The following is a 115,343-nucleotide window of genomic DNA, read 5'->3' as shown; positions in this document are numbered from 1 at the left end:
CCGACCTTGAGCAAGATCGTCGAGCCGTCCCGGGCCTCCTTGACGATCGCGATCTTGGTGTTGGTGTCAGTGACCTGTACGCCCGCGGTGGGGTTCGACGGGTCGTAGTAGGTGCTGGTGTGGTCGTTGAAGACCGGAACGCCCTTCGACGCCTTGATCACCGTCGGGACGTCCGCCTTGTGCAGCGTGATGCCGTCGGTGCCGTACAGGCTGAACGGAGAGTCGTAGGCCTGGATGCGGCCCCGCATCAGCGTGCCGTCGGACCACTTCAGCGCCTTGGGGTGCGAGTCGACCGGCAGGATCAGACCCGAACCGGGGTGCCCGTTCGCGCCGTTGGTGTTGTTGTCCGCCTGGGAGGTGTCCCACTTCCAGATCAACAGGCCGTTCTGGTACGGGTAGTGCTCCACCCAGTCGGGGCGCGAGGCGAAGCCGAAGTTGTACGGGCCGGACTTGAGGGTCTTGTCGTACGACACGTACTGCCGGTTCTCGGCGATGTAGTACTGCTGGTAGTCCTTGGTGAAGGACGCGCCGATGCGGGAGAAGCCGTCCGCGGTCCAACCGGCGTCCTGCGTCTCGGCGTTGTCCGAGAAGACCGGCGTGCCTCCCCCAGAGGGGGTACCCCCAGCGGTCACGGTGATCTCGTCGGCGGTGAAGCCGTTCTCCGCGACACCGCCGTCGGTGGCGTAGCGGAAGCGCAGGTCGACCTTCTTGCCCGCGTAGGCGTCGAGAGAGTACGACAGCTTCTTGTGCGTCTGCGAGACGCCGGTCAGCCCCGGCTTGCCGCTGCCGTCACGCGGGATGGCCTGGCCGTCCGCCGTGCCGTCCAGCGCGGTCCAGTTGGCGCCGCCGTCCGTCGACACCTCGGCGTACAGGTAGTCGTAGCCGTCCTCGATGGCCCACCAGCCGTCCAGGTCCAGCTTCGCCGAGGACTTTCCGGTCAGGTCCACCGACCGGGTCAGCGTGTTCTTCAGGTTGTCGCCGCTGCCGCTCCACCACTGGGTCGAGCCCTGGGCCGGCTCGGTGATCGTGGTGGTGACCGCCTTGTCCGGCAGGGTGACCACGAGGGCCTGCTTGTCCCAGGTGTTGTACTCGGCGAGGCCCAGCTTGTGCGTGGACTGGGTGCCGGCCTTGGCGGTGTCGTAGTTCAGCCAGCCCAGCTGCAGCTTGTCCCAGGCGTTGAGGTCGCCCGGCAGGTCGCCGATGGACTGCTTGCCGGTGCCGAGCCAGGAGCCGGAGGACATCAGGGTCCAGAAACCGGTGGAGTTGTCGCCGCCCGCGGTGTCGTACTCGTCCGGCAGGCCGAGGTCGTGGCCGTACTCGTGGGCGAAGACGCCGAGGCCGCCGTTCTCCGGCTGGATGGTGTAGTCGCCGACCCAGACGCCGGTGTCGCCGACCTGGGCGCCGCCGAGCCTGTTGTTCGCCGGGCCGGTCGCGCCCGCGTCGGTGCCGAAGGCGTACCAGCGGTGGGCCCAGATCGCGTCGGTGCCCTGCGCGCCGCCGCCCGCGGACTCGTCCTCACCGGCGTGCACGATCTGGAAGTGGTCGACATAGCCGTCGGGCTCGTTGAAGTCGCCGTCGCCGTCGTAGTCGTAGCGGTCCCACTGGTCGTACTGGGCGAGGTCCTTCTTGATGTCGGCGTCCGTCTTGCCGGCCGCCTTCGCTTGCGCCACCCAGGCGTTCAGACCGTCGCTGACTATGTTCCAGACGCTGGAGCAGTTGGTCTGGCCGCAGGCGTTGTTGCCGTAACGGGCCTCGTTGTAGGGGACCTTGACCCAGTCCGTGACCTCGCCGTCCACCGAGTAGCGGCCCGAGGACTGCTTCTCGTAGTACTTCTTCAGCGACTCGGTCTTCTTGCCGGTGCCGAAGTAGAGGTCCTGGTAGTGCTGCTGGTCGTAGTCCTTCTGCCAGGCCGTGGAGTTGTCCTTCGTGCGGTCCGGCGCGGCGATCTGGTTGTGCAGCGGGCCGGGCGTGCCACCGTACTTGGGGTCGGTCTTGTCGCCGAACTCCACCAGGATCGTGAAGATCTTGTCGGTCTTCTCGCGGCTCAGCTCGACGTACTTGCTTTTGCCCTTGCGGCTCTTGAGCGCCACGACCTTGGAGCCGTCGCGCTCCTGCGCCTTGGCCTTGCCGGAGATCAGCCGGCTGAGCGCCTCGCGGCGCTGGGCTTCCTGGGTCTTGCTGAGCGGGCCGTCGAGGTCGTGCGCCCGCTGCTTCACCGGGGCCGGGTCGTGCCGGTTGACGGCAGCGGGCCGGGCCTGGGTGCTCGCCTCCGCGACGGCGAACGTGGCGAACGTGGCGGAGGCCGCCGCGAGCGTCACGCCGATCGCGGCCGCTCTGAACGTCCAGGATCTGCTGGTCACTTGAGTTCCTCCCCTTGCGCCTGTTCGGCGCATGCCAAGTGACGTCATTTGACTAGACGTTGGGAGGAAAAAACAGATCTTGACTTGCTCAGGCCCAATGCACTACGCCCAGCCGACGATTCCTTTACGAATCTGCTCGCGGACTATGCCTCCACCCCATGACTCCGTGCGCCCCCTGTGCACCGGTACCGTGGGTTAGGTCACGCTTACCAGGCGTCCGGCTCGGGCATGCACGCGAAGAGAGACCAATGGCGCCCCATCCGAAGAATCCCCCGAAGCCTTCCGAGGACACGATTGCCATGCCTCGTCCGACTGCCGCACAGCTCGTTTACGGTTCGTGCACCGTGATCTTCTCGACGCTCGCCATGCTGCTGCTGTCGCAGACGAGTTCGGGCGTCGGGGTCGCCGTCATCGCCCTCGTGGCGCTGGCCCTCGGGCTGCTCGTGGCGATGACGGTGCCGCTGCCGAAGGCACGTACGACCGAGGCGCCGGCCGGGGCCGCCGAGCAGGCGCACCAGGAGCAGCGGGTGTCCACGGCCCTGTGAACGGCACGCGGGCACAGGAAAGCGGCGGCTTTGTGACGTTCACGCAGCCGCCGCTTTCCTGTGCGCCGCCGGTGCTCAACCCGTGCTGACCACCACCGTCTTGGCCGCCTTGTCGTGCAGCCCCTGCTTGTAGGGCTTGTCGAAGTAGCTCCAGCCGCCGCAGATCGCCGTCCAGATGCAGGCGCAGCAGAAGGCGAACGGCAGCCACAGGACCAGGGAGCGGACCAGGTTGGTCTGCACCGAGGGGGTGGCGCCGTTGTCCAGGTTCGCCACCCGCATGCGGAACCACTTCTTGCCCAGGGTCTGGCCGTACCGGCTCATCATGTACGTGTCGTAGGCGATGTACAGCAGGGCCGCGACGACGGACTGCGCGACGGACCGGCCGACCTCCACGTGGTTGTCGTCGACGGTGTACTCGCGCACCCCGAAGGCCCACGTCAGCAGCCAGACGACGATCCCGACGAGCACCATGTCGACGATCCGCGCGAGCGTCCGCTTGCCGCTGTCCGCGAGCGGGGGCATACCGGCGAGCGGATCACTGGGGTAACCACCGGGGCCGGCGCCGTACGGCCCGCTGCCGTACGGGCCGCCGCCGTAGGGGCCGGTGCCGTGCGGACTGCCGCCGTAGGGGCCGGTGCCGTAGGGGGGAGGCTGGCCGCCGCCGGGCGGAGGGGGCTCGCCGCCGGGAGGCGGTTGCTGCCCACCGCTGGCCGGGGGTGGCCAGCCGCCGGGGGGCGGTTGCTGGCCGCCGCCGGGGGGTGAGGGCTCGCCGCCGCCGGGCGGAGGGGGCTGCTGGGCGCCGCCGTACGGGGTGTCGTACGGCGAGCCCGACCCCTGGTCCGACGGGGGCCGCTTCCTGAACGGGTCGTCCTCGGGGGGCTGCTCTCCGGAGCCGTGGGGCGGTTCGCTGCTCATGGCCCGAGTGGACCGCGAACACCCCGGCTCCGCATCCGGCGGACGGCCGGACGGGGTAACGGCGGGGCGGGCGTGCGCCCGGTGCAGTCGGTGTCCCCGGCACGCCCAGTCCCCGGCGCTCCGGTGGGTCCGGCTCAGCCCGCGACGAAGGTGTGGGCCGCCTTGTCGTGCCAGCACTGGCGCCAGGGCCGGTCGAACAGGCACCACAGCACGCCCACGATTCCGATGCCGAGCAGCCCGGGCACGCTGTAGACCAGCCAGCGGCGCAGCGCTGCGCCGAAGGTCGGGGGCTCGTGCGCCTCGATGTCCCGGACCTCGAGACCGAGCAGCCTCTTGCCCAGGGTGTTGCCCCACTTGGCGGTCGGCAGCACCTCGTAGCCGACCCCGACGAGCAGCAGGACGGCGAGCACGATGCCGAGGCTGGTGCCGGTCGTGCCGTCGAGCAGCCAGACGGTGACCTCGCGGCCGGACAGCTTGGCCGCGTCGATCTTCTGCTGAATGTGGTCGGCCGCCCTCAGGCCGAGCGGCACCGCGGCGGCGGCCGTCACGGCGCCCACGATCAGGGTGTCGATCAGCCGGGCGACGAGCCGCTTGCCGAGTCCTGCGGGACGGGCGGCGGCCTGCCGGCGGGCGGCCGCCTGGAACGGGTCCTCCACCGGCGGCTTCCACGGCGCCACCGGCTGCTCGTCCCCACCGGCCAGCTGGTGCACCTGCTGCGCCCAGGACGCCTGCCCACCACCGGGCCCGCTGGTCACCGGGGTGACCGGGGCGCCGCCCTGCGCGGGCACCGACGGAGCCACGGCCGCCTGGGCGGGCTGGGCCTGCGGGGGTGTCTGCGCGGCACCGGCGCGGGCGGCGGCGGCCTTGCCGGCCCCGAAGCCGGGGCCTGCGGCCGGCGAGGCCGGGGCGGGGTCGGCGGCGGAGGACGCCGGTGAGGCCGGGGAGCCGACGGGACCCTGCGGCCCGAAGCCGCCCGGCGCGGCACCGTTCCCGGAGCCGGGTGCGGCGAAGCCGGGACCGGCGCCCTGTCGGCCTACGCCACCGGGCGCCGCGGACGAACCGGAGGCTGGGGACGAACCGGCCGCGCCCGCGTCGGGGCCGGAGGCGGGTGCGGCGAAGCCGGGACCCTGGGGCGCCCCGTGCGCACCGAAGCCTGAGCCCGCTGCGGGATCCGCGCCGGAGGCCGGAGAGCCGGAAGTCTGTGGGCCGGAGGTCTGCGGACCGGACGCGGGCTGCGCGCCCCGCCGGGCCTGGCCCGGCACCGGGCGGAACGTCATCGTGCCGTCGTCCTTGACCGCCGCTGGTCCCGGGACCGGGCGGCGGAAGATGAAGGTGCCGCCGGGATCCTGGTCGTCGCCCTCCCCCGGCGCGGCCGAGGCCGCACCGTCGGGACGGCCGCCCTGGCCACCCGGCCGGGACGAGCCCACCGCGGGCACCCGCGGATCGGCGCCCCAGGCCGGCCGACCGTCACCGCCGCCATGACCACCGGCACCGGGCTGCCCGCCACCGTGACCACCGGCACCGGCACCCTGACCACCGTGCCCGGCGCCCGGCTGCCCGGCACCGTGACCACCGGTCCCGGCTCCGGACGCACCGGCACCCTGACCACCGGTCCCCGCATGGCCGCCAGCACCCTGACCGCCACGCCCCGCCTGGCCACCGGCACCCTGACCGCCGGCCCCCGCCTGCGCCGCCGTGCCCTGCTCGCCGTACCCGGTCTGCGCCGCCGCGCCCTGGTCGCCGTACCCGGCATGACCCGCCGTGCCCTGCTCGCCGTACCCAACGTGCCCCGGGCCGCTGTGCGCGTCGGTGTTCCAGGCACCCCGACCGCCTTGGCCGTCACCCGGACCGCCCTGACGCTCCGATGGCCAGGCGCCCGCGCCGCCCTGACCCTCCGATGGCCAGGCGCCCGGTCCTGCCTGGGCGGAAGGGGTCGGCTGTGGGTCCTCGTCGAAGAAGTGGGGGCCCGTTTCCTCGACGGCCGGGACCGCGGGGCGGATGCCGGGCGGCGGGGTGAGCCGTTCGCCGTCCTTCGGCGCCGGGCGGCTGGTGCCGGGCACCCAGGAGGCGCCGTTCCAGTACCGGACGTATCCGGGGATGGACGGGTCCGGGTAGTAGCCCTCGCGGGGCCTGTCGTCACCTGGGGCCGGGGTTGGGGCGCTCATGTCCGTCGTCCCGTATCTGCTCGGGGGTGGGATGGGGGCCTCCACATCTATCAGACCGCGGGCACCGACAGCGCCAGTCCCGCAGGACCCACCCCTTTCCGGGCAATGCCGTACCGGTGTCTCACACGTCCGCGAAAAAAATTTCCCCGAACCCGCGTAATGGCGCAGCCCCCGCTCGCTCTCCCTCTGCGCGGGCCCGGTCCGAGCGGCCCCCGGAAGAGAGGAAACGCAGGTCATGCATCACACCGTGGTGGAGCGGGAGCTGGAGATGAGGCTCGTCCTGTCGCCGGAGCGGAGCGTCCCGGTGCCGGCCCGGCTGAGCTACCGGTCCGACGATCCGTACGCCGTCCACATCTCCTTCCACATCAACTCGGACTGCCCCGTCAACTGGACGTTCGCCAGGGACCTCCTGGTGGAGGGGGTGTTCCGGCCGTGCGGGCAGGGGGACGTGCGGGTGTGGCCGACGAAGGTGGAGGGGCGCAGCGTCGTGCTGATGGCGCTGAGTTCCCCGGACGGGGACGCGTTGCTGGAGGCGCCGGTCCCGCAGGTGTCGGCCTGGCTGGAGCGCACGCTGCGGGCCGTGCCGCCGGGGACCGAGGGCGGGCAGCTGGGCATCGACGACGCGCTCGACCAGCTGCTCGCGCAGTGAGCCCCGGTCCCGGTTCAGAAGAGCTTGCCCGGGTTGAGGATGCCGAGCGGGTCGAAGGCCTGTTTCACGGACCGCTGCATCTCGAGCCCGACGGGGCCGATCTCCCGGGCGAGCCACTCCTTCTTCAGCACGCCGACGCCGTGCTCGCCGGTGATGGTGCCGCCGAGTTCCAGGCCGAGGGCCATGATCTCGTCGAAGGACTCGCGGGCCCGCCGGGACTCGTCGTCGTCCTGGGCGTCGAAGCAGACGGTGGGGTGGGTGTTGCCGTCGCCCGCGTGGGCGCAGACGCCGATGGTCAGGCCGTACTTGGCGGCGATCCGCTCGACGCCCTCCAGCATCGCGGCGAGCTGCGAGCGGGGCACGCACACGTCGTCGATCATCGTCGTGCCCTTGACCGCCTCCAGCGCGGTCAGCGAGAGCCGCCGGGCCTTGAGCAGCATCTCGGACTCGGCCGCGTCCTCGGCCGGGACGACCTCGGTGGCGCCGGCGGCCTCGCACAGGGCGCCGACGGCAGCGAGGTCGGCCGCCGGGTCCGGGGTGTCGAAGGCGGCCAGCAGCAGCGCCTCGGTGGTCTCCGGCAGGCCCATGCGGGCGAGGTCGTTGACCGCCTTGACGGTCGTACGGTCCATCAGTTCGAGGAGGGACGGGACGTGACCGCCCTCCATGATCCGGCACACGGCGTCGCAGGCGGTGGCCGCGGAGGGGAACTCGGCGGCCAGCACGAGCTGCCCCGGCGGCTTGGGCTTCAGCGCGAGCACGGCCCGTACGACGATGCCGAGCGAGCCCTCCGAGCCGACGAACAGGCGGGTGAGGTCGTAGCCGGCGACGCCCTTGGCCGTACGGCGGCCGGTGGACATCAGCCGGCCGTCGGCGAGCACCACGTCCAGGCCGAGGACGTACTCGGCGGTGACGCCGTACTTGACGCAGCACAGGCCGCCGGAGCCGGTGCCGATGTTGCCGCCGATGGTGCACATCTCCCAGCTGGAGGGGTCCGGCGGGTAGTACAGGCTGTGCTCCTCGACCGCGCGGGACAGCGTCGCGTTGATCACGCCGGGTTCGACCACGGCGATGCGGTCGACGGGGCTGATCTCCAGGATGCGGTCCATCTTGGTCAGGGACAGCACGATGCAGCCGTCGCTGGCGTTCGCGGCGCCGGACAGGCCGCTGCGGGCGCCCTGCGGGACCACCGGCACGCGCAGCTCGCTCGCGACGCGCATGACGTGCTGGACCTGCTCGACGGTGCGCGGCAGGACGACGACGGCCGGGGCGCCGGCCGGGCAGAAGCTCGCCATGTCGTGGGCGTAGGCGCCGGTGACGTCCGGGTCGGTGAGGACGGCCTCGGCGGGCAGGCCGGCCAGGAGCCGGTCGGTGAGAGTGCCGGTCGCCTCGTCGCGTGGGGCTTCGATACGGCTCATGATCACAAGGTTCGCACTCCCGGCCACCGGTGTGAACCCCGCCGGGCCCGGCGTCCGGGGCGCCGGTGTCGCGACGGGCGGGGCGCTCCGGCTCCGGCAGCGCGGGACGGCCACGGCGCTCGCGCACGCCGTGGCCGTCTTCTCCGCCTGCCTCAGAGGTTGCCGCGCTTGGCCTGCTCGCGTTCGATCGCCTCGAACAGGGCCTTGAAGTTGCCCTTGCCGAAGCCCATGGAGCCGTGGCGTTCGATGATCTCGAAGAAGACCGTCGGCCGGTCCTGGACCGGCTTGGTGAAGATCTGCAGCAGATAGCCGTCCTCGTCGCGGTCGGCGAGGATCTTCAGCTCGCGCAGGGTCTCCACCGGCACCCGGGTGTCGCCGACCCACTCGCCGAGGGTGTCGTAGTAGGAGTCCGGGGTGTCGAGGAACTCGACGCCGGCCGCGCGCATGGTGCGCACCGTCTGGACGATGTCGCTGGTGTTCAGCGCGATGTGCTGGCAGCCGGGGCCGCCGTAGAACTCCAGGTACTCGTCGATCTGGGACTTCTTCTTGGCGATGGCGGGCTCGTTGAGCGGGAACTTCACCTTCAGCGTGCCGTCGGCCACGACCTTGGACATCAGCGCCGAGTACTCGGTGGCGATGTCGTCGCCCACGAACTCCTTCATGTTCGTGAAGCCCATGACGTTGTTGTAGAAGCCGACCCACTCGTCCATCCTGCCGAGCTCGACGTTGCCGACGCAGTGGTCGATCGCCTGGAAGGTGCGCTGGGCGGGCGGTGCGACGATCGGCTTGGCGGCGGCGTAACCGGGCAGGTAGGGGCCGTCGTAGCCGGAGCGCTCGACCAGGGTGTGGCGGGTCTCGCCGTAGGTGGCGATCGCGGCGAGGACGACGGTGCCGTGCTCGTCCTTCAGCTCGTACGGCTCGGCGACGGACTGCGCGCCGTGCTCGACGGCGTAGGCGTGTGCGGCGCGGGCGTCGGGGACCTCGATGGCCAGGTCGACGACGCCGTCGCCGTGCTCGGCCACGTGCCGGGCGACGAAGTGGCCCCAGTCGCTGCTCGGCTTGATCACCGAGGTGAACACGAAACGGGCGGAGCCGTTCTCGAGCACGTAACTGGCGGTCTCGCGGCTGCCGTTCTCCGGTCCGCAGTAGGCGACGAGCTGCATGCCGAAGGCGGTGGAGTAGTAGTGCGCCGCCTGCTTGGCGTTGCCCACGGCGAAGACGACCGCGTCCATTCCCTTGACCGGGAAGGGGTCGGCCTGCCGTGCGGTGTCGGGAGTGTGGTGTGTGGTCTGCGTCATACCGGAAGGGTGGACCGGCCCTGCAAGGTGCGCAATAGTTCGCGTATTCACTGGGCAATATGTTCAGCGGTACGGCCGTTTCGGCGGTGTTTCTGTACAGGATGCCCACCCCTGGAGGTTGCCGTGGCGATCGATCGTCTGGACGGGCGGATCATCGTGCTCCTCGCCCGGGAGCCGCGCATCGGCGTGCTGGAGATGTCCCGGCGGCTGGGCGTCGCGCGGGGCACGGTGCAGGCGCGGCTGGACCGGCTCCAGTCGAACGGCGTCATCCGCGGATTCGGCCCGCAGGTGGATCCGGCGGCCCTCGGCTATCCGGTGACGGCCTTCGCGACACTCCAGATCCGCCAGGGCCAGGGCCCCGACGTCCGGGCCCACTTGGCGACCGTCCCTGAGGTCCTGGAACTGCTGACCACCACCGGCACCGGCGACATGCTGTGCCGCCTGGTGGCCCGCTCGAACGCCGACCTCCAGCGCGTCATCGACCGGGTCGTGGGCTTCGACGGCATCGTCCGCGCCTCCACGGCCATCGTCATGGAGAACCCCGTACCGCTCCGGATCATCCCCCTGGTGGAACAGGCGTCGGCGGACAGCACGGAGGGGGCGTAGGCCGATCGGTTGCGGCTCAGCAGCTCGGTACGGTCTCCTTGCCCGTGTTCAGGGCGTCCAGGGCGTTCACCGCGGTCTTGAGGGTGGTGACCGGGACCAGGCGGAGGCCCTTGGGGAGTTCGGCCTCGGCGTCGGCGCACTCGGCCTTCGGGACCAGGAAGACGGTGGCGCCGTCCCGGCGGGCGGCCTGGGTCTTCAGAGCCACCCCGCCGACCGCGCCGACCTTCCCGGAGGCGTCGATCGTGCCGGTGCCGGCGATGGTGCGGCCGCCGGTGAGGTCGCCGCCGCTGCCGTTGCCGTGCAGCTTGTCGATGATGCCCAGGGTGAACAGCAGGCCCGCGCTCGGCCCGCCCACGTCGGCGAGCCTCAGCGTGACCCGCACCTTGTCGGCGCTCAGCCCGAGGTACTTCAGCGCCGCCTGGGTCGCCGCGTCCTGGGACTGCTTCATCTGGGCCTCGTTGTGCTTCTCGATCTCCTTCACGGTGTCGCCGCTCGGGTAGACCGCGTCGCGCGGCATCACCGCCCGGTCGGTGCGGAACCAGCTGCCGAACACGTCGCCGAGACTGACCCGGGAGTCCGGCCCGGTCGCCACGATCGTGACCATCCGCAGCTGCCCGCTGGTCCGCCGTACCGGCGCACCGGAGACGGTGATCACCTTGGTGCCCTTGTTCTCGCCGAGCACGTTCGCCGTCATGCCGGGCTGCGCCACGGAGAACGGCAGCGGCGCGAACACCGCCGTGGCCAGCAGGGCCACGACGGGCACGGCGCAGACGGCTACGGCCTGGAGGCGTGTGAGACGTGAGAGCACGAGCTCAATCTAACGTGACCACGGGGTGTGCCTTGTGCCGCGGGCCGGTCGCGCGGTTCCCCGCGACCGGCTTCGGCTCAGCGCGGCTGACGTCAGCGCAGCGCCTCCGCGACCTCTCGGGCCGCCTCCACCACCCTCGGGCCCACCCGTTCCGGCACGGAGTCCGCCAGCATGACGACGCCCACGCTGCCCTCGACGCCGGTGACCCCGATCAGCGGCGCGGCCGCCCCGCTCGCGCCTGCCTCGAGTTCGCCGTGCGTCAGGGTGTACCCGGGGTCCGCGGCCGGAGACTGCCGCGCGGCCAGGATCGCCTTGCCCGCCGCCCCCCGGTCCAGCGGATGCCGGAACCCGGCCCGGTACGCCACGTGATAGTCGGTCCACGTCGGTTCGACCACGGCGACGGCCAGCGCCTCCGTCCCGTCCACCAGCGTCAGATGCGCCGTCGCCCCGATGTCCTCGGCGAGCGAGCGCAGCGCGGGCAACGCGGCCTCCCGTACCAGCGGATGCACCTGCCTGCCGAGCCGCAGCACCCCCAGCCCGACCCGTGCACGCCCGCCCAAGTCGCGCCGTACGAGGGCGTGTTGCTCCAGGGTGGCGAGCAACCGGTACACCACGGTACGGTTCACGCCCAGTTTGCTGGACAACTCGGTGACGGTCAGCCCGTGGTCGGTGTCGGCCAGCAGCTTGAGGACGCGCAGTCCCCGATCGAGCGTCTGAGAGGTCTCCGCGGTCACGACGCCCACTCCTTTGGTGGTGAGGTCGGCGGCCCCCTGAGCGACGGATGCGTCACCGAGTCCCGTCGGCGACGCGCTTCAAGAGGCCGCCGATCGACAGAAAGGCCCAGCGGCTCCGGGCCATGTCGCTTCACGGCTGCGCTCCGCGGCGGCGCTGCCACGGGGCGTGTGCGTAGCGGGACAGTAGCGAAGCAGGTTCGCTGAGCGGAAGTCTCCGTCCAGAATCCGGTCAAGCCGAGATCCGGCCTGCTGTCATTCGTCCGGAAAAGCACAGGCCCCAGGAACTGACACGCGCCAGTCCCTGGGGGGTCCGGGAACAGCCCCGCCACCTGGTGGCCAGGTCACCTCATCCGGGTCGCCCACTCCTGCACCTTGGCGATCCGCTGCCGCAGCTGCCCCGCCGTCGCCTCCGCGCTGGGCGGTCCCCCGCACACCCGCCGCAGCTCGGTGTGGATCACCCCGTGCGGCTTGCCGCTCTGGTGGACGTACGCACTGACCAGGGTGTTCAGCCGCTTGCGCAGCTCCATCATCTCCTTGTGCGTGACCACCGGCCGCCGCTCGGCCGGCAGCTCCAGCAGGTCGGCCTCGCTGTCCGGTTTCTTACGGCTGTGCGCGATCTGCCGGGCCTGCCGCTTCTGCAGCAGCAACTGCACCTGCTCCGGCTCCAGCAGGCCGGGAATGCCGAGGTAGTCCTGCTCCTCCTCGCTGCCCGGGTGGGCCTGCATGCCGAACTCGGCGCCGTCGTAGAGGACCCGGTCGAAGACGGCGTCGGACTCCAGCGCCTCGAAGGGCAGCATGTCCTGCTCGCCGGTGTCCTCGTCCTGCTGCTTGTTCGCCTCCTCCATCTCCTTCTCGGATTCGGCGTACGGGTCCTCCTCGCCCTCCTTCTTCGGCTTGTCGAGGGCGTGGTCCCGCTCCTTCTCCATCTCGTTGGCGAAGGTCAGCAGGTCGGGCACGGTCGGCAGGAACACGGACGCGGTCTCGCCGCGCCGCCGGGACCGTACGAAGCGCCCGACGGCCTGCGCGAAGAAGAGAGGGGTGGAGATGGTGGTGGCGTAGACCCCCACCGCGAGGCGGGGCACGTCGACGCCCTCGGACACCATGCGCACGGCGACCATCCACCGCTCGTCGCTCGCGCTGAACTCGTCGATCCGCTTCGAGGCGCCGGCGTCGTCGGACAGGACGAGCGTCGCCTTCGTGCCCGTGATCTCCCGGATCAGCTTGGCGTACGCACGCGCCGAGTCCTGGTCGGAGGCGATGACCAGCGCCCCGGCGTCCGGGATGGCCTTCCTGACCTCGGTCAGCCGCTGGTCGGCGGCGCGCAGCACGCTGGGCATCCAGTCGCCGCGCGGATCGAGGGCCGTACGCCACGCCTGGCTGATCGCGTCCTTGGTCATCGGCTCGCCGAGCCGCGCGGCGACCTCGTCGCCGGCCTTCGTGCGCCAGCGCATGTTGCCGCTGTAGGAGAGGAAGATGACCGGCCGCACGACGCCGTCCGCCAGGGCTGAGCCGTAGCCGTAGGTGTAGTCGGCGGCGGACCGCCGGATGCCGTCCGGTCCCTCCTCGTACGTCACGAAGGGGATGGGGTTGGTGTCGGAGCGGAACGGCGTACCGGTCAGCGCGAGCCGGCGCGTGGCGGGCTCGAAGGCCTCCAGGCAGGCCTCGCCCCAGGACTTGGAGTCACCGGCGTGGTGGATCTCGTCGAGGATGACGAGCGTCTTGCGCTGCTCGACGCGGTTGCGGTGCAGCATGGGCCGTACGCCGACGCCGGCGTAGGTGACGGCGACGCCGTCGTACTCCCGGCCGAGCGGGCCCGCGCTGTACTCGGGATCGAGCTTGATCCCTATCCTTCCGGCCGCCTCGGCCCACTGCTTCTTCAGGTGCTCGGTCGGCGCGACCACGGTCACCTGCTGCACCACGTGGTGGTGCAGCAGCCAGGAGGCGAGCGTCAGCGCGAAGGTCGTCTTGCCGGCGCCGGGCGTGGCCACGGCGAGGAAGTCGCGCGGCTGCTCCTGGATGTACTTCTCCATCGCCCCCTGCTGCCAGGCACGCAGCTTGCTGGCGGTACCCCAGGGCGCGCGGCCGGGGAAGGCGGGCGACAGGTGGTGGGAGGAAGCGGTGGTGGTAGTCACGGTCTCCGTTTGTGGGGCTCGGCGGCTCGGCTACGTACGACAACCGGGCCACCCTACCGGCGGCCCGGCGGTGTCAACGCGCGAACCAAGCCGGGTCCCTCGCGGGTGGGACCGAGGTCACACCGCCTCGTACGGCGCCCTGGAACCCCGCGCGGTGCGGCTGCCGGCGGTGGCGGCCCACCCGGCGCGGTGCGGCTGCCGGGCGGTGGCGGCAGGCAGGACGGCGGCCGGTGACGACAGGCACGATGACGGCCGGTGACGGCAGGCACGGTGGCGGCCGGTGACGGCAGGCACGATGACGGCCGGTGACGGCAGGCACGATGACGGCCGGTGGCGCCGGGCACGATGACGGCCGGTGACGGCAAGCACGATGACGGCCGGTGGCGCCGGGCACGATGACGGCCGGTGACGGCAAGCACGATGGCACGGTGCCCGACTCGTACCGGCCGTCAGTGAGCCCGCAGCCGCCGCGTCACCCACGCCCCCGCCAGCGCGACCACCGCCATCGGCAGGAACACGGCGGCGAAGGCGGCGGGACGGGAACTCCCGGCCGCCGTGGCCGTGGCGGCCGTGCTGCCGCCGCCCAGCGCGGCGAACGCGGCGCCGGTCGCGGCGAGCAGCAGCGCGTTGGAGAGGGCGTCGGAGATCTGCAGCGCGGCGGAGTTGGCGCCGGCCTCCTCCGGGGCGGACAGCTGGAACAGCAGCACGCCGGTGGAGGAGATCACCAGGCCCATGCCGAAGCAGCCGAAGCCCCAGGCGACGGCGACGGTCCACACGGGCACGGCGTGCACGAGCACGCTCGGCGCGGCGGCGATCGCGGCGGCGACCAGCAGCATGCCGAAGGTCATCAGCCGTTCCCGGTACGGCTGCAGGCGCGGCCGGGACTGCACCCACGAGCCCAGCGCCCAGGAGCCGCCGCCCGCGGCCAGCGAGAACCCGGCGAGCGTCGGGGAGAGCCCGCGCTGGGTGACCAGCATCAGCGGCACGAAGGACTCGGCGGCGATGAAGGAACCGGCGGACAGCCCGCGCAGCAGCACCACGGAGGGCATGCCGCGGGCGGCCCGGCAGGTGCCGGGCGGCAGGAGACCGCGGACCGCGGGCACCAGCAGGGCGGCGCCGGCCAGCCCCGGCAGGAGGGAGAGGGGGCGCAGGTCCTGGGCGGCGTACTGCAGAAGGCCCGCGCCGGCGGAGATGCCGAGGGCGAGCCGGATCCGCCGCCGGTCGAAGGAGGCGGCACCGGTCTCCGCGTCCACCGGGCCGGAGGCCCTGCGCCGTATCTGCGGCAGGGCGAGGGCGAGCGGGAGGACGACGAGGACCGGGATGCCGAGGAAGACCCAGCGCCAGCCGAGGTGCTCCGTGACGGCGCCGGAGGCGAGCGGGCCGACGACGGAGGGGACGACCCAGGAGGCCGCGAACGCCGCCATGATCGCGGGCCGCAGCCGCTGCGGGTAGGCGCGGCCGACGACGACGTACAGCGCGACGATGACCAGCCCGCCGCCGAGGCCCTGCACGGCCCGCCCGAGGATGAACACCCACATGGCCCGCGCGGTCCCGGCGACGACCAGGCCCGCCGCGAAGGCCCCGATCCCCGTGGTCAGCGCCCCGAGCGGGCCGCGCCGGTCGGACCACTGGCCCGCCAGCACCATGCCGAACAGGCTGGTGGTGAAGTACCCGGAGAAGGCGAACGCGTACAGGCCCACGCCGTCCAGGTCCCGGGCCGCGACCGGCATCGCGGTGCCGACGGCGGTCGCCTCGAAGGCGATCAGCAGCACGACGGACACGATCCCGACACTGAGCGCCCGATACCCCCGCCCCAGCACCCCGTCGCCCTGCCCGACGGGCTTCACGGCATCGGCATCACGGGACTCAAGGGCACTCATGACCACCAGAGTAAGGTCCGCAACGGGATTTCACCCCTGTCGCGGGTCCCAGTCCCCCCGAGCCCTTGGCCCTACGCCCCCCTTTCATGAACGCCGTATGGCAGTCCCATTGCACCCCGCCCGTTTCCCTTGAGCCCGCCCAGCACGTCCCCATAACGTCATTCCCACGAACACGGCCGTGTGCCCGAGTGGTTTAGGGGCTCGCCTGCAAAGCGAGTTACGTGGGTTCGAATCCCGCCACGGCCTCCAGGAGTCCGGGTGGGGCAGGTCAGAGGACTCCGCCCCGCTCGTTCTGGAACAGGTTTGTCCAGTAGTGCCAGTCGGGGCCGGGGGGTGCGGCCGTGGGGTCGACTGCGGACAGGGTGTGGAGCATGGCCGCGGCCAGGTGGTCGTAGGCGCGGGTGGTCAGTTCGTGGGCGAGGTGTTCGTCGATGGTGCGCTCGTGGTGGAGGAGCCAGAGCGTGAAGGCGAGGGTGGAGACGTCGGTGTTGAGCGGGTGGAGCGTGGCCTCCGGCTCGCTGAAGGTCAGGACCGCGCCCGTTCTGCCGTCGAGGACCACGCTGTTGTCCTCGACGAGGCGGCCGAGGCGGATCAAGTGGTCCGCGTGGGCCGGGAGTTCGTCGAGGGAGTAGTCCCCGGGGTACTCGTCGGTGGCGTACTCCCGGAGCGTCGGCAGTGGGACGTCCGTGTCGGCGTGGAAGAGGACCGCCTCCTCCGGCAGGCCGGTCTCGCGCAGGAAGCGGCGGGTCGGCTCGTGCGTCAGCGTCGCCGGGAAGTCGACCTCCTCGAAGCGGGACACGCGGCCGTGACCGAACTGCTGGTCCAGCAGCCGGGCGGGGACGTCCAGGGTGAGGCCGGAGGCGGTGCCGGGGCCGACGGCCAGCGCGAGCGGGCGGATCAGGGCCGCCGCCTTCCAGTACGGCGGGACCTCGCCTTCCGCGCCCTCCTCGAACAGCGAGAGGAGGGCGCGGGTGGCCTCGGCCGCCGTCTCGGGGCCGTACCGGCCGGCGAGGGAGGCGAAGCGGCCGCGCAGGCCCGCCAGTTCCTCGGTGACCGCGGCGAAACGCAGCAGCGTGTCCAGGGAGGGCGCGAAGGGGCGGGGGCGGGGCGAGGCGAAGAGGTAGGCCGTCGTCAGCTCGCCGGTGCCGCCGTCGAGCAGGATCGACTCGCGCCGCATGCCCGCCGGGTTGAGCAACTCGCCTATCACCAGCCGGTCCCGCAGCTCGTCCGCCACCCGGAACGGGCCGTCGGCGGCGTCGGCGAGCGTGCGCAGTCCGTGCGTGCGCAGCGGGGAGAAGGTCAGCAGGTCGGTGCCCGCGGGCAGTCCGGCGCCGCCCAGCAGGCCGCGTGTCGGCCCGTGCGTGACATAGCGGTCCAGCTCCGCTTCCGTCAGCGTGATCGCCGGAACCCCGGCGTCGGTCGTGCTCATCGCTCCCCCGCGATCTTCCCCGTCGGTGCACCCGTGCGTGAGTGCGCACGTGAGTCCGTGAGTGCGAGTGCCCCCACCGCTCAGCACACTACGCCGCACCACTGACAACGGCCCTCAGCGGGAAAGCCGCCGGGCGGGCGGTGCACGTTGCCCGGCGGCGAACTCCGGTACGGCGGGCACGGGACCACCGGATGTGCCCAGTCGGGTCACCGGGTGCGCCCCGCCGTCTCACTGCGGTGTGACCACCGCCGCCTGGGGGCGGATCGGGAGGCGGTTGACCGGGCGGCCGGTGGCCGCGCGGACCGCGGAGGCGATCGCGGCCGGGGCCGTCACGACCGGGACCGCGCTGACGGACTTGGCGCCGAAGGGGGCGACCACGTCCCGCTCCTCGACCAGTTTGACGATCCGGATGTCCGGGGCGTCCAGGGCCGTCGGCAGGGCGTAGCCGGTCAGGTCGGGGTGGCGGATCAGGCCGCGGGGCGTACGGAGGTTCTCCGTCAGGGCGACGCCGACGCCCTGGGTCACGCCCGCCTCGATCCGGGCGGTCAGCTGGGTGGGGTTGAGGACCCGGCCCACGTCCTGGGCGACCGCCAGCTCCACCACCCGTACCGAGCCCAGCTCGATGTCGACGTCGACGACCGCGCGGATCGCGCAGAAGGCGAGGCCCACGAAGGCGTCGCCCTGGCCGGAGTCGTTCAGCGGCTCGGTGGGGTGCGGGCGGCACTGGGCCGTCGCCCACAGTTCCTTGCCGTCCATCGCCTCCGTGACCGTCGTCGAGAGCACGCCGTCGTACGAGGTGATCTTGCCGTCGGTGATCTGGAGAAGTTCGGTGGACATGCCGAACTTGTGGGCGAGGGGCTGCAGGAGCTGGGTGCGGACCATCTTGGCCGCGCGCTCCACCGCGCCGCCCGAGACCCAGGTGTGCCGGCCCCGGCAGCCCGCGCCGGCCGGCGGCTGGTCGGTGTCGACCGGGGCGACGTGGACTTCCTCGATGCCGAGGGTCTCCTGGACGATCTGGCGGGCGAGGGTGGTGAAGCCCTGCCCGGTCTCCACGGCCGCGCACAGCACGGTCGCGACGCCGTCGTGGACCTTGACCGTGGCGGTGGACACCTCGTCGGCGCCCTCCGCGCCGAGCATGTGCACCATGCCCAGGCCGTAGCCGACGCCCCGGCGCACCGCGCCCGGTTCGCCCGCGCCCTCGGGGCCGCCGGGCAGCAGCCACTCCTCCTCGGGCGCGTCCTTGGGCAGCGCCGGGAGCGGGAAGTCCCGTACGGCCTGGAGGAGTTCGGCGACCGGCGCCGGGCACGTCACCGTCTGGCCGATCGGGAGGACGTCACCGGTCGCGAGGACGTTGCGCAGGCGCAGCTCGGCCGGGTCCAGGCCGAGTTTCTTGGCCAGCTTGTCCATCTGGGCCTCGTAGGCGGCGCACACCTGCATCGCACCCTCGCCGCGCACGTGGCCGGAGGGCGGGTTGTTGGTGCGGACGGCCCAGCCCTCGATGAAGGCGTTCGGGACGACGTACGGGCCGCACGCGAAGGAGACGGCGGCGGCCAGGGCGTCGGAGGAGGTGTCGGCGTACGCGCCGGCGTCCAGCAGGATCTGCGCCTCCACCTTCACCAGCTTGCCCTCGGCGTCCGCGTGGTGGCGGTACCGGAGCAGCGTGGGATGGCGGTGGGCGTGGCCCAGGAAGGACTCCTCGCGGGTCGCGGTGAGCTTCACCGGGCAGCCGGTCTTCAGCGCGAGCAGGCCGAGCGGGAGCTGGAAGCCCTGGTCCTCGCGGTCGGCGGTGGCGCCCGGCACCCCGGTGACGACGATCTTCACCCGATCCGGGGACAGGCCGTAGCAGGCCGCGGCGGTGTTGCGGTCGGTGTGCGGGTCGGTGGAGGCCAGGTACAGCTCGACGCCGCCGTCCGGGCGCGGCACGGCGAGGCCGGCCTCGGCGCCGATCGGGGCGGGGTCCTGGCGCCCTATGCGGTACAGGCCCTCGACGACGACCTCGCCGACGGCCTCCGGGTCGCCGTGCCGGAGCGGGATGTGCCGGATCAGGTTGCCGTCGGGGTGCAGCGGCTCGGCCTCGAAGGCCTGCTCGGGGTCGGTGACCGGGTCGAGTACTTCGTACTCGACGATGATCGCCGCCGCGGCCATCCGCGCGGTGTCCGGATGGTCGGCGGCCACGGCCGCGATGGGCTCGCCGTGGTGCCGTACGACCTCGGAGGCGAACACCGGCCGGTCGGGCGTGCCCCGGCCGTGGCGCGGGGTGCCGGGCACGTCCTCGTGGGTGACGACGGCCCGTACGCCGGGCATCTCGCGCGCGTGGCTGGTGTCGATCGACACGATGCGCGCGTGCGCGTGCGGGGAGCGCAGGACGGCCGCCCACAGCAGGCCCTCGGCCCACAGGTCGGCCGCGTACGGGAAGGTGCCCTCGGTCTTGGCGCGGGCGTCGGCGTGCGGCAGGGAGGCGCCGAGGCCGTGCGGCAGCGGCTCGGCCTCGGGGGCTGCTTCCGCGGCGGTGGTCGCCGTGGCGGCTTCGTTGCTCACGCCTGTCCTCCGTCCTGGCCGTAGTGCGGGTCGTGCTCGCCGTGCGGTCCCGGTGTGCCGTGCGGCGGTGTGCCGTACGGGTCGGGTGTGCCGTACGGCGGCGTGTCGGCGTAGCCGCCGGGAGCGGTGTGCGGCGTGTCGAACGCGCCCGGCGCCTCGAACGCCGACGGGTGGACCCCGCCGGCGCCGGGGCCCGCCTGGTGGGGAATACGGGCCTCGTCCGCGTCCGTCTCGGCGTCGGCGGCGTGCGAGGCCTCGCGTTCGGCGACGACCTCCTTGACGGCGTCCAGCACGCCCCGGTAGCCGGAGCAGCGGCACAGGTTGCCGCACAGCGCCTGCCGGGTCTCCAGCTCGCTCGGGGCGGGGTTGCCCTCCAGCAGGTCGTGCACGGTCATCGCCATGCCGGGCACGCAGAAACCGCACTGGACGGCTCCGCAGCGGGCGAGCGCGCGCTGCACGTCGGAGGGCTGCCCGTCGGCGGCGAGGCCCTCGACGGTGCGCACCTCGCTGCCGGCCGCGGTGGCCGCGGGAACCAGGCAGGAGGCCACCAGACGGCCGTCGACCTGGACGTTGCAGGCGCCGCACTCGCCCTGCGAGCAGCCGTCCTTGGCGCCCGCGAGCCCGAGTCGCTCGCGCAGGACGTACAGCAGCGACTCGCCGATCCAGGCGTCGCTGACGGGCCGGTCGACACCGTTGACGCGCAGGACGTACGAGGCGAGCGGGTGGTCGTCGTGCCGCGGCAGCGGTACGGCGGCTTCCTCACCGGTCTCGTCGCCGTCGGCCTGCGCGGATGCGGGGGCCTCGGCGCTGTCCGGCGCCGGGTCCGCCGCGGGGGCCTCGGCGGACTCACCGGTGGGGCCCTCGCCGGGTTCCCCTGCGGGTTCCTCGCGCGTGCCGTGCGGTGCGGCGGCGTCGGCCGCGTGCTCGGGTGCGCCGGCCTCGACGCGGTGGGCGGCGGCCGGGTCCGGGTGTGCGGCCGGGGTCCCGTGGGCGGCAGGGGGCTGTGCGCCGGCCGTGTCCGCCGTTGTGGCGGCCTGCGGAGCGGCGCCGTGGTCTGCGGGGCCCTCGTGGTCGGCACGGGCCTCAGCGGCGCCGTCAGGGGCCTGCGCGGGGGCGTGGGCGTCTACGGGGGCGTGGGCGTCGGAGGGTTCGGCCCTGCCATTGGCCGCTGCGGGACCGGACTCGGCGTGGCCTGCCGGGTCCTGACCGAACTCCGGCCGACCGGACTCGGCGCGCCCGGCCCCGTCGTGCCCGAACTCCGCGCCGTCGGCCCCGTCGTGGCCGTACTCCGCGCCGTACTCCCCCTGACCCGGCTCCCCGTGACCGGTCTCGGCCCGGCCCCCCGCGTCGTCGAGGCTCTCCGTGTGCGGCGTGGCCGGGCGGCCGGTCTCGGCGTACGCCGCCGGAGCGTGCCCGTACCGCTCCTCACGCGCGTACACCTCCGGCCGGTCGTCACGCGCGTACGCGTCCCGCGCCGGTGCGTCGCCCGACGGATGCGCGTCGGTGTGGTCCGGCAGGCCGGGGTGGCCCGGCTCGGCGGGGCTGTTCCAGGGGCCGGGGGCGTCCGTCGCCCAGGGGGCGGGCGCGCCGCCGGGCAGGGTGGCCGGCGGTGTTCCGCCCCACTGCTCGACCAGCGAGGAGGTGGTGAACTCGCCCGATTCGTCCGGTAGATCGCCACCGGCAACCGGGATCGACCACTGCCCGGTGACGTCGTGTCCGGGCGCGGGCGGAGCCGCGGGCTCCTCGAAGGTCCAGTGCTGGGTCGCGCCCGGGCTGTACGTGAACCGGTCGTCCGCCTGCGGTGACTGCCGCCCGGCGTTCGGGTCGGGCCACTCGGCGCCGCCCGCCGGCGCGGACCAGTTGCCCGTCGCCGCGGGGTCGTCGGTGCCGGGGGCGACCGCTATCTGCGGCGGCACATAGCCGTGACCCGGTGCGGCCAGCGGGCTCTCGCCGTTCAGCAGGGCGTCGATGCCGCCCTCGGGGAGCTTGACGAAGGCGGTGGCGCCGTCGTCGTAGTCACCCTGGGGCAGCGGGTCCCAGCGTCCGCCGCCCTGGGGCGTGCCCTCTCCGTGCTGGTCGTCGGTCACGACAGCGCCCTCCCCAGTGCTCGTCGGGCCAGCGCGGCGACGGTGCGCCGCAGGTGCAGTACGGCGGGCGGAAGCGGGGTCACCGAGCCGTCGGGCTCCGGCGCCGGGTCCGGGATGCAGGCCGCGGCGACGTACTCGCCGAAGGCGTTCAGGGCCTCGGGGACGAGCGCGCGGTCGTTGTCCCAGTCGATGAGCTGGGCGACCCACTGCTCGGCCTCCAGCGGCCTGAGCGGCATCGGCGCTATGGCGCCGACGGCGCACCGCACACCGCGCCGGGCGGGGTCGAGGACCACGGCCACGGAGGCCAGCGCGCGCCCCGGGCCGGTGCGTCCGGTGGCCTTCAGGAAGACCTGCGGGGCGTGCAGCAGCGGCACGCGCACGTACCCGATGAGTTCGCCGCCGCGCAGCATCTCCATGCCGGCCAGCAGGTGCGACACCGGGATCTCCCGGTGGGCTCCGCCCGGGCCCGCGATGATCAGTGTCGCCTCCAGGGCGGCCAGCACCGGCAGGGCGTCGCCGGTGGGCGCGGCGGAGGCGATGTTGCCGCCCAGGGTGCCGGCGTTGCGGATGTGCGGCGGGCCCGCGGCGCGCGCGGCGGCGGCGAGCGCCGGGATCAGGGCCGCGAAGTCGGGGCGGCCCATGCGCGCGTGGGTGAGGCCCGCGCCGAGCAGCGCGTGGCCGTCCTGGTACTGCCAGCCGCGGATCTCGCTGATCCGCCCGAGTCCCACCAGGGCGGCGGGCCTGAGCTGGCCGGAGTTGACGGCGGCCATCAGGTCGGTGCCGCCCGCCACGGGCACGGCGGCGGGCATGGCGGTGAGGGCCGCCACGGCCTCGTCCAGCGTCGTGGGCAGCGTGACAGCCTGCTCCGCCTGCGGTGCGTGCGTGGTCAAACCGGCTGCCCCTTCCCGCTGCCCCACCTGGTCCCACCTGTGTGGCCGTACGGTACGTGCTCACAGGGCGGACGTGGCAACTCTGGCACATCTTCGCAAGACCCGAGGACGGGGGTCCGCCGCCCGGCATCACGAGGTGTTCGCCCACCTCACCGCAGAGATGTTCCGTTTTCGTACGGCATCGCCGGTGCGCGGCGATTGACACTCTTCGGTGATACTTGGCGCGGTTTTCCGGCACTTGTTCGAAAGGACCGTCTGGAGAGGGGGGTCACCTGGCGGGCGGCGGTCCCTCGATCGGGCGGCCGAGGACGCCGGGGCGCTTCTGCCACGGCCGGGGGCCGGCGGGCGGCCGGTAGGCGACGCCGAGGGCGTCGAGCCGCGCGTAATGGGCCGTCATACGGCGCTCGAAGCCGGCGAAGTCCCGCTGCGCGGGGGCGGGCAGGCGGCTCCAGGCCACCTCGGCGAAGGCGGCGAGCCGGGGGAAGGTCTGGTAGTCCACGCGCGCGGCGTCCTCCAGCACCTCGGTCCAGACGTTGGCCTGGGTGCCCAGCACATGCCGGGCCTCGGCCTCGGTGAGCCCGTCCGGCACCGGCTCGAACCGGTAGACGTCCTCCAGGGTGCGCACGTACCCGATCGGCACCGGCTCGTCCTCGCCCGGGGCCTGACGGTGGTCCAGATACACGTACTGCTCGGGGCACATGACGACGTCGTGCCCGGCCCGCGCGGCCGCGATCCCGCCGCCGTAACCGCGCCAGGAGGACACCGCGGCCCCCTTCGCGAGCCCGCCCTGCAGGATCTCGTCCCAGCCGATGAGCCGGCGCCCGCGCGCGGCGAGCCAGGCGTCGAAGTGGCCGATGAACCACGCCTGCAGCTCGTCCTCGTCGGCCAGGCCGAGGCCGGCGATCCGGTTCCTCGCGGTCGCCGACTCGGCCCACTGGTCCTTGCGGCACTCGTCGCCGCCGACATGGACGAACTGTGACGGGAACAGCTCCAGAACCTCCTCGAACACCCCCTCGTAGAAGCGCAGGACGGTGTCGGTGGGGGCGAGTACGTTGGACGAGATCCCCCAGTTGTCCCAGACGGTGAGGGCGGTGGTGTCGATGACGTCGGTGTTGCCGAGTTCCGGGTACGCGGCGATGGCGGCCTGCGAATGGCCGGGTACGTCGATCTCGGGGACGACGGTGATATGCCGCTCGGCGGCGTAGGCGACGATCTCGCGGATGTCGTCCTGGGTGTAGTAACCCCCGTGCGGTTTCTCCTCCCACAGCGGGGAGGCCCGGTGACCGAATTTCGACCGCGGCCGCCAGGAGGCGGTTTCGGTCAGTTTCGGATACCGCTTGATCTCGATCCGCCAGCCCTGGTCGTCGGTCAGATGGAAGTGGAAGACGTTGAGTTTGTGCGCGGCCATCAGGTCGAGGTAGCGCAGCACGCCGTCCTTGGGCATGAAGTGCCGGGCGACGTCCAGGAGCAGACCGCGCCAGCGGAACCGGGGCGCGTCGCGGACGGTGACGGCCGGGACCTCCCACGCGGTGCGGCCGGTGACCGGGGCGCGCCGGAACGCCTCGGAACCGAGCAGCTGGCGGAAGGTCTGGGCGCCCCAGAACAGGCCCGCCTCGCTCGCGCCGTCGATGCAGACCAGATAGCCGTCGGCGCACAGCTGATAGGCCTCGGGGCTGCCGAGCTCGTCCTCGAGCGAGGGGGTGATCCGCAGCAGGATGCGGGAGCCGCTGTCGCGGTGCGGGGCCAGCGGCAGCCCGGTCGCGGCCCCGACGGTCGTCCGCAGCCAGCGCGCGACCCGCTCGGTGCCCTCGGTGGCCTCGATCTCGGTGTCCGCGTCGACGACGAACCCGGTGCCGCCGCCGGGCAGCGAGGCCGCGAGACTGCTCGGCGCCGGGATCAGCGCCACCTCGGGCTCCGGAAAGAGGGACCGGCCAGGCGCCTCACGGGACCGGTCGCCCGCCTCGCTGGGTGTGCCGCTCATGCCGCCGTCGTACCTCCGCCCCAACCGTTGCACCACGTGCAACGACCGTTCCGCTGCGTACAACGCGACGGAGGCTACCGGTCTGGACCACTGCATGACCAGAGGACGGCAAAACCCCCGGCACGCGCACGCCGCGCGCACACCGGGGGCCTCACGGACTCGGACGGGCCCCTACTTGTTGTCGCCGCCCTTGTCGTCGCCGCCGCTGCCCATGGACTCGTAGATCTCCTTGCACATGGGGCACACGGGGTACTTCTTCGGGTCGCGGCCCGGCACCCAGACCTTGCCGCACAGCGCCACGACGGGGGTGCCGTCGAGGGCGCTCGCCATGATCTTGTCCTTCTGGACGTAGTGGGCGAAGCGCTCGTGGTCGCCGTCGCCGTGGGACACCTGTGGCGTCGGCTCTACGAGGGTCCCCGTACCAGTCCCGCGCTCGGGCTCGAGAGTGCTCATAAGCCCCAGGGTACTGAAGCTCACAGCCTTCAGTTGAGCGACGGGTCGTCCGGATACGTGGCCACCATCGCCAGCTCGTTGCGCTGGCGGCGCAGCACTTCGCGCCAGAGTCTCTCCGGGGCCGGCGAGGAGACGTCCCCCGGCTCCGACTCGACCACGTACCAGGCGCCCTCGACCAGCTCGTCCTCCAGCTGGCCGGGGCCCCAGCCGGCGTATCCGGCGAAGATGCGCAGGGAGCCCAGGGCGGAGGCGAGCAGTTCCGGCGGCGCCTCCAGGTCGACCAGGCCGATCGCGCCGTGCACCCGGCGCCAGCCCAGCGGTGCGAGGTCGCCGTTCGCCCCGCCGGGGATCACCGCGACGCCTAGCGCCGAGTCCAGCGAGACGGGGCCGCCCTGGAAGACCACACCGGGCTCGCCGGCGAGGTCGGCCCAGCCCTCCAGGATGTCGCCGACGTCCACCGGGGTGGGGCGGTTGAGGACGACACCGAGGGAGCCCTCCTCGTCGTGGTCGAGAAGGAGCACCACCGCGCGGTCGAAGTTCGGGTCCGCCAGGGCGGGAGTGGCCACGAGCAGCCGCCCTGTGAGCGAGGACACCTCGGTCATGCCAGACATGATCCCGCATCTTCCCCTCCGGTGGGGAGCCAATCGGGGCCGGGGAGTGAACGCAGCTCAGAGAGCGCGGAAGCACTGACGGCGCACGCCGCGAGCGGTGACCCCATGTGCCCGAAAGCGCACGGTTCGTGTTGTGACACAGCTATGACGTGCCTGGGCGGTACTTGGACTTACGGACGGGGGGTAATCGGCGATTACGCTGTCTCCCCGGCCCCTGCGCGAGTGATCGGCCGCAGCCACCCCCTGCCCAACTCATCGGAACGCGAGATACATGACCGTCAACGACGATGTCCTGCTTGTCCACGGCGGAACCCCGCTGGAGGGCGAGATCCGTGTCCGAGGTGCGAAGAACCTCGTACCGAAGGCCATGGTCGCCGCCCTGCTGGGCAGCGCGCCGAGCCGACTGCGCAACGTTCCCGACATCCGTGACGTGCGGGTCGTGCGCGGCCTGCTCCAGCTGCACGGGGTGACGGTCCGTCCCGGCGAGGAGCCCGGCGAGCTGGTGCTCGACCCGACGCACGTCGAGAGCGCCAACGTGGCCGACATCGACGCCCACGCCGGTTCCAGCCGTATCCCGATCCTGTTCTGCGGCCCGCTGCTGCACCGTCTCGGCCACGCGTTCATCCCGGGCCTCGGCGGCTGCGACATCGGCGGCCGGCCCATCGACTTCCACTTCGACGTGCTGCGGCAGTTCGGCGCGGTCATCGAGAAGCGCGCGGACGGGCAGTATCTTGAGGCGCCGCAGCGGCTGCGCGGCACGAAGATCCGGCTGCCGTACCCGTCCGTCGGCGCGACCGAGCAGGTGCTGCTGACGGCCGTACTCGCCGAGGGCGTCACGGAGTTGTCCAACGCGGCCGTCGAGCCGGAGATCGAGGACCTCATCTGCGTGCTGCAGAAGATGGGCGCGATCATCGCGATGGACACCGACCGCACGATCCGCATCACCGGTGTGGACAAGCTCGGCGGCTACACCCACCGCGCCCTGCCGGACCGCCTGGAGGCCGCGTCCTGGGCTTCCGCCGCGCTCGCGACCAACGGCAACATCTACGTCCGCGGCGCCCAGCAGCGGTCGATGATGACGTTCCTGAACACCTACCGGAAGGTGGGCGGCGCCTTCGAGATCGACGACGAGGGCATCCGCTTCTGGCACCCCGGCGGACAGTTGAAGTCCATCGCGCTGGAGACGGACGTGCACCCCGGTTTCCAGACCGACTGGCAGCAGCCGCTGGTGGTGGCCCTGACCCAGGCCACGGGCCTGTCCATCATCCACGAGACGGTGTACGAGTCCCGGCTCGGCTTCACCTCCGCGCTGAACCAGATGGGCGCGCACATCCAGCTCTACCGCGAGTGCCTGGGCGGCTCCGACTGCCGCTTCGGGCAGCGCAACTTCCTGCACTCCGCGGTCGTCTCCGGCCCCACCAAGCTCCAGGGCGCCGACCTGGTCATCCCCGACCTGCGCGGCGGCTTCTCGTACCTCATCGCGGCCCTGGCGGCCGAGGGCACGTCCCGGGTCCACGGCATCGAGCTGATCAACCGCGGCTACGAGAACTTCATGGAGAAGCTCGTGGAACTGGGCGCGAAGGTCGAGCTTCCGGGCAAGGCGCTCGGCTAGGCGTCACGCACGGCAAAGGGCGGCCCCCCTGCGAGAGGGGGGCCGCCCTTTCGGCGTCTCCGGCTGGGCCGAGCCCCGCAGTGACCCACGGCGCTCCGGTGGACCGGCGCTCGAGGCGGAGCGCTTGCGCTTACTTGCCCTTGGCGGCTTCCTTGAGCTTGCTGCCCGCGGTGACCTTCACGCTGTACCCGGCGGGGATGTTGATCGGCTCGCCGGTCTGCGGGTTGCGGGCGGTGCGAGCGGCACGGTGGGTGCGCTCGAAGGTCAGGAAGCCGGGGATGGTGACCTTCTCGTCGCCCTTGGCGACGATCTCGCCGACGGTCTCGGCGAACGCGGCCAGCACGGCGTCGGCGTCCTTGCGGGTCACCTCGGCGCGGTCGGCCAGCGCGGCCACCAGCTCACTGCGGTTCATGTTGTTACTCCCGTGTATTTCTTGCCGTTGGGGTGTGCCACGCGGCGGATCCGCCCGAGGCACTGCGATGCCGATGCGCTCGCGCCCAGGTGGGGGTACCCCCGGGGACGGAGTCCCTGGGGGAGCATCCTGCCCCTACCTGCGGCGGTAAAGCCAATCCGGCACCCGTAGGAGTCGTGAGAACACCCTGGGGAGTCACACGAAAAGCGCCCGCTCGGCGTCACCCTAGAGGGCGCACGGCATCGGCTGGTTCCACGACGCGCCGGTGCGGGGGCCGCCGTGGTGATCCTCACAGCCCCAGCACAGTACGGCACGCGGTCACCGGGACGTCGCCCGGCCGCCGCTCCGCCGTCACCCGGCGAGGCGGCGCGGAGGGCGGCTAGGCGGTCGCGCCCGCCGCCTTCGCGGCCTCGCGGACCGCGCCGGCGACCGCGCCCGCGACCTTGTCGTTGAAGACGCTGGGGATGATGTAGTTCGGGTTCAGCTCGTCCTCGCTGACCACGTCGGCGAGGGCCTGCGCGGCGGCGAGCATCATCTCGGTGTTGACGGTGCGGGACTGGGCGTCCAGCAGGCCGCGGAAGACGCCCGGGAAGACCAGCACGTTGTTGATCTGGTTCGGGAAGTCGGAGCGGCCGGTGGCCACAACGGCCGCCGTCTGGCGGGCGATTGCCGGGTCGACCTCGGGGTCGGGGTTCGCGAGCGCGAACACGATGGCGCCGTCGGCCATGGCGGCCACGTCGTCGCCGTCGAGCACGTTCGGGGCGGAGACGCCGATGAAGACGTCCGCGCCGCGCACGGCCTCCTTGAGCGTGCCGGTGAGGCCCTCGGGGTTGGTGTTGTCCGCGATCCAGCGCAGCGGGGAGTCCGCGGGCGCGGCCACCAGGTCCTCGCGGCCGGAGTGGACGACCCCGTGGATGTCGGCGACGACGGCGTTCTTCACGCCCGCGGCGAGCAGCAGCTTGAGGATGGCCGTGCCGGCCGCGCCGGCGCCGGACATGACGACCCGGATGTTCTCGATGGCCTTGCCGGTGACGCGGAGTGCGTTGGTCAGGGCGGCGAGGACGACGATCGCGGTGCCGTGCTGGTCGTCGTGGAAGACGGGGATGTCGAGGGCCTCGCGCAGCCGGGCCTCGATCTCGAAGCAGCGGGGGGCGGAGATGTCCTCGAGGTTGATGCCGGCGAAGCCGGGGGCGATGGCCTTGACGATCTCGACGATGGCGTCGGTGTCCTGGGTGTCCAGGCAGATCGGCCAGGCGTCGATGCCGGCGAAGCGCTTGAAGAGGGCCGCCTTGCCCTCCATGACCGGCAGCGCGGCCTTGGGGCCGATGTTGCCGAGGCCGAGCACGGCGGAGCCGTCCGTCACGACCGCAACGGAGTTGCGCTTGATGGTGAGGCGGCGGGCGTCCTCGGGGTTCTCGGCGATGGCCATGCAGACGCGGGCCACGCCGGGCGTGTAGACCATGGACAGGTCGTCACGGTTGCGGATGGGGTGTTTCGACGCCATCTCGATCTTGCCGCCGAGGTGCATCAGGAACGTACGGTCGGAGACCTTGCCGAGGGTGACGCCCTCGATCCCGCGCAGCTTCTCGACGATCTCCTCGGCGTGGGCCGTGGAGGTGGCCGCGATGGTGACGTCGATACGGAGCTTCTCGTGGCCGGACGCGGTGACGTCGAGGCCGGTCACCGAGCCTCCGGAGGACTCCACCGCGGTGGTGAGCTGCGAGACGGCGGTTCCGCTCGCGGGCACCTCCAGCCGGATGGTCATCGAGTAGGAGACGCTGGGCGCCGTTGCCATGGCCGACTTCCTCTGCTTTCACCGTGTCGCGAGTTGTAGCCGTCCGATCGTCGCACCTACCGCGGAGTACGTGGTAGTCGCCCTGGATTGCGGACGTTTTGTTCATGAGCGGTGCACTGGTTTCGGAAAACCACTTCCACCATACGAGAAACGATCGGTCAAAAGAAAGAGACCCACGTCACACGGACGTGGGTCTCTCTCACGCTGACGACACCGACCCGCCATGCTCGCCTCGCGGCAAGTGGTCCCTCTAAGGGACGAAGGTTGGGCCCGGGGGCTTGGATCGAGCCGGTGCCGTACTCAGGCTAACAAACGGATGCCGGTGACCATTCCTGTCCCGGAGATTCACCGGAAACTTCAGTCGCGCAGCAGATCCGGCACCCCCGCCGCGTCCGGTTCGTCGCGGTCGCCCGAGACCACCGTGAGCTGCTGGGTCGCCCGGGTCAGCGCCACGTACAGCACGCGCAGGCCGGCCGGGGACTCGTCGGCGATCTCCGCGGGCGAGACGACCACCGTCGCGTCGTACTCCAGGCCCTTGGCCTCCAGGCTGCCGAGCGCCACCACCCGGTCGCCGAGACCGGCCAGCCAGCGCCGGGCCTCCCCGCGCCGGTTCATCGCGACGACCACGCCGACCGTGCCGTCCACCAGGTCCAGCAGCCGCTCGGCCTCCGCCCGCACCGTGGCCCCCAGGGACTCCCGCACCACCGTGAAGCGCGGCTCCACGCCCGTGGAGCGGACCGCGCTCGGCGCCTCGGAGCCCGGCATGGCGAGCGCGAGCACCTTGGCGGCCAGCTCGGCGATCTCCGCCGGGTTGCGGTAGTTCACGGTGAGCTGGAAGCGGCGCCGGGGCCGGGTGCCCAGGGCCTCGTCGCGGGCCTCGGCCGCCTCGTCCGGGTCGGACCAGGAGGACTGGGCGGGGTCGCCGACGACCGTCCAGGTGGCGTGCCGGCCGCGGCGGCCGACCATGCGCCACTGCATCGGCGTGAGGTCCTGCGCCTCGTCCACGATGACGTGGGCGTACTCGGTGCGCTCCTGCGCGAGCCGCTCGGCCCGCTCCCGCTGGGACTCCTCGCGCACCGGCATCAGCTCCTCCAGGCCGGTGAGCTGGTCGAGCGGGTCGATCTCGCGCTTCTTGCGCGGCCGGGCCGGGGCGCCGAGGATCGCCTGCAGTTCGTCGAGCAGGGCGATGTCGTGGACCGAGTAGCCGTCCCGGGCCAGGGAGCGGGCGACCCTGCGGACCTCGCCGGGGTTGAGGATCCGGCGGGCCCAGCGGCCGAGCCGCTTCTCGTCGGCCATGGCGGCCAGCACGGCCTTCGGGGTCAGCTCGGGCCACCAGGCGTCGAGGAAGGCGACGAAGGAGTCCTCGGAGCTGACGTCCTCGTCGAAGGAGGAGCGCAGTTCGGCGGCCAGCTCCGGGTCGGTGTGCCGGTCGGCCGCCCCGGACCTGGCCCACAGGGCGTCCAGCAGCAGCCTGCGGGCGCGCGGGCGGAGCAGGTTGACGGGCGCGGTGCCGCCGAGGGCGGTACGGCGGATACGTTCCAGCTCCTCGCTCTCCAGCTCCAGACGGCGCCCGAAGGCGACGACCCGCAGGCGCGAGGGCGGCCCGGCGGGGGCCTGCGGCCCGGTGCCGGAGTGGTCGTCCAAGCCGTCCAGGGCGAGCTGCCCGGCCGCCCGGGCGGCGCCGCCCGGCCCCAGCTCCAGGGCGCCCCGGGCCGCCTTCCGCAGCACCTTCAGCATCCGGTACGAACCCTTGGCGCGGGCAACGGCCGGGGAGTCGTACAGGGTCGCCTCCGCGCCGTCGACGAGCGAGCCCATGGCGCGGATCGCGACCTGGCCCTCCTCGCCGAGCGAGGGCAGCACGCCCTCGGTGTAGGCGACGAGCAACGGGGTCGGGGAGACGATGAGGATGCCGCCAGCGTAGCGGCGTCTGTCCTGGTAGAGCAGGTAGGCGGCGCGGTGCAGGGCGACGGCGGTCTTGCCGGTGCCGGGGCCGCCCTCGACGTAGGTGATGGAGGCGGCGGGGGCGCGGATGACCAGGTCCTGCTCGGCCTGGATGGAGGAGACGATGTCCCGCATGGTGTGGGTGCGGGCCTGGCCGAGGGCGGCCATCAGGGCGCCGTCGCCGATGACGGGCAGCTCGCGGCCGTCGAGGCGGGCGGTCAGCTCGGGCCGCATCAGGTCGTCCTCGACGCCGAGCACGCGGCGCCCCTTGGAGCGGATGACCCGGCGCCGTACGACCCGCCCCGGATCCACCGGGGTGGCCCGGTAGAAGGGGGCGGCGGCGGGCGCGCGCCAGTCGATGACGAGCGGCGCGTAGTCCTGGTCGAGGACGCCGATCCGCCCGATGTGCAGGGTCTCGGCGATGTCGGCGGTGTTGTCGTCGCGTACGGCGCCCTCGGCGGGCTCGACCGCGGTGTAGGCCCCGTCGGGCCCCTTCTTGCCGTCCTTGCCCGGGAGCAGGTCGATCCGGCCGAAGAGGAAGTCCTCGAACTCGTTGTTGAGCCGGTTCAGGTGGATGCCGGCGCGGAAGACCTGCGCGTCCCGTTCGGCCAGCGCGCCCGGGGTGCCCACCTGGCCGCGCTTGGCCGCGTCGTGCATCAGGAACTCGGCCTCGTGGATCTTCTCCTCCAGCCGCCGGTACACCCGGTCCAGGTGTTCCTGTTCGACGCCGATCTCCCGGTCACGGACGGAATCGTGTGCGCCGTGTACCGAGCCGACCGCGGACTGCTGAACCTGAGCGGCCACCTGGCCCCCTTCTGACGTGCTGGGCAGCCGTCAACCGTACGCGAAGGGGGCCGGTGGAAGCTACGCGTCGACTTGTACCAGCTTCTTCCCCTGGAAGGTCACGACCTCGAAATGGTCGATCTCGTTCGGCTTGAAGGCCGCCGCGCCGCCGATGTAGAGCGGTTTCCTGGACTCGGGCGTCTTGCCGTTCGGGATGCCGTAGCCCCAGTTCGGCACGGACCAGGAGGACATCGTCACGCGCTGTCCGTTCTTCGCGACGAGCACCAGGGAGCACTTGATCGGCCCCTTGGCGTTCTTCAGCTCCAGGACCGCCTGGGTGCCCCAGTCCTTCTGCGCCATGGCGACCGTCGCGCTGATCTGCGACGACGGGTCCGTGGCCGACTTCTTGTCGGGCATGGCGGCGAACGCCGTCTGCGCCGAGGACGCGGTGACCTGGCCGCCGCCCCCGTCGGAGCCGCCGTTCACCGCCACCGCGGCCAGCGGGCCGGCGATGATCAGCGCGGCCGCGGCCGCGATCATGTAGAAGCTGCGCCGGCGCTTCTGGGCGCGCTTGTCCGCGACCTCGTCGACCAGTTTCTCCACCAGCCGGGGCGTGGGCTTGGCGGACAGCGACTCGCCGATCGCGGGGGTGCTGCCGGAACCGGGCAGGTCCGCGAGGGCGGCCAGCATCGGCTCCATCCCGGCCAGCTCGTCCAGCTGCTGGGCGCACCACTCGCAGCCGGCGAGGTGGGCCTCGAAAGCGGTTGCCTCGGCGTCGTCGAGGATCCCGAGGGCGTAGGCGCCCACGGTCTCGTGCTCGCTCGGCACCGGAGATCCCGGACTGGGGTTCATGGGCCCAGGCATACCCGGACCTCCCGCCCCGAATCCCTGCATTCCCCCGTAACCACTGCTCATCACGCCGTCACCCCCCGCTCCTCCAGTGCCAGCTTCATCGAACGCAGGGCGTAGAACACCCGAGACCGCACCGTGCCACTGGGTATGCCCAGCGTCTCGGCCGCCTCATTGACCGTACGCCCCTTGAAGTACGTCTCGACGAGCACCTCCCGGTGGGCCGGGGTCAGGTCGTCGAGCGCGTCCGACAGCGTCATCAGCCACAGCGCCTTGTCGATCTCGTCCTCCGCGGGGATGACCTCCAGCGGCGACGGATCGACCTCCTGCGGCCGGGCCTGCCGGCTGCGGTGGCCGTCGATGACGATGCGGCGTGCGACCGTCACCAGCCAGGGGCGTACCGAACCGGTCGCCCGATTGAGCTGACCGGCGTTCTTCCAGGCACGGATGAGCGTTTCCTGTACGACGTCCTCGGCGCGCTGCCGATCACCGGCGACCAGGCGCAGGACATACGCGAGCAGGGGTCCGGCGTGCTCTCGGTACAGCGCACGCATCAACTCCTCGTCAGGTTCCGAGGGCTGTGAGGACATGCGATGTCGGGCCCTCGATCCACGTTCATTGGCCACGGCCGCATCCTTGCGCACGCCCACCTCCGGTGTCCGGGGGTTCCCCCAGTCGGTCGCTCGCCCACCGGTACGGAAGGAAGCGGCGCGGTGTTCAAACGGAGGTGACAGTTTTCTCTCGGCTGACGTGACGACAGGGACATGGGCGCACATTCCCACCCCTCGATCTTTACAATTCAGGCACAGGGCCGGAGGTGACCGCCGACTCCCGTGTACGGGCCACTCAAACCCGGTGTTACGGAAATCACGCCCGCGCGAGCGCGGCCCGCCGCCGGTGCCGGGCCACCCGCTCCCGGTTGCCGCACACCTCGCTGGAGCACCACCGCCGGCGCCGCCCCCGTGACGTGTCGAGGTACACGAGCGGGCAGTTGTCCCCTTCACACTCCCGTACGGCGGCCCGCGCGACGGGGTCGGTGAGCAGGTCCACGGCGTCCCGCGCGACGAGCGCGAGCAGCCCGGCGCAGGTCGGCGGGCCGGCCAGCTCCCGGGTGAGACCGCCGTCCGGATCGCGTACGGCACGCGGGGCGGGGGTCTCGTCCCGCGCGACCTCGTTGACCCGCCGCAGCGCGCGCTCGTACGACGGCGTGTCCGGCGCCTGCGGGTTGCGCACCAACTGCCCGATGTGGGCGCGCAGTTCCCGGAACCCGACCAGCCAGGAGGCGTCGGCCTGCCCGAGCGCCGTACCCGCCGGGACGAGTCCCGCCCCGGTGATCCACGCGCGCAACGCCTCGACGCCGTCCAGCCGTTCGGCCGGGTGCGCGGTCGCGAGGAGGTCGAGGCAGATCCGTCCGGCATCGAACCGCGGCTCGTAGGGGGGCGTGGCCGTACCCAGTGCCATGTGCCTGTCACCGCCTAGGCAGGAAGCGTGGGGCTGTTCGCTGAGGGGCTGTCCTCTTCACAGTGCCCGTCCGGACGCCCGGCCGGAACCCCTGGGGGCGCGCCCATGCGGCAGTGCGGGAATCCCGCCCGGCCGAGTGGACTCGCGACGGTGGCCGAGTCGCTATAGACCTGAAGAGCAGGGCCCTTGGCGGCCCCGGCGGCGGGGCGCCTTCTGCGAGCACTCCTAGGGGGTTGATCCCTGTGACAGACAGCGACGACGCGATGAGAAGGAGTGATGAGGACAGGGCGCTGCTGGACGCTCTCTTCACTCAGTCGCCGGTGGGACTGCACCTGGTGGACCCCGAGCTGCGGGTCCTGCGGTTCAACACCGCGGGACTGGGCGCGCGGAGCTGGCGTGCACAGGACATCGTCGGGCGGCGGTTCACGGAGACGTACGGACTGGTCGAACCGCGCGAAACCGAGAAGCTCGTGCGCGAGGTGCTGGAGAGCGGTGTTCCCTTGATCGACCGTGTGGTGCGGGCCCGGCCGGAGGCCGACGCTGCGCACGATCGCCTGTACTCGGTCTCGGTCTTCCGCCTTCAGGCCGAGGACGGGACGGTGCTGGGCCTTGCGGCGGCGGTGGTGGACGTCACGGAGCGGGAAAGGGCGCGGGCCCGCATGCGCGTCCTCGACGCCGCACGCGAAAGTGTGGGCAGCACGCTCGACGTGGCGGTGATCTGCCGAGAACTGGCGGACATCGTCGTGCCGGCCTTCGCCGACACCGTCGTCGTGGAAGTGGTGGACAGCGTGATGCGGGGCGACGACCCGCCTCCCCCTCCGCTTCCCCCTGGCGTCCCGCTGCGCCGTGCCGCGTTCCGCAGCCGGGCGGAGGGCGCCCCGCAGGCGCATCCGGTGGGCGACGTACGCGACATCCCCGCCCCCACCCCGTACACACAGACCCTGACCGACCTGCGTCCCCGTGTGCTCAGCCTGAACGACGACCCGCCGTGGCTGGCCGCCGACCCCGCTCGCGCCGAAGCGATCCTGGGATCCGGGGCCCATACGCTGCTGCTGGCCCCGATGACCCTGCACGGCACGGTTCTGGGGCTGATCAGCCTCTACCGGACCGGGCAGAGCGATCCGTACGACGAGGAGGACGTCACCCTCGCGCTCGGCCTGGCCAACCACACTGCCCTGTGCATCGACAACGCCCGCCGTTACACGAGAGAGCACACCATCGCCGCGGCGCTGGGACGCCCCCACCTGCCCTGCCGGCCCGTCCCCCACACCGCTCTGGAAACGGTGGGCATGCCGTGCTCCCCCGAGGACGGAGTGGGCTGGTGCGACACCATTGCGCTGTCCAGCGCCCGCAGCGCACTGGTCGTCGGAGAGGTCGCGGGACGGGGCATCCACGCCGTGGCGACCATGGGGCAGCTGCGCACCCTCGTCCGCTCGCTGGCCGCGTTCGACCTGGGGCCCGACGAACTCCTCGCCCGCCTGGACGACACGGTGAAGCTGCTGGACGCGGAACGCGCAGCCCTGCCGCCGACCGACGCGCTGCACCACGAGCCGCTCGCCGCCACCTGCACCTACGCCGTCTACGATCCCCTGTCCCACAGCTGCACCACGGCGAGCGCAGGCCGCCCGTCCTGCGTCATCGCCCATCCCGGGGGAACCCTCGAGATCCCCGACACGGCCACCGGTCCCACGCTGGGCGAAGCCGACAGCACGCCGTTCGCCGCCACCACCTTCGGGATGCCGGAAGGCGACACGCTCGCCCTCGCAAGTCCCTCGATGACCTCGGACCCGGCCGGCGAACCCGGGATCCTCCGGCAAGCACTGTCCCGCGCCGACCGCCCCCTGCCGGATCTCCGGGACGAGATCCTCTTCTCCTTCGCCGCCCACGCCGCTGCGACGCCCGCCGCGGTCCTCCTCGCGCGCGTGCGCCGCTTCCCGAGCGACCGCGTCGCCACCTGGCAGATCGACCCCGACCCGACTGCCGTCGCCGCCGCCCGGCGCCACGTCCGCGCCCAACTCGCCACCTGGGACGTGGAGGAGGAGACAGCCGACAACACCGGACTCATCGTCAGCGAACTCGTCACGAACGCCGTCCGCCACGGCAGGCCTCCCATAGAACTGCGGCTGATCAACGACCGCGCGCTCACCTGCGAGGTGCGTGACACCAGTCCCGCCGCTCCGCACCTGCGCCACGCGCGCACGGTCGACGAGGGCGGGCGCGGGCTGTTCATAGTCGGCCGGCTGGCCCAGGTCTGGGGCACCCGCTACACCGCCGAGGGCAAGACCATCTGGGCCGAGCAGTCCCTCCCGTCACCGTCCGGCTGACCCAGTGATCGGGAGCGGGCTGATCATGACACCGGCCGCGTATCCCAGGACGTCGCCGAGGACCTTCCCCATGTACCGGCCTCCAGAGACGACGCTCAGCCACAGCAGCGGACCAGGAACCTCATCGATCCCCTCGGAGGCTTGAACGGCCTGGCCGCCTCGCCGGCGAATCGCACAGAGCCTGCTTCGAGCATCATCGGCGGCCGAGCGCCCCGGCGGCGCGCTCTCCGCGACGAAGGGGTGAGGAGGCCGTCCGCCGGCCGCCTGATCTGCCGTGTCGGTGCCATGTCGGTGCCGTGTCGGAGCGCTGTCGGGGCCTGGTCGGGCCGATGTCGGCGGCTCGTCGGCGGGGCCTGGAACCTTCGGGAGAAGACGGCCGCCGCAGCTCACCGGGCGGCCCCGATCCCGAGGAGCCACCATGCACACGCCCGTCACGATCATCGGCGCCGGACTCGGCGGACTCACGCTGGCCCGCGTCCTGCACGTCCACGGCATCCCCGCCACGGTCTACGAGGCCGAGACCTCCCCCTCGGCGCGCGCGCAGGGCGGACTGCTCGACATCCACGACTACAACGGGCAGCTCGCCCTCAAGGCGGCCGGCCTGATGGACGAGTTCCACGCCATCGTCCTGGAGGGCCGCCAGGCGCTGCGAGTCCTCGACCGGGACGGGACGGTCCTGCTCGACCAGGCCGACGACGGCACCGGCGGACGCCCCGAGGTGCAGCGCGGCGACCTGCGACGGGTCCTGCTCGACTCACTCCCGGCCGGCACCGTCCGGTGGGGGCACAAGGTCAGCGGCACCCGTGCCCTCGGCGACGGTCGCCACGAGGTGACGTTCGCCGACGGCACCTGCGTCGTCACCGGCCTGCTGGTCGGCGCGGACGGCGCGTGGTCACGGGTCCGGCCGCTGCTGTCCACCGCCACGCCCGAGTACACCGGCACGTCGTTCGTCGAGACCTACCTGTTCGAAGCCGACACCCGGCACCCCGCCACCGCGAAGGCGGTCGGCGGCGGGATGCTGATCGTTCCTTCGCCGGGCAGGGAGATCTTCGCTCACCGGGAGAAGGACGACACGCTGCACGCCTACGTGGGACTGTTCGAGCCGCAGGAATGGTTCGCCGCCATAGATTTCACCGATGCCGCCGCGGCCACCGCGCGGATCGCCCAGGAATTCGACGGCTGGGCCCCTGAGCTCACCGCGCTGATCACCGACAGCGACACCACGCCGGTCCCGCGCTCCCAGCACACTCTGCCGACCGGGCACCGGTGGGACCGGGTGCCGGGGGTCACCCTGCTCGGCGACGCCGCCCACCTCGCGCCGCCCAACGGCGAGGGCGCCAACCTGGCCATGCTCGACGGCGCCGAACTCGGCGAGGCCCTCGCCGCGCACCCCGAGGACATCGAAACGGCACTCACCGAGTACGAGCAGTCCATGTTCCGCCGCAACGCCGAGACCATCACCGACGACATGCCCGGCATCGACTCCGCCCACAACACGGCCCAGGACCTGATCGACTGGTTCACGAAGAAGGACCAGTGAGACCGTCCCGGCCCCGTTGCTAACGCCGGTTCCCCCTGCCTCCAGCGCATGAGACGAAGTTCGCCCAGGCGGAAGGGGTGACGGTGAGGTGGGGGGCCGTGGGAGTCTTGGAGTCGCGGATGTGGATGGTGGTGGGGGTGGTGGCTATTTCCACGCAGTTCGTGCTGTCGCCGCTGTAGGTGGACTTCTGCCAGTGGAGTGTCTGCACGGTCGCTCTCTTAGAGGTCCTGGACAAGGTTTCGGATGAAGTCGCGCGACTCGTCGGGCCCGAGCGCGCAGGACTCCATGTGTTCCAGCACGGCACGGTACTTGCTCAACTGTGCCTCTGCGTCGAGGAATTCGCAGCCGCCGTGGTGGGTGTCCAACTGCACGGTGTCGAGCTGCGGAACCGGACCCTCGACGTAGTCGAAGGACTGCCCCGTACTCGGGTAGTACTCCGTGTCAAAAGGGATCACCCGGACGGTGACCCGCGGGAGCTCGCTCATGTCGAGCAGATGCTTGAGCTGACCGCGCCTGACGTCCGCGCCGCCGAATCTCATCCGAAGAGCCGACTCGTGGATGATCGCCGCGTAGGGGGGCGGCTCCTCCCGGTACAGGATGCCCTGGCGTTTCATGCGGTACGTAAGGCGGTGTTCGATCTCGTACTGGTGCATCGCGGGCACCACCGCCCGGAACAGGGCACGGGCGTGGTCCGTTGTCTGCAGAAGCGCCGGGATGTGCATGGCAAGGGCAACCCGCAGGCCGGCCGCGTGCTCCTCCACTTCCGCCACGTCGACCAGTGCGGCCGGGAGGTGTTCCCGATACTCCTCCCACCAGCCGCGCTTCCGGCGGCCGGTCATCGCCGCCAAGGCGTCCACCAGGGCTCCGTCCGAGCAGTCGTAGGCGGTTGCCAGCGCTCGGACCCGGTCGGCGCTGAGAGCGCTGCGACCGGTCTCGATCATGCTGACACGTCCCTGGTTGACGCCCAGGTGCACTGCGGCCTGGGTGACGGTGAGCCCCGCGCGCTCGCGAAGTTTGCGCAGCTCGGCGCCCAGACGCCGCTGGCGCAGGGTGGGGTTGTTGATGGGCGGCAAGGCTTGTCCATCAAGAACACCCTGCAGTCGCTTGTCGGTGACGAGATCGGGCTCCATTCCCCAGAGCTGACACGCCGAGCCCGGCCAAGCACCCGGGTTTGCGGGAGCCGCCAGCCGCCGGGCCACGCCCCCTACGCGTCCGCGTACTTCGCGTCCGTAGCCGGGTCCAGGGCCAGGCGGTAGCCGCGTTTGACCACCGTCTGGATCAGCTTCGGGGCGCCGAGGGCCGTGCGGAGGCGGGCCATCGCCGTTTCCACGGCGTGTTCGTCGCGGCCGGCGCCGGGGAGGGCGCGCAGGAGGTCCGCGCGGGGGACCACCCAGCCGGGGCGGCGGGAGAGGGCGCGGAGCAAGGACATCCCCGCCGGGGGGACCGGTTTCAGGTCGCCGTCGATCAGGACCGCGTGGCCCCGGATCTCCACCCGGTGGCCGGCGATGGGCAACGGGCGGGCGCGGGACGGGAGTTCCTGGCAGAGGAGCTGGACCAGGGGGCCCAGGCGGAAGCGTTCCGGCTGGACCGTGTCCACGCCGTGCGCCTGCAGCGGGACCGCCGTGACCGGGCCCACGCAGGCCGGGAGGACGTCGTGGGCCAGGGCGGACAGCAGTTCCTCCCGCAGGCCCCGGGTCTCCGCGCGGGAGATGAGGGAGGCTGCGGCCGGGGCGCTGGTGAAGGTGAGGGCGTCCAGGGAGCGGGAGACCGTCGCGTCCAGCAGGCGGTCCAGGGGGGTGATGTCCTCGGGGGGCATCCAGCGGTACACCGGGACCGGGACCACCTCCGCTCCCCCGGCCCGGAGGGATTCGACGAAGCCGGGCAGGGGTTCGCCGTGCAGTTGTACGGCGATACGGCGGCCGTCCACGCCCTCCGCCAGCAGGTGGTCCAGCACCTCCGCCATGGACTCCGACGACGGCGACCACTCCTCCGTCAGACCGGCCGCGCGGATCGCGCCCTTGACCTTCGGGCCCCGGGCCAGCAGTTCGACCCCGCGCAGCCGGCCGAGCAGCGGTTCGCCCAGGCCCCAGCCGTCGGCGGCCTCGACCCAGCCCCGGAAGCCGATCGCCGTGGTGGCCACCACCACGTCCGGCGCCTGGTCGATGATCTCCTTGGTGGCGGCGAGGAGTTCGCCGTCGTCGGCGAGCGGCACGATGCGCAGGGCGGGTGCGTGCAGGACGGCGGCACCGCGCCGCTGGAGGAGGGCGCCCAGCTCGTCGGCACGGCGGGCGGCGGTGACGCCCACCGTGAATCCCGCGAGCGGGCCGTGCTCGGCTCCGGATTGCTGCTCTTCGTCGTACATGGGATCTCCTAGCTGACCGGCACGCGAATCGAGCCTGTCAACGGCGCGTGACAGGCTCGGTTCGACTTCATTGCGCCGGTGTTACGTCACACTTCGGCGTAGCTGAGCTGCGACTTCGTCTCCGAAGCCGCCACGGGCTCCGCCTGCCGCGCGGGCCGGCGAAGGTATACGGACCACGTCACCGCGAAGCAGACGGCGTAGTAGGCGAGGAAGGCGACGAACGCGCCGGTGCCGGTGCCGTAGGACAGGAAGGACTGGCGGAAGGCGAGGTTGATGGCGACGCCGCCGAGCGCGCCGACCGCGCCGATCAGGCCCATGGAGGCGCCGGACAGCCGGCGGCCCCAGAGCACCGCTGCCTCTCCCTCCAGGCCCTTGGCCAGGGCCTTCGTGTGGAAGATGCCCGGGATCATCTTGAACGTCGAGCCGTTGCCGATACCGGTGAGCGCGAACAGCACGACGAAGGCGACGACGAACAGCGGCAGCGACTTCTGCAGGCTCGCCGCGACCAGGACGGCGGTGGCGGCGCCCATGGCGACGTAGTTCCACAGGGTGATGCGGGCGCCGCCGAAGCGGTCCGCGAGCCGGCCGCCGATGGGCCGGACCAGCGAGCCGAGCAGCGGTCCCATGAAGGTGAGGTACGTCGCCTGCAGCGGGGTCCGGCCGAACTGGTTCGTCAGCACCTGGCCGAAGGCGAAGCTGTAGCCGATGAAGGAGCCGAAGGTGCCGATGTACAGGAGCGACATGATCCAGGTGTGGGCGTCCTTCGCGGCGTCCTTGGCCGCGCCGGTGTCGTTCTTCACCGTCGCCAGGTTGTCCATGAAGACGGCGGCGAGCAGGGCGGCCACGACGATCAGCGGGATGTAGATGCCCAGCAGGACGCGCGGTCCGCCGTTCGCGCCGATCACCGCGAGGGCCACCAGTTGGATGGCGGCCACGCCGATGTTGCCGCCGCCCGCGTTCAGGCCGAGCGCCCAGCCCTTCTTCTTCAGCGGGAAGAAGGCGTTGATGTTGGTCATGGAGGAGGCGAAGTTGCCGCCGCCGATGCCCGCCAGCAGGCCGACGAGGAGGAAGGTGGTGAAGGACGTGCCCGGCTCCATGACCGTGAAGGCCGCGATCGTCGGGATGAGCAGCAGGCTCGCCGAGATGATCGTCCAGTTGCGGCCGCCGAAGACGGCCACGGCGAAGGTGTACGGGACCCGTACGACCGCGCCGACGAGGGTGACCATCGAGGTCAGCAGGAACTTGTCGGCGGGGGTGAGGCCGTACTCCGGGCCCATGAACAGCACGAGGACGGACCACAGGGTCCAGACGGAGAAGCCGATGTGCTCGGAGAGGACGGAGAACCACAGGTTCCGGTTGGCGATCCGCTCCCCGGTCGCCTTCCAGAATCCCTCGTCCTCCGGGTCCCAGCGCTCGATCCAGCGGCCACTGCGACGGGTTGGGGCTGGGGCTGTCATCACGCCTCCACGGGGCTACGGCTGCTCGGTCTGCCACACCAGTGACTGAGCCCGAAGGTAGGGAGGGCGCGTTTCCGGCCTGTGGCTGTGAGTGACCGGAAGGGAACGTTGCTCTCACCCTGTCCGGAGGGGGGATGAGAGGTCCCGCTCCGCCGGGGGCGCGGCCACGCCGCCCATGCGGCGCAGCTTCTGCCAGCGCGGCCGGCCGCCGGTGAGCGCGGTGATCCAGGACTGCAGCAGCACGACGTACATCAGCTGCCGGTACAGGATCTGCTGCAGGGGCAGCGAGAGCAGCGGGGTCAGGCGCTCGCGGTCCAGGGCGAAGGCGTACGCCGCGCAGACCGCCTGCACCGCGAGGACGCCGCACCAGGCCCCGATCGTCTTCGCGGTCGGCCCGAAGACCAGGCCGTAGACGAGGAAGAGGTCGATCAGCGGGGCCACCACCATGAACAGCGACACCAGCGGCAGGCCCACCCGGCCGAAGCGGCCGGAGGGCCCCCGCTCGAACAGGGCCCGGCGGTGCTTCCAGATCGCCTGCATGCGGTAGCGCTGGGACCACAGTTGCTGGACGGACTCGGGCGCCTCGGTCCAGGCGCGGGCGCGCTCGGCGTAGACGACCCGCCGGCCGTCGCGGTGCAGCGCCATCGTGATGTCGGTGTCCTCGGCGAGCGTGTCGTCGCTCATCCCGCCGACCCGGTGCAGGGCCGCGCGGCGGAACGCGCCGACCGCGCCCGGGACCGTCGGCATGCAGCGCAGGACGTCGTACATCCGGCGGTCGAGGTCGAAGCCCATCACGTACTCGATGTGCTGCCAGGCGCCGATCAGCCGGTTCTTGTTGCCGACCTTGGCGTTGCCGGCGACGGCGCCGACGCGCGGGTCGGCGAAGGACTGCACGAGTTCGCGGACGGTGGACGGCTCGAAGACCGTGTCGCCGTCCATCATCACGATCAGGTCGTACCGGGCGTGCGCGATGCCGCATGACGGCCCGAACACCGTCGACCGGAACACGCCCCCACCTGGTTCGAGCGCCCCCACCCACCAACTCTGCGCTCGCGGCATGAATGCAGCGCACGCCGTGCGCCCGTGATGTCCGGGCATCTCTTCCGGCCGCAGGTCACCGTCCCATCACGGTCTCGTCCATGGCCGGAATCCATCCCCCGGCGGGCCGCCGCAGCCACCCCTCCTCCGCGGCGAGCCCGCTCGCCGCCCGGCGCAGCGCGTCCAGTGCGGGGTGGACCAGCCCCTTCCGCCACACCAGGGAGACCGGAGACAGCGGCACGGGATCGACGAGCGGGCGGCGGACCGTGCGGGGCAGGGCCGGGAAGTCGACCACGGCCAGCACCGGGTGCCGGGTCTTGGCCATGATCCGCTCGAACTCCTCGTCCCCGACGGCCAGCGGCAGCGGCGGGGCGAGCCGGACGCCGTACTCCTCGAAGAGCCGGCGCGCCAGGTCGGTCCACTCCAGCGTGCGCGGGTTCCCGGCGCCGGCGTACACCGTCTCCCCGGCCAGCGCGGCCAGCGGCACCTCGGCGCGGGCGGCCAGGGGGTGGTCCTCCGGGAGTACGACGGCCATCGGCTCGTAGCGCACCGGCTGCTGCGCGAGGCCGGACCGCAGCGCCGGGTCCAGGCCGGCGAAACGGCCGAAGGAGGCGTCCAGCCGACCGGCCAGCAGCTCGGCGGCGGCTCCGGTCAGGCCGCTCTCGTAGCGGGCCATCAGCTCGCAGTCGGGGGCGAGTTCACGGGCCCGGTGCAGCACGCGGCGGCCGGTGGCCAGGCCCGGCGAGTTGACGTCCACCAGCAGCGGGCGGGACCGGCCGGGGGCGAAGGCGGCGAGCAGGTCGTCCTGGGCGGCCAAGACCCGGCGCGCGTGCGGGAGCAGCCGTACGCCGTCGGGGGTCAGCGTCACCTGCCGGGTCGTCCGCACGAACAGCTCCGCCCCCAACTCCCGCTCCAGCCGCCGAACATCGCGGCTGAGCGCCTGCTGGGCGACGTACAGGCGGGCCGCGGCGCGGGTGAAGTGCAGTTCCTCGGCGACGGCCACGAAGGCGCGGAGCAGGCGGGGATCCATGTCGGTGGGCGCGGGCATGCTCGTGAACTTACAACGGGAGTGTGTGAATCGGCGCCGGGAAGGTGTTGGACCGGGTGATCCACCGCGGGCGAGGGTGAGCCCATGCCCTCGGTCATATCCACCACCAGCGGCTATCGCCGCCTCTTCGCTCTCCCCGGCGCCCGTGCCTTCACCGCCGGCAACCTCCTCGCCCGGCTGCCCATGGGCATGTTCAGCGTGAGCGCGGTCGTGATGATCGCCGGTTCACGGGGCTCGTACGCCCTGGCCGGCGCCGTGACCGCGACCGGGCTCACGGCGACCGCGCTGGCCGGGCCGTGGGTCGCGCGGCTCGTCGACCGGCACGGACAGGCCCGCGTCGCCGTCCCGGCCACCCTCGCTTCCGTGCTCGGCAGCCTCGCGCTGCTGCTGTGCGTCCGCTACGGCGCCCCCGACTGGACCCTGTTCGCCGCCTACGCCGGCACCGCGGCCACCCCGAACATCGGCGGCCTGTCCCGGGCGCGCTGGGCCCATCTGCTGTGTGACGACCCCGGCGCGCTGCACACCGCGAACTCATTCGAGCAGGCCGCCGACGAGCTGTGCTTCATGCTCGGGCCGGTGCTGGCCTCCTTCCTCACCGGCACGTTCTTCCCGGAGGCGGGCACCCTCACCGGGGCGGTCCTGCTGCTGACCGGCATGCTGCTGTTCACCGCGCAGCGGGCCACCGAGCCGCCGCCACGCGGGCGTTCACAGGCGCGGTCGCCGCTGCGCACGCCGGGGATCCCGCCGCTGCTGGCGTGCTTCACCGCGACCGGGGCGGTGTTCGGCTCGATGGAGGTCGTCACGATCGCCTACGCCGACGCGCAGGGTCACCGCACGGCGGCCGGCGCGGTCCTCGCGTTGCAGGCGGCGGGGTCGTGCGCGGCGGGGCTGGTGTACGGCGCGCTGAAGCCGGCGGGGGTGCGGTTGGTGCACTGTCTGGCGGGGATGGCGGCGCTGATGACCCTGCCGTGGGCCGCCGCCGGCCTCGCCGGTTCGCTCTGGGCGCTGGCGGGAGCGCTGCTGGTGGCGGGAATGGCCACGGCGCCGACGATGGTGACCGCCATGACCCTGGTCCAGCGGCGCACCCCGGCCGACCGTCTGAACGAGGGCATGAGCCTGATGGTGACGGGCCTGCTCACGGGGGTGGCATGCGGCTCGGCGACGGGGGGCTGGGCGGCGGAACGCCTCTCGCCGGTCACCGCGTTCATGGTCCCGGCCGGCGCCGCCACGCTGGCGCTGGGGGTGGCGTCGCTTACCGGCGCTGCCCCCATGACAAACGCCCCGCCGCTCGAAAGCGACAGGGCGTTGTGAACATGGGGCGAACCCCCGGAGGGGCTTGGTGGAGATGGCGGGAATCGAACCCGCGTCCAACGGTGCAGAATCAGGGCTTCTCCGTGTGCAGTCCGCTGCGCTTTTCTCGGCCCCGGAGATCACGCGGACAAGTCTCCGACGGGCTCAGTCACTGTGTGATTTCCCTTTTCACCCCGTGACCGGGATCAAGGTTTAGTTCCCTAGCTGATGCCAGGATCCGGGTCGGGAACAGCCCCGGGCTGACACTTCGCGAGTCGCTACTTAGGCAGCGAGGGCGAAGGAATCGCGCTTGGTGTTGGCGATTATTTTTTTCGGCCTGTGGTTTACGAGATCATGGCCGCTTCCTCGACACGCTTCCCCTGCTTCGACAGCCGCTGTCGAAACCGATCATCCCCATGTTGATTTTTCAAACCCTCCGAGGAGGGTCGCACGCACCCGCTGTGGAGTGCGGCTGCCATCGTAGAGCAACAACGCCCGCCGATGCCACCGTATTCCCGCCGGTCACCCGGCCGTCGTACGGCTTTCCACGCCTCCAACGCGGCCCGGCTCCGGAACATTCCCGGGACCGGCGCCAATCCTCGCCGGCTCAGCCGCGCTGCTTGCGCCGGACCGCCGCCATCGCCCGGTCAGCCTCGCGCCGGTCCTGCTTCTCCCGCAGGGTCTGCCGCTTGTCGTACTCCTTCTTGCCCCGCGCCAGCGCGATCTCGATCTTGGCCCGGCCGTCCTTGAAGTACAGGGCGAGGGGCACAATGGTGTGACCCGTCTCCTGGGACTTGGCCTCCAGCTTGTCGATCTCCGCGCGGTGCAGCAGCAGCTTGCGCTTGCGGCGGGCGCTGTGGTTGGTCCAGGTGCCCTGGCTGTACTCGGGGACGTGCACGTTGTGCAGCCACGCTTCGTGGTCGGTCAGCTGCACGAAGCCGTCGACCAGCGAGGCCCGCCCCTGGCGCAGCGACTTCACCTCGGTGCCCATGAGGACCAGTCCGGCCTCGTAGGTGTCGAGGATGTGGTAGTCGTGCCGCGCCTTCTTGTTCTGCGCGATCAGCTTGCGCCCTTTTTCCTTAGCCATAGTGCCGCCCATTTTCGCACCACACAGGGGGTGTGCGTACAGCCGATTACGCGTGGCTAGGAAGGGTCGCCCAGGCCGGCGAGGACCGTCTCGGCCCGCCGCTCGGCCTCGTCCGGCGCCACCTCGAGGTCGGGGGTGATGCCGCGGCCGTCGACCGCGTGCCCCAGCGGGGTGCGGTAGTGGCCCACGGTCAGCTCGGCCACCGAGCCGTCGGGCAGCCCCGTCGGCATCTGGATGGAGCCCTTGCCGAAGGTCCGGGAGCCGACGACCACCGCGCGGCCCCGGTCCTGCAGCGCCCCGGTGAGCATCTCGGCCGCGCTCATCGTGCCGCCGTCGACCAGGGTGACCAGGGGCCGGGCGGTGTCGCCGCCGGTGTCGGCGTGCAGGGAGCGCTGGGCGCCGTCGGCGTCGTAGGTGGCGACCAGACCGCCGTCGAGGAAGGCGGAGGCGGTCTTGACGGCCTCGGTGACCAGCCCGCCGGAGTTGCCGCGCAGGTCGAGCACGATCCCGCCGTCGGCCGGCGCCTGCCGTACCGCGGCACGGACGGCGTCCCCGGAGCCCTTGGTGAACGCGGCGATCCTGATGATGGTGACCCCGCCCGGCAGCCGGCGCACGGTCACCGAGTCGGTGGACAGCCGCGCCCGGCGCAGGGTCTCGGTCCACGCGCGCGTGCCGCGCTCGAGGCCCAGGGTGACCGTCGTGCCGGCGGCCGCGTCGTCGGCGTCGCCGCGCAGCAGCGAGACGACCTCGGTGACCGGCCGGCCGTCGACCTTGCGGCCGTCGACGCTGCGCAGCCGGTCGCCGGCCCGGATCCCCGCCTCGGCGGCCGGCGAGCCGGGCTGCACCCGGGTCACCTCGATCCGGCCGTCCCGCTCGCGCCGCGCCCACAGGCCGACGCCGGTGTAGCGGCCGTCGAGAGCCTCCTGGAACTCCTGGTACTCGCCCTCCGAATAGACGGCGCCCCAGCGGTCCCCGCTGCGGCTGACGGCCCGCTCGGCCGCCTCCATCGGGGACGTGCCGTCGGCCATCGCCTCGGCGGCGGCCCGCTGCACGTCCTCGTGCCCGCCGGCCGCGCCCTTCGGGGAGGGGGCGGCCCTGCGCGCGGAGGCCACCGGTGCGGCGGCGTCGGGTTCCGGGAAGGAGCCGGTGGCGGCGCCGGTGACCAGGACGCCGGCGAAGACCAATGTCAGGGCGGCCCCGCGGCGGAAGCGGCGGGGCGGGCAGAACAGGTCACGACCTGACATGGCGGTGAGTCTAGGACAACGCGAAGGGCCGTACGGCCGGTTGACCGTACGGCCCGTCTTGGCATGCGTCACACCTTCAGGTACTTGCGCAGAGCGAAGAACGCCGCCAAGGACGGCATCACCACGCTCGTCGCGAGGATCAGCGGCAGCTTGGTCAACACCGCGTCCCAGCCGACGAAGTTGATGAGCGTGAGCTTGTGGGACAGGTCCATGCCGTGGTCGATGGTGAAGTACCGGCCGACCACCAGCGCCACACAGGCGAGTCCGCCGCCGATGAGCCCGGCGACCGCGGCCTCGGCGATGAACGGCGCCTGGATGTAGAAGCCCGAGGCGCCGACCAGGCGCATGATCCCGGTCTCGCGCCGGCGGCTGAACGCCGAGACGCGCACGGTGTTGACGATCAGCAGCAGCGCGACGACCAGCATCATCGCCATCACGCCGAGCGCGCCCCGGTTCATCAGGTTCAGCAGCTGGAAGAGGTTGTCCAGGATGCCCTTCTGGTCCTGCACGGACTGCACTCCGGGCCGTCCGTTGAACGCGGACGCGATCACCTGGTACTTCTGCGGGTCCTTGAGCTTGATCCGGTACGACTCCTGCATCTGGTCCGGCGTGAGCGAGCTGGCCAGGGGGGAGTTGCCGAACTGCTCCTTGTAGTGCTTGTACGCCTGGTCCTGCGACTCGTAGGTGACCTTCTCGACGACCGTCATCTTGTGCAGGTCCGAGAGGATCTGGTTCTTCTGGTCCTCGGTGACCGCGCCCTTGGCGCAGTTGACGTCCGAGTCGGCGTCGTGCTTGTTGCACAGGAAGATCGAGACGTTGACCTTGTCGTACCAGTAGCCCTTCATGGTGCTCACCTGGTCGCTCATCAGCAGCGAACCGCCGAAGAGGGCCAGGGACAGGGCGACGGAGACGATGACGGCGAAGGTCATCGTCAGATTGCGGCGGAGACCGACACCGATCTCCGACAGGACGAACTGGGCGCGCATGGCGTCTGGTCGAGCCTTTCCGTCGTGAACTTGCTTAGTGCTGGTAGCCGTAGACGCCGCGGGCCTGGTCGCGGACGAGGCGGCCCTTCTCCAGCTCGATGACGCGCTTGCGCATCTGGTCCACGATGTTCTGATCGTGCGTCGCCATGATGACGGTGGTGCCCGTCCGGTTGATGCGGTCGAGCAGCTTCATGATGCCGACGGAGGTCTGCGGGTCGAGGTTGCCGGTGGGCTCGTCGGCGATCAGCAGCTTCGGGCGGTTGACGAACGCCCGCGCGATGGCGACGCGCTGCTGCTCACCACCGGACAGCTCGCCGGGCATGCGGTCCTCCTTGCCGCCGAGGCCGACGAGATCGAGCACCTGCGGCACGGACTTGCGGATCTCGCCCTTGGACTTGCCGATCACCTCCTGCGCGAAGGCCACGTTCTCCGCGACCGTCTTGTTCGGCAGCAGGCGGAAGTCCTGGAAGACGGTTCCCAGCTGGCGGCGCATCTGGGGCACCTTCCAGTTGGAGAGGCGTGCGAGGTCCTTGCCCAGCACGTGCACCTGGCCGTGGCTGCAGCGCTCCTCGCGGAGGACGAGCCGCAGGAAGGTGGACTTTCCGGAGCCGGAGGACCCCACGAGGAACACGAACTCGCCCTTCTCCACCTCCAGGGAGACATCCCTGAGTGCGGGGCGGGTCTGCTTGGGGTAGACCTTGGAGACGTTGTCGAATCGGATCACGGATGCACCACGGGTCGCCGGGGGTAGATGAGCGTGACCATACGCGAACCGGGTGTGCAAGTGCAGTCGCAGGTCGAGGTTGGGTAAGGCTTGTACGTTTTTGTACCGGCCGCTGTTCTTCCCCGGCTCTTCGGGGGCCCGCGCACGCGCTCCGTGAACCTGGCACAGTGGAGGGGGGAACGTTCTCGTTCCCCTGAGCGTTGTACGTGTGATGGCCGGTGCAAGGAGGGCGAGCGCATGACGTACGACCGGTTGGTGTGCGCGAACTGCGCGGCGCCCGTGAGCGAGGGCCGGTGCCCGGTGTGCCGTGCCAACCGCGAGCGACTGCAGCAGGAGGGCTTCCTCGGCGGGGTGAACCCGATGGCGCTGATCGCACTGCTGGCGGTGCTGATCGCCGCGCTGGCGCTGCTGGCGCATCAGACCGCGTAAGAGAAGTCTCACAAAACCCCTAAGGGCCCGGAGCGTCAGGCTCCGGGCCCTTCGGCGTGCACGTCGCGCGCGCTGTGTGAGCGTACGGCTACGCTCAGGCGGCCGCGCCGCCGCGGCCGTTGACCAGGCGCGGCAGGATGCGGAAGCCGATGCCCCCGGCGATCATCGTGGCGGCGCCGATGACCAGGAACGCGGTCTGGCCGGCACCGGTCTCGGCGAGCTGCTTGTCGCCGCCCTGGGCCTTGCTGTCGGACCCGGTGTCGGTGAGGGCCGAGGAGCCCTCCTCCTGGGGGGCCGTGCCGCTGCCGCCCTGCGGGTTGTCGTGGTTGCCACCGGTGCTGGAACCGCCGGTGCCGGAGCCGCCGTTGCCGCCCGTGTTGCCGCCGTTGCCGTTGCCACCGTTGCCGTTGCCGCCGGTGTGGCCGCCGTTGCCGCCGTCACCGGAACCGCCCTCGGTGCTGCCCTGGGTGGAACCCTGGGTCGAGCCCTCGGTGCTGCCCTGGGTCGACCCCTGGGTGGAACCCTCCGTGGAGCCCTGGGTCGAACCCTGGGTGCTGCCCTGGATGGAACCCTCGGTGGAGCCCTGGGTCGTGCCCTGGATCGTGCCCTCGGTGGTCCCCAGGGACGTGCCCTGGGTCTCACCCTGGGTGTCGCCCTCGGTGGTGCCCTGGGTGTCACCCTGGGTCGAGCCCTGGGTGTCGCCTTCGGTCGTCCCCTGGGTGTCGCCTTCGGTCGTCCCCTGGGTCGTCCCCTCGGTCACGCCCAGAGTGGCGCCCTGGATGGCACCCTCGGTCGTTCCCTGGGTCGCCCCGTCGGTGTCGTTGCCGTCCGTGGTGACACCGAGGCTGATCGGGCCGGCCTTGACATCGAGGTCGAGGGCGGAGGCCGCGCCGGCTGCGGTCAGTGACGCACCGGCCGCGATCACGGCGCCGGCGGCTATCCGCGCGACCCGGATCCGCGTCTTCTTCGTCATATGGTTGCTACCCCCAGTAGCTGATCGTCCATGAGGCGGCGCATGGGGCGTGCCGTGATCGACGGGAGGCAGCCGGTGACGAAGCGCGTCAACTCATTCCCCCGGTTCACATGCGCCCCTGAAGTTACGCATGCCGCGCTTTACCCTTCCGATTTTTCAAAGCAACGTCAAGGCCGTTGCGGGCGCTATGTCCGCTCGGGGGCCGTATGCGGCGAGTTGAAGCGTGTGAGTGTGATGTAAAACCCAGACAAAAGACAACTGCCGCCTCTCGGGCGGCAGTTGTCATGTCGACAAAGTTACTTCTGCGGTTACTTTTCCTGCTGCTTGCGCCAGCGAATACCGGCCTCCAGGAACCCGTCGATCTCGCCGTTGAACACGGCCTCCGGGTTGCCCACTTCGTACTCGGTGCGCAGGTCCTTGACCATCTGGTACGGGTGCAGCACGTAGGAGCGCATCTGGTTGCCCCAGGAGTTGCCGCCGTCGCCCTTGAGGGCGTCCATCTTGGCCTGCTCCTCCTGCCGGCGGCGCTCCAGCAGCTTGGCCTGGAGGACGTTCATCGCGGTGGCCTTGTTCTGGATCTGCGACCGCTCGTTCTGGCAGGAGACCACGATGCCGGTGGGCAGGTGGGTGATGCGCACCGCGGAGTCGGTGGTGTTCACGCCCTGGCCGCCGGGGCCGGAGGAGCGGTAGACGTCGATGCGCAGGTCGGACTCGTCGATCTCGACGTGGTCGGACTGCTCGACGACGGGCAGCACCTCCACGCCCGCGAAGGAGGTCTGGCGGCGGCCCTGGTTGTCGAAGGGCGAGATGCGCACGAGGCGGTGCGTGCCCTGCTCGACGGAGAGGGTGCCGTAGGCGTACGGCGCCTGGACGGCGAAGGTGGTCGACTTGATGCCGGCCTCTTCGGCGTACGACGTCTCGATCAGCTCCGTCTTGTAGCCGCGCTGCTCGGCCCAGCGCAGGTACATGCGCTGGAGCTTCTCGGCGAAGTCGGCGGCGTCGACGCCGCCGGCCTCGGCGCGGATGTTGACGAGCGCCTCACGGGAGTCGTACTCACCGCTGAGGAGCGTGCGGACCTCCATCTCGTCCAGCGCCTTCTTCACCGCGGCCAGCTCGGACTCGGCCTCGGCGCGGGTGTCCGGGTCGTTCTCCTCCTCGGCCATCTCGAAGAGGACCGCGAGATCGTCGATCCGGCCGCGCAGCGCCTCCGCCTTCCTGACCTCGGCCTGGAGGTGGGAGAGCTTGCTGGTGATCTTCTGCGCCTCGTCCGGGTTGTCCCACAGGGACGGCGCGGCCGCCTGCTCCTCGAGCACGGCGATGTCTGCCCTCATCTTGTCGAGGTCCAGGACGGCCTCGATCGACTCCATGGTCGAGGAGAGGGACTTCAGCTCTTCGGATACATCGACGACTGCCACGCCTCCCAGCGTAACGGCTGCGGCAACCGACCTCGGCCGAGCGTCCCCGGCGCCGCGCTGGCCCCCGGTGGGTCAGGGCGTCGACGTGCTGTGGGTGCCGGACGGCGTCCCGGAGTCGTCGTCGGCGGACACCCACCACGCCCCGACGCCCACGACGGCCGCCACGACCAGTCCGGCCACGCCCAGGGTCAGCCTGCGCCGCCGCAGCGCCGCCCGGTGCCTCGCCGAGCCCGGCCGGGGCGCACCGGTGGCCCGGGGGGCGCGCGCGGTTCCATGGGCGCCTCCGGCCAGCTCGTCCGGTCCCGGTACGCGCATCGACGTGTGCGTGTCGCGGTTGGAGTCCGGCTTGGCGCCGGGGACCAGCGGGACCGCGCCCCGCCGCCGTACCGGCTCGCCGCCCGGCGCCGGCGCCACCGGCTCCTGTGCCGCCTCCTCGGACGGCTCCGGCTCGTCGACGTCCAGCGGCGGCATCCCGGCCAGCGTCGGCAGCTGCTCGCGCAGCCGCGCCGCCAGCTCCGAGGCGCGCAGCCGGGACGCGGGCGCCTTGGCCAGGCACTGCACGAGCAGCTGCCACAGCTCCTCGGGGATGCCGGGCAGGGGGACGACGGTCTCGGTGACGTGGCGGCGCAAGACCGCGCCGGGGTGGCCCCCGCCGAACGGGGTGAAGCCGGCCAGCAGCTCGTACAGGACCGTCGCCAGGGCGTAGATGTCGACGGCCGCGCGGGGCGGCAGGCCCTCGACGATCTCCGGAGCCAGGTAGTCCGGCGTGCCGATGATCTTCGTGGCCCGTGTCCGCTTCGGCGAGTCGATCAGCTTGGCCACGCCGAAGTCGGTGAGCAGGGCGGGGTGCGAGCCGCCGGGGCCGAGCGGGCCCTGCATGTCCAGGAGCACGTTCTCGGGCTTGACGTCCCGGTGGACGACCCCGGCCGCGTGGGCCGCCGCCAGCGCGTCGGCGATGTCCGCGACGATCGCGACGGCCGCCTCGGGGGCGAGCCGCCGCTCGCGCTCCAGCCGGGTGCGCAGGTCGGTGCCGCGCACCAGGTCCATGACGAGGGCGAGGTCGTTGCCGTCGACCACCAGGTCGCGCACGGTGACGATGTGCGGGTGCTCCAGGCCGAGCAGCGCGGTGCGCTCCTGCACGAAGCGTCCGACGAGCTCCTGGTCCGAGGCGAGGTCCTCGCGCAGCATCTTGATGGCGACGGGCCCGTCCGGCCCCTCGCCCAGCCACACCGTGCCGGCGCTGCCCCGACCCAGGATCTGGTTCGCGGTGTACCGGCTGCCGATCTTCCGTGCCAAGACTGCTCCTACAGACGCGCGTTGTCGCGTGGTGTCGCTAAAACTACGCGTCCGACGAGCCAACCTTCACCGCGGAGACGGAAATCACCCGCCAGATGTCGACAAATCCGCAAACTCGCGGTCCGGCACCGCGCGTTCGCGCCATCGGCCGCCACGCGCGCGTGCGCTCAGCTTCCGCCGCCGGAGGAGCCTCCCAGATCCTTGATCCACTTCCTGGCCTGGCCGACCCAGTGGCTCACCTCGTGCCAGTAGCTGCGGCCCTGGCCGATCCAGGTGTGCACCGGTGTCAGGTCGTAGATCAGCCAGCTCGCCACGACCAGGATGACGATCGTGAACAGGCAGCCCTTCAGGCAGCCGAGACCCGGGATCTTCATCGGGTTGGCGCTGCGCTGCCGCGGCTCCCGGGGCTCGCGCGCGGGCCGCTGCGGCTCCGGCGCGGGCGGCGCGTACCGCTGCGGACGCTGCGGCGCGTACTGCTGGGGCTCGGGCGCATAGCCGTACCCCTGCTGGTAGCCCTGCTGACGGCCGCGCGGCTGCGGCTGCTGCGGGCGGGACTGCGGGGCCTGCCGCGGCTGCTGCTGCGGCCGGGCCACCTGCCGCTGGGGCCGGTGGCGCAGCGGGTCGTCCTCCGGCGAGAGGTACTGGATCTGCGTCTGCTCGTTGCGGTCGCGGGCCGCGCGCAGCTGAGTCTGCCAGGGGTGCGGCTGCTCGGGCTGCTGCCCCTGCGGGCCGGTGTTCGGCAGCACCGCCGTCGGGTCGGCCGCGCCCGTGTTCGGCAGGACGGCGGTGGGGTCGGCGGTGCCCGAGGGGCCGCCGGTGTGCGGCAGCACGCTGGTCGCGGCGTTCGGGTCGTACGCCCCCGCGGAGCCCTGCGGCAGCACCTGGGTGGGGTCGGCGGCGCCGGGCAGACCCGGTACGGCGGTCGGGTCCGGGTCCGGGGCCAGCAGCGCGCCCACGCCCTCGGCGGCGGCGATCTGCGCGGCGTTCGCGTGCACGCCGACGCCCTCGGCGACGACCCTCAGGGCGCGCGCGAGGTTCTCGGCGCTCGGCCGTTCGTCGGGGTTCTTGCGCAGGCAGCGCTCCATGACCGTCCACAGCGGGTCCGGGACGGTGGAGGGGCGGCGCGGCTCGGCGCTCAGGTGCTGGTGCAGGACCTCCAGGGCCGAGCTGCCCGAGAACGGCGGGTGGCCGGTGACCAGCTCGTACAGCAGGATGCCGGCGCCGTAGATGTCCACGGCGGAGGTCTGCGGGCGGCCCTCGGCGGACTCCGGCGCCACGTACGCGGGCGTGCCGACGAACTCCTGGGTGCGGGTCAGGCCCGGGGAGTCGGCGAGCCGGGCGATGCCGAAGTCGGTCAGCATCGGGTGCATCTGGCCGTCGTGCTGCATGAGCAGCACGTTCGCGGGCTTCAGGTCCCGGTGGACCACCCCGTCGGCGTGGCTCGCGGCGAGCGCGTCGGCGATCTGCGCGGTCATCAGCGCGGCGGCGACCGGCGAGAGCGGGCCGTTCTCGCGCAGGTAGCGGTGCAGGTCGGGGCCGTCGACGAGGTCCATGACCAGCGCCAGCAGATCGCCCTCGACGACCAGGTCGCGCACCCGGACGATGTTCGGGTGGGTGAGGCGGAGCAGGACCGAGCGCTCCCGCAGGAAGCGCATCACGATGTCCGGGTCGCTCGCCAGCTCCTCCTTGAGGACCTTGATCGCGACCGTCTCGCCGGGCTGTCCGGCCACGGCCGCCTCGGCGCCCGCGGTCTCGCGCTGGCGGGCACGCCAGACGGTGCCTGTGGCGCCGCGTCCCAGCGGCTCCTCAAGCAGGTACTTGCTGCCGACTGGCCGCACGTCACGCGCTCCCTGTTGCTTGCGGATGCTTGCTTGCCTGCATTCCGGTTGTCGTTCCGGTTCCGGTCCACTGTAGTGCCGCCCTCGAGGGCACTACGTAAGCGTTCCCGACCCTGTTCGATGTGTTCGACGGAAAGACGCGCGGCCCGGTCCGTCGGTTGCCGGGGAGCGGACGTGACCGATCTCAACTGATCGTTCGTACGGCACTGGTCAGGCACTTTTGCGGGCAGAGCCGACCAATCAAGATCACTTGATGCCGGGTGGCGGGCGTGTTGTCAGTGGCAGGTGCGAGGATGCCCTGCAGTACTGACCGACGTGCTCGTGTTGGGGTGGGGATGCAGATCCGGCTGACCGTCGTAGACCCGCTGGGCCCGGCTCCGCAGCGGGGCCGCGCCGCGAGCCGCGACGTGCTGGTCACGGCGCCCGCGGGCACGGACCTGGCCGCGGTCGCGTCGGCGCTGGCCGGGGCGGTCGCCGGGGAGGGCCGCGACTCCGCCTCCCCCGTGCTGTACGCCGGTGCCGAGCGGCTGGACCCGCGCCGCTGCACCCTCGGCGAGCCCCCGCTGATCGACGGCGCCGTGCTGTCCCTGGGCGCCCCGGCGGCCCCCGAGCCGCACCCCGAGCTGGACGAGGCGCCGACCCAGCTGCATGTCGTCGCGGGCCCGGACGCGGGCGGGGTCCATCTGCTGCACGGCGGCCGGATCACCGTGGGCCGCTCGGCCGACGCGGACGTGCCGCTGGACGACCCCGACGTGTCCCGGCTGCACTGCGCGGTCACCGTCGACGCCGACGGCCGCGTCTCGGTCGCCGACCTCGGCTCCACGAACGGTACGGCGCTGGACGGGACGCGGGTCGGCGAGCGTCCGGTGCGGGTCCCTGCCGGGGGGCTGCTGCGGATCGGCGAGTCGGCGCTGCGGGTTACTCCGTCCGGGGGACCGGGGGCGCGCGTGCGGACCGTCGCCGACGGGGAGGGGTGCGTTCGGGTTGTCGGCGGTGCGAGTCCGGGTGCCGGTGCGTCGGGGGATGGGGGTGCTGGTGCGTCTTCGGGTGCGGGTGCGTTGGGGAACACCCGGCCTTCGGCCGGGTCTGGGTTCCCACCGGCACCACCCGTGCGGGCGTCGTCGTCGGGTGCGGGTGGCCCTGGTGGGGCGGGAGCGGCGTCGCCCGGCGCGGGGGGCCGTGGGGCCGGAGCGCCGACGGCGGGTGCGGAGGGCGCCCTTGGGGCGGAGGCCGGGGGTGTCTCCGGGGTGGGGCAGCACGGCTATGGGGCAGATGGGTGGGGGACCTCCGGCAGTGGGGGGCAGGAGCATCGGTGGCAGGACGCGGCCGTGGTGCCGGGGCAGGCCGGGGCGCCTCTGATCGAGAGAGCGCCCGGCGGCCCCTCCGGCGGGAACACCCACCCGGGGCGGCTCGGTGTCGGCGGGACGGGCGGACAGCCGCTGGGCGGTGGCCGTAAGGACACTCCCCTCCGAGGCGTCGACGCCCCCCAGGGGACCCGGCGGCGCGGGCTCGGCGCCTGGGCGCGCCGGCTGACCGGCGGACGCGGAGAGCAGTCCGCCGCACCCGGGACGTACGACGGCCCAGCGGCCCCCTCCGGCGCCGTCCCGGCCGCCGGCACCGCGCCGCAGCAGCCCGAGACCTGGCCGGATCCCGCCTCACTGCTGCTGACGGCGCTCGGTCCCGGGCCCCGGCTGTGGGAGCGCGGGCCCGGTCACCCGGAGGCGCTGACCGTGCGGCTCGGCACGGCCGACCGCAGCGCGCCGGACGGCTCCGGCCTGCTGCCCGCGGTGCCCGTGACGACCGCGCTGCGCGAGGCGGGCGCACTGGGCCTGGCCGGTCCGCGCCCGCGGCTGTCCGGGCTGGCCCGCGCGGTGCTGGCCCAGCTGGCCGCGCTGCACTCCCCCGATCTGCTGGAGATCGTGCTGATCAGCGCCGACCGCTCCCGTCCCGTGGAGGAGCGCACGGCCGAGTGGGCCTGGCTGGGCTGGCTCCCGCACGCCCGGCCGGGCCACGGCCAGGACTGCAGGCTGCTGCTGGCCTACGACCGCGAGCAGGCGGCGGCCCGTACGGAGGAACTGCTGCGCCGGGTCGACGACCACGCGGCGACCGGCACAAGCACGGCCCGCCCCGCCCCCGCCCCGGCAGCCGCCACCACCCCGGCCGACCCCAGGAACGGCACGGCCACACCCGGCTCCGCCACGGGCACGCCCACCCAGGACACCGGGCCCGAGAGGACAGCCTCCAGCCACCACCTCGGCGCCCCTTCACATGCGCCCGCGGCCCGGACCGAGGCGACCGCCGAGTGGGACGCCTCCACCCAGGCCCCCCTTTCCCGCCACAGCACCGGGACCAACGGAACGCTCCCGGGCCACCCCAGCGCCCCCGCGCACGGCCAAGCAACCGGCCACCCCGCCACAACCGCCCACACCCCCGCGCCCGCGCCCACCGGCGCCACCTCCCACGCCACAGGCGCCCCGGCCCAGGGACTCGCCCCCGGCCGAACAGGCGACCCCACCGCCCCCGCACACGCCCCCAACGGCACCGCGCACGGCCACCCCTCCCCCGCCCGTCGCCCCTCCTGGGCCAGGGAGGACGCCGGAGTCGGCGAGGCCGGCGGGTTCCCGGGGCCGTACACCGTCGTCGTCGTGGACGGTGATCCCGGGGGCGGTGCGTTGCGGGACGCGGTGGCGCGGCTGGCCCTGGCCGGGCCGCGGGTGGGGATCCATGTGGTGTGTCTCGCCGAGACCGAGCCCGCCTCCCCCACCTCCCCGGTGTCGCTGACGTACGAGGCCGCGTGCGCGGTGACGCCGACGTTCCGGCACTGCGGTGCCGTCGCGCTGCTCAGCGGCGATGTCGCGACGGCGCTGCGGCTGATGCGGGTGGCGCCCGGCGGGCCCGTCGGCCCGGGGACGCTCGCCGCCGTGGACGCCGTGTCGGGCGCCTGGGCGGAGCGGTTCGCGCGGGCGCTGGCGCCGCTGCGCCCGGACGCCCCGGCCGGTGCGCGGGAGCCGCGCGTGGCGGCGCCGCTGCCGCAGTCGGCGCGGCTGCTGGACGAGCTGGGGCTGGCCCGGGCCACCCCGGCGTCGCTGATGGCGCGCTGGGCCGACGCGGCCGACGACACCCGGTCCCTGGGCGGGCGGGCGCGCGCCGTGCTCGGCGCCGGACCGCGTGGGCCCGTCACCGTCGACCTCGTCGCCGACGGGCCGCATCTGCTGATCGAGGGGCCGGCCGCCAGCGGTCGTACGGAGCTGCTGCGGGCCGTGGTGGCCTCGCTGGCCGCCGCCGAGCGGCCGGACCGGCTGGGCGTGGTGCTGATCGACGGGCGGGACGGCATCGGCGTGGGCGCCGGGCGCGGCGAGGGCCTGCGCGTGTGCACCGACATACCGCACGTCACCACGCACCTCATCGCCAACGACCCCGTGCGGATGCGGGAGTTCGCCCAGTCGCTGACCGCCGAGCTGAAGCGGCGGGCGGAGCTGCTGGGCCGGACGGACTTCGCGCAGTGGCACGCGGGGGGTGCGGTGGCGGGCCGGATCGTGGCGCAGCGCACGCCCGCGAACGGCGACCTGGAGGCGCCGCCCAGCTCCACCCTGCGGCTGCGGCCGGGCGCGGCCGCGCGGCAACAGGCCGAGGCGGCCCCGCCGTTGCCGCGGCTCGTGGTCGTCGTCGACGACCTGGACGCGCTGGTCTCGCCCCCGCTGGGCTCGCCGGGCCGGCCCGCCGCCGGGTCGGTGATGCGCGCGCTGGAGGCGGTGGCCCGGGAGGGCGAGCGGCTCGGGGTGCACGTGGTGGCGGCGGCCGGGACCGGGGGCCGTACGGCGGAGACGGAGCCGGCGCGGCGGGCGGCCCTGCGGATCGTGCTGGACGCTCCCCAGCAGGGGCCGGACGAACCGGCGGCGGGGCGTGGCCGGCTGGCGTACGCGGACGGCCGGGCCGTCGGTTTCCAGGGCGGCCGGGTGACGGGCCGCATCCCGCGGACCGCGACCCAGCGGCCCACCGTGGTCCCGCTGGACTGGCAGCGCATGGGCGATCCGCCGGCCCGCCGGCCCGTGCGGGAGCTGGGCAACGGCCCCACCGACCTGGCCCTGCTGGCGAGCGCGGTGGAGCGGGCGGCGCGCGAGGTGTCCGCGGCCCGGGTTCCGTCCCTCCTCTAGTCGGGGACCAGCCGCATACGGCCCCGGTCACGAGCCGGTCACGATGCGCCGCTTGACACCGCAGGCGCTCTTGCCCGCCGTGAACGGCCCGGCGTACACCGGAGCGCACGGGACAGAGTTCTGACGTTCAACGAAGAACGAAGAACGGGGAAGTGATGCACAGAAAGAGCAGCACCGTCCGGACAAGCAGGGCCGTCACGGCACTCGCCGCACTGCTCGCGGGAGCCCTCGCGCTCACCGCGTGCTCCAGCGGGGACAACGACAAGAAGAGCAACGGGGACAACAGCGAGCCGTCCCAGACCGGCTCCACCGTCAGCCTGCCGAAGCTGAACGGCGCCAGCCTGGAGATCGCCGCCGTCTGGACCGGTCAGGAGCAGAAGAACTTCAAGCAGGTCCTGGCCGAGTTCACCCGGCGCACCGGCGCGAAGGTCACCTTCGTGCCCGCCCAGGACCCGATCATCAACTTCCTCGGTTCGAAGATCGCGGGCGGCCAGCCGCCGGACGTGGCCATGCTGCCGCAGCCCGGCGCCATCAAGCAGGCCGTGCAGCGCAAGTGGGCCAAGCCGCTCGGCCCGGAGGCCGTGAAGGAGTTGCAGAAGAACTACGCGCAGGGCTGGCAGGACATCGGCAAGGTCGACGGCAAGCAGTACGGCGTCTACTACAAGGCCGCCAACAAGTCGCTGATCTGGTACAACGCCAAGGTGTTCGCGAACGCGGGCGCCAAGGAGCCCAAGACCTGGAAGGACCTGCTGACCACGTCCCAGGCGGTGTACGACTCCGGTGTCACGCCGTTCTCGGTGGCCGGCGCGGACGGCTGGCCGCTGACGGACTGGTTCGAGAACATCTATCTGTCCCAGGCCGGGCCGCAGAAGTACGACGAGCTGGCCCAGCACAAGATCAAGTGGACGGATCCGTCGGTCAAGCAGGCGCTGACGACCCTCGCGCAGATCTGGGGCAAGAAGGACTATCTCGCGGGCGGCCAGAACGGCGCGCTGCAGACGGAGTTCCCGGCCTCGGTCACCCAGACCTTCAACGGCGGCGACCAGCCGAAGTCCGCGATGGTCTACGAGGGCGACTTCGCGCAGGTCAACATCGGTGAGACCAAGGCGAAGATCGGCACGGACGCGAAGGTGTTCCCGTTCCCGGCGGTCGGCTCCAGCGCGCCCGTGGTCTCCGGCGGTGACGCGGCGGTGATCCTGAAGGACTCCAAGGCGGCCCAGGCCCTGGTCACCTTCCTCGCCTCCCCGGACGCGGCGACGATCCAGGCGAAGCTCGGCGGCTATCTGTCGCCGAACAAGAACGTGCAGATCTCGGCGTATCCGAACGCGGTGCAGCAGAAGATCGCCAAGGCGCTGATCGCGTCCGGCGACGACTTCCGCTTCGACATGTCCGACCAGGCGCCGCAGGCCTTCGGCGGCACCCCGGGCAAGGGCGAGTGGAAAGATCTGCAGGACTTCCTGAAGAACCCCAAGGACGTCGCGGGCGCCCAGGCGAAGCTGGAGAAGGACGCGGCGGCCGCGTACGGAAGCGGGAGCTGAGCCGGCGATGGCGTCGGCGGCAACGGCGGCCGGGGCCCCATCGGGCCCCGCCGCGCCCCGCAGTCGCAAGAGCGTGACCGGCACGCGCAAGGCGGTGGCAGTGCTGTTCCTGCTGCCCGCCCTGGTGCTGCTCGGCGCGCTCGTGGTCTACCCGATCGGGTACTCGGTCGTCCGCAGCTTCTACGACGCGAACGGCGACGGATTCTCCGGAGTCGACAACTACAGGACGCTCTTCACGGACGACGGCATCCGCACCGCCCTGAAGAACAACGTCATCTGGGTGGTGTTCGCGCCCACGGTCTCCACCGCGCTCGGTCTGATCTTCGCGGTGCTGACCGAACGGGTGCGCTGGGGTACGGCGTTCAAGCTGGTCGTCTTCATGCCGATGGCGATCTCGATGCTGGCGGCCGGGATCATCTTCCGGCTGGTGTACGACCAGGATCCGAACAAGGGCGTGGCGAACGCGGTGTGGGTGGGCGTGCACGACACCTTCGCGCAGTCGTCGGCGTTCCCGAAGGCCCACCCGGGCCGCGAGTCGCCGCTCGTCGCACAGGGCGGCGGCTTCCTCACCAAGGCCCCGGTGCACGCGGGGCAGCCGGTCGCGCTGCCCCTCGTCGGCGTCGCCCCGGACCAGATGCCGGACGACGCGAAGAAGGCCGTGGCCGCCAAGCCGGAGCCGGGGAAGATCACCGGCACCACCTGGCAGGACTTCACGCGCGGCAAGGGCGTCGGACGGCTCGGCGCACCCGACCCGTCCGAGCTGGGGTATGCCGGGATGCGGATCGAGGCGGTGAAGGACGGCAAGGTGGTCGCGTCCGCCAAGGCGTCCGGGGACGGCACGTTCACGCTGCCCGCGTCCGCCGACGGGGCCCGGCTGCGGCTTCCGGCGAGCAACTTCCGGGAGCCGTACAACGGGGTCGAGTGGCTCGGCCCGTCGCTGGTCACCCCGGCGGTCATCGGGGCGTACGTGTGGATGTGGGCGGGCTTCGCCATGGTGCTGATCGCGGCCGGGCTCGCGGGGGTTCCCCGGGAACTGCTGGAGGCGGCGCGGGTGGACGGCGCCAACGAGTGGCAGGTGTTCCGCAAGGTCACCGTGCCGCTGCTGGCCCCCGTCCTCGCGGTCGTCACCGTGACGCTGATGATCAACGTGCTGAAGGTGTTCGACCTCGTCTACATCATCGCCCCGGGCTCCTCCCAGGACGACGCGAACGTGCTCGCGCTGGAGCTGTACCGGAAGGGCTTCGCCGAGAACCAGCCGGGCGTCGCCAGCGCCATCGCGGTCCTGCTGCTGGTCCTGGTGATCCCGGTGATGCTGTTCAACATCCGTCGGCTGAGGCGGGAGGTCAGGCGATGACGGTGGCCGCCGGGAGTGTCACGAAGGTGGGGCCGGTGCAGACGGTGAAGGCGCGGCAGTCGGTCGGGGCGAGGATCGCCGAGAAGCTGAGCGGCGGCCTGGTCCGCGTCTTTCTGATCGTGGTCGGCCTGTTCTGGCTGGTGCCGACGATCGGTCTGCTCGTCTCCTCGCTGCGGGCGCCCGAGGACATGAGCGCGAGCGGCTGGTGGAAGGTGTTCTCCAAGCCGTCCCAGCTGACGTTCGAGAGCTATCGCAAGCTGCTGGAGAACGGCGACATCACCCATTCCCTGTGGAACACCGTGCTGATCACGGTCCCGGCGACGGTCCTGGTCGTCGTGGTCGGCTCCCTCGCGGGCTACGCGTTCGCGTGGATGGAGTTCCCGGGCCGGGACTGGTGGTTCCTGGGCGTGGTGAGCCTGCTGGTGGTGCCGGTGCAGGTGGCGCTGATCCCGATCGCCGAACTGTTCGGCAAGGTCGGCCTGTTCGGGACGATCCTCGGGGTGATCCTGTTCCACACCGGTTTCGGTCTGCCGTTCGCGGTGTTCCTGCTGCGGAACTTCTTCGCGGAGATCCCGCGCGAGCTGCTGGAGGCGGCCCGCCTGGACGGCGCCGGTGAACTGAGGCTGTTCGCCCGGGTGGTGATGCCGCTCGGCGGCCCGGCGATCGCGAGCCTCGGCATCTTCCAGTTCCTGTGGGTGTGGAACGACATGCTGGTCGCGCTGGTGTTCACCAAGTCGGGCACCCAGCCGATCACGGTCGCTCTGCAGACCCAGGTCCGGCAGTTCGGCAACAACATCGACGTGCTGGCGCCCGGCGCGTTCATCTCGATGGTGATCCCGCTGGCCGTGTTCTTCGCGTTCCAGCGGCAGTTCGTGTCCGGAGTGATGGCGGGCGCGGTCAAGTAGCGGCTCTTGCACAGAGGGGCGGGCCCGCGGGCGGGTCCGCCCCTCGCCGTTCACCGGCCGTCCCCCTGGCGTCCCCCACATGCCGTACGAACCGTAACCAATTCACTCCATCGGCCGTTTCCGGTCAGAAACCCCGCGCCGACCGACGACCCATGGATGCCCGCCTTGCCCAGGTTCAGTGTCATTGTCCCCGCGTACAAGGTCCAGGCGTATCTCTCCGAGTGCCTGGACTCGGTGCTGACGCAGTCGTACCCCGACCTCGAACTGATCGCCGTGGACGACTGCTCGCCGGACGCCTGCGGGGAGATCATCGACGAGTACGCGGCCCGCGACGCGCGCGTGCGGCCCGTGCACCTGGCCGAGAACCAGGGGCTCGGCCGGGCCAGGAACGCGGGGATGGCCCAGGCGACCGGTGACTACCTGGTCTTCCTGGACAGCGACGACACGCTCGCCCCGGACGCGCTGCGCGCGATCGCCGACCGGATCAAGGAGTCCGGCGAGCCGGACGTGCTGGTGTACGACTACGCGCGCACGTACTGGGACGGCCGGTCGGTGCGCAACCAGCTCACCGGCCCGCTCACCGAGCAGGGCCCGGCGCCCTTCCGCCTCCAGGACCGGCCGGAGCTGCTGCGGCTGCTGATGGTGGCCTGGAACAAGGCCTGCCGGCGGGATTTCGTCGAGCGCCACGGCTTCACGTTCCCGCCGGGCTTCTACGAGGACACCCCGTGGACGTTCCCGGTGCTGATGACGGCGGAGTCCATCGCCACCCTGGACCGGGTGTGCGTGCACTACCGGCAGCGCCGGCAGGGCAACATCCTCGGCACCACCAGCCGTAAGCACTTCGACCTCTTCGAGCAGTACGACCGGGTGTTCGCCTACGTCGACGCGCATCCCGAACTGGCCCGCTGGCGCCCCGAGTTGTTCCGCCGCATGATCGACCACTACGCGACGGTGTTCACCAAGAGGGGCCGGCTGCCGCGCGGCAGCCACGGCGAGTTCCTGCGCCGGGCCCGCGGCCACTACCGCCGCCACCACGCCCCCGGCGCCCGGATGCGGCGCCGGAACATCCTGGTCCGCTTCGGTCTGCACCGCACGTTCCGCGCCCTCCGGCTGGCCTCGGCCGTGCGCCGGCGCACGCTGAAGGCGGCCGTACGACTGGCCCGCGCCCTGCGCACCGGTGTGCTGCGGCTGCACTACCGGATCCAGCTGCGGCTGCCCGTCCGTGCCGACCGGGCGGTGTTCGCCTCGGGCGCGGGCCGGGGCCTCGGCGGCGACCCGGCCGCCCTGGAGGAGGCGTTCCGCACCCACGCCCCGCACATCCGCACCGCCTGGATCGCCCGCCCCGAGCAGGAGCACGCGGTGCCGCCCGGCCCGCGCCGGCTGCGCCCCGGCACGGCGGCCTGCTGGACGGCGCTGGCCCGCGCCAGGTACCTGGTCACCGACGACGTCCTGGAGGCGGGCCTGCGCAAGCGGCGCGGGCAGATCCTGGTCCGGGCCCAGCACGGCACGCCGCTGGGGCACACGGGCCTGGACCTGCAGGAGCGTCCGGCGGCGGCCCGCGGCACCGACTTCGCCCAGCTGTTGCGCGGTGTCGACCAGTGGGACGTCGTGCTGTCCGGCAACCGGCACTCGACGCTCGTCTGGGAGCGGGTCTTCCCGGGCCGGTACCGCACGCTGGAGTACGGCTCGCCGCGCAACGACGTCTTCCAGCGGGCCACTTCGGCGGACGTGATCCGGCTGCGCGAGTCGCTCGGCATCCCGCAGGGCGCGGTGGCGATCCTGTACGCGCCGGCCCGCCGGGACCATGTGCGCACCCAGCGCCCGCCTCTGGACCCGGAGCGGATCGCGCGCCGGCTCGGCCCCCGCTTCGTGATCCTGGCCCGCACCCACGGCGAGCGGTGTCCCGCGGGCCCCCGGATCATCGACGTCCGCGACCACCCGAGCGTGCCGTCCCTGTGCCTGGCCTCGGACGCCCTGCTCACCGACTACGACTCGATCATGTTCGACTACGCGGGCCTGGACCGGCCGATCGTGGTGCACACCGGCGACTGGGAGGTGTACCGGGCGGCCAGCGGCGCCTATGTCGACCTGCCCGCCTTCCCGCCGGGCGCGGTCGGGCACAGCGAGGACGAGCTGATCGACATCTTCGCCACCGGCCACTGGCGCGGCTCGCGCTCGGCCCAGCTGCGGGCGGTGTTCCGGGAGCGGTTCTGCCCCTACGACGACGGACGCGCCGCCGAGCGGGTCGTACGGCATGTGGTGCTGGGCGAGACGGAGCCGCTGCCGGTGATCCCGCTCGCCGAGCGCAAGCCGGTGCCGCCGGCCTGCGCCGGGTCCCCGCCGGCGACCGTGCCGCAACCTTCCGGTGCCCTGCCCGTCACCGAGAGGTGCTGAACGGCGTTGGCCCTTCCGGGAGTTCCCGTGCTCCTCGGCTCGACCCGGCCCGCTCCGAGCCGGCCGCCCGTCCGCCGCCCGGCGGGGCGGCCCGGGCGGGCGACAGGTCCCGTCCGCAGGATGCGCGTCCGCACGACGACAGAAAGGACAGCATGCCCCGCTTCAGCATCATCGTCCCGTCCCACGGGGTCGCCGGCCGGCTGTCCCAGGCGCTGGACTCGGTTCTCGGCCAGTCCTTCGGCGATCTGCAGCTGATCCCGGTCTGCGACGGCCCCGAGGCCGCGGCCGCCGAGGTGGCCGCCGGCTTCGCGGCGCGGGACTCCCGGGTGACCCCGGTCGACTCGCCGCCGTCCGCCGGTCTGGGCGGGGCGCGCAACGCGGGGATCCGGGCGGCGACCGGCGCGTATGTGCTGTTCCTCGACGGCGACGACGTGCTGCTGCCGGGCGCGCTCGCGGCGCTGGACGCCCGGCTGGCCGAGACCGCCGGGGTGGACGTGCTCTACGTCGAGCACGAGCGCGCCCCCTGGTGGGAGGGCGAGCCGACGAACCCGGCGGCACCGCTGTTCGCCCGCGCCCCCGAGGGCGCCTTCGCCCCCGCCGACCTGCCGGAGCTGACCGGCGTGCAGTTCCCGGCGTGGAGCGCGGTGTACCGCCGCGCCTTCCTCACCGAGCACGAACTCGCCTTTCCCGACAGCCACTTCACCGATCTGGGCTGGGGCGGGCTGACCACGCTCGCGGCCGGGCGGATCGCGGTGCTGCGCCGGGTCGTCGTACGGCACCGGCTGCGCCGGCAGGGCAGCCGGCTCAATCTGCCCGGGCCGCACCAGCACGAGCTGCTCGACCAGGTGGACCTGGTGCTGACGCGGGCCGCCGAGCGGAAGCTGTCCGCCGAGCGGACGCGCGCGCTCTTCGAGCAGCTGTTCGGCCAGGTGCTGAAGACGGCGTCCCGGCCGGAGCGGCTGCCGTCCGGGCACCGGGCGTTCTTCCGCCGCGCCGCCCGTCTCTACCGGCGCCACCGGCCGGCCGGTTACCGGGCGCCGGGCGGCAGCCTGGGCGTGCAGCACCGGCTGCTGGCGACCGGGGCGTACAGCGCGTTCCGGGCCCTGCGTGGCGCCAACCGGGTCGCCGCGGACGCCGCCGGAAGCCTGCCCCGCCCGCGCGCGGTGCGCACCCGGCTGCTCTACGCCCGCGACCTGCGCCGTCCCCTCGACGAGAACCTGGCCGTGTACTGCGCCTACTGGGGCCGCGGCTACGCCTGCAACCCGGCCGCGATCCACGCCAAGGCCCGGGAACTCGCCCCGCACATCCGCTCGGTGTTCCTGGTGGAGGCCGACCAGGCGCACGCGATGCCGAAGGACGTGGAGTACGCGGTGCTCGGCTCGCGCCGCTCCTGGGAGGTGCTGGCCCGCGCCAAGTACCTGATCAACAACGCCAACTTCGCCGAGGGGGTCGTCAAGCGCCCCGGCAGTGTGCATCTGCAGACCCAGCACGGCACGCCGCTGAAGACGATGGGCGTGGACCAGTCGCCGTACCCGGTGGTGGCGGCGCAGTCGGGCAGCTACACCCGGCTGCTGGGCCGCGTCGACCGCTGGGACTTCAACCTCTCGGCCAACCGGCACTCCACGCAGATGTGGGAGCGCGCCTTCCCCGGCTCCTGGGAGGCGCTGGAGTACGGCTATCCGCGCAACGACGTCTACTACACGGCGAGCGCCGAGGACGTGGCCCGCGTCCGGCGGGAGCTGGGGGTGCCCGAGGGGGCGACGGCCGTGCTGTACGCGCCCACCCACCGCGACCACCACACCGGCTTCGAGCCCGGCCTCGACCTGGAGGCCTTCTGCGCGGCGGCCGGCGAGGACGTCGTCGTGCTGCTGCGCGCCCACTACTTCTACGACCGGGGGTCGGCGGCGAGTTCCGGCCGGATCATCGACGTCACCGCGCACCGCTCCGCGGAGGACGTGTGCCTGGCGGCGGACGCGCTGGTCACCGACTACTCCTCGATCATGTTCGACTACGCCAACCTGGACCGGCCGATCGTCGTGTACGCCGACGACTGGGACGTCTACCGGGAGACCCGGGGCGTCTACTTCGATCTGACGGCCGAGCCGCCCGGACCCGTCGCGCGCACCCCTGAGGAGCTGGCCGCCGTCTTCCGCGACGGCTCGTACGCGGGCGCGGACGCGGCGGCGCTGAGGGCCGCGTTCCGGGAGCGGTTCTGCGAGTTCGACGACGGCCTGGCCGCCGAGCGGGTGGTACGGCGGGTGCTGCTCGGGGAGCCGCCCGAGGCCATCGCACCGGTCGTGCCGCTCGCGCAGCGCGTCCCCGTCCCCGCCGCCGCGACCCTCGTGAGGAGCTGACCCGCGTGCCCCGCTTCAGTCTGATCGTGCCCTGTTTCAAGGTGCAGGGCTTTCTGCGCGAGTGCCTGGACTCGGTGCTGCTGCAGTCCTTCAACGACTTCGAGCTGATCGCCGTGGACGACCGCTCCCCGGACGGCTGCGGCGCCATCCTCGACGAGTACGCCGGGCGCGACCCCCGGGTGAAGGTGCTGCACCTGCCGGAGAACGTGGGCCTCGGCCGGGCCCGCAACGCCGGGATGCCGCACGCCACCGGTGACTACCTGTTCTTCCTGGACAGCGACGACACGCTCACCCCGGGCGCGCTGCAGGCGATGGCCGACCGTCTCGAGGAGGCCGGGGACCCGGACGTGCTGGTCTTCGACTACGCCCGCACCTACTGGTGGGGCGGCACCCGGCGCAACGCCCTGGCCGAGGTGCTCGCCGAGGCCGGCCCGGGCACCTTCGCCGCGGGCGAGTTCCCGCGGATCCTGGACCTGCTGATGGTGGTGTGGAACAAGGTCTACCGGCGGGAGTTCGTCGAGGCGGAGGGCTTCGCGTTCCCGCCGGGCTACTACGAGGACACCCCCTGGACCTTTCCGGTCATGCTCAGCGCCGGCCGGATCGCCACGCTGGACCGGATCTGCGTGAACTACCGGCAGCGCCGGCAGGGCAACATCCTGTCCACCACCAGCCGCAAGCACTTCGACATCCACGACCAGTACGACCGGGTCTTCGCGTTCGTCGAGCGGCGCCCGGAGCTGGCGCACTGGCGGCCGTACCTGCACCGCAAGATGGGCGAGCACTGCCTGGACATCCTGGCCAAGCCGGACCGGCTGCCGCCCGCCGACAAGGGCGAGTTCTTCCGGCGTACGGCGGAGAAGTTCCGCGCGTACAAGCCCGAGGGCGCCCTGGTCGACGGCGAGGTGGGCCTGCTGGAGGGCTCCTGGACGGGATACCGGATCAGGCGGCGGGCGGCGCGGGCCGGCGCGGAGGCGGCCCGGCTGGCCGGACTGGCCCGGGGCGCGGCGGCCGCGCGGGCCCGCTCCGGCTGGGCGGCCCTGCACGCGCGCCGCCCGCTCGATCCGGACCTGGTCGTCTACTCGGCGTCCTCGCACCGGGGCATGCTCGGCGACCCGGCCGCCGTGTACGCCAAGGCGCGCCGGATCGCCCCGCGGCTGCGCGGGGTGTGGGTGGTGAGGGACGAGGAGACCGCCGCCCAGCTGCCGTCCGGCGTGGAGCATGTGATCGTGGGCTCGCGGCGCTATCTGGAGGTCACCGCGCGGGCGACGTTCTTCGTCAACGACGTCAACTGGCCGGGCACGCTGGTCAAGCGGCCCGGCAGCGTCCACATCCAGACTCACCAGGGCACCCCGCTGAAGTACATGGGCGCCGATCTGCTGGACAAGCCGGGCGCCCGGCTCGGCTTCGACGTGCCGCAGATGCTGCGCCGGGCCGACCGCTGGGACTACAGCCTGGTCGCCAACCGCCACTCCGAGCTGGTCTGGGAGCGGGCCTACCCCTGCCACTTCACCTCGCTGCGCACCGGCAGCCCGCGCAACGACGTGCTGGTGAACGGCGGCGACAGCGACTTCCGGCGGCGGTACGGCATCCCGGAGACGGACACGGTGGTGCTGTACGCGCCGACCCGCCGTGACTACCGCCGCCTCGGGCATGTGGACCGGATCGACCTGGCCCGGTTCGCGGCCGACCTGGGCGAAGGGCACACGCTGGTGGTGCGGCTGCATCCGTCGCTGGCGACGGGCCCCGCGCGCGGGATGGGCCTCGCGGAGCTGGCCCGGCGCGGGGTCGTGGTAGACGCGACCGACGAGCCGCGCGCGGAGGAGGTCATGCTCGCGGCGGACGTGCTGGTCACCGACTACTCGGCCGTGATGTTCGACTACGCCAACCTGGACCGGCCGATCGTGGTGCACGCCGACGACTGGCCCGCGTACGCGGCGAGCCGGGGCGCCTACTTCGACATCACCGCCGAGCCGCCGGGCCATGTCTCGCGCTCCTACCGGGAGCTGGCCCGGCTGTTCGCCTCGGGGGCCTGGCGGGACGAGGAGTCGGCGCGGCTGCGGGCCGTCTTCCGGTCCCGGTTCTGCGAGTTCGACGACGGCCGGGCCGCCGAGCGGGTCGTACGGACGCTGCTGCTGGGCGAGCCGCTGACCGGGCCGGGCGCGGTACGGATCCCGGGGCAGCAGGCCGGCCGGGACGCCCTGGCCTCGGCCTAGCGGCGCCGAGCGCGCGAGGGTGCCGGCCGGGGCCGGCACCCTCGGAAGGCTTTCTTGCGGGGGCTTACTCGATGACGAGGTCGACGTCGATGTTGCCGCGGGTGGCGTTGGAGTAGGGGCAGACCTGGTGGGCGGTCTCGACCAGCTTGCGGCCGGTCTCCTGGTCCACGGTGTCGGGCAGTTCGACGCGCAGCGTCACCTTCAGACCGAAGCCCTCGCCCTGCTTGCCGATGCCGACCTCGGCGGTCACGGCCGCGTCGCTGACGTCGACCTTGGCCTGCCGGCCGACCAGGCCGAGGGCGCTGCCGAAGCAGGCGGCGTACCCGGCGGCGAAGAGCTGCTCGGGGTTGGTGCCCTCGCCGTTGCCGCCCAGCTCCACCGGCGGGGCCAGCTTGAGGTCGATCCTGCCGTCGGAGGAGACGGCACGACCGTCACGGCCGTGGGTGGCGGTGGCGACTGCGGTGTAGAGCGCGTCCATGGTGACCCGTCCTTCTCGATGCGGTGTGTGCGGTGCGGGCTTGCGAGCTCAAGTAGAGCACACAATTAAGTTGTGTACAACTAAATGGCCCGCCAGCGCTATCCTGGACGCATGACCGCCTCGCCCCCTTCCTCCGCCGACGCCGACTGGCTCCGCCTGGACCGCCAGATCTGCTTCTCCCTGCACGCCGCGTCCCGCGCCTTCAACGGCGTCTACCGCGTGATCCTCAAGGACCTCGGGCTCACCTACCCGCAGTACCTGGTGATGCTGGTCCTGTGGGAACAGGGCGACCTGCCCGTCAAGAAGCTCGGCGAGCAGCTCAGGCTCGACTCCGGCACGCTGTCCCCGCTGGTCAAGCGGCTGGAGACGGCCGGTCTGGTACGCCGTGAGCGCAGCGCGCGGGACGAGCGCTCGGTCCAGGTGCGGCTCACCGAGGAGGGCGCGGCGCTGCGCGAGCTGGCCCTGCAGGTGCCGCGCCGCATCATGGGGGCGACCGGCTTCGACCTGGCGGAGATCGCCGACCTGCGCGAACGCCTCGACCGTCTCACGACCGCCCTGGACGCGGCGGCCCTGACAGCGGAGAGCGAGGCCGGCTAACCGACCCGGGCAGGCGGTTCGCGCAGATAGAGCCGTACGACCAACCCACCCCGCCGGGTTTCCTGCCGCCCCGTGAAGTCCCGCCGCAGCACGGCGAGTTTGGCCCGCTCCACGGGGCTCGACGGGCTCCAGCGCCCGGCGAGCAGGCCCGGGTCCGCCACGACCCACACCCGGTCCAGCCGCGCCACCCTCCGCCGCACCTCACCCGGCCCGGCCTCGCGCCCGTACAGGGTCCCCGACCCGGCGGCCCCCTCCACCAGCGCCACGTCCCGCACCCCGCGGAACGCCCCCGGATAGGCCAGCGCCACATTCCGCGCATGCCCCGGCACAAACAACACCGCGTCCCCCTCAGCGACCTCCCGCGCCACCACCCGAGAAACGGCCCCGAGATCATCGGGCCGGGTGCGGGGATCACGATCGGCTCGCAGCACCGGGAGCTGATGCAGGAATCCGGCCCCGACGACCAGAACGCCGGCAAGTGCAACAAGCCGTGGCCTCAGACGGGAGTGCGAGAGAGGGCGCCGCTTCGGCCGACGACCACCGAGCGGCAGCCGCCCCACCACCCCAGCCACCCACTCCGCCCCCGCGACGACGAGCAACGGCGCCCCGCTCAACGCGTACAGCACATACCGGTCGACGAAGAGGGGCGACACCTGCGAGGCCAGCATCAGCACCACCGGCGGCACCACCGTCAACGGCAGGGCCACCCCCACAAGAGTGACCTCTCCCCCCCGCCCCAGCAGCCCCGCCAGTCCGGCAACCACCAGACCCAGACACACCGCGCACACCACCCCCGACGGCCCGAAAAACGCCCGCGCCAACTCCTCCGCGCTGACCGCCGTAGGCCTCCGCAGCCACGCCACCTGCGCCGCCTGCCCCCGAGACACCAGCACCATCGGCACCAGCGAGACCACGACCCCGCCCGCCGCGCACCCCCACCCGCGCCACACCGTCGCCCCCACCCGGGCCAGCGCCAGCGACACCGCGTGGGCGCACAGCAGCAGCACCGCGAACTCGTGCAGCGAGCAGGTGAGCGCGAGGACGGCGCCGTACGCCGCCCAGGCCCGCGCGCCCCGACCGCCCTCCACGGCACGGACGAACAGCAGCGTCGCCCCGGTCGCCCCGGCGGCCACCAGGGCGTACGAGCGGCCCTCCTGCGCGTAGTGCCCCGCCATCGGCGTGACCGCGTACAGCAGCCCGGCCCACAGCCCCGCCCGCGGCCGCAGGAGCCGCGTGCCGAGCGCCGCCACCAGCGCGGCCGTCACCGCCGCCGCGCACAGCGACGGCAGCCGCAGCACCACCTCGCCGGGGTGCACGGTCAGGACGACGTGCACGAGGAGGTAGTACAGGCCGTGCACGGCGTCCACGTCGTGCAGCAGCCGCCAGATCTGCGGCACCGTACGCCGCCCGACCTGGAAGCTGACGGCCTCGTCGCGCCACATTCCGTTCCGGTCCAGCCCCCAGAGCCCGACCGCGAGCATCACCAGCGCGGGCACGCCCACGGCGACCCGGCGGCGGCTGCGGCCCCGGTCGCCGGGCGGCGCGACGGCCGCCGTCGCAGCCTCCCCGCGGGACCGCGGTTTCACAGGTAACCCGACGTTCACCACAGCGCCCGCCCGATCTTTTGCGATTAGCCAATGTTTTACGCTTCTGACGGCGTATCAGCGGGGATATGCGATCCGTGCCGCTTAGGCTCCCGTGCGATGAACCGTCTCCGTGTCAACTCCGGTCGGGTCCTCCGCGTCACTCTCGCCTGGCTGGGCACCCGCGCCCTGATGCTGTGGCTGCTCACCCACGACACCGCTCCGCTGCTCGGCGGGGGCGCGGTGTCGGGTGAGGCGCGACGGCTGTACTTCGACTGGTCCGGCGTGCTCGCGCACGGCTCGTTCCCGGTGCACGACACGCTGTGGCAGTACCCGCCGGGCGCCGGCGCGGTGCTGCTGGCGCCGCGCATGCTGCCGTGGCCGGCGTACTTCCCGGCGTTCGTGATGCTCACCCTGGCCGCGGACGCGCTGGTCACGGCCGCGCTGACCCGCGCGGGACGGCGTGCCGGGCGCAGCCTGCGCGGCGCGGCCCTGTGGACGTGCGGCCTGCCCCTGCTGCTGCAGCTGCCGCTCGCCCGGTACGACGTCCAGGCCACCGCCCTCGCCGTGCTCTCCCTGCTGGCGCTGGGGCGCTCCACGCGCGCGTGCGGTGTGCTCGGGGCACTCGGCGCGCTGGTGAAGGTGTGGCCCGCGCTGGTGCTGCTGGGCACGCCCCCGGGGGCCGCGACGCGCCGGGCGTGGGGATGGGCGACGGCGGCCTCGGTCACCGCGTTCGGCGTCCTCGCCGTGCGGTTCGACCACCCCCTGTCCTTCCTGCGCGAGCAGGGCGGGCGGGGCATCCAGATCGAGTCGCTGGGCGGTACGGCGCTGAACCTGGCGCGGCACGCCGGCTGGCCGGGCCGGGCGCGCTACCGGTACGGCGCCACCGAACTGGTCGGCCCGCACGTGGCGGCCGTCGCAGACGTCTGTCTGGCGCTGACGGTGGTCGCCTTCGCGCTGCTGGTGCTGTGGCGGGTGCGGGCGCGGCACTGGACCGAGGCGACGCCGTTCGACGCGGCGCTGAGCGGGGTGCTGCTGTTCACGGTCACCAGCCGGGTGATCAGCCCGCAGTACATGGTCTGGCTGCTCGGTCTGGCGGCGGTGTGCCTGACCTCGCGGCACACCAGCCAGCGGCCGGTCGCGGCGCTGGTCCTGGCGGCGACGGCGCTGAGCACCCTGGTGTTCCCGATGAACTACGGCGAGGTGATGGCCGGCACCTGGACCGGCTGTCTGCTGATGGTGGCCCGCAACGGGATCCTGGCGGTCGCGGCCGTGCTGTCGCTGGTCCGGCTGTGGCGCTCGGCGGAGCCGAGGAAAAAGACCGTGCGGACAACGGAACCCCGGCCCGGTTCCGACCGTCTTCCGGAACGAGCGCTAAGCCTCTCTTAACGGGGTATTACCGAACATTTCTACGCTCCCGGCCCGTGGACCCGATGCGATCAGACGCGAACGACACACCCGATACGGCAGGCACCACCGAGGCGGCGCGCACGGCGCAGGTCGCTGTCGTCGTCATCGGCTACAACGACCGTACCCATGTGGGCGACGCCGTGCGTTCGGCGCTGGCGCAGGGGCCGGTGGTCTCGGAGGTCGTCGCCGTGGACGACTGCTCCACGGACGGCAGTGCCGAGCTGCTCGACAGGCTGGCCGCCGAGGAGCCCCGGCTGCGGGTGGTGCGCCTGAGTGTGAACAGCGGCGGCTGCGGCAGCCCGCGCAACGCCGGGATCGACGCGGTGACCGCGCCGTACGTGATGTTCCTGGACAGCGACGACGTGCTGCCGCCCGGTGCGGTGGACGCGCTGCTGGGGGCGGCCACCGGGGCGCACGCCGAGGTCGTGAGCGGGCTGTGTGTGCGCCGGGAGCTGCCCTCGGGGCGTGAACAGCCCTGGCAGGCGCCGCTCTACACGGCGCGCACCGTCCTCGCGCGCCCCGCCCAGCGCCCGCGCCTGGTCCACGACACGCTGTGCGTCAACAAGCTGTACCGCACCGGCTTCCTGCGCGAGTACGGCATCCGCTTCCCCGAGGGCCGGTTCCTCTACGAGGACATCGTCTTCACCGCGCGCGTGCTGGCCGCCGGCCCGCGCATCGCGCTCGTACCGGACCGCGTGTACGTGTGGCATGTGCGCCGCTCCGCCGAGCAGCTGTCGCTCTCGCTGAACCGGGAGCACATAGACAACTGGAAGGCGCGCGTGGAGGCGTGCGCGCTGGCGTACGACATCCTGCTGGGCGCCGGGCAGAAGGAGCTGGCCAGGGCGGCGCGGGCCAAGTTCCTCGATCACGAGGTGCGTATGTACGCGCGCGAGCTGGGGTTGCGCGACGCGGACTACCGGCGCGCGTGGTGGACGCACACCCGGGAGTACCTCGCGCGCTACGACGCCGCCGACTGGGAGCTGAACCCGAGCGCTCCGGGCCGGGTACTGGCGCGGGTCGTCATGGAGTCGCCGGAGCCGCGCGACCTGCCCCGGCTGCGCGAGCTGGCCGCCCGTCCGGCGCGGCTGCTGCCGCCGTACGCCCGCACTCCCGACGGCGTCCCCGTCTGGTCCGCCGACCTTCCCCAGGTCACCCTCACGCCGTTCCTGACCCGCCCCGTCGGTGTCCTTCCGCTCGCGGTGGACGCGGAACTGCTGCCACGCGCGCGTGCCTCGCTGCTGCGCCTGCGGCTGCACGAGCTGTACGGCAGGGTCGCCGAGGCGGGCCCGCTCGAGGTGGACGTGGTGTGGCAGTCCCGGGACGACGAGCGGACGCGGGGGCGTAGGACGGTCCCGCTCACGCCCTCCGGCGCCCGGAACGACGCGCGCGCCGGTTCGGAATCCGGTGTGAACAATGCCGCGGACAGCTGGTCGGCCGAACTGCCCGTCGACCTGGCCGCGCTCGGCGCCGGGACCTGGGACCTGCGGCTGAGCCTGCGCTTCGCGGACGGCGCGCAGCGGGACGTCACGGCGCACGCGCTGACGGGCGCCGGACGGCCGGTCCGGCGCGCCGTCCCGAGCACCCGGCACGGCGTGCTCCTGGTGCAGCCGTACGCCACGCACTCCGGCGCGCTGGCGATTCGCGTGGCGACCGGCGTGCGCGGGGTACTGCGGGTGGTGCGCGGCCGGCTGCGCCGCCTGCTTCACTGAGACGGCCCCCCGGGCTCACCGGGACGCCCGCCGCCTCACCAGCGACGTCGAGTGCGCCGGCGGGACGCCCACTGCTTGACCGAGAGATGCCCGCTTCCGCTCCGCCGAGCGGTCGCGCGGGCCGACTGACGAGGAGACGGCCGCAATGACCTGGCTGATCACCGGCGGTGCCGGATACATCGGGGCACACGTCGTACGGGCGATGACCGAGGCGGGCGAGCGCGCGGTCGTCTACGACGACCTGTCCACGGGCGACGCCGGGCGCGTGCCGGCGGACGTCCCCCTGGTGCGGGGCTCCGTGCTGGACGCGGACCGGGTGGCCCGCACGCTCGCGGAGCACGAGATCGGCGGGGTCGTGCACCTGGCGGCGAAGAAGCAGGTCGGCGAGTCGATGGAGCGCCCGCTGGAGTACTACCGGGAGAACGTCGAGGGTCTGCGCACCCTCCTGGAGGCGGTGACGCGGGCGGAGGTCCCCTCCTTCGTCTTCTCCTCCTCGGCCGCCGTGTACGGCATGCCGGACGTCGACCTGGTGACGGAGGAGACCCCCTGCCTGCCCCTGTCGCCCTACGGCGAGACCAAGCTGGCCGGCGAGTGGCTGGTGCGCGCGACGGGCCGGGCCACCGGCCTGTCCACGGCCTCCCTGCGCTACTTCAACGTGGCGGGCGCGGCCTCCCCCGAACTCGCCGACACCGGCGTGTTCAACCTCGTCCCGATGGTCTTCGAGAAGCTCACCGAGGGAGCGGCGCCGCGGATCTTCGGCGACGACTACCCGACGCCGGACGGCACCTGTGTGCGCGACTACATCCACGTGGTCGACCTGGCCGAGGCCCATGTCACCGTCGCCCGCGCCCTGGCCTCCTCCCCCGGCGCCGACCTCACCCTCAACATCGGCCGCGGCGAGGGCGTGTCCGTCCGCGAGATGATCGACCGCATCAACGCGATCACCGGCTACGCCCGCCCGCCGGCCGTCACCTCGCGCCGCCCGGGCGACCCGGCCCGCGTGGTCGCCTCGGCCGCCCGCATCGCCACGGAACTGGGCTGGCAGGCCAAGTACGACGTCGAGGACATGATCGCCTCGGCCTGGGCCGGCTGGACCCACCACCACCCGGAGGCGGCACTGTCCTAGGCTGCTGCGGTGAGCTTCCCCGGGGTCCGCGACCGCGCGATCGGCGCCGTGCTCGGCTCCGCCGTCGGGGACGCCCTCGGAGCGCCGTTCGAGTTCGGCCCCGAGGGCGCCTTCTCCGCCCGCTTCCCCCGCCCGGGACACGGCGGCGAGATGTGCGGGGGCGGCGGCTGGGACCCGGGTGAGGCGACGGACGACACGCAGATGGCGGTCCTGACCGCCGAGTCCTTGCTCGAACGGGGCGGCCTGGACCTGCCGGACGTCTTCGGCCGCTTCCGGCGCTGGGCGGCCGCCGACCCGAAGGACATCGGCCTGCAGACGGAGGCCGTCCTGACCGGCGGCGAGCCCTGGGACACGGCCGCCGCGCGCCACTTCCAGGTCAGCCAGCGAGCGGCGGGAAACGGCGCGTTGATGCGGGCGGCGCCGTCCGCGGTGTACTTCGCCCGGGACGGCCGCGCCGCCACCATGGACGCCGCCCGCCGCCTCTCCGCGCTCACCCACGGCGACGCCGCGGCATGGGAGGGCACCGCGGTGCTGCACGAGCTGATCCGGGCCGCGCTGACCGGCGCCGACCCGCTCACCGCCGTACCGGCGGCCCTGGCCGCGCTGCACCCCGGCCAGCGGCCGCGCTACGAGGTGGTCCTCTCCGCCGACTGGCACCCCGACCGGGCGACGGAGTTCAACGGCGCCGTGTGGCCCTGCCTGGGCTCGGCGGTATGGGCGCTGCGGACCACGACGTCGTACGAGGAAGCGGTCCGCGCGGCGATCGACCTGGGCGGGGACACGGACACCGTGGCGGCCGTCACGGGCGCGCTGGCCGGATCGGTGCACGGGGCCGCCGGGATACCGCAGCGCTGGCTGGAGCCCCTGCATGTGCCCTTGCCGGGCTTCGACGGGCGCATACTGCGCGCGCGGGACCTGACCGGACTGGCGGAACGACTGATCGCACGCGCCTAGGTCAGGACCTGTTCGTCACAGCGCCTTGAGCGCCCCCGCCGTCGCGCGGGCCAGGTCGGCCAGGTAGCCCTTCGGGAGTTTCGGGGTGCGGATCACCACCGCGCGCCAGTACAGGGGTCCGGAGATCAGGTCGAGGGCGAGGTCGGGGTCGACGCCCGCGCGGACCTCGCCCCTCTTCTCCGCCGCCGCCACGATCTTGCTGGCCACGCCCTCCTGGCCGTCGCGCAGGGCCTTCTGGAAGGCGTCGGCGATGTCGGGGTTGCGGGCGGCCTCCGCCTGGAGGTCGGGGATGATCTGCGAGGCGACCGGATGGCGCAGGGCGCGCGAGGTGACCTCGTACAGCAGGCGCAGATCGCCCTCCAGGGAGCCCGTGTCGGGCACCGGCAGCCCCAGCACCGCCATGGCCGAGACGACGTCCAGCACCAGGTGCAGCTTGGACCGCCAGCGCCGGTACACCGCGGTCTTGCCGACGCCGGCCCGCCGCGCGATGCCCTCGATGGACATGCGGGCGTAGCCCACGGCCGCGAGCTCTTCGAAGACCGCCGCCCGGATGGCCTCGGTCACGTCCTCCCGGAGTACGGCGGCCCCGGCGGGCGTCCGGCGGCGCGGACGCGTCGAGGGCTCGTCGGCGTTCGTCGTCATGACCCCCAGCATAGGGCGTTACGACGAAACGGTTGCGTTCCGACGTCGATTGGTTCTACGCTCGCGTTGCGACGATACGGTTCCGTTCCGACGTAAGAGAACGTGAAGAGAAGCGTAAGGAAACGTCGGATCACGTGACCGAGCGCCCCGGCTGCCGGCCGGGCCGCGGCATCCCCTCCCCCCGAGCGAAAGCAGCGGATGTGAGCCAGGTCCTCGACACACCGCCCCCCATCCAGGCCCCGGCCGACGACGATCTCGCGGCGCTCGCCGCCCGGCACGGCCTGTCGGTCAGCGGCGCCCGCCCGACCCTGCCGGAGTACGTCCGCCAGCTGTGGGCCCGGCGGCACTTCATCACCGCCTTCGCCACCGCCAAGCTCACCGCGCAGTACAGCCAGGCGAAGCTCGGCCAGGTCTGGCAGGTCATGACACCGCTGCTGAACGCGGCGGTCTACTACTTCATCTTCGGCGTGCTGCTCGGCACCAAGAAGGGCGTCCCGGACTACATCCCCTTCCTGGTCACCGGCGTGTTCGTGTGGACGTTCACGCAGAGCTCGATCCAGGTGGGCACCCGGGCGATCTCCGGCAACCTCGGCCTGGTGCGCGCCCTGCACTTCCCGCGCGCCGCCCTGCCGATCTCCTTCTGCATCCAGCAGCTCCAGCAGCTGCTGTTCTCGATGGCCGCGCTGGTCGTCATCCTGCTGGGCTTCGGCCTGCCGGTCACCCCCGGCTGGCTGCTGGTGATCCCCACGCTGGTCCTGCAGTTCCTGTTCAACGCGGGCATGGCGATGATCATGGCGCGGATGGGCGCCAAGACCCCGGACATCGCCCAGCTGATGCCGTTCGTGCTGCGCACCTGGATGTACGTGTCCGGCGTGATGTGGAGCATCAGCAAGCTCACCAAGAAGGACCACCTGCCGCACATCGTCACGATCGCGCTGGAGAGCAACCCGGCCGCGGTGTACATCGACCTCATGCGCTACGCGCTGATCAAGAGCTTCCACGCCAGGCAGCTCCCCCCGCACGTGTGGGCGACCGCCACCGGCTGGGCCGTGCTCGCCGGTGTCGGAGGCTTCATCTACTTCTGGAAGGCTGAGGAGAAGTACGGCCGTGGCTGAGCAGACCCCCACCCAGAACATCCCCACCGTCATCTGCGACGGCGTCGACATCGTCTACCGCGTCAACGGCACCGGCGCGGGCCGCGGCTCCGCCACCGCCGCCCTCAACCGCATCCTGCGCCGCAAGCAGACCGAGAAGGCGGCCGGCGTGCGCCGGGTGCACGCGGTGAAGAACGTGTCCTTCATCGCGTACAAGGGCGAGGCGATCGGCCTGATCGGCACCAACGGCTCCGGCAAGTCGACGCTGCTGAAGGCCGTCGCCGGACTGCTCCCCGTGGAGAACGGCCAGATCTACACCAACGGCCAGCCCTCGCTGCTCGGCGTCAACGCCGCCCTGATGAACGACCTCACGGGTGAGCGCAACGTCTACCTCGGCGGTCTCGCCATGGGCATGTCCCGGGAGCAGGTCAGGGAGCGCTACCAGGACATCGTCGACTTCTCCGGGATCAACGAGAAGGGCGACTTCATCACCCTGCCGATGCGCACGTACTCCTCCGGCATGGCCGCCCGGCTGCGGTTCTCCATCGCCGCCGCCAAGGACCACGACGTCCTGCTCATCGACGAGGCCCTGGCCACCGGCGACCGCCGGTTCCAGATGCGCTCCGAGGAGCGGATCCGCGAACTGCGCCAGCGCGCGGGCACGGTCTTCCTGGTCAGCCACAACAACAAGTCGATCCGCGACACCTGCGAGCGGGTCCTGTGGCTGGAGCGCGGCGAGCTGCGCATGGACGGCCCGACCGAGGAGGTCATGAAGGAGTACGAGGCCTTCACCGGCGACAAGAGCGACAAGAAGCCCGCCGGCAAGGGTAAGAAGGCGGCGTAAAAGCGGCCGGAGAGGAAACCCCGGGCTACGGAACCGTCTCTTCCTTCCGGGCGTCTCTTACTCCACGTGCGGTTATCCCTTTCATCCGCTTAGTGACAGTATGTTATGAAGTGTGTCCCACGCCGACGAGCCGAAGGAGTCCACTGCGATGCCCCAACTCAGCGTCATCGTCTACGGACCGAACGCACAGGGGCATCTGACAGAGCTGCTGGACTCGCTGGAGTCCCGGCCGCTGCCCGACGCCGAGGTCATCGTCGCCGCGGTCGGCGACTGGGCGCGGGAGACGGCCGAGGCCCACGCCCCCGAGACCGTGGTCGTCCCGCTGCCGGAGGGCACCTCGGACGCGGCGGCCCGGGCCGCCGGCGCGGAGCGCGCCACCGGCCGCTGGCTGCACTTCGTGCACGCCAAGGACAGCCTGCCGGCCGGCGCCCCCCGGCAGATCGCCGAGCGCACCGCCGAACTGGACGCCGCCGGCGCCGAGGACGCCGACGTCCTCCTCTTCGACCACGTGACCACCACCTGGCAGACCGCCGGCACCCCCTCCCGCGACGGCCGCCTCCTCGCCGCCGTCGGACGCGAGAGCCGTCCCCTGGACGAGGCCGCCGACCTGCTGCGCCTCACGCCGATCCTCGGCAACCGCGCCCTGCGCGCCGCGTTCTGGCGGGCCCACGAGGAGCAGCTCACCACCGACGACGAAGCGCAGGCCGCCCATGCCGCCCTGCTGCACGCCGGCCGCGTCGCCTGCCTGAACCAGATGGCGTACGACAGCCGCGAACTGCGCCCCGAGAGCCTGCCGCCGCTCGCCCCCGAGGACCGCTTCGCGCTGATCGAGCGCTACGAGTCGCTGCTCGCGCTCGCCAGGGACCGCCGCGCCGCCCGCGCGGTGCTGTACGACCTGATGATGCGCGACCTGGTGCGCACCTTCGCCGGTGAGAACCTGCCCGACGCGGTGGCCCGCGAGTTCTTCCGCCGCGCCTCCCTCGCCGCGGTCCGCTGGCGCCCCGAGAACCACGAGCACCCGGCCGGCGTGGAGGGCGTACGGCACGCCCTGCTGGAGGAGGGCGCGTACACCAGGTACCGCGCGTTCCAGGCCGCCAACCGCACCCGCCGCGCCGCCAAGAAGGCCGTACGGACCCGTAAGAAGCAGGTCGGCGCCAAGCTCCGGGACCAGCAGTACCGGCGCGCCCTGAGCCGCCCGGTCGACGAGAATCTGGCCGTGTTCGCCGCCTACTGGGACCGCGGGGTGGCCTGCAACCCGGCCGCGATCGCCGCCAAGCTCGCCGAGCTCGCCCCGCACGTCCACCAGGTCTGGACGGTGTCGAAGGAGAACACGGCCCTGCTGCCGCCCGGCACCGACTTCGTGGTCCCCGGCACCCGCCGCTACTGGGAGACCCTGGCCACCGCCAAGTACCTGACGAACAACGTCAACTTCCCCAACGCGGTGGTCAAACGCCCCGAGGCGATCCACGTCCAGACCCACCACGGCACCCCGCTCAAGCGCATGGGCCTGGACCAGATGGAACACCCGGCCGCCGCCAAGGGCCTGGACTTCGCCGCCCTGCTGGCCCGCATCGACAAGTGGGACTACAGCATCAGCGCCAACAGCCACACCACCCGCATGTGGGAGCGCGCCTACCCGGCCCGCTACACCTCCCTCGACTACGGCTATCCGCGCAACGACGTCTTCTACACGAGCGGCGCCGAGGAGGTCCGCGCCGCGCGCCGGCGCCTCGGCATCGCGCCGGGCAGGACGGCCGTGCTGTACGCCCCGACCCACCGCGACTACGAGGCCGGCTTCACCCCGCGCCTGGACCTCGCGGCCCTCGCCGACCGGCTCGGCGAGGACACCGTGCTGCTGGTGCGCGCCCACTACTTCTACGGCGGCGCCGCCTCCCCGCTGACCGGCCTGCGCCGCTCCGGCCGGATCATCGACGTCTCCTCCTACGACCCCGTCGAGGAGCTGTGCCTGGCCGCCGACGCGCTGGTCACGGACTACTCCTCGATCATGTTCGACTACGCCAACCTCGACCGCCCGATCGTGATCTACGCCGACGACTGGGAGACCTACCGCACCACCCGCGGCGTCTACTTCGACCTCATGACCGACCACCCCGGCCAGGTCGCCCGCACCCAGGAGGAGCTGACGGAGATCTTCGCCTCCGGCGCCTGGCGCGACGAGACCGCGGCCAAGGCGCGGGCCGCCTTCCGGCGCCGGTTCTGCGAGTACGACGACGGCCGCGCCGCCGAACGGGTCGTACGACGGGTGTTCCTGGGCGAACCGGAGGAGTCGCTGCCACCGGTGGTCCCGCTCGAGGAACGCGTCCCCGCCCCGACCCCCGAGGAGGCCTCGGCATGACCACCCCCGACGTGACGGTGACGGTCATCGTCTACAACGACGCCGCCCGCCTTCCCCGGGCGGTCGCCTCGCTGCGCGCGCAGACGCACGCGAACATCGAGATCATCATCAGCGACGACCACTCCACGGACGACACGCCCGCGGTGGCGCGCCGGCTGGAGTCGGAGGACTCCCGCATCCGCTATCTCCGCCTGCCGGAGAACAGCGGCGGCTGCAGCGCCCCGCGCAACCGGGCCGTCGACATCGCCCGCGCCCCGTATCTGATGTTCCTCGACAGCGACGACGAACTCCCGCCCCGCGCGGTCGAGTTGCTGCTCGCCGCGCACCGCGAGCGCGAGGTCGACTTCACCATGGGCGCGGTGCGCCGGGTCCGCGTGGACAGCGGCCGCCGTACGACGTGGATGCCGCACCTGGTCGCCGAGCGCCGCACCGTGGAGGGCATCGAGGCGGACCCGCGCCTGCTCTTCGAGCACCTCTCCACCAGCAAGATGTACGCCCGCTCCTTCCTGGACCGCCACCAGCTGCGTTTCCCGGAGGGCATCCACTACGAGGACCAGCTGTTCTCGGCGCAGGCGTACTGCCTGGCGAAGGCGTTCACGATCATCCCGGACCCGGTGTACGTCTGGTACATCGACCCGTTCGCGGCGGCCGCCTCGGCGTCCATCTCCAACCAGCGGCACAAGGTCGCCAACGTCCGCGACCGCGTCCACGTCCAGCGCCTGATCGACGACTTCCTGGTCGAGAGCGGGCACGCGGGGCTGCGGGAGGACAAGGACTACAAGTTCCTCAAGCACGACTTCCGGATGTACGCGGGCGACCTGCCCTACCGGGACGAGGAGTGGCTCCAGGCCTTCGCGGACATCATGAACCCGTACCTGGAGACGCTGTCCGACGGCGCGTACACCCGTCTGCCCCGCCAGGAGCGGGTCGTCCTGGAACTGCTGCGGCAGGGCCGGCTGGAGCAGACCAGGCTCGCGGCCCGCGGACTCGGACACGAGGTCGCTCCGCGCCAGGTCACCTCCGACGCGTCCGGCGTCCCGTACTGGGGCGACAGCGTGCCCTCGACCGACCGCGCCCGCCGTGAACTGGCCGTGTCCGACCTCGAGCTGGACACGCGTCCGTTCCCGAGCGCGCTGTTCCGGCACGAGATCACGGAGCTGACGCCGGGGCCGGGGGCGTCCCTCACCCTCGCCGTCCGCACCTACGACCCCGGCCTGCGCCTCCCGGTGGGCCCGCAGCGCGCCGGCCTGATCCTCTCCCCCGGCAACCGCCGCATGACGGTCCCCTTCCGGCTGGACCCGGTCAGCCCCGGCGTCTTCGAGGGCACGGTCCGCCTGGACCTCGCCGAGGCCCCGCTGCCCCTCCAGGGCTTCGCGGGCGTACGGCACCCCCTGGTCCGGCTCCAGCAGCAGGGCCTGTCCAACTCCGGCCTGCTGCTGGCCCCGCTGACCTTCCCGGTCCTCACGGCCCGCATCGAGTACCGCTCCGGCGCGGCCCCGCACGAGCTGACCATCGAGCCCGAGGGCCGCAACCCCGGCCGCCTGCAGCTCCGCTGGCGCCCGGTGGGAGTCACCGCCCACGTGATCCGCCCGGTCGTCCAGAAGGTCGCCCGCCCCCGCGTCCGCAAGGCGGCGAAGCTGCTGTCGAGCGTGCTGAGGTAGTAAGGGCCGGTTCCGAAGCGCCGTCGGGCTGAGGGCGCGTAGGCGACTGCGGGGCCGTCGTGGCTGGTCGCGCCCACGCGGCGGAGCCGCATATCGACGCAGCCCCGCGCCCCTTCGGGGCGCTCGTAGCCGCGGGCAGTCGTGCCGCTGGGGCAGCGCCCCACCCGCAGCTCAGCGCACCACTCGGTACAGGACCTGGGAGGCCGGGCCGACGGTCACCTCGCGGAGTCCCGGTCCCGCCAGGCTCCTCGGCCCCACGACCCACTTCACGTCGTACGCCCGCAGAATCCCCGCCCGCGCGGAAGCCGACGTCCCCGCCGCGAAGTACCGCTCCACCGCCGCCTCCCGACGCCCCGCGTCCCGAAGGAACACATCGGGATACCCCGGCGCCACGGTGTACGCCCCGTACGCCGGAATCTGCCGCGCCGGGAACTCCCGGGCCATCACCACGTCCCCGTACTTCACCCACGGCGTGATCCAGTGGTACCCCACCCACGGCGTCCGGTACTTCGCGGCGACGGCGGACGGCAGCGCGCCCCGCCCCGTCACATACCCGAGCGTGCCGACCTGCGTCCACGCCCCGACGAGCAGCGCGGCGCCCAGCACGCACGCCCAGCCCGCCCGCACGGCCCGCCGCCCCGCCGACACGGCCTCCAGAGCGGCGGCGAGCTGCGCCGGAATCAGCGCGGCGGGCAGGGCACGCCCCCAGGAGTAGTGGCCGCTCAGCCCGCCCGCGGCGAACACCAGCACACCCAGCAGGAAGAACAGCGCCAGCGGGTCCCAGCGGTCGCGGCGCAGCCGGACCACCAGCGCCGCCACCCCGAGCAGCACCAGGCCGAACCGCGCGGCCAGATGCTCGTACAGCGGCTTGTGGATGGCCTCCAGGTCCGCCCCGGCGGAGAAGAGGGAGAAGAAGTCGTAGTACGGCCACAGCCACAGCAGGAGCAGGCCCAGGGCGAGCGCGGCGGCCAGCCGCAGCAGCACGGCCCGCGCCGGCCGTGCCGCGATCACCATGGCGAGTGCCCCCAGAGAGGCCACTACGCCCGTGAACTGGTGGCACAGCAGGATCAGCGCCCACAGGACCCCGAGCCACAGCCACCGCCCCCACGGCGCCTCCTCCCGTGCCGCGCGCGTGAGCCAGGCCCAGAAGTGGAAGGTGAGGCCGAGCGCGAACACGCTGGGGTACGACACCGTCAGCGCGAGGGAGTTCAGGCCCAGGAAGCCGGACCAGTTGAACAGCAGCGTGCCCCACAGGAAGACCAGGCCGAGCAGGGCCAGGGCGGGGGCCGCGCGGTGCGCGGAGAGGGTGCGGGCGTACCGCCACACGCCGGTGACCAGCAGGCTCAGCCCGGTCAGCGCGGCGAGCCGCAGCACGACGAACACCGACAGGCCGGTCAGCTTGGCGACCACGCCCAGGACCAGCATCCACGGCGAGTAGTAGGGGCTCGGCGTGTCGGCGTCGACCAGCGGGTTGCCGGGGTGGGCCAGGTGGTGGCTCAGGCGCTGGACGGTGGCCGCGTGCATGCCGAGGTCGCCCGCCCAGGGCAGGCGGACGATCACCAGGAGCAGAAGGACGACGACGAGCGCGGCGGCCGCCTGCGGCAGCGCCCGGCCGGCGCGCGCCGCGGCCGTCGGCGGTTCGGTGCGGCTCACCGGCTCGGTCTCAGACGGTGCGGTGTACATCCTGCCGGAACACCCAGGTGCGGTAGACGAGGAAACGGAACGCGGAGGCGAGCACGATCGACAGTGCCTTCGCCCCATTGGATTCGAGCATGCTGTGCAGGCCGAGGCCGTGGTAACCGACCCAGAACAGACCGATTTCCATCACGACACCGAGGCCGCTGAACACGAAGAACAGGATGATCTGGCCGCGGGTGCGCGAGGCCCGGTCGCGATAGGCGAAATAGCGGAACCCCAGGTAATTGGTCGCCATCGCGATACAGCTGGCCAGCACGGTGGCGGTCATCGCCTGCCAACCCAGGCCGTGCAGCAGCAGGTTGAAGATCAGGAAATTGACGAGGACGCCGCTGCCGCCGACGATCCCGAATTTCACGACTTCCAGCACGACCCGCGTGGCGGGCCGCCGGGCCGGAGCCGGCGCGGGAGGTGCTGCCGGGCGCGTCTCGGTGAGTTGAACAGTCACAGCGCAGACCCTATCCGACACCTATCGATGAGCAGGAAACGGTAAATTCGCCGGTCTTTTTTGGCTAATCCTCGGCAAGAAAGGGAACGCCCCGGGCCGATGCGACGTCGGCCCGGGGCGCTCTGACCGCCGTACGGCTACGAATGCGTGCGCAGCAGCGTCCGCATCGTCCGCATCGCCACCGACAGGTTGGCGAGGTCGAAGGTCTCCGAACTGCGGATCTCCTCCAGGGTGGTGCGCGCCCGGCTGAGGATGGGCGCGTTCTTCTGCTCCCACGCCTTGAAGCGCTGCTCCGGCGTGGAGGTGCCGTTGCCGACCGCGAGGACGTCCGCGGTGAGCGCCGCGTGCGCCGCGTACAGGTCCTCGCGGATGGAGGCGCGGGCCATGGACTGCCAGCGGTCGTTGCGGGGCAGCTCGATGATGCGGTCCATGAGCTGGGTGATGCTGAGCCGGTCGGCGAGGTCGTAGTACACCTCGGCGACGTCCAGCGGGTCCTTGCCCATGCGGTCGGCCACCGACACGATGTCGAGCGCCGGGAAGGCGGAGGAGAACCCGGCCACGCGCGTGGCCACTTCGTCCGGGACGCCGGCCGCGGACAGCTCGTCGTACACCTGCTGGTACCACTCCAGGTCCGCGCCCCTGAGCAGCTTGGGCAGCTCCTGCCAGACCCGCTCGACCCGCTCGGCGAAGAACTCGACCGTCTCGGCGAGCTGCAGCGGCTGCGGCCGGTTGTTGAGCAGCCAGCGCGTGCCGCGCTCGACGAGCCGGCGCGAGTGCAGCCGGATCCGGGTCTGCACGGCCGCGTCGACCTTGTTGTCCAGCTCCTCCACCGCGTCCCACACCGGTGCCGAGCGGAAGATCGCGCGGGCCGCGGTCTGCGCCCGGACGATCTCCTCCAGGGAGGCGCCGGTCTCCTCGCGCAGGCGGTGCAGATAGGTCGTACCACCCGTGTTGACCGTGTCGTTGACCAACACGGTCGTGGTGATCTCGCGGCGCAGCGGGTGCTTGTCGATGGCCTCGGCGAACTTCTCGCGCAGGGCCGTCGGGAAGTAGGCGTGCAGCAGGCCGCGCAGGTACGGGTCGTCGGGGAGCGTGGTGTGCAGCAGCTCCTCGGCGACCGTGATCTTCGTGTACGCCAGGACGACGGCGGTCTCCGGGCTGGTCAGCCCCTGCCCCTGGGCGAGGCGCTCGCGGATCTGGCGGTCGGTCGGCAGGAACTCCAGCGCCCGGTCCAGGTGGCCCTCGCGCACCAGGTGGCGGATGAACCGCTGCTGGGCGTGGAGCATGTCCTTGGCCTGGGACAGGGCGTTGGCGATCGCGGTGTTCTGCGCGTAGTTGTTGCGCAGGACCAGCGCGCCGACCTCGTCGGTCATCTCGGCGAGCAGTTTGTTGCGCTGTTTGACGGTCATGTCGCCGTCCGCGACCAGGCCGTTGAGCAGGATCTTGATGTTCACCTCGTGGTCGGAGGTGTCCACGCCGGCGCTGTTGTCGATCGCATCGGTGTTGATCTTGCCGCCGTTCATGGCGAACTCGATCCGGCCGAGCTGGGTCAGGCCCAGGTTGCCGCCCTCGCCGACGACCTTGACCCGCAGGTCGCTGCCGTCGACGCGGATCGCGTCGTTGGCCTTGTCGCCGACGTCCGCGTGCGACTCGGCCGACGACTTCACGTACGTGCCGATGCCGCCGTTCCACAGCAGGTCCACCGGCGCCTTGAGGATGGCCTTCATCAGGTCGGCCGGGGTCATCTTGGTGACCTTCTCCTCGATGCCGAGGGCCTCGCGGATGTGGGCGTTGACCGGGATCGACTTGGCGCTGCGCGGGAAGATCCCGCCGCCCGCCGACAGCAGCTCGGTGTTGTAGTCGGCCCAGCTGGAGCGGGACAGCTCGAACAGCCGGCGGCGCTCGGCGTAGGAGGTGGCCGCGTCCGGGTTCGGGTCGATGAAGATGTGCCGGTGGTCGAAGGCGGCGACCAGGCGGATGTGCTCCGAGAGCAGCATGCCGTTGCCGAACACGTCACCGGACATGTCACCGATGCCGACGACCGTGAAGTCCTCGGTCTGCGTGTCCACGCCCAGCTCGCGGAAGTGCCGCTTCACGGACTCCCACGCGCCGCGCGCGGTGATGCCCATGCCCTTGTGGTCGTAGCCCGCCGAGCCGCCGGAGGCGAAGGCGTCGCCGAGCCAGAAGTTGTACTTCTCCGCGACCCCGTTGGCGATGTCGGAGAAGGTGGCGGTGCCCTTGTCGGCGGCGACCACCAGGTAGGTGTCGTCGCCGTCGTGCCGGACGACGTCCTGCGGGGGCACGACCTCGCCGGCGACCATGTTGTCGGTGATGTCGAGCAGGCCCGAGATGAACATCTTGTAGCTGGCGATGCCCTCGGCCATCCAGGCGTCCCGGTCCACGCTCGGGTCGGGCAGCTGCTTGGCGACGAAGCCGCCCTTGGCGCCGACCGGCACGATGACGGTGTTCTTCACCATCTGCGCCTTGACCAGGCCGAGGATCTCGGTGCGGAAGTCCTCACGGCGGTCGGACCAGCGCAGGCCGCCGCGCGCGACCTTGCCGAAGCGCAGGTGCACGCCCTCGACGCGCGGCGAGTACACCCAGATCTCGTACGCCGGGCGGGGCGCCGGCAGGTCCGGGATGGCCTGCGGGTCGAACTTCATGGAGACGTAGTCGTGCGGCTTGCCGCCCTGCGCCTCCTGGAAGAAGTTCGTGCGCAGGGTCGCCTTGATGACGGTGAGGAAGGAGCGCAGGATCCTGTCCTCGTCCAGGCTCGCCACCTGGTCCAGGGCCGCGTCGACCTCCTCGAGGAGGGCGTCGATCAGCTCCAGGCCGGCCTTCTGCCGGTCCGGGGACATCCGGGCCTCGAACAGGGAGACGAGGAGCCGGGTGGTGTGGACGTTGTTGCGGAGGGTGTCCTCCATGTAGTCCTGCGAGAAGGTCGAACCGGCCTGCCGCAGGTACTTGGCGTAGGCGCGCAGCACCATGGCCTGCCGCCAGGTCAGCCCGGCGCTCAGCACCAGCGCGTTGAAGCCGTCGTTCTCCGCCTTGCCGGTCCAGGTGGCGGCGAAGGCCTCCTGGAAGCGCTCGCGGGCGTCGTCACCGAGATCCCCGCCCGCGCTCGTCGCCTTGGGCATGCGCAGGCCGAAGTCGTAGATCCAGGCCGTGGTGCGGTCCGCGCAGCGCAGCTCGTACGGCCGCTCGTCGGTGACCTCGACGCCGAGGCGGCTGAGCACCGGCAGCACCTTGGACAGGGAGACGGTGCCGCCCTTCTGGTAGATCTTGAACCGGCGCTCCTCCGGTCCGGCGCCCACCGGCTCGTACAGGCTCAGGCTGAAGGTCTTGTCCTCGCTGAGCTGCTCCAGGTGGACGAGGTCGGCCACCGCGGCGCGCGGGGTGTGGTCGGCCTTGTAGCCCTCGGGGAAGGCGTTGTTGTAGCGGCGCAGCACCTCGGCCGCGCGCTCCTCGCCGCACTCGGCGGTCAGCGCCTCGGCGAACGCGTCGGCCCAGGACCGGGCGGCCTCGACCAGGCGGGCCTCGATGCGCTCCTTGTCGGCGTCCGACAGCTGGGGCAGCTCGGTGCCCGGCGGGACGCGGACGACGAAGTGCAGCCGGGAGAGGATCGACTCGGTGTTCCAGGCGGTGAAGTCGACGCTGACGCCGCCCAGCTCCTCCTTGAGGATGTCGATGATCCTCAGCCGGACCCCGGTGGTGTAGCGGTCCCGCGGCAGGTAGACGAGGGCCGAGTAGTAGCGGCCGTACTCGTCCTGGCGCAGGTAGAGCCGGAGCCGGCGCCGCTCCTGCAGGTAGAGAACGCTCGTGACGATGGACTGCAGTTCGGCGGCGGGTGTCTGGAACAGCTCGTCGCGCGGGTAGGTCTCCAGGATCTGCAGCAGGTCGCGGCCGTCGTGGCTGTTGGGCGAGAACCCGGCGCGCTCCAGCACCTCGTCGACCTTGCGGCGGATGACCGGGACGCGGCGCACCGACTCGGTGTAGGCGGCGGAGGAGAACAGGCCCAGGAAGCGGCGCTCGCCGACGACGTTGCCGTCCGCGTCGAACTTCTTGACGCCGATGTAGTCCAGGTACGACGGCCGGTGCACGGTGGCGCGGCTGTTGGCCTTGGTCAGCACGAGCAGCCGGTGCTCGCGGGCCTTGGCGCGGGCGTCGGCCGGCAGCCGCTCGAAGGAGGGGCTGACCGGGTGCTTCTCGTCCTCGGCGTGGTGCGGGTCCGAGCGCAGTATGCCCAGGCCGGTGCCGGGGACGGCGGCGAGCGTGTCGTCCTCGCGCAGCTGGTACTCGCGGAAGCCGAGGAAGGTGAAGTGGTCGTCGGCCAGCCAGCGCAGCAGCTCGCGGGCCTCCGCGGCCTCGGCCGCGGGCAGGTCGCCGGGAAGGGGCTCGCTCTGCAGGCCGTCGGCGATCCGGGTCGCCGCGTCCCGCATCTTCTCCCAGTCCTCGACGGCCTCGCGGACGTCGTTGAGCACGCGCAGCAGGTCGGCGGTGATCTGCTTCAGGTCGGCGCGGTCGGTCTCCCGGTCGATCTCGACATGGATCCAGGACTCGAAGTGCGCGTCGTGCGGCAGGTCGCCGCTCGGCGGGGTGGGCAGGACCTCGATCAGCTTGCCGGTCAGGTCGCGCCGGACGACGAACTGGGGGTGGATGACCACGTGGATGCCGCGCCCGCGCCGGGTCAGCTCATTGGTGACCGAGTCGACGAGGAAGGGCATGTCGTCGGTGACGACCTCCACGACCGAGTGGCTGCAGGTCCAGCCGTTCTCCTCCACGGTCGGGGTGTGGACCCGCACGTTCGCCGTGCCCTGGGGGCGGTTCTCGGCGAGACGGTAGTGCGAGACCGCGGCGCCGAAGACGTCGACCGGGTCGCGGTCGGTGAGGTCTTCCGGGGCGGTGTGCAGGTAGTAGCGCTGGAGGAACGCGAGCACGGACTCGCTGTCCGGGGTGTCCGGGGAGCCCTCGCCCGCGGTCCCGGTCGGTAGGTGCCCCCCGACCGGGCTGTTCTCAGCTACCCGGGCAGCCCTCTCGAGCAGCTCGGCCTTGGCTTCGTCCAGCTTGGTCTGCATTGTCCTCTGACTCCTGTCGCGCGCCGTTGCGTGACGTAGAAGGAAGTACGGTCTCTTTCCCTCCGGCGCGACGCCACGGCCCGGGGTCTCCGGTCCGCATCGACGCTATGCCGCGAGGTGAGATGAGCGGGGGGATTTCAGCCATTCTCGATACGCCCGTCGGGTGTGACGCTGCTCTCTGCGCCGCCGTATCCAGGGGTGTCCTCGGCGTCCCGGGGGCTGCCACGGCCCCGTCCCGCCCGCGAAGACCAGCGACCGCCGCCCGGTCACGGAGGTGCTCCGTGCAACCCGGGCGCAGGGCAGGGGCAGCGTCGCCCCCGCGAGATATCGCGCTGATCACGCCACAAGGCTATCGCTCCTTACGGGGGGCCCGTCATGAGCCGTATGTGTACAAAACCGAGGGGTCAAGTTTGACGTTCTGCACAGGGGTGGGGTGGGCCGCGATGACGTATCCGGAGGGTGGTGACGCGTGCGTGTTTCCCGGTCGCGCCGCACGGACCCCGACCGCACTCTGAGAGCAGGACGTGGGCCGGAACGGCGACGGCCCCCTTGGCAAGCATGCCCGGTGTTGGCACGTTGCCAGTGACAGCGAGTCCCGCACAGGAGCACACGGAGCACACGGAGCACACAGAGCGTGCGGACAGCGCGCAGGCCGTGCGCACCGGCAGTACAGGAGCACCGGAGCACCCGGAGGAGCCGACATGCCCACGAAGATCCTGATCGTCACCGGCGACGCGGCGGAGTCCCTGGAAGTCCTCTACCCCTACCAGCGCCTTCGCGAGGAGGGCTACGAGGTCCACATCGCGGCCCCGTCGCGCAAGACCCTCCGCTTCGTCGTCCACGACTTCGAACCCGGTTACGACACCTACACCGAGAAGCCCGGCTACACCTGGCCCGCCGATCTCGCCTTCGCCGACGTGGACCCCGGCGAGTATGCGGCCCTCGTCATCCCCGGAGGCCGGGCCCCGGAGTACCTGCGCAACGACCCCGAACTCCGCAAGATCCTCAAGGCGTTCTTCGACTCCGACCGGCCGGTCGCCCAGATCTGCCACGGCCCCCTGCTCACCGCGGCGATCGACAGCCTGCGCGGCCGCCGGGTCACGGCGTACCCCGCGCTGGAGCCGGACATGCAGGCGGCCGGAGCGAGCTTCCAGGACACCGAAGCGGTGGTCGACGGCACCCTCGTCTCCTCCCGGGCCTGGCCCGACCACCCGACCTGGATGCGCGAGTTCCTGAAGGTGCTGCGCTCCAAGGCGCCGGCGAGCTGACCAGGGCGCCGGTGAGCTGAGACCGGGCGGCGGGGGCGGGGTCGGTTACGCCGCTATTCGCTGGGCTTCCTCCACCGCCTCCGCCAGCGTGTCCACCACCGGGACCCCCGCCTGCTCGAGGCTGGCCCGGCTGTGCGACCCGCCGGTGTACAGCACGGCTCGCGCTCCCACCTCCCGCGCCGCGATGGCGTCGTCCGCCGCGTCCCCGATCACGACGGTCCGCGCAGGCTCGACGGCCCCGGTCAGCGCCTGAAGATGCCGGACCATGTGCGCGGCCTTGCTGCCCCCGGACGGCCCCGTGCGCCCGTCGACCCGCAGGAAGTGCGCCTCTATGCCGAACCCCCGCACGAGCGGCACCAGTTCCTCGTGCACGTACATGCTCAGCAGCGACTGGCTGCCCCCCGCCGACCGCCACCCCGAGAGCAGCTCCTCCGCCCCCTCGGTCAGGCGGCACCGCGCCCGGTGCTCGGCGTAGTACCGGTGGAAGACGTCGTCCATCAGCTCCCACTCGGCGTCGGTCGGCAGCCGCCCGAGCAGCCGCTCGTAGAACTTCGGCACCGGCACGCAGTACAGCGCCCGGTACTGCTCCAGCGTGATCGGCGCCAGCCCCAGCTCGGCGAAGGCCGCGTTCGTCGCCCCGATGATCGCGTCATTGTCGTGGAACAGCGTGCCGTTCCAGTCCCAGACGATGTGCGCGCTTGCCTGCATCCCCATGTCAAAAACCGTACCCGCCCCCACTGACAACGGCGCCGGCCGAGCACCCGGGCAGGGCTCGCTTCCGCGGGGCGCGAGGCCGGGTCAGGCCAGTCCGACCAGGTTGGGGATCTCCTGCGTGGCGTACCACAGCAGCTCGTGGTCGTCCGCGCCGTCCACGACGAACTGCGCGTCGTCGTCCCCGCCGTCGGCGGCCTGGAGCGCCTCGGCCGCCGCGGCCACGTCCTGCTCCGCGTCATCGGCGTCGACGTGCACCGCGGCCGCCTTGGCGAGCGGCACGGTCGCCGTCACGGTCACCTCGCCGAGCGCGGCCGGGTCGAGCGCGCGGTCCGGGTCCACGCGCACGGCGCCGTCGGCCACGTCCACGGCGACCACGACCCGGCGCCTTACCGCACCCGGATCCGCCGCCAGCAGCCGCAGCGAGGCCAGCGCGGCCCGGCTGAGCGCCGCGTACTCCAGTTCCTCGATGTCCTCGGAGAGGTACCACTCGCGCAACCCGGGGGTGACGGCATACCCGGTGAACGGTCCGGCCCCCAGCTCGCCCGTCTTGTGCGCCTCGGCGAGACCGGGGAGGGTCAGGGGGACGTAGACGCGCATGCTGGCCGCTCTTTCCTGCTCAAAAGGCTCCGCTGTGGCCCCGGGAAGGCCGGCTGGCGCGTCTCCCGGAGGGCCTTCAGGATACGTGTGCCCGTCCCCTTTCGGGTCTGTGCCCACACGCCGGGAGGCGTCCACCCCGTGCCCGGCGTTCACCCGGTGCGGCCGCCGCGTCCCGGGGGCCGGCGACCCCGGCGTCCCTCGGATAGGTGAACCGCTCCGGCGCGGCCGCCCCGTGCTCACCGTCCTTGCCACCCCGTTCCGGGCCCCGTACAAGATCCCCACCAGCGAGTTACCGCCCGGTACGTCCGGGCCCGCCGAACGGGGACCCCATGAACAAGGTCATGAGCCGCACCACGCCCGGGGCGACGAGCCGCGCCCCCCGCCCGCGCCACCGCCCGCCGACCCGCCACGACACCCGCCGCCCGGGCGGCGCCCCGCCCCGCAAGCCGCCGGTCAGGAACAAGCGCGAGACGCCACCGCCCGCGCCCGCGGACGCGGGGACGGTCCGCACGGCGCCGCGGGCCGTCCTGCCGCCGCCGCGCCCCACCGACCTGTTCGCCGACCGTCTGCTGGCCGTCCTGAGCGGTCAGCGGCCCGTCCACTGGATGCTCCGGCACACCGCCGGCCGCGCCTACGACGACCTGGCCCGCCTCGCCGAGCGCAGCCCCCTGCGCACACGCGGGACCCGCCCGGTCGTCCATGACATCGGCTACTACGTCGCCGGCGAGGGCACCCTCGAGGTGTTCGCCCGCATCGCCGCCGGCGACCGGCTCCGCGCTCTGGCCTTCCGCCTGGAACGCGGCCGGGACCTCCGCTGGCGCTGCACGGCCGTGGAGACCGGCAGCCGCCCCTAGACCACCGGGGCGGCGCCCGAGCCGCGGCAGGGAGCAGCGACCGGAGAAGGGCCGGGTCCCGAAAGGAACCCGGCCCTTGTCAACGGCCCGTGCGCAGGGGCGTGTTGGTTCTACGACCAGTGCGCGGCGGCGTGTTACTTCTTGCGGCGTCGGCCGCCCTTCGCCTGCCGCCGGCGCTCGGCCCGCGTCAGACCGTCCGCCTCGGAGCGCACCGGCTCCTCGTCCTCGAGGTCGCGCTCCACGATGCCGCCCTCACCGTCCACGGTCGGCGCCGAGAAGTGCAGGTCCCGCCGCTGCGGAACGTCCAGGCCCTTCGCCCGGATCTCCGGCCGCGCCCCGGCCTGCGCCGGAACCGTGTCCTGCACGCCGTCGCCGACCGCCTCCGCGGCCTCGACCGGGACCTCCTCGACCTGCTGCTCGACCTGGACCTCCAGGTTGAACAGATAGCCGACGGACTCCTCCTTGATGCCCTCCATCATCGCGGTGAACATGTCGAAGCCCTCGCGCTGGTACTCGACCAGCGGGTCCTTCTGCGCCATCGCGCGCAGGCCGATGCCCTCCTGGAGGTAGTCCATCTCGTAGAGGTGCTCGCGCCACTTGCGGTCGAGGACCGACAGCACGACCCGGCGCTCCAGCTCACGCATGATCTCGGAGCCGAGCTGGGCCTCGCGGGCCTCGTACTGCTCGTGGATGTCCTCCTTGATGGACTCGGAGATGAACTCGGCGGTCAGACCGGCCCGGTCGCCGGCCGCCTCCTCCAGCTCCTCGATGGTGACCTTCACCGGGTACAGCTGCCGGAAGGCGCCCCACAGCCGGTCCAGGTCCCAGTCCTCGGGGAAGCCCTCGGAGGTCTCCGCGTGGATGTACGCGTCGATGGTGTCGTCCATGAAGTGCTGGATCTGCTCCTGCAGGTCCTCGCCCTCCAGCACGCGGCGCCGCTCGCCGTAGATGACCTCGCGCTGCCGGTTGAGGACCTCGTCGTACTTCAGGACGTTCTTACGGGTCTCGAAGTTCTGCTGCTCGACCTGCGACTGCGCGGACGCGATCGCGCGCGTGACCATCTTGTTCTCGATCGGCACGTCGTCCGGCACGTTGGCCATGGACATCACGCGCTCGACCATCTGGGCCTTGAACAGGCGCATCAGGTCGTCGCCGAGGGAGAGGTAGAAGCGGGACTCGCCGGGGTCGCCCTGACGGCCGGAACGGCCGCGCAGCTGGTTGTCGATACGACGCGACTCGTGCCGCTCGGTGCCGAGGACGTAGAGACCGCCGAGCGCCTCGACCTCCTCCTTCTCGGCCTTGACCGCGGCCTCGGCCCGCTCCAGCGCCGCCGGCAGGGCCGCGGCCCACTCCTCGATGTGCTCCTCGGGGTCGAGGCCGCGCTGGCGCAGCTCCGCCTCGGCGAGGTCCTCGGGGTTGCCGCCGAGCTTGATGTCCGTACCACGGCCGGCCATGTTGGTGGCCACGGTCACCGCGCCCTTGCGGCCGGCCTGGGCGACGATCTGCGCCTCGCGGTCGTGCTGCTTGGCGTTGAGCACCTCGTGCTGGATGCCGCGCTTGCTGAGCTGCTGCGAGAGGTACTCCGACTTCTCGACGGAGGTCGTGCCGACGAGGATCGGCTGGCCCTTCTCGTGCTTCTCCGCGATGTCGTCGACGACCGCCTCGAACTTGGCGACCTCGGTGCGGTAGATCAGGTCCGACTGGTCCTTGCGGATCATCGGCTTGTTGGTCGGGATCGGGACCACGCCGAGCTTGTAGATCTGGTGGAACTCGGCGGCCTCGGTCATCGCCGTACCGGTCATGCCGGAGAGCTTCTCGTAGAGGCGGAAGAAGTTCTGCAGGGTGATCGTGGCGAGCGTCTGGTTCTCGTCCTTGATGTCCACCCCTTCCTTCGCCTCGATCGCCTGGTGCATGCCCTCGTTGTAGCGGCGGCCGGCGAGGATTCGGCCGGTGTGCTCGTCGACGATCATGACCTCGCCGTCGATGACGACGTAGTCCTTGTCGCGCTTGAACAGCTCCTTGGCCTTGATGGCGTTGTTCAGGTAGCCCACGAGCGGGGTGTTCACCGACTCGTAGAGGTTGTCGATGCCCAGCCAGTCCTCGACCTTGCTGACACCGGGCTCGTGGATGGCGACCGTGCGCTTCTTCTCGTCGACGTCGTAGTCGCCGGTCTCCTCGATGCCCTTGAGCGGGTTGCCGGCCTCGCCGCGCTTGAGGCGGGTGACCAGCTTGGCGAAGTCGCCGTACCACTTCGTGGCCTGGTCGGCCGGACCGGAGATGATCAGCGGCGTACGGGCCTCGTCGATGAGGATGGAGTCGACCTCGTCGACGATCGCGAAGTTGTGGCCGCGCTGCACCAGCTCGTCCTTCGACCACGCCATGTTGTCGCGCAGGTAGTCGAAGCCGAACTCGTTGTTCGTGCCGTAGGTGATGTCGCAGTTGTACTGCTCGCGGCGCTGCGCCGGGGTCATGCTGGCGAGGATGACGCCCACGTCCAGGCCCAGGAACTTGTGGACGCGGCCCATCATCTCGGAGTCGCGCTCGGCCAGGTAGTCGTTGACCGTGACGATGTGGACGCCGTCGCCGGACAGGGCGTTCAGATACGCGGGCAGGGTGCCGACGAGGGTCTTGCCCTCACCGGTCTTCATCTCGGCCACGTAGCCGAGGTGGAGGGCGGCGCCGCCCATCAGCTGCACGTCGTAGTGCCGCTGCCCGAGCACGCGCTTGGCGGCCTCGCGGACGGTGGCGAACGCCTCGGGGAGCAGGTCGTCCAGGCTCTCACCATCGGCGTACCGCTGCTTGTACTCGTCGGTGAGGGCCCGCAGCTCGGCGTCGGAGAGGTTCACGAAGTCCTCTTCGATGGAGTTGACCTGGTCCGCGATGCGGTGCAGCTTGCGCAGGATCTTGCCTTCGCCTGCACGCATGATCTTCGAGAGGACGGACACGGGGGTTTGTCTCCTTGCCGGTCGGGCCTGGGACGGTCGGTTTCCATTTGACGTACTGAGCAACGGCCATCGTATGCGAGGACCCGGCTGGGCCGGGAGGCCCGGCGGGCCGACGGCTGTCTCATCCGGGACAACGCACGGGCCGCGCGGATAGTGCCGCGTCCCGGCGAGGTCTTGCGCGAATCGTGATCACGCGATCACGGACAGCGAAAAACGATGGCCCGACCGGGGGAACTCCAGCACAATCGGCCGATGGAACCCGTCACACTGACCACGGACCGACTGCTCCTGCGCACGGTCGGCCCGCACGACACCCAGGCGGTGTACGACGCCGTGCAGGACCCCGACATCCAGCGCTGGACCACCGTGCCGTCGCCGTATCTGCCCGAGCACGCGAGCGGCTTCACCGAGCAGATGGTTCCCGACGGCTGGGTGGAGGGCTCGATGTTCACCTTCGGCGTGTTCGTCCACGGCGGGGAACTCGCCGGCATGCTCGGTCTCACCATGCGTTCGCTCGGCGTGGCGGAGATCGGCTTCTGGGCGGCCAAGGAGCACCGCGGCCGCGGTTACGTCACCGAGGCCACGCTCGCCGCCTGCCGGTGGATCTTCACCGAGGTCGGCGTCGACCGGGTCGAATGGCGCGCCGAGGTAGGCAACCACGCCTCCCGCGCGGTGGCCGAACGCGCGGGTTTCACCATGGAGGGCACGCTGCGCTCCGCGATCAACAACAAGGGGGTGCGCCGGGACTGCTGGGTCGGCTCCCTGCTCCCCTCGGACCTGGGTCTGCCCTCCACGGCGCCGTACCTGCCCGCACGCGTCCGGTGAAACCGCAGGTCACGTAGGACTGTCAGTGGCACCCTCTATCGTCCGGGGCATGACGACCCTTCCGCGCCCGACCACCACGCTCACCGCGGACGACGCCCGCCGCATCGCCCTGCGGGCCCAGGGACTCCTCGGCGCGCCCGACCGGCGGGCCGGCGTCCGCGGGGTGCTGCGCCGCCTCGGCGCGGTCCAGCTCGACACGATCTCGGTCCTCGCCCGCTCCCATGAACTCGTGCCGTACGCCCGGCTGGGCGCGGTCGGCCGCAAGGCGGTCGAGGCGGCGTACTGGAAGGACACGCACGCCTTCGAGTACTGGTCGCACGCGGCGTGCGTACTGCCCATCGAGGAGTGGCCGTACTTCGCCTTCCGCCGCCGCGCCTACCGCGACCGCCCGCACTGGAACCACGAGCTGCCCGAGGGTGTCTACGACCAGGTCATCAAGCAGCTGCGCGCGGAAGGCCCGCTGACGTCCACGGAGCTGGGCGGCGCGAAGAAGACGAGCGACTGGTGGGACTGGTCCGGCACCAAGGTCGCGGTGGAGCGCGCGCTGATGTACGGCGAGGTGGTGTGCGTCGAGCGGCGCGGCTGGAAGCGGGTGTACGACCTCGCCGAGCGCGCCGTCCCGGACGCGCTGCTGCACGACGAGCTGGACGACGCCGAGTGCCTGCGCCGCCTGGTCCGGCAGGCCGGCGAGTCCCTGGGGGTGGGCACGCGCGCGGACATCGCCGACTATCACCGCCTCAAGGCCGAGCAGGTCGACGCGGTGATCGCCGACTCGGGCCTGGTGCCGGTGGAGGTCGAGGGCTGGGGCAGGCCGGCCTGGGCCGACCCGGCGGCGCTGGCGACACCGCCGCGCGGCCGGCACCGGACCACGCTGCTGTCGCCGTTCGACTCCCTGATCTGGGAGCGGGCGCGCACGGAGCGGATCTTCGGCTTCACCCACCGGCTGGAGGCGTACGTGCCCCGGCAGAAGCGGGTGCACGGCTACTTCGCGATGCCGGTGCTCGCGGGCGGCCGGCTGGTCGGGCGGGTCGACCCGGCGCGCGAGGGGCGCACGCTGGTGGCCCGGCAGGTCACCGTGGACGACGCGAAGGCGGTCCCGGCGGTCGCCCAGGCCCTGATCGAGGCGGCGGCCTGGGTGAACTGCACGGACGTCCGGGTGGAGCGGGTGGACGCCCCGGCCCTGCGCGAGCCTCTGGCGCGGGAGCTGGCCCGCGCCCTCGCCTAGGGCGGGTGCGGCCGCTAGCGGATCTCGAGGATCTTCTCCCGCATCGCGTAGACCACGGCCTCCATCCTGGAGTGCAGCTGGAGCTTCTCCAGGATGTTGCGGACGTGGTTCTTCACCGTGTTCTCGGAGATGAACAGCTCCTTGGCGATGTCCCGGTTGTTCATCCCGGTGGCCACCAGCTTGAGCACCTCCAGCTCCCGGTCGGTCAGCCGCGGCGCGGGTACCAGGCGGCGCTCGTCGGTCCGCTGGATCATCGACTTGAACTCGGTGAGGAGCTTGGACGCCATGGACGGGCTGATCTGCGACTGCCCGTCGGCCACGGCCCGGATGGCGGTCGCCACCTCGTCCGTGGAGATCTCCTTGAGCAGGTATCCGGTCGCGCCCGCCTTGATCGCGTCGTAGAGGTCGGCCTCCTCGTCGCTGATCGTCAGCATGATGATCTTGGCGCTGGGGGCGACCTCCTTGATGGAGGTGCAGGCCTCGATGCCGCCGCGCTTGGGCATGCGTACGTCCATCAGCACGATGTCGGGCAGCAGATCGGCGGCCTTGTCCACGGCCTCGGCGCCGTCGCCGGCCTCGCCGACGACCTGGATGTCCTCCTCGGCCGCGAGCACGATCTCCAGGCCGCGCCGGAAGAGGGCGTGGTCGTCCACGACCAGGACTCTGATCGGCTCCGCGCGTGCGGAGCCCGCGTCAGGGCCCGTGCCGATGACACCGTCGTCGTCATCCTCGTCCCGCATCGGTCCGAAGGTGTCCGCCATCGTTCCTCCCCCTGAGGCTGTGGCCTGTGGTCCTGTGCCATCGCCAACCCAAGGCAGCGGCCCACCGATTGGGCCGGTCCGGCCATGATTTCATGCCCGGGCGACACCGAGGTGACGGGCGAGGCGTGAACTGGTCGCACACAGGTGCCCCTGGGGGCGCACACGCGCTTCCAGGGGCACCGGCTCGCGTGGGGCCGGGTCGGTCAGCCGCCCAGCGTGCCACCTGCGGCAGGGGGCTCGGCCTCAGCGACCATCGGGTCCGTGCTGAGGCGGATGACGCCGTAGTCGTACGCGTGGCGGCGGTAGACGACGCTCGGTTCCTTCGTCTCCGCGTCGACGAACAAGTAGAAGTCGTGGCCGACCAGTTCCATCTCGTAGAGCGCCTGGTCGAGGCTCATCGGGGCGGCGACATGCGTCTTCTCGCGGACGACGAGGGGGCCTTCGCCCTTGACCTCCAGCGAACCGATCTTCTTCGTCGGCACGCCGTCCGTCTCTTCCTCCTCGACGGGGAGGCCGTTGCCGTTCAGCGTCGCCGCGCCCGGTACGTGGTCGGCGACCTCGGCCGCCGAGATCCGGCGTGCGCCTCGGCGGGAGAAACGCTTGTCGTGCTGCTTGCGCAGCCGGGCGTCCAGCTTCTCCGCCGCCAGGTCGAGTGCCGCGTACGGGTCGCTTGCCGCTGCCTCCGCCCGGATCACCGGACCGCGGGAGCGGAGCGTGATCTCCACTCGGTCACAGCGGTCGGCCTGTCGGGGGTTGGGCTCCTTGGACACCTCGACGTCGAGGCTGATCACCTTGGCATCGAGCCTCTGGATCTTCTCCAGCTTCAGCTTCTCGGCCACGTGCTTGCGGAACCGCTCGGGCACCTCGGTCTTGCGGCCCTTGACGACGATGTCCACGCAGAACTCCGTTCCCGGATCGCTCCGCTCGGTCGGCGGAGCATCTCCCTTTCGCACCAGGTCCGGTGAGCACCGGACCTCGGACTCGGTGACTTCCACCTCCTCCTCCCCCGTGGGCGAGATCTCCACCCCACCGGCACGGGTGATTGCCCAAAACCCGTGGCACGGCATTCGGATATGAGAGGTGTGGCCTGCGCCTTTCCTCACAACCGAACATATCTCGCCCGGACGGATGTCGTCACCCTCTACTCCGGCGTACCCCCGTTCAGGTGAAATTCCCCTCTCGCTACCTGCAACGATGCAGGTCGACGGTCAGTTCCGGTTCATTTCGAAAGAATCCCGCGGAGCGGCGATCACAGCCGCACGGAGGGCATGCCGGTCGGTGTTCCCGGCCGCCTTTTCGGGTGCACCGTGCACCCAGTTCCGGCTCTCCCCTCGCGCTCCGGTCCGTCGTTCATCCCTTCCTTCCCGAGTTACGGCTCCGTACACGACTGTTCTCACTCCAGTTCGCTCCTGCGTCGCCTCCCGGACGGCCCGCGCCGCCTCCGCGAGGCTGGCGCCGGTCGTGATCAGGTCGTCCACGAGCACGACCTGTCCCGTGCCGAGCAGCCGGCCGCCGCCCGCCGTCACCTCCAGCGCGCCCGCGAGGTTGGCGAGGCGCCGCCGCGCGTCCAGCCCGGCCTGGTCCGCCACCGGCCGCCGCTGGCGCAGCACGGCCGCCACCCTGGCCGGCGTGCCGGTGCGCCGCAGCTCGCCGGCCGCCGCGAGCGCCATCCGCCGCACCGGATCGTGCCCACGCGCCCGCACCGCCCACCGGGCGGACGGCACGGGGACGAGCAGCACGGTCCCGACGCCTCCGGCGCCGGCACGGCCCGAGACACCGGCACCCCCGGCGACGCCCGCACGGCCCGAGGCACCGGCGCCGCTCGCGCCGAGCCCCGCCCGCACGGCGCCCGCCAGTGCCGCCCCCAGCGCTCCCGCGAGGGCCAGCGCGCCCCGCTCCTTGTGCGCGAGAAGCAGTGTGCGCACCTCCCCCGCGTACGGCGCCGCCGCGTGCACCACCGGCAGCCCGGCCGGCTCCGGCACCGGCCGCACCCGCCGCGGCGCGTGTCCGTACAGCGCGACTCGGCAGCGCGGGCAGAGCGCCGTACGAGGTGCTCCGCAGCCCGCGCAGTCGGCCGGCAGCACCAGGTCGGTGAGGTCCTGCCACCACCCCCGCATGTGCATCACTGTGCCAACGCCGCCGCGGCCCGGCCACCCCTGTGGAAAACGTCCTGTGGACAACGCGCGGAAACGCGTACCGCCCCTCACCCACACGGGGAAGGGGCGGTGCGCGACGGGGGACTCAGCCCGGATAGACCGGCGCCGTGCCGTCCTTGTCGATCTTCTGCCACTGCGATCCGGACGGCAGCCGTACGATCCCGTCCTCCGAGCAGGCCACCAGCGGCACCCGTTCGTCCTCGGACGCGGCGACCGACTTGACGCCGGTGAGCGCGCCCGGCGCCGGCCCGTCGAGCGTGGAGCCGTCGACCTGGACGTACCGCATCTGCAGCACGCCGCCCTGCTCCCGGCCGACGACGAGCAGCCTGCTGTCCCCGGCCCACGACAGGGTGCTGACCTGCTCCAAGTCGGGTGCGGCGGGCCCAAGTTCGACCACCGCCGTGCCCTGCCCGGAGCCGTCGTCGCGCTGGATCCGGCCGATGAGCAGCGACTGCTTGCCGTCCTTCTCCACCACCAGCGCGATCCGCACTCCGTCGGCGGCGACCCGCACGTCCCTGATCCGCCCGGACAGGTCCGGGACGGCGACCTGGACCGGTTTGGCGTCGCCCTGTTCGAGGACGTACAGCCGGGAACGGCGTGGGTCGCGGTCGGCCACCCACAGATCGCCGCGGGCGTCCCAGCTCGGCGTGGTCAGCCGGTCGTCCGGGCTCGGGCCCTCGCTGGTGACCAGCGCGTTCCCGAGCGAACCGCCCGAGGCCAGCGAGGCCACGTACAGCGATTTGCCCTGGTCGCCGACGGCGGCCGCGCTGTGTTCGTCCCGCGACACCGCCACCGACTCCAGGGCCTTGCCGCCCTCGCCCAGCGGCCCCGGCACCGGTACCGCGCTGGTGGTCGTGGTCGCAGGTCCCGCCGGCATCCGCACGAGCCGGTGCTTGGCGTCGAGGTAGTACAGGTTCTCCGGGCTCTTGGCCGACCCGTGCCAGGCGGTGGCCTCGGCGCGCTCCTCGCTCAGCTCGCACAGCCGGTGGCCGCCGACGCCCCGCAGTTCGACCGACTCCAGCGTCGGCGCCAGGTTCCGCAGCGTGAACAGCACCTGCGTCGCCATTTCCGTGCACTTGGTCGCCGCGACCTGCGACACCTTCAGGTTCAGCGGCACGGTCAGCTTGTTCTGGTCGTCCGGCGCCAGCCCCGACACGTCCTTCTGCAGGGCCGTACCCGTCGGGAAGCTGGACCTGACGACCGGTCCGAGCCAGTTGGTGGGGCCGCTCACCAGCGAGCGGACCAGCTGCGTCATCGGGTCCACCTTGCTGCGCACGAACACCGGGTCGGCGACGGCCACCGGCTCCTTCGTCGACCCGACGGTCGTGTCGGAGGCGAAGTAGTACTTGTCGACCGACGTGTAGTTGCGCTGGAAGTCCGACTTGCCCATGACGACGCCGTCGGGCAGTTCGTCGATGCGCCACTGGCCGTTCTTGGGGTCCCGGGTGAGGTGCACTTTCTTGCGGTAGGAGCCGGCGGCGGGCTTGTACGCCTGCTGCCCGTCCACGGTCGCGACCCTGCTGCCCGCGAGGACGCAGGTGACGCTGCTGGTGTGCTCGGGGCCCGGGCCCGGCCTGCAGTCCGGCTCGATGCTCGGCCCGTTGGCGAGGACTGTGGTGGACCGCTCGGGCCGCCATGCGTGCGCCGCCGCGGTCGTCAGGTACTTGCGGGCCGTGTCGTACGCCGGATCGTCGCTGGTCAGCGCCTCCAGGAAGCCCTGCATGATCTCGGCCGGACCGGCGCCCTCGGCCGGCGGCATGGCGAACACCCGCACCCCGGTGTCCTGCCGCGGCGTGGACTCCACGTTCCGCAGATCCCCGCTGTCGGGCATCGAGGCGCACCCGGCCAGCAGTACGGTCCCCAAGGCGGCCCATGTCACCGCGCGCCCCGGACTGAGCCGGGCGCCCCCCTCGCGGTCAGCGCCCACGAAATGCCTCCCCTGGCTCGGTCGAGTCCTCCGCATCGGCCGCATCGCTGCGGGCCGGGCCCGGGTCGGCGGCCGGAGTGGTGGCGGGCCTGTCCTCGGTGCGCCGTTGGCCGCCGGCGGGCCGGGGCACCACGCGCGCGCCGTTGCCGTGGCCGGGCAGCGCGGCCGGGTCGGCTGCCGGGGCGGCCGGCCGCGGCGCGATCGGGTCCCGGGACGGCAGTGCGGACGTCTGGGCGCCGCCCTTCTGCACCGGAACGGTCGCCCGCTTCTCCTCACCCCCGCCGGACAGCCCGGCCTCGTCGAGGCCGCGGTTGCGGCGCGAGTCCTTGGGCTCCAGCGGTATCGGCGAGCCCCGCAGCGGCTCGTCAGCGGTCCTGGGCAGCGTCAGCCGGAACTGCGAACCGCCGCCCGGCTCGCCCCATGCCTGCAGCCAGCCGCCGTGCAGCCGCGCGTCCTCCAGGGCGATCGACAGCCCGAGCCCCGTACCGCCGGTGGTACGCGCGCGTGCCGGATCCGCCCGCCAGAAGCGGCTGAAGACACGGCTCGCCTCGCCTGGCTTGAGCCCGACGCCGTAGTCGCGCACCGCGACCGCGACCGCGCCGCCCGCCGCGGCGAGCTTGACGACGACGTCCTTGCCCTCGCCGTGCTCGACGGCGTTGACCACGAGGTTGCGCAGCACGCGCTCCACACGCCGGGCGTCGGCCTCGGCGACGACGGGCTGCTGGTCGCCGACCACGCGTACGCGCGTGCCCTTGCGCTCGGCGAGCGGCTCGGCACCGCTGACCACGCGCCGCACGACGTCCCTGAGGTCTATCGGCTCGGCCTCCAGCGCCGCCGCGCCCGCGTCGAACCGGCTGATCTCCAGCAGGTCCGCGAGCAGCGACTCGAACCGGTCCAGCTGGTCGGCGAGCAGCTCGGCCGACCGCGCGGTCACCGGGTCGAAGTCCTCGCGCGCCTCATGGATGACGTCGGCGGCCATCCGGACGGTCGTCAGCGGGGTGCGCAGCTCGTGCGACACGTCCGACACGAACCGGCGCTGCATCCGCGACAGGTCCTCCAGCTGCTGGATCTTCACCTGGAGGTTCTGCGCCATCTTGTTGAAAGCCTCACCCAGACGGGCGATGTCGTCCTCGCCGGTGACCTTCATCCGCTCCTGCAGCCGCCCGGCGGACAGCCGCTCCGCGATCCCGGCCGCCATCCGCACCGGCGTGACGACCTGGCGCACCACCAGCCAGGCGATCGCGCCGAGCAGCACGACCACGAACAGCCCGGCCGTGGCGAGCGTGCCCTTGACCAGGCTGAGGGACTTCTCCTCCTGGGTGAGCGGGAAGAGGTAGTACAGCTCGTACGGCCGCCCGTTGGGGTCGCTGACCTGCTTGCCGATGACCAGCGCCGGCTGCGAGGCCTTGCCGTTGGAGTAGACGATCCTGGTGTAGCTCTGGGCGGCGGTCGTCCCGCTGTTGACCCGCTCGCGCAGGTCGTCGGGGATGCTGGAGGTCGGGTTGACGTTCCCGGAGCCGCGCGGGCTGCGTCCGCCGCCGCTGTCGTCGCCGACCGGCAGCGTGACGACGTCGAACGCGCCGGCGCCACCGCTGGACAGCGACTCCACCAGGTCGCTCATCCACTGGATGACGTTCTGCGACTGCCGGCCGTCCGCGGTCGCCGTGCCGTCCGCGGTGCCGCTCCCCGCAGCCGCCCCGGTCCCGGCCCCGCCGGCCGCCTCGTCCGCCTTCTGCTTGGCCACCGCGAAGCCGCCCGTGGCCTGGCTCTGCGAGGCCTTCACCTTCGCGTCCAGCAGGCCGTTGCGCACCTGCCCGATCACGACGAAGCCCAGCAGCAGCACGACGCCCAGGGACATCACCAGGGTGGTGGCGACCACCCGCAGCTGGATGTTGCGCCGCCACAGCCGCATCACGGGCAGCAGCGGGCGGCGCACCCACCGCAGGAACAGCCGGATGACCGGGCTGCCCTGGACCCCGCCCTCGAGCAGCCCGCCGTCGAAGAGGGTCCTCAAACGCGTACTCGCCGCCCGGCCGACAGTCCGCCCCGGCCGAGTCCCGGACCGGCCGGGAGCCGAAGCGGCACTGTCCCGGGACATGTCAGCTCGGTCCTGCCTTGTAACCGACACCACGGACGGTCACCACGATCTCCGGCCGCTCCGGGTCCTTCTCGACCTTCGAGCGCAGCCGCTGGACGTGCACGTTGACGAGCCGCGTGTCCGCGGCGTGCCGGTAGCCCCACACCTGCTCGAGCAGCACCTCGCGGGTGAACACCTGCCACGGCTTGCGGGCGAGCGCGACCAGCAGGTCGAACTCCAGCGGGGTCAGCGCGATCGACTGCCCGTCCCGCTTCACCGAGTGCCCGGCCACGTCGATGACCAGGTCACCGATGGTCAGCTGCTCCGGCGCCGGCTCCTCGGACCTGCGCAGCCGCGCGCGGATCCGGGCGACCAGCTCCTTCGGCTTGAACGGCTTGACGATGTAGTCGTCGGCGCCGGACTCCAGGCCCACGACCACGTCGACGGTGTCGCTCTTGGCCGTCAGCATCACGATCGGCACCCCGGACTCGGCCCGGATCAGCCGGCACACCTCGATGCCGTCCCGTCCGGGCAGCATCAGGTCCAGCAGCACCAGATCGGGCTTGGTCTCGCGGAACGCGGCCAGCGCCTTGTCGCCGTCGGCTACGAAAGACGGCTCAAAACCTTCACCACGCAGCACAATGCCGAGCATCTCGGCCAGTGCGGTGTCGTCGTCGACGACAAGGACTCGTCCCTTCATAAACGACATCATCCCATTCTCATAACAGTGACAGGTGCCCTGGTGAGGGAGGTCACTGGCCGGTGACCTTAGTCGTACCGGGCCGTCACTGTCTGCCCCCGTCCGCCCGCACCGATGGCGGTGCCGGATGCCGGCGCCCCGCGGTCCGGGCGTGTCGGCGCTCCCCGGCGACCGGTCAGCCGGTCGTCACCTGCCGGGACCTCGCGCACAGCTCCGCCAGAGCCTCGCCCGTCACCGGTGACACCACGCCCTCCTCGGTGACGATGGCCGTCACCAGCTCGGGCGGTGTCACGTCGAACGCCGGGTTGTACGCCTGCGTCCCCAGGGGTGCCACCGCGATTCCGCCTCCCGCTCCCGTCACCGCCACCTGCGGCGCCGTGATCTCCGTGACCTCGAAGCCGGGCCGCTGCTCGACCTCGATGGACGCCCCGTCGGGGGTGTCCGGATCGACCGTGGTCACCGGCGCCACCACGATGAACGGCACATGGTGATACCGCGCCAGCACCGCGAGCGGATAGCTCCCCACCTTGTTCGCCACCGAGCCGTCGGCCGCGATCCGGTCCGCCCCGATCAGCACCGCGTCCACCTCCCCCGCCGCGAGCAGCGAACCCGCCGCGTTGTCTGTGAGCAGGGTGTACGCCATACCGCTGCGGGCCGCTTCGTACGCCGTCAGGCGCGCGCCCTGCAGCAACGGGCGCGTCTCGTCCACCCACAGACGCCGCAGCTGCCCCTGACGGTGCGCCGCGAGGGCCACCGCGAAGGCCGTGCCCTCCCCGCCCGACACCAGCGAACCGCTGTTGCAGTGGGTGAGGATCCGGTGCCCGCCGCCCGGCAGCAACTCGTCCAGCAGCGCCAGCCCGTGCGCCGCCATCCGTCGGCTGGCCTCGGCGTCCTCCTGGTGCAGCGCCCGCGCCGCGGCCAGCGCCGCCGTCGCCGCCTCGGTGGGATCGCCGGTCCGCGCCAGCGCCGCCTCGTGCGCGGCCCGGGCCCGGCGCACCCCGACGGACAGGTTCACCGCCGTGGGCCGCGCCCCCTCGAGCAGGCGGGCCGCCTCGGCCACGTCGAAGCCGCGCGCGGCGGCGAGCGCGACGCCGTACGCCCCCGCGATGCCCAGCAACGGCGCCCCGCGCACGGCGAGCGAGCGGATCGCCTCCACCAGCGCCGACGCGTCCGTGCACACCAGCTCGACCTCCTCGGCCGGCAGCCGTGTCTGATCGAGAAGGACCAGCACGGGGCCTTCGGGCGGTTCCTCCCATCGGATCGCGGGTATCTCGGTCGGCCGCTTGTCACCGTCGGTTCGCGCCTGCTGATCAGCCATGCGATGAGTCTGCCCCGGATCCGGCGAACAATTGAAGGCATCCAGCCCCCACCGCGGCCGGTCCGCCGATGACCACCCCATGGCACGATGGCTGCCAACCTGCCGCCGCGACCGCGGACGGGCACCGAGAAGGAGCTTCGATGACAGACACTCCGGGCTGGGCCTCGCCCGGAACCGCCCCGTCGAACGAGGGGCGGGAACCCGGCACGTCCGGTCCCGCCGAGCCTGCCGACCGTCCCGGCGACACCGCCCCCGCACCGCAGCCGGACCCGCACGCGCAGGGCCCGGGTGTGAAGTGGTCCAAGGAGCAGCCGCCGCCCGGCCAGTGGTCCGCGCCCACCGGTGCCCCCAGCCCTCAGCAGGCCCCGCCTCCCCCGCCGCCCGGCCCGGGCTGGACGGGACAGCCGCACGGCCAGGCAGGCCACGGCGGCGGCTACGCGGGCCCGCAGGGCGGCTACGGCGGCCCGCCCCCCGGCTACGGCGGTTACGGCGCCCCCGGCGGGGCCTGGGGCGGCGGCTGGGGCGGCCCCCCGCCCGCGGCCAAGCCCGGTGTCATCCCGCTGCGCCCGCTCGCCGTCGGTGAGATCCTCGACGGCGCCGTCTCCACCATGCGCACCCACTGGCGCACGGTGCTCGGCATTTCGCTGGCGGTCGCTCTCCTCCTCGACACCAGCACCGTCCTGCTGCAGGGCCTCGTCCTGAACGACACCGCCGTCCAGTCGACGCTCAAGGACCCCGGCGCCAGCCCCGACGAGGCCTTCCGCGCCCTGCGCGAGACGATGATCGGCACCGGGATCGTCTCGGTGATCCGCGCGGTCGCCGTCATCATCGCCACCGCCCTGCTCACGACCATCACCAGCCGAGCCGTCCTCGGCAAATCGGTCGGCGCCGGCGAGGCCTGGCGGGAGTCCCGGCCGCAGATTCCGAGACTCTTCGGCCTGCTCATCCTGCTGGCCCTGATCTTCGCCGGTATCGCCGTCGGCGGCGCGCTGCCCGGCTTCCTGGTGCTGCTCGCCGGCAACAACGCCGGCGGCGCCGCCCTGCTCGTCCTGGGCATCCTCGCCGCTGCCGTCGTCGTGGTCTGGCTGGGCATCCGCTTCTACCTGGCCGCGCCCGCCCTGATGCTGGAACGGCAGGGCGTGGCGAGGTCCATGAGGCGCTCCGCGAAGCTCGTCCGCGGCTCCTGGTGGCGCACCTTCGGCATCGTGCTGCTCACCCTGCTCCTCACCGGCATGGTGTCGGCGGTCATCACCATCCCGTTCACCGCCTTCGGGGCCGCCGTCAGCGGCGACGGCATGAACAACCTGCTCGGCACCGGCGGCGGCCACACCAGCTGGGCCACCCTGATCATCCAGGGAATCGGCACCCTGATCGGCACCACGCTCACCCTCCCGATCAGCGCGGGCGTCACCGTGCTCCTCTACATCGACCAGCGCATCCGGCGCGAGGCCCTCGACCTCGAACTGGCCCGCGCCGCCGGCGTCCGGGGCACCGCCGGTCCCGGTGCCGTCCCGGGGAGCTGATGCGGTGAGTCCCACGGGGGGAGTGTTCACGGCGGCGGGCCCGGCCGGCGCCGACGGCAGGGCCGTACGAGGCCTGCTGCGCGCGGCGGACGCCGTCCTCAGCGCGGCGGGCGGGCCGTCTCCGGGGCCGCCGGTGACCCTCCCGCGTGATCCCGCGCGGGAGGCGGCTCGCCGCGAGCTGTCCAAGCGGATGTACCACGAGAACGATCCGGGGCTGTTCCAGCGTGCGCTGGACGCGTTCTGGAACTGGCTCGACCGGCTGTTCGGCTCGGCCGCCTCGGCGACTCCCGGCGGCACGGTCGGCCTGATCGTCGTCATCCTGTTCGTCGCCGCCGTCCTGGCCGCCCTGTGGTGGCGCCTGGGCACACCGCGCCGCCAGCCCTCCTCCACCGCCGCCGCCCTGTTCGACGACCGTCCCCGCAGCGCCGCCGAACACCGCGCGACCGCCGAGGCACACGCGGCCCAGGGCCACTGGAACCAGGCCGTCCAGGAACGCATGCGGGCCATCGTCCGCTCCCTGGAGGAACGCACCCTGCTCGACGTCCGCCCGGGCCGCACCGCCGACGAAGCGGCCGCCGAAGCCGGCGGGACCCTGCCCGCACACACCGACCGGCTGCGCGCCGCGGCCCGCGAGTTCGACGCCGTGACATACGGCGGACGCAGGGCCACCGAACAGTCGTACCACCGCATCACCGAGCTCGACCGCGACCTGGAACGCACCAGGCCCGCCCACAGCACCGCCGGCACGGCCCACAGCACCCGCCAGGGGGCCGCCCAGTGACCGCCGAGGCCACGCTGCCGACGACCTCCACCGCGCCCACCGTCCGCCAGGTGTGGACGCGCGAGCGAGGCATCGCGCTCGCCGCCACGCTGATCCTGGCGGCGGCCGTCGTCATGGCGCTCGTCCGCTCCACCGACCGGCACGGCGAACTCGACCCGCGCTCCGCCGACCCCTACGGCAGCCGCGCCGTCGCCCAACTCCTCGCCGACCGCGGAGTCTCCACGCGCGTGGTCACCACCCTGGACGCCGCACGCGCCGCCGCCAAGCCGGACACCACTCTTCTCGTCGCCGTACCCGACCTGCTGACCGATCGCCAACAGGACCGGCTGCACCAGGCCACGGCCCACTCCGGCGGACGCACGGTGCTCGTCGCACCCGGCAGCCCGTCCGTCGAGCGACTCGCCCCCGGAGTCACCGCGGACCCCGCCGCCAGCACGAGCACCACACTGGACCCCGGCTGCGCCCTGCCCGAGGCCCGACGCGCGGGCAGCGCCGACACCGGCGGCATCCGCTACACCACCACCCACCTCGACGCCGACGCCTGCTACCCCAGCGCCCGCCTTGCCACCCTGCTGCGCATCCCCCAGACGTCCGGGGGCGGCGACACCGTCGTGCTCGGCGCCACCGACATCCTCTTGAACGACCGCCTCGACAAGCAGGGCAACGCCTCGCTCGCCCTTCAACTCCTCGGCTCCCGCCCCCATCTGGTCTGGTACCTCCCCTCGCTGTCCGACGCCTCGGCCACCGACGACGGCGACCGCAAGACCTTCTTCGACCTACTCCCCTCGGGCTGGCTCTGGGGCACCCTGCAGCTCTTCCTCGCAGCCGCCCTCGCCGCCTTCTGGCGGGCACGCCGCTTCGGTCGCCTCGTGCCCGAGAAACTCCCCGTCGCGATCCGCGCCTCCGAGACCACCGAAGGCCGCGCCCGCCTCTACCGCAAGGCCGACGCCCGCGACCGCGCCGCCGCCGCTCTTCGCTCCGCCACCCGCACCCGCCTCGCCCCCCTCGTCGGCGTCCCCGTCACCCAGGCGCACTCGCCCGAGACCCTGCTCCCCACCCTGTCCGCCCACCTCGCCGACGGCCAACAGGATCTGCACTCCCTCCTCTTCGGACCGCCGCCCGGCGACGACGCGGCCCTCATCGCACTCACCGACCAACTCGACGCCCTCGAAAGAGAGGTACGCCGTCCATGATGGACCCGACCACTGACAACGCCGGGAACACCGGGGACGCGGGCACCGCCCGGGCCTCCCTGGAAGCCCTGCGCGCCGAGATCGCCAAAGCCGTGGTCGGCCAGGACCCCGCCGTGACCGGTCTCGTCGTCGCCCTCCTGTGCCGCGGACACGTCCTCCTCGAAGGAGTCCCCGGCGTCGCCAAGACGCTGCTGGTCCGCGCCCTCGCATCCGCCCTCGAACTCGACACCAAGCGCGTCCAGTTCACCCCCGACCTGATGCCGAGCGACGTCACCGGCTCCCTCGTCTACGACACCCGCACCGCCGAGTTCTCCTTCCAGGAAGGCCCGGTCTTCACCAACCTCCTCCTCGCGGACGAAATCAACCGCACCCCGCCCAAGACCCAGTCCTCCCTGCTCGAAGCCATGGAGGAACGCCAGGTCACGGTCGACGGCACCCCACGCCCGCTCCCCGAACCGTTCCTGGTCGCAGCCACCCAGAACCCGGTCGAGTACGAGGGCACCTATCCCCTCCCCGAGGCCCAACTCGACCGGTTCCTGCTCAAACTGACGATCCCTCTGCCCTCCCGGCAGGACGAGATCGACGTCCTCACCCGCCACGCCTCGGGCTTCAACCCGCGCGACCTGCGCGCCGCCGGTGTACGCCCCGTCGCGAACGCCGCCGATCTCGAGGCCGCCCGCGCCGCCGTCGCCAAGACGACCGTCTCCCCGGAGATCACCGCCTACGTCGTCGACATCTGCCGCGCCACCCGCGAGTCGCCCTCCCTCACCCTCGGCGTCTCCCCACGCGGCGCCACCGCTCTGCTGGCCACCGCACGCGCCTGGGCCTGGCTCACGGGCCGCGACTACGTCATCCCCGACGACGTCAAGGCCCTCGCCCTGCCCACCCTGCGCCACCGGCTCCAGCTGCGCCCCGAGGCGGAGATGGAAGGCGTGACGGCGGACTCCGTCATCAACGCCGTGCTCGCCAACGTCCCGGTCCCCCGCTGATGGCACTCACCGGACGCGCCGCCCTCCTCGCGGCCCTCGGCTCCCTCCCCGTCGGCATCCTGGAACCGGGCTGGACGGGCATCCTCGCGGTCAACGGCTCCGTGGCCCTCGCCTGCGCCTGCGACTACGCGCTCGCCGCCCCCGTACGACGGCTCGTCCTGTCCCGGTCCGGCGACACCTCCACCCGTCTCGGCGACACCGCCGACGTCACCCTCACCATCACCAACCCCTCCCGACGTCTTCTGCGGGCTCGGCTCAGGGACGCATGGCCCCCCAGCAGCTGGCAGCCCGGCACCGAGATCGAGGCCTCCCGTCATCGGCTGACCGTCCCCCCGGGCGAACGCCGGCGTGTGACGACGAGGCTGCGGCCCACCCGCCGCGGCGACCGCCAGGCGGACCGCGTGACGATCCGCTCCTACGGCCCCCTCGGCCTGTTCTCCCGCCAGGGCTCCCACACACTGCCCTGGTCGGTACGGGTCCTGCCCCCGTTCACCAGCCGAAAGCACCTTCCGTCGAAACTCGCCCGATTGCGTGAACTCGACGGCCGCACCAGCGTGCTGACACGCGGCGAGGGAACGGAGTTCGACAGCCTCCGGGAGTACGTCCCCGGTGACGACACCCGCTCCATCGACTGGCGCGCCACCGCCCGTAACTCCAGCGTGGCCGTCCGCACCTGGCGCCCGGAACGGGACCGGCACATCCTGCTCGTCCTCGACACCGGCCGCACCTCGGCCGGTCGTGTGGGCGACGCCCCACGCCTGGACGCATCCATGGACGCCGCGCTCCTCCTCGCGTCCCTGGCGTCCCGAGCCGGCGACCGCGTGGCGCTCCTGGCATACGACCGCCGGGTACGCGCCCTGGTCCAGGGCCGCTCCGCAGGAGACGTACTGCCAGGAGTGGTGAACGCGATGGCCACGCTGGAACCGGAACTCGTCGAGACGGACGCCCGCGGCCTCAGCGCGGCGGCTCTGCGTACGGCACCTCGCCGCTCCCTGATCGTCCTGCTCACCACCCTCGACGCCGCGCCCGTGGAGCAGGGCCTGCTCCCGGTACTTCCGCAGCTCACTCAGCGGCACACCCTTCTGGTCGCCTCGGTGGCCGATCCGCACATCGCGCGTATGGCCGAGGCGCGGGGCAACGCGGAGGCAGTGTACGAGGCCGCTGCGGCGGCTCAGGCACAGGAGGAACGCCGACGCACCGCCGAGCAGCTACGTCGGCATGGGGTGACGGTCGTGGACGCGACACCGGAGGATTTGGCGCCGGCACTGGCGGATGCGTATCTCGCCCTGAAGGCGGCGGGCCGGCTCTGAGCGGCTCCGGTCCGACCGCCCTTCGGGGAATGCATGCCCTAAAGTAATAAGTGTCGTGAATGCAGAAAGGCCCACGCCATCCGGCGTGGGCCTTTCCCAACAATTGTTCGGCGGTGTCCTACTCTCCCACAGGGTCCCCCCTGCAGTACCATCGGCGCTGTAAGGCTTAGCTTCCGGGTTCGGAATGTAACCGGGC

At 72.3% G+C, this 115,343-nt stretch carries 84 protein-coding genes, 1 tRNA gene, 1 rRNA gene, 1 other RNA gene and 1 pseudogene (1 of these 88 running past the window's edge); 34 read left to right on the top strand and 54 right to left on the bottom strand.

What is annotated here, in order from left to right; all coding sequences use genetic code 11:
* Positions 1–2,360 carry the 5' portion of an immune inhibitor A domain-containing protein gene (locus tag AB0950_RS24105; protein ID WP_360572482.1) on the bottom strand. It extends 16 nt beyond the left edge of the window, so the window shows 2,360 of its 2,376 coding nt (coding positions 1–2,360); its start codon is at positions 2,358–2,360; the stop codon falls past the left edge of the window.
* Positions 2,361–2,659: 299 nt separating this feature from the next.
* On the opposite strand from AB0950_RS24105, the gene AB0950_RS24100 reads away from it, so the two are divergent.
* Entirely contained in the window at positions 2,660–2,905 is a 246-nt protein-coding gene (locus AB0950_RS24100) for a hypothetical protein (RefSeq protein WP_360160444.1), read from the top strand.
* Positions 2,906–2,980: 75 nt separating this feature from the next.
* Here the strand turns inward: AB0950_RS24100 and AB0950_RS24095 are convergent, their stop codons facing one another.
* A complete protein-coding gene (locus AB0950_RS24095; protein WP_360160445.1) occupies positions 2,981–3,820 on the bottom strand; it encodes an RDD family protein in 840 nt (279 codons plus the stop codon).
* Between the two features lie 134 nt (positions 3,821–3,954).
* On the bottom strand, positions 3,955–5,985 hold the full coding sequence (locus AB0950_RS24090; protein WP_366779380.1) for an RDD family protein: 2,031 nt from the start codon (positions 5,983–5,985) through the stop codon (positions 3,955–3,957).
* Positions 5,986–6,220: 235 nt separating this feature from the next.
* Between AB0950_RS24090 and AB0950_RS24085 the strand changes: the two genes are divergently transcribed.
* Complete coding sequence (locus AB0950_RS24085; RefSeq protein WP_361979443.1) at positions 6,221–6,634, top strand: SsgA family sporulation/cell division regulator; 414 nt, start codon at positions 6,221–6,223, stop codon at positions 6,632–6,634.
* A gap of 14 nt (positions 6,635–6,648) precedes the next feature.
* Here the strand turns inward: AB0950_RS24085 and AB0950_RS24080 are convergent, their stop codons facing one another.
* Together AB0950_RS24080 and hppD are read right to left on the bottom strand one after the other, a co-directional pair.
* Complete coding sequence (locus AB0950_RS24080; RefSeq protein WP_366779379.1) at positions 6,649–8,055, bottom strand: FAD-linked oxidase C-terminal domain-containing protein; 1,407 nt, start codon at positions 8,053–8,055, stop codon at positions 6,649–6,651.
* A 146-nt stretch (positions 8,056–8,201) separates the two neighbouring features.
* A complete protein-coding gene (gene hppD, locus AB0950_RS24075) occupies positions 8,202–9,347 on the bottom strand; it encodes a 4-hydroxyphenylpyruvate dioxygenase (RefSeq protein WP_360160449.1) in 1,146 nt (381 codons plus the stop codon).
* A gap of 123 nt (positions 9,348–9,470) precedes the next feature.
* On the opposite strand from hppD, the gene AB0950_RS24070 reads away from it, so the two are divergent.
* Positions 9,471–9,953 (top strand): Lrp/AsnC family transcriptional regulator, encoded by a 483-nt coding sequence (locus AB0950_RS24070; protein WP_360572494.1) that lies wholly within the window; start codon positions 9,471–9,473, stop codon positions 9,951–9,953.
* 16 nt (positions 9,954–9,969) lie between these two features.
* Here the strand turns inward: AB0950_RS24070 and AB0950_RS24065 are convergent, their stop codons facing one another.
* From AB0950_RS24065 to AB0950_RS24050, 4 genes are all read right to left on the bottom strand, one after another.
* Positions 9,970–10,761 carry a S16 family serine protease gene (locus AB0950_RS24065; protein WP_360572496.1) on the bottom strand — a complete coding sequence of 264 codons (792 nt, stop codon included), beginning with the start codon at positions 10,759–10,761 and terminating at the stop codon, positions 9,970–9,972.
* A 92-nt stretch (positions 10,762–10,853) separates the two neighbouring features.
* Complete coding sequence (locus AB0950_RS24060) at positions 10,854–11,495, bottom strand: helix-turn-helix domain-containing protein (RefSeq protein WP_360160452.1); 642 nt, start codon at positions 11,493–11,495, stop codon at positions 10,854–10,856.
* Positions 11,496–11,836: 341 nt separating this feature from the next.
* A complete protein-coding gene (locus tag AB0950_RS24055; protein ID WP_360160453.1) occupies positions 11,837–13,627 on the bottom strand; it encodes a DEAD/DEAH box helicase in 1,791 nt (596 codons plus the stop codon).
* Positions 13,628–14,076: 449 nt separating this feature from the next.
* Positions 14,077–15,507: an MFS transporter gene (locus AB0950_RS24050; protein ID WP_366779378.1), complete on the bottom strand. Its 1,431-nt coding sequence runs from the start codon at positions 15,505–15,507 to the stop codon at positions 14,077–14,079.
* A gap of 174 nt (positions 15,508–15,681) precedes the next feature.
* Between AB0950_RS24050 and AB0950_RS24045 the strand changes: the two genes are divergently transcribed.
* Positions 15,682–15,756, top strand: a tRNA-Cys gene (locus AB0950_RS24045).
* A gap of 19 nt (positions 15,757–15,775) precedes the next feature.
* On the opposite strand, the gene AB0950_RS24040 is transcribed toward AB0950_RS24045, so the two are convergent.
* The 7 genes from AB0950_RS24040 to AB0950_RS24010 form a co-directional block, all read right to left on the bottom strand.
* Positions 15,776–16,936: an SUKH-4 family immunity protein gene (locus tag AB0950_RS24040; RefSeq protein WP_360572501.1), complete on the bottom strand. Its 1,161-nt coding sequence runs from the start codon at positions 16,934–16,936 to the stop codon at positions 15,776–15,778.
* 228 nt (positions 16,937–17,164) lie between these two features.
* Complete coding sequence (locus AB0950_RS24035; protein WP_360572503.1) at positions 17,165–19,474, bottom strand: molybdopterin cofactor-binding domain-containing protein; 2,310 nt, start codon at positions 19,472–19,474, stop codon at positions 17,165–17,167.
* On the bottom strand, positions 19,471–21,561 hold the full coding sequence (locus AB0950_RS24030) for a 2Fe-2S iron-sulfur cluster-binding protein (protein ID WP_366779377.1): 2,091 nt from the start codon (positions 21,559–21,561) through the stop codon (positions 19,471–19,473). Before AB0950_RS24030 ends, AB0950_RS24035 begins: the two co-directional genes overlap by 4 nt.
* Complete coding sequence (locus tag AB0950_RS24025; protein ID WP_360160458.1) at positions 21,558–22,451, bottom strand: FAD binding domain-containing protein; 894 nt, start codon at positions 22,449–22,451, stop codon at positions 21,558–21,560. Before AB0950_RS24025 ends, AB0950_RS24030 begins: the two co-directional genes overlap by 4 nt.
* Positions 22,452–22,719: 268 nt before the next feature.
* A complete protein-coding gene (locus tag AB0950_RS24020; RefSeq protein ID WP_366779376.1) occupies positions 22,720–24,432 on the bottom strand; it encodes a beta-N-acetylhexosaminidase in 1,713 nt (570 codons plus the stop codon).
* A 171-nt stretch (positions 24,433–24,603) separates the two neighbouring features.
* Positions 24,604–24,885, bottom strand: coding sequence for a DUF3039 domain-containing protein (locus AB0950_RS24015; protein WP_360160460.1), 282 nt, complete (start codon positions 24,883–24,885; stop codon positions 24,604–24,606).
* Between the two features lie 29 nt (positions 24,886–24,914).
* A complete protein-coding gene (locus AB0950_RS24010; RefSeq protein WP_360160461.1) occupies positions 24,915–25,487 on the bottom strand; it encodes a YqgE/AlgH family protein in 573 nt (190 codons plus the stop codon).
* A 280-nt stretch (positions 25,488–25,767) separates the two neighbouring features.
* Here AB0950_RS24010 and murA point away from each other — a divergent pair, with 280 nt between their 5' ends.
* Positions 25,768–27,108 carry a UDP-N-acetylglucosamine 1-carboxyvinyltransferase gene (murA, locus tag AB0950_RS24005; RefSeq protein ID WP_360160462.1) on the top strand — a complete coding sequence of 447 codons (1,341 nt, stop codon included), beginning with the start codon at positions 25,768–25,770 and terminating at the stop codon, positions 27,106–27,108.
* Between the two features lie 130 nt (positions 27,109–27,238).
* Here the strand turns inward: murA and AB0950_RS24000 are convergent, their stop codons facing one another.
* The 6 genes from AB0950_RS24000 to AB0950_RS23975 all read right to left on the bottom strand — a co-directional run bounded on the left by AB0950_RS24000 (position 27,239) and on the right by AB0950_RS23975 (position 34,349).
* The gene (locus AB0950_RS24000) at positions 27,239–27,520 is read right to left on the bottom strand and encodes an HU family DNA-binding protein (protein WP_023550134.1); all 282 of its coding nucleotides are present in this window, start codon (positions 27,518–27,520) and stop codon (positions 27,239–27,241) included.
* 379 nt (positions 27,521–27,899) lie between these two features.
* Complete coding sequence (locus AB0950_RS23995) at positions 27,900–29,315, bottom strand: NAD-dependent malic enzyme (protein WP_360160463.1); 1,416 nt, start codon at positions 29,313–29,315, stop codon at positions 27,900–27,902.
* A 357-nt stretch (positions 29,316–29,672) separates the two neighbouring features.
* Positions 29,673–32,060 (bottom strand): UvrD-helicase domain-containing protein, encoded by a 2,388-nt coding sequence (locus AB0950_RS23990; RefSeq protein WP_366779375.1) that lies wholly within the window; start codon positions 32,058–32,060, stop codon positions 29,673–29,675.
* 60 nt (positions 32,061–32,120) lie between these two features.
* Positions 32,121–32,891, bottom strand: coding sequence for a zf-HC2 domain-containing protein (locus tag AB0950_RS23985; RefSeq protein ID WP_360160465.1), 771 nt, complete (start codon positions 32,889–32,891; stop codon positions 32,121–32,123).
* A gap of 62 nt (positions 32,892–32,953) precedes the next feature.
* A complete protein-coding gene (locus AB0950_RS23980; RefSeq protein WP_030167252.1) occupies positions 32,954–33,538 on the bottom strand; it encodes a sigma-70 family RNA polymerase sigma factor in 585 nt (194 codons plus the stop codon).
* A gap of 217 nt (positions 33,539–33,755) precedes the next feature.
* Positions 33,756–34,349: a CGNR zinc finger domain-containing protein gene (locus tag AB0950_RS23975; RefSeq protein WP_360160466.1), complete on the bottom strand. Its 594-nt coding sequence runs from the start codon at positions 34,347–34,349 to the stop codon at positions 33,756–33,758.
* 242 nt (positions 34,350–34,591) lie between these two features.
* Here AB0950_RS23975 and AB0950_RS23970 point away from each other — a divergent pair, with 242 nt between their 5' ends.
* Positions 34,592–36,673: a SpoIIE family protein phosphatase gene (locus tag AB0950_RS23970; protein WP_366779374.1), complete on the top strand. Its 2,082-nt coding sequence runs from the start codon at positions 34,592–34,594 to the stop codon at positions 36,671–36,673.
* 418 nt (positions 36,674–37,091) lie between these two features.
* Positions 37,092–38,213 carry an NAD(P)/FAD-dependent oxidoreductase gene (locus tag AB0950_RS23965; protein ID WP_360160468.1) on the top strand — a complete coding sequence of 374 codons (1,122 nt, stop codon included), beginning with the start codon at positions 37,092–37,094 and terminating at the stop codon, positions 38,211–38,213.
* A 19-nt stretch (positions 38,214–38,232) separates the two neighbouring features.
* On the opposite strand, the gene AB0950_RS23960 is transcribed toward AB0950_RS23965, so the two are convergent.
* The 6 genes and pseudogenes from AB0950_RS23960 to AB0950_RS23935 form a co-directional block, all read right to left on the bottom strand.
* Positions 38,233–38,421, bottom strand: a complete 189-nt coding sequence (locus AB0950_RS23960; protein ID WP_360160469.1) for a DUF397 domain-containing protein — start codon at positions 38,419–38,421, stop codon at positions 38,233–38,235.
* A 10-nt stretch (positions 38,422–38,431) separates the two neighbouring features.
* Complete coding sequence (locus AB0950_RS23955; protein WP_366779438.1) at positions 38,432–39,286, bottom strand: helix-turn-helix transcriptional regulator; 855 nt, start codon at positions 39,284–39,286, stop codon at positions 38,432–38,434.
* A 131-nt stretch (positions 39,287–39,417) separates the two neighbouring features.
* Positions 39,418–40,575, bottom strand: a complete 1,158-nt coding sequence (locus AB0950_RS23950; protein WP_360160470.1) for a uroporphyrinogen-III synthase — start codon at positions 40,573–40,575, stop codon at positions 39,418–39,420.
* Positions 40,576–40,661: 86 nt separating this feature from the next.
* On the bottom strand, positions 40,662–42,032 hold the full coding sequence (locus AB0950_RS23945; protein ID WP_360160471.1) for a nitrate/nitrite transporter: 1,371 nt from the start codon (positions 42,030–42,032) through the stop codon (positions 40,662–40,664).
* Between the two features lie 114 nt (positions 42,033–42,146).
* A pseudogene (locus tag AB0950_RS23940) lies at positions 42,147–43,007 on the bottom strand (glycosyltransferase family 2 protein); the annotation flags it as partial.
* Positions 43,008–43,146: 139 nt separating this feature from the next.
* A complete protein-coding gene (locus AB0950_RS23935) occupies positions 43,147–44,118 on the bottom strand; it encodes a LysR family transcriptional regulator (RefSeq protein ID WP_360160472.1) in 972 nt (323 codons plus the stop codon).
* Positions 44,119–44,202: 84 nt separating this feature from the next.
* Between AB0950_RS23935 and AB0950_RS23930 the strand changes: the two genes are divergently transcribed.
* A complete protein-coding gene (locus tag AB0950_RS23930; protein WP_366779373.1) occupies positions 44,203–45,429 on the top strand; it encodes an MFS transporter in 1,227 nt (408 codons plus the stop codon).
* Between the two features lie 26 nt (positions 45,430–45,455).
* On the opposite strand, the gene ssrA is transcribed toward AB0950_RS23930, so the two are convergent.
* From ssrA to ftsE, 5 genes are all read right to left on the bottom strand, one after another.
* Positions 45,456–45,824, bottom strand: a transfer-messenger RNA (tmRNA) gene (gene ssrA / locus AB0950_RS23925).
* 191 nt (positions 45,825–46,015) lie between these two features.
* A complete protein-coding gene (smpB, locus tag AB0950_RS23920; protein WP_360160474.1) occupies positions 46,016–46,495 on the bottom strand; it encodes an SsrA-binding protein SmpB in 480 nt (159 codons plus the stop codon).
* A gap of 56 nt (positions 46,496–46,551) precedes the next feature.
* The gene (locus AB0950_RS23915; protein ID WP_366779372.1) at positions 46,552–47,739 is read right to left on the bottom strand and encodes a S41 family peptidase; all 1,188 of its coding nucleotides are present in this window, start codon (positions 47,737–47,739) and stop codon (positions 46,552–46,554) included.
* A gap of 68 nt (positions 47,740–47,807) precedes the next feature.
* Positions 47,808–48,725 (bottom strand): permease-like cell division protein FtsX, encoded by a 918-nt coding sequence (gene ftsX, locus AB0950_RS23910; RefSeq protein WP_360160476.1) that lies wholly within the window; start codon positions 48,723–48,725, stop codon positions 47,808–47,810.
* A 34-nt stretch (positions 48,726–48,759) separates the two neighbouring features.
* Positions 48,760–49,449: a cell division ATP-binding protein FtsE gene (ftsE, locus tag AB0950_RS23905; RefSeq protein ID WP_046729172.1), complete on the bottom strand. Its 690-nt coding sequence runs from the start codon at positions 49,447–49,449 to the stop codon at positions 48,760–48,762.
* 237 nt (positions 49,450–49,686) lie between these two features.
* Here ftsE and AB0950_RS23900 point away from each other — a divergent pair, with 237 nt between their 5' ends.
* On the top strand, positions 49,687–49,878 hold the full coding sequence (locus AB0950_RS23900) for a hypothetical protein (RefSeq protein ID WP_360160477.1): 192 nt from the start codon (positions 49,687–49,689) through the stop codon (positions 49,876–49,878).
* A 94-nt stretch (positions 49,879–49,972) separates the two neighbouring features.
* Here the strand turns inward: AB0950_RS23900 and AB0950_RS23895 are convergent, their stop codons facing one another.
* From AB0950_RS23895 to AB0950_RS23880, 4 genes are all read right to left on the bottom strand, one after another.
* Entirely contained in the window at positions 49,973–50,851 is an 879-nt protein-coding gene (locus AB0950_RS23895; RefSeq protein WP_360160478.1) for a hypothetical protein, read from the bottom strand.
* A 308-nt stretch (positions 50,852–51,159) separates the two neighbouring features.
* Positions 51,160–52,266 carry a peptide chain release factor 2 gene (gene prfB / locus AB0950_RS23890; RefSeq protein ID WP_360160479.1) on the bottom strand — a complete coding sequence of 369 codons (1,107 nt, stop codon included), beginning with the start codon at positions 52,264–52,266 and terminating at the stop codon, positions 51,160–51,162.
* Positions 52,267–52,338: 72 nt separating this feature from the next.
* Positions 52,339–53,562, bottom strand: coding sequence for a serine/threonine-protein kinase (locus AB0950_RS23885; RefSeq protein ID WP_360160480.1), 1,224 nt, complete (start codon positions 53,560–53,562; stop codon positions 52,339–52,341).
* Between the two features lie 167 nt (positions 53,563–53,729).
* Positions 53,730–55,400 carry a protein kinase gene (locus AB0950_RS23880; RefSeq protein ID WP_366779371.1) on the bottom strand — a complete coding sequence of 557 codons (1,671 nt, stop codon included), beginning with the start codon at positions 55,398–55,400 and terminating at the stop codon, positions 53,730–53,732.
* 335 nt (positions 55,401–55,735) lie between these two features.
* On the opposite strand from AB0950_RS23880, the gene AB0950_RS23875 reads away from it, so the two are divergent.
* The 7 genes from AB0950_RS23875 (at position 55,736) to AB0950_RS23845 (ending at position 70,312) form a co-directional block, all read left to right on the top strand.
* Complete coding sequence (locus AB0950_RS23875; protein ID WP_366779437.1) at positions 55,736–59,554, top strand: FHA domain-containing protein; 3,819 nt, start codon at positions 55,736–55,738, stop codon at positions 59,552–59,554.
* A 155-nt stretch (positions 59,555–59,709) separates the two neighbouring features.
* Positions 59,710–61,092 (top strand): ABC transporter substrate-binding protein, encoded by a 1,383-nt coding sequence (locus tag AB0950_RS23870; protein WP_366779370.1) that lies wholly within the window; start codon positions 59,710–59,712, stop codon positions 61,090–61,092.
* A gap of 73 nt (positions 61,093–61,165) precedes the next feature.
* A complete protein-coding gene (locus AB0950_RS23865) occupies positions 61,166–62,446 on the top strand; it encodes a sugar ABC transporter permease (RefSeq protein ID WP_360160483.1) in 1,281 nt (426 codons plus the stop codon).
* Complete coding sequence (locus tag AB0950_RS23860) at positions 62,443–63,351, top strand: carbohydrate ABC transporter permease (RefSeq protein WP_360160484.1); 909 nt, start codon at positions 62,443–62,445, stop codon at positions 63,349–63,351. Before AB0950_RS23865 ends, AB0950_RS23860 begins: the two co-directional genes overlap by 4 nt.
* A 165-nt stretch (positions 63,352–63,516) precedes the next feature.
* Positions 63,517–65,745 (top strand): CDP-glycerol glycerophosphotransferase family protein, encoded by a 2,229-nt coding sequence (locus AB0950_RS23855; RefSeq protein ID WP_366779369.1) that lies wholly within the window; start codon positions 63,517–63,519, stop codon positions 65,743–65,745.
* A 152-nt stretch (positions 65,746–65,897) separates the two neighbouring features.
* On the top strand, positions 65,898–68,099 hold the full coding sequence (locus AB0950_RS23850) for a bifunctional glycosyltransferase family 2 protein/CDP-glycerol:glycerophosphate glycerophosphotransferase (protein ID WP_366779368.1): 2,202 nt from the start codon (positions 65,898–65,900) through the stop codon (positions 68,097–68,099).
* Between the two features lie 5 nt (positions 68,100–68,104).
* Positions 68,105–70,312 (top strand): bifunctional glycosyltransferase family 2 protein/CDP-glycerol:glycerophosphate glycerophosphotransferase, encoded by a 2,208-nt coding sequence (locus tag AB0950_RS23845; protein ID WP_366779367.1) that lies wholly within the window; start codon positions 68,105–68,107, stop codon positions 70,310–70,312.
* Positions 70,313–70,376: 64 nt separating this feature from the next.
* On the opposite strand, the gene AB0950_RS23840 is transcribed toward AB0950_RS23845, so the two are convergent.
* Positions 70,377–70,790 carry an organic hydroperoxide resistance protein gene (locus AB0950_RS23840; protein ID WP_351207029.1) on the bottom strand — a complete coding sequence of 138 codons (414 nt, stop codon included), beginning with the start codon at positions 70,788–70,790 and terminating at the stop codon, positions 70,377–70,379.
* A gap of 111 nt (positions 70,791–70,901) precedes the next feature.
* Here AB0950_RS23840 and AB0950_RS23835 point away from each other — a divergent pair, with 111 nt between their 5' ends.
* A complete protein-coding gene (locus AB0950_RS23835; protein ID WP_360160488.1) occupies positions 70,902–71,387 on the top strand; it encodes a MarR family transcriptional regulator in 486 nt (161 codons plus the stop codon).
* On the opposite strand, the gene AB0950_RS23830 is transcribed toward AB0950_RS23835, so the two are convergent.
* Positions 71,384–72,973 carry a glycosyltransferase family 39 protein gene (locus AB0950_RS23830; protein WP_366779366.1) on the bottom strand — a complete coding sequence of 530 codons (1,590 nt, stop codon included), beginning with the start codon at positions 72,971–72,973 and terminating at the stop codon, positions 71,384–71,386. The two genes, AB0950_RS23835 and AB0950_RS23830, sit on opposite strands and share 4 nt — an antisense overlap.
* A gap of 117 nt (positions 72,974–73,090) precedes the next feature.
* On the opposite strand from AB0950_RS23830, the gene AB0950_RS23825 reads away from it, so the two are divergent.
* The 4 genes from AB0950_RS23825 (at position 73,091) to AB0950_RS23810 (ending at position 78,169) form a co-directional block, all read left to right on the top strand.
* Positions 73,091–74,359, top strand: a complete 1,269-nt coding sequence (locus AB0950_RS23825; RefSeq protein ID WP_360160490.1) for a glycosyltransferase 87 family protein — start codon at positions 73,091–73,093, stop codon at positions 74,357–74,359.
* A 44-nt stretch (positions 74,360–74,403) separates the two neighbouring features.
* Complete coding sequence (locus AB0950_RS23820) at positions 74,404–76,089, top strand: glycosyltransferase family 2 protein (RefSeq protein ID WP_366779365.1); 1,686 nt, start codon at positions 74,404–74,406, stop codon at positions 76,087–76,089.
* A 145-nt stretch (positions 76,090–76,234) separates the two neighbouring features.
* Positions 76,235–77,215, top strand: coding sequence for a UDP-glucose 4-epimerase GalE (gene galE / locus AB0950_RS23815; protein ID WP_360160492.1), 981 nt, complete (start codon positions 76,235–76,237; stop codon positions 77,213–77,215).
* A 9-nt stretch (positions 77,216–77,224) separates the two neighbouring features.
* Positions 77,225–78,169, top strand: a complete 945-nt coding sequence (locus tag AB0950_RS23810; protein ID WP_366779364.1) for an ADP-ribosylglycohydrolase family protein — start codon at positions 77,225–77,227, stop codon at positions 78,167–78,169.
* A 15-nt stretch (positions 78,170–78,184) separates the two neighbouring features.
* On the opposite strand, the gene AB0950_RS23805 is transcribed toward AB0950_RS23810, so the two are convergent.
* The gene (locus AB0950_RS23805) at positions 78,185–78,811 is read right to left on the bottom strand and encodes a TetR/AcrR family transcriptional regulator (protein ID WP_360160494.1); all 627 of its coding nucleotides are present in this window, start codon (positions 78,809–78,811) and stop codon (positions 78,185–78,187) included.
* A gap of 200 nt (positions 78,812–79,011) precedes the next feature.
* Here AB0950_RS23805 and AB0950_RS23800 point away from each other — a divergent pair, with 200 nt between their 5' ends.
* The 4 genes from AB0950_RS23800 (at position 79,012) to AB0950_RS23785 (ending at position 84,766) form a co-directional block, all read left to right on the top strand.
* The gene (locus tag AB0950_RS23800; RefSeq protein ID WP_360160495.1) at positions 79,012–79,926 is read left to right on the top strand and encodes an ABC transporter permease; all 915 of its coding nucleotides are present in this window, start codon (positions 79,012–79,014) and stop codon (positions 79,924–79,926) included.
* On the top strand, positions 79,919–80,749 hold the full coding sequence (locus AB0950_RS23795; protein ID WP_360160496.1) for an ABC transporter ATP-binding protein: 831 nt from the start codon (positions 79,919–79,921) through the stop codon (positions 80,747–80,749). The genes AB0950_RS23800 and AB0950_RS23795 overlap by 8 nt, the downstream gene beginning before the upstream one ends.
* Positions 80,750–80,897: 148 nt before the next feature.
* Positions 80,898–83,105 (top strand): CDP-glycerol glycerophosphotransferase family protein, encoded by a 2,208-nt coding sequence (locus AB0950_RS23790; protein WP_360160497.1) that lies wholly within the window; start codon positions 80,898–80,900, stop codon positions 83,103–83,105.
* Positions 83,102–84,766, top strand: a complete 1,665-nt coding sequence (locus AB0950_RS23785) for a glycosyltransferase (RefSeq protein ID WP_360160498.1) — start codon at positions 83,102–83,104, stop codon at positions 84,764–84,766. Before AB0950_RS23790 ends, AB0950_RS23785 begins: the two co-directional genes overlap by 4 nt.
* Positions 84,767–84,937: 171 nt before the next feature.
* Here the strand turns inward: AB0950_RS23785 and AB0950_RS23780 are convergent, their stop codons facing one another.
* The 3 genes from AB0950_RS23780 to AB0950_RS23770 all read right to left on the bottom strand — a co-directional run bounded on the left by AB0950_RS23780 (position 84,938) and on the right by AB0950_RS23770 (position 91,984).
* Positions 84,938–86,419 (bottom strand): hypothetical protein, encoded by a 1,482-nt coding sequence (locus tag AB0950_RS23780; protein ID WP_366779363.1) that lies wholly within the window; start codon positions 86,417–86,419, stop codon positions 84,938–84,940.
* Positions 86,420–86,429: 10 nt separating this feature from the next.
* Positions 86,430–86,909, bottom strand: coding sequence for a GtrA family protein (locus tag AB0950_RS23775; RefSeq protein WP_366779362.1), 480 nt, complete (start codon positions 86,907–86,909; stop codon positions 86,430–86,432).
* A 137-nt stretch (positions 86,910–87,046) separates the two neighbouring features.
* On the bottom strand, positions 87,047–91,984 hold the full coding sequence (locus tag AB0950_RS23770) for an NAD-glutamate dehydrogenase (RefSeq protein WP_360160501.1): 4,938 nt from the start codon (positions 91,982–91,984) through the stop codon (positions 87,047–87,049).
* A gap of 701 nt (positions 91,985–92,685) precedes the next feature.
* Between AB0950_RS23770 and AB0950_RS23765 the strand changes: the two genes are divergently transcribed.
* Positions 92,686–93,252 (top strand): DJ-1/PfpI family protein, encoded by a 567-nt coding sequence (locus AB0950_RS23765; protein WP_361979270.1) that lies wholly within the window; start codon positions 92,686–92,688, stop codon positions 93,250–93,252.
* A 45-nt stretch (positions 93,253–93,297) separates the two neighbouring features.
* On the opposite strand, the gene AB0950_RS23760 is transcribed toward AB0950_RS23765, so the two are convergent.
* A complete protein-coding gene (locus AB0950_RS23760) occupies positions 93,298–93,966 on the bottom strand; it encodes an HAD family hydrolase (protein WP_366779361.1) in 669 nt (222 codons plus the stop codon).
* A gap of 84 nt (positions 93,967–94,050) precedes the next feature.
* A complete protein-coding gene (locus tag AB0950_RS23755; RefSeq protein WP_360160504.1) occupies positions 94,051–94,563 on the bottom strand; it encodes a hypothetical protein in 513 nt (170 codons plus the stop codon).
* A 329-nt stretch (positions 94,564–94,892) separates the two neighbouring features.
* Here AB0950_RS23755 and AB0950_RS23750 point away from each other — a divergent pair, with 329 nt between their 5' ends.
* Complete coding sequence (locus tag AB0950_RS23750) at positions 94,893–95,417, top strand: Rv3235 family protein (RefSeq protein ID WP_360160505.1); 525 nt, start codon at positions 94,893–94,895, stop codon at positions 95,415–95,417.
* Positions 95,418–95,551: 134 nt separating this feature from the next.
* On the opposite strand, the gene secA is transcribed toward AB0950_RS23750, so the two are convergent.
* On the bottom strand, positions 95,552–98,362 hold the full coding sequence (gene secA / locus AB0950_RS23745; RefSeq protein WP_360160506.1) for a preprotein translocase subunit SecA: 2,811 nt from the start codon (positions 98,360–98,362) through the stop codon (positions 95,552–95,554).
* A gap of 252 nt (positions 98,363–98,614) precedes the next feature.
* On the opposite strand from secA, the gene AB0950_RS23740 reads away from it, so the two are divergent.
* Both AB0950_RS23740 and AB0950_RS23735 read left to right on the top strand, forming a co-directional pair.
* A complete protein-coding gene (locus AB0950_RS23740) occupies positions 98,615–99,187 on the top strand; it encodes a GNAT family N-acetyltransferase (RefSeq protein ID WP_360160507.1) in 573 nt (190 codons plus the stop codon).
* A gap of 49 nt (positions 99,188–99,236) precedes the next feature.
* Positions 99,237–100,412, top strand: coding sequence for a crosslink repair DNA glycosylase YcaQ family protein (locus AB0950_RS23735; protein WP_360572545.1), 1,176 nt, complete (start codon positions 99,237–99,239; stop codon positions 100,410–100,412).
* Between the two features lie 14 nt (positions 100,413–100,426).
* Here the strand turns inward: AB0950_RS23735 and AB0950_RS23730 are convergent, their stop codons facing one another.
* From AB0950_RS23730 to mtnA, 7 genes are all read right to left on the bottom strand, one after another.
* Entirely contained in the window at positions 100,427–101,173 is a 747-nt protein-coding gene (locus AB0950_RS23730) for a response regulator transcription factor (RefSeq protein WP_360572547.1), read from the bottom strand.
* Positions 101,174–101,376: 203 nt separating this feature from the next.
* Positions 101,377–102,069, bottom strand: a complete 693-nt coding sequence (raiA, locus tag AB0950_RS23725) for a ribosome-associated translation inhibitor RaiA (RefSeq protein WP_360160510.1) — start codon at positions 102,067–102,069, stop codon at positions 101,377–101,379.
* A gap of 312 nt (positions 102,070–102,381) precedes the next feature.
* Positions 102,382–103,290, bottom strand: coding sequence for a ComF family protein (locus AB0950_RS23720; RefSeq protein ID WP_366779360.1), 909 nt, complete (start codon positions 103,288–103,290; stop codon positions 102,382–102,384).
* Positions 103,291–103,414: 124 nt separating this feature from the next.
* Positions 103,415–105,256, bottom strand: a complete 1,842-nt coding sequence (locus tag AB0950_RS23715) for an LpqB family beta-propeller domain-containing protein (RefSeq protein ID WP_360160512.1) — start codon at positions 105,254–105,256, stop codon at positions 103,415–103,417.
* On the bottom strand, positions 105,246–107,354 hold the full coding sequence (gene mtrB / locus AB0950_RS23710) for an MtrAB system histidine kinase MtrB (RefSeq protein WP_360160513.1): 2,109 nt from the start codon (positions 107,352–107,354) through the stop codon (positions 105,246–105,248). Before mtrB ends, AB0950_RS23715 begins: the two co-directional genes overlap by 11 nt.
* 1 nt (position 107,355) lies before the next feature.
* Positions 107,356–108,045: a two-component system response regulator MtrA gene (mtrA, locus tag AB0950_RS23705; RefSeq protein ID WP_191870552.1), complete on the bottom strand. Its 690-nt coding sequence runs from the start codon at positions 108,043–108,045 to the stop codon at positions 107,356–107,358.
* 163 nt (positions 108,046–108,208) lie between these two features.
* Entirely contained in the window at positions 108,209–109,351 is a 1,143-nt protein-coding gene (gene mtnA, locus AB0950_RS23700; protein WP_360160514.1) for an S-methyl-5-thioribose-1-phosphate isomerase, read from the bottom strand.
* Between the two features lie 140 nt (positions 109,352–109,491).
* On the opposite strand from mtnA, the gene AB0950_RS23695 reads away from it, so the two are divergent.
* From AB0950_RS23695 to AB0950_RS23675, 5 genes are read left to right on the top strand one after another with little or no spacing between them, the layout of a single operon-like run.
* Entirely contained in the window at positions 109,492–110,874 is a 1,383-nt protein-coding gene (locus AB0950_RS23695; protein ID WP_366779357.1) for a glycerophosphoryl diester phosphodiesterase membrane domain-containing protein, read from the top strand.
* 4 nt (positions 110,875–110,878) lie between these two features.
* Positions 110,879–111,655, top strand: coding sequence for a DUF4129 domain-containing protein (locus AB0950_RS23690; RefSeq protein WP_366779356.1), 777 nt, complete (start codon positions 110,879–110,881; stop codon positions 111,653–111,655).
* Positions 111,652–112,848, top strand: a complete 1,197-nt coding sequence (locus tag AB0950_RS23685; RefSeq protein WP_366779355.1) for a DUF4350 domain-containing protein — start codon at positions 111,652–111,654, stop codon at positions 112,846–112,848. Before AB0950_RS23690 ends, AB0950_RS23685 begins: the two co-directional genes overlap by 4 nt.
* Positions 112,848–113,837: a MoxR family ATPase gene (locus tag AB0950_RS23680; protein ID WP_360160521.1), complete on the top strand. Its 990-nt coding sequence runs from the start codon at positions 112,848–112,850 to the stop codon at positions 113,835–113,837. The genes AB0950_RS23685 and AB0950_RS23680 overlap by 1 nt, the downstream gene beginning before the upstream one ends.
* The gene (locus AB0950_RS23675; RefSeq protein WP_360572560.1) at positions 113,837–115,147 is read left to right on the top strand and encodes a DUF58 domain-containing protein; all 1,311 of its coding nucleotides are present in this window, start codon (positions 113,837–113,839) and stop codon (positions 115,145–115,147) included. Before AB0950_RS23680 ends, AB0950_RS23675 begins: the two co-directional genes overlap by 1 nt.
* A gap of 105 nt (positions 115,148–115,252) precedes the next feature.
* Here the strand turns inward: AB0950_RS23675 and rrf are convergent.
* Positions 115,253–115,343, bottom strand: a 5S ribosomal RNA gene (rrf, locus tag AB0950_RS23670); the annotation flags it as partial.

The organism is Streptomyces sp. NPDC007189, assembly GCF_040703635.1.
GTDB lineage: Bacteria > Actinomycetota > Actinomycetes > Streptomycetales > Streptomycetaceae > Streptomyces.
The sequence above is the reverse complement of the archived record's forward strand: the minus strand, read 5'-3'. Positions and strand labels throughout refer to the sequence as shown.

Excerpts from the sequence above, each read along its gene's own strand:
- AB0950_RS24100 (WP_360160444.1), top strand. The coding sequence starts at position 2,660 with ATGCCTCGTCCGACTGCCGCACAGCTCGTTTACGGTTCGTGCACCGTG.
- AB0950_RS24095 (WP_360160445.1), bottom strand. The coding sequence starts at position 3,820 with ATGAGCAGCGAACCGCCCCACGGCTCCGGAGAGCAGCCCCCCGAGGAC.
- AB0950_RS24090 (WP_366779380.1), bottom strand. The coding sequence starts at position 5,985 with ATGAGCGCCCCAACCCCGGCCCCAGGTGACGACAGGCCCCGCGAGGGC.
- AB0950_RS24085 (WP_361979443.1), top strand. The coding sequence starts at position 6,221 with ATGCATCACACCGTGGTGGAGCGGGAGCTGGAGATGAGGCTCGTCCTG.
- hppD (WP_360160449.1), bottom strand. The coding sequence starts at position 9,347 with ATGACGCAGACCACACACCACACTCCCGACACCGCACGGCAGGCCGAC.
- AB0950_RS24050 (WP_366779378.1), bottom strand. The coding sequence starts at position 15,507 with ATGAGTGCCCTTGAGTCCCGTGATGCCGATGCCGTGAAGCCCGTCGGG.
- AB0950_RS24040 (WP_360572501.1), bottom strand. The coding sequence starts at position 16,936 with ATGAGCACGACCGACGCCGGGGTTCCGGCGATCACGCTGACGGAAGCG.
- AB0950_RS24020 (WP_366779376.1), bottom strand. The coding sequence starts at position 24,432 with ATGAGCGGCACACCCAGCGAGGCGGGCGACCGGTCCCGTGAGGCGCCT.
- AB0950_RS24015 (WP_360160460.1), bottom strand. The coding sequence starts at position 24,885 with ATGAGCACTCTCGAGCCCGAGCGCGGGACTGGTACGGGGACCCTCGTA.
- AB0950_RS24010 (WP_360160461.1), bottom strand. The coding sequence starts at position 25,487 with ATGACCGAGGTGTCCTCGCTCACAGGGCGGCTGCTCGTGGCCACTCCC.
- murA (WP_360160462.1), top strand. The coding sequence starts at position 25,768 with ATGACCGTCAACGACGATGTCCTGCTTGTCCACGGCGGAACCCCGCTG.
- AB0950_RS24000 (WP_023550134.1), bottom strand. The coding sequence starts at position 27,520 with ATGAACCGCAGTGAGCTGGTGGCCGCGCTGGCCGACCGCGCCGAGGTG.
- AB0950_RS23995 (WP_360160463.1), bottom strand. The coding sequence starts at position 29,315 with ATGGCAACGGCGCCCAGCGTCTCCTACTCGATGACCATCCGGCTGGAG.
- AB0950_RS23985 (WP_360160465.1), bottom strand. The coding sequence starts at position 32,891 with ATGAACCCCAGTCCGGGATCTCCGGTGCCGAGCGAGCACGAGACCGTG.
- AB0950_RS23975 (WP_360160466.1), bottom strand. The coding sequence starts at position 34,349 with ATGGCACTGGGTACGGCCACGCCCCCCTACGAGCCGCGGTTCGATGCC.
- AB0950_RS23965 (WP_360160468.1), top strand. The coding sequence starts at position 37,092 with ATGCACACGCCCGTCACGATCATCGGCGCCGGACTCGGCGGACTCACG.
- AB0950_RS23950 (WP_360160470.1), bottom strand. The coding sequence starts at position 40,575 with ATGTACGACGAAGAGCAGCAATCCGGAGCCGAGCACGGCCCGCTCGCG.
- AB0950_RS23945 (WP_360160471.1), bottom strand. The coding sequence starts at position 42,032 with ATGACAGCCCCAGCCCCAACCCGTCGCAGTGGCCGCTGGATCGAGCGC.
- AB0950_RS23935 (WP_360160472.1), bottom strand. The coding sequence starts at position 44,118 with ATGCCCGCGCCCACCGACATGGATCCCCGCCTGCTCCGCGCCTTCGTG.
- AB0950_RS23930 (WP_366779373.1), top strand. The coding sequence starts at position 44,203 with ATGCCCTCGGTCATATCCACCACCAGCGGCTATCGCCGCCTCTTCGCT.
- smpB (WP_360160474.1), bottom strand. The coding sequence starts at position 46,495 with ATGGCTAAGGAAAAAGGGCGCAAGCTGATCGCGCAGAACAAGAAGGCG.
- AB0950_RS23915 (WP_366779372.1), bottom strand. The coding sequence starts at position 47,739 with ATGTCAGGTCGTGACCTGTTCTGCCCGCCCCGCCGCTTCCGCCGCGGG.
- ftsX (WP_360160476.1), bottom strand. The coding sequence starts at position 48,725 with ATGCGCGCCCAGTTCGTCCTGTCGGAGATCGGTGTCGGTCTCCGCCGC.
- AB0950_RS23900 (WP_360160477.1), top strand. The coding sequence starts at position 49,687 with ATGACGTACGACCGGTTGGTGTGCGCGAACTGCGCGGCGCCCGTGAGC.
- AB0950_RS23895 (WP_360160478.1), bottom strand. The coding sequence starts at position 50,851 with ATGACGAAGAAGACGCGGATCCGGGTCGCGCGGATAGCCGCCGGCGCC.
- AB0950_RS23875 (WP_366779437.1), top strand. The coding sequence starts at position 55,736 with ATGCAGATCCGGCTGACCGTCGTAGACCCGCTGGGCCCGGCTCCGCAG.
- AB0950_RS23870 (WP_366779370.1), top strand. The coding sequence starts at position 59,710 with ATGCACAGAAAGAGCAGCACCGTCCGGACAAGCAGGGCCGTCACGGCA.
- AB0950_RS23860 (WP_360160484.1), top strand. The coding sequence starts at position 62,443 with ATGACGGTGGCCGCCGGGAGTGTCACGAAGGTGGGGCCGGTGCAGACG.
- AB0950_RS23850 (WP_366779368.1), top strand. The coding sequence starts at position 65,898 with ATGCCCCGCTTCAGCATCATCGTCCCGTCCCACGGGGTCGCCGGCCGG.
- AB0950_RS23840 (WP_351207029.1), bottom strand. The coding sequence starts at position 70,790 with ATGGACGCGCTCTACACCGCAGTCGCCACCGCCACCCACGGCCGTGAC.
- AB0950_RS23835 (WP_360160488.1), top strand. The coding sequence starts at position 70,902 with ATGACCGCCTCGCCCCCTTCCTCCGCCGACGCCGACTGGCTCCGCCTG.
- AB0950_RS23825 (WP_360160490.1), top strand. The coding sequence starts at position 73,091 with ATGAACCGTCTCCGTGTCAACTCCGGTCGGGTCCTCCGCGTCACTCTC.
- AB0950_RS23820 (WP_366779365.1), top strand. The coding sequence starts at position 74,404 with ATGCGATCAGACGCGAACGACACACCCGATACGGCAGGCACCACCGAG.
- galE (WP_360160492.1), top strand. The coding sequence starts at position 76,235 with ATGACCTGGCTGATCACCGGCGGTGCCGGATACATCGGGGCACACGTC.
- AB0950_RS23805 (WP_360160494.1), bottom strand. The coding sequence starts at position 78,811 with ATGACGACGAACGCCGACGAGCCCTCGACGCGTCCGCGCCGCCGGACG.
- AB0950_RS23790 (WP_360160497.1), top strand. The coding sequence starts at position 80,898 with ATGCCCCAACTCAGCGTCATCGTCTACGGACCGAACGCACAGGGGCAT.
- AB0950_RS23785 (WP_360160498.1), top strand. The coding sequence starts at position 83,102 with ATGACCACCCCCGACGTGACGGTGACGGTCATCGTCTACAACGACGCC.
- AB0950_RS23770 (WP_360160501.1), bottom strand. The coding sequence starts at position 91,984 with ATGCAGACCAAGCTGGACGAAGCCAAGGCCGAGCTGCTCGAGAGGGCT.
- AB0950_RS23765 (WP_361979270.1), top strand. The coding sequence starts at position 92,686 with ATGCCCACGAAGATCCTGATCGTCACCGGCGACGCGGCGGAGTCCCTG.
- AB0950_RS23760 (WP_366779361.1), bottom strand. The coding sequence starts at position 93,966 with ATGGGGATGCAGGCAAGCGCGCACATCGTCTGGGACTGGAACGGCACG.
- AB0950_RS23755 (WP_360160504.1), bottom strand. The coding sequence starts at position 94,563 with ATGCGCGTCTACGTCCCCCTGACCCTCCCCGGTCTCGCCGAGGCGCAC.
- AB0950_RS23750 (WP_360160505.1), top strand. The coding sequence starts at position 94,893 with ATGAACAAGGTCATGAGCCGCACCACGCCCGGGGCGACGAGCCGCGCC.
- AB0950_RS23740 (WP_360160507.1), top strand. The coding sequence starts at position 98,615 with ATGGAACCCGTCACACTGACCACGGACCGACTGCTCCTGCGCACGGTC.
- AB0950_RS23735 (WP_360572545.1), top strand. The coding sequence starts at position 99,237 with ATGACGACCCTTCCGCGCCCGACCACCACGCTCACCGCGGACGACGCC.
- AB0950_RS23730 (WP_360572547.1), bottom strand. The coding sequence starts at position 101,173 with ATGGCGGACACCTTCGGACCGATGCGGGACGAGGATGACGACGACGGT.
- AB0950_RS23720 (WP_366779360.1), bottom strand. The coding sequence starts at position 103,290 with ATGCGGGGGTGGTGGCAGGACCTCACCGACCTGGTGCTGCCGGCCGAC.
- mtrB (WP_360160513.1), bottom strand. The coding sequence starts at position 107,354 with ATGTCCCGGGACAGTGCCGCTTCGGCTCCCGGCCGGTCCGGGACTCGG.
- mtrA (WP_191870552.1), bottom strand. The coding sequence starts at position 108,045 with ATGATGTCGTTTATGAAGGGACGAGTCCTTGTCGTCGACGACGACACC.
- mtnA (WP_360160514.1), bottom strand. The coding sequence starts at position 109,351 with ATGGCTGATCAGCAGGCGCGAACCGACGGTGACAAGCGGCCGACCGAG.
- AB0950_RS23695 (WP_366779357.1), top strand. The coding sequence starts at position 109,492 with ATGACAGACACTCCGGGCTGGGCCTCGCCCGGAACCGCCCCGTCGAAC.
- AB0950_RS23680 (WP_360160521.1), top strand. The coding sequence starts at position 112,848 with ATGGACCCGACCACTGACAACGCCGGGAACACCGGGGACGCGGGCACC.
- AB0950_RS23675 (WP_360572560.1), top strand. The coding sequence starts at position 113,837 with ATGGCACTCACCGGACGCGCCGCCCTCCTCGCGGCCCTCGGCTCCCTC.